The sequence below is a fragment of the Caballeronia sp. ATUFL_F2_KS9A genome, from assembly GCF_023630765.1.
Classification (GTDB): domain Bacteria; phylum Pseudomonadota; class Gammaproteobacteria; order Burkholderiales; family Burkholderiaceae; genus Caballeronia; species Caballeronia zhejiangensis.
Map to the genome: position 1 here is coordinate 1 of NZ_JALQEK010000004.1, position 114,218 is coordinate 114,218.

The 114,218-nt window shown below is 63.5% G+C and carries 108 protein-coding genes and 4 tRNA genes (1 of these 112 running past the window's edge); 55 read left to right on the forward strand and 57 right to left on the reverse strand.

Translation table 11 applies throughout. The annotated features are described in order from the left end of the window. Nucleotides 1-736 precede the first annotated feature (736 nt). The gene (locus tag NCS67_RS05630; protein WP_034473617.1) at nt 737-1,234 is read left to right on the forward strand and encodes a heme-degrading domain-containing protein; all 498 of its coding nucleotides are present in this window, start codon (nt 737-739) and stop codon (nt 1,232-1,234) included. A gap of 18 nt (nt 1,235-1,252) precedes the next feature. Beyond that, entirely contained in the window at nt 1,253-1,591 is a 339-nt protein-coding gene (locus NCS67_RS05635; RefSeq protein ID WP_008349954.1) for a DMT family transporter, read from the forward strand. 6 nt (nt 1,592-1,597) lie between these two features. Here NCS67_RS05635 and NCS67_RS05640 read toward each other — a convergent pair whose 3' ends face one another. Then, nucleotides 1,598-1,936 carry a hypothetical protein gene (locus tag NCS67_RS05640; protein ID WP_008349952.1) on the reverse strand — a complete coding sequence of 113 codons (339 nt, stop codon included), beginning with the start codon at nt 1,934-1,936 and terminating at the stop codon, nt 1,598-1,600. A 303-nt stretch (nt 1,937-2,239) separates the two neighbouring features. Between NCS67_RS05640 and NCS67_RS05645 the strand changes: the two genes are divergently transcribed. The 6 genes from NCS67_RS05645 to NCS67_RS05670 all read left to right on the forward strand — a co-directional run bounded on the left by NCS67_RS05645 (nt 2,240) and on the right by NCS67_RS05670 (nt 5,541). Then, the gene (locus tag NCS67_RS05645) at nt 2,240-2,506 is read left to right on the forward strand and encodes a hypothetical protein (protein ID WP_033535792.1); all 267 of its coding nucleotides are present in this window, start codon (nt 2,240-2,242) and stop codon (nt 2,504-2,506) included. Then, a complete protein-coding gene (locus tag NCS67_RS05650) occupies nt 2,506-2,859 on the forward strand; it encodes a hypothetical protein (RefSeq protein ID WP_250434753.1) in 354 nt (117 codons plus the stop codon). Before NCS67_RS05645 ends, NCS67_RS05650 begins: the two co-directional genes overlap by 1 nt. A 152-nt stretch (nt 2,860-3,011) precedes the next feature. After that, nucleotides 3,012-3,296, forward strand: coding sequence for a DUF1488 family protein (locus NCS67_RS05655; RefSeq protein ID WP_008349946.1), 285 nt, complete (start codon nt 3,012-3,014; stop codon nt 3,294-3,296). Nucleotides 3,297-3,507: 211 nt separating this feature from the next. Continuing rightward, entirely contained in the window at nt 3,508-3,690 is a 183-nt protein-coding gene (locus NCS67_RS05660; RefSeq protein ID WP_008349944.1) for a hypothetical protein, read from the forward strand. A 49-nt stretch (nt 3,691-3,739) separates the two neighbouring features. Next, nucleotides 3,740-4,435, forward strand: coding sequence for a TetR/AcrR family transcriptional regulator (locus NCS67_RS05665; RefSeq protein WP_250434629.1), 696 nt, complete (start codon nt 3,740-3,742; stop codon nt 4,433-4,435). Further along, nucleotides 4,432-5,541 (forward strand): enoyl-CoA hydratase/isomerase family protein, encoded by a 1,110-nt coding sequence (locus NCS67_RS05670; RefSeq protein ID WP_034473621.1) that lies wholly within the window; start codon nt 4,432-4,434, stop codon nt 5,539-5,541. The genes NCS67_RS05665 and NCS67_RS05670 overlap by 4 nt, the downstream gene beginning before the upstream one ends. A gap of 48 nt (nt 5,542-5,589) precedes the next feature. Here the strand turns inward: NCS67_RS05670 and NCS67_RS05675 are convergent, their stop codons facing one another. The 4 genes from NCS67_RS05675 to dusA form a co-directional block, all read right to left on the reverse strand. Beyond that, entirely contained in the window at nt 5,590-6,015 is a 426-nt protein-coding gene (locus NCS67_RS05675) for a hypothetical protein (RefSeq protein ID WP_250434632.1), read from the reverse strand. A gap of 109 nt (nt 6,016-6,124) precedes the next feature. After that, nucleotides 6,125-6,370 (reverse strand): hypothetical protein, encoded by a 246-nt coding sequence (locus NCS67_RS05680; protein ID WP_033535750.1) that lies wholly within the window; start codon nt 6,368-6,370, stop codon nt 6,125-6,127. A gap of 122 nt (nt 6,371-6,492) precedes the next feature. After that, nucleotides 6,493-6,568: transfer RNA gene (locus NCS67_RS05685), tRNA-His, on the reverse strand. Between the two features lie 118 nt (nt 6,569-6,686). Continuing rightward, nucleotides 6,687-7,691 (reverse strand): tRNA dihydrouridine(20/20a) synthase DusA, encoded by a 1,005-nt coding sequence (gene dusA / locus NCS67_RS05690; protein WP_250434634.1) that lies wholly within the window; start codon nt 7,689-7,691, stop codon nt 6,687-6,689. A gap of 180 nt (nt 7,692-7,871) precedes the next feature. On the opposite strand from dusA, the gene NCS67_RS05695 reads away from it, so the two are divergent. The 3 genes from NCS67_RS05695 to NCS67_RS05705 all read left to right on the forward strand — a co-directional run bounded on the left by NCS67_RS05695 (nt 7,872) and on the right by NCS67_RS05705 (nt 8,925). Further along, nucleotides 7,872-8,174, forward strand: a complete 303-nt coding sequence (locus tag NCS67_RS05695) for a hypothetical protein (protein WP_008349936.1) — start codon at nt 7,872-7,874, stop codon at nt 8,172-8,174. Between the two features lie 40 nt (nt 8,175-8,214). Further along, complete coding sequence (locus NCS67_RS05700) at nt 8,215-8,610, forward strand: DUF5594 family protein (RefSeq protein WP_008349935.1); 396 nt, start codon at nt 8,215-8,217, stop codon at nt 8,608-8,610. Nucleotides 8,611-8,721: 111 nt separating this feature from the next. Next, nucleotides 8,722-8,925 (forward strand): hypothetical protein, encoded by a 204-nt coding sequence (locus tag NCS67_RS05705; RefSeq protein ID WP_008349934.1) that lies wholly within the window; start codon nt 8,722-8,724, stop codon nt 8,923-8,925. Between the two features lie 25 nt (nt 8,926-8,950). Here NCS67_RS05705 and NCS67_RS05710 read toward each other — a convergent pair whose 3' ends face one another. Beyond that, a complete protein-coding gene (locus NCS67_RS05710; RefSeq protein WP_250434636.1) occupies nt 8,951-9,976 on the reverse strand; it encodes a methyltransferase in 1,026 nt (341 codons plus the stop codon). Nucleotides 9,977-10,175: 199 nt separating this feature from the next. Between NCS67_RS05710 and NCS67_RS05715 the strand changes: the two genes are divergently transcribed. Further along, nucleotides 10,176-10,913, forward strand: coding sequence for an SDR family oxidoreductase (locus NCS67_RS05715; RefSeq protein ID WP_008349931.1), 738 nt, complete (start codon nt 10,176-10,178; stop codon nt 10,911-10,913). 21 nt (nt 10,914-10,934) lie between these two features. Here NCS67_RS05715 and NCS67_RS05720 read toward each other — a convergent pair whose 3' ends face one another. From NCS67_RS05720 to NCS67_RS05740, 5 genes are all read right to left on the reverse strand, one after another. Further along, complete coding sequence (locus NCS67_RS05720) at nt 10,935-11,396, reverse strand: lytic transglycosylase domain-containing protein (protein WP_008349929.1); 462 nt, start codon at nt 11,394-11,396, stop codon at nt 10,935-10,937. A gap of 18 nt (nt 11,397-11,414) precedes the next feature. After that, on the reverse strand, nt 11,415-11,753 hold the full coding sequence (locus tag NCS67_RS05725) for a hypothetical protein (protein ID WP_250434637.1): 339 nt from the start codon (nt 11,751-11,753) through the stop codon (nt 11,415-11,417). A 4-nt stretch (nt 11,754-11,757) separates the two neighbouring features. Next, on the reverse strand, nt 11,758-12,147 hold the full coding sequence (locus NCS67_RS05730; RefSeq protein ID WP_244808046.1) for a hypothetical protein: 390 nt from the start codon (nt 12,145-12,147) through the stop codon (nt 11,758-11,760). 176 nt (nt 12,148-12,323) lie between these two features. Then, entirely contained in the window at nt 12,324-12,521 is a 198-nt protein-coding gene (locus NCS67_RS05735) for a hypothetical protein (protein ID WP_008349923.1), read from the reverse strand. A gap of 54 nt (nt 12,522-12,575) precedes the next feature. After that, nucleotides 12,576-14,000: an MFS transporter gene (locus NCS67_RS05740; RefSeq protein WP_250434639.1), complete on the reverse strand. Its 1,425-nt coding sequence runs from the start codon at nt 13,998-14,000 to the stop codon at nt 12,576-12,578. Between the two features lie 177 nt (nt 14,001-14,177). Here NCS67_RS05740 and NCS67_RS05745 point away from each other — a divergent pair, with 177 nt between their 5' ends. From NCS67_RS05745 to gnd, 3 genes are all read left to right on the forward strand, one after another. Continuing rightward, nucleotides 14,178-15,230 (forward strand): NADP(H)-dependent aldo-keto reductase, encoded by a 1,053-nt coding sequence (locus NCS67_RS05745; protein ID WP_250434643.1) that lies wholly within the window; start codon nt 14,178-14,180, stop codon nt 15,228-15,230. Between the two features lie 289 nt (nt 15,231-15,519). Beyond that, entirely contained in the window at nt 15,520-17,613 is a 2,094-nt protein-coding gene (gene tkt / locus NCS67_RS05750) for a transketolase (RefSeq protein WP_250434644.1), read from the forward strand. A 5-nt stretch (nt 17,614-17,618) separates the two neighbouring features. Beyond that, the gene (gnd, locus tag NCS67_RS05755) at nt 17,619-18,599 is read left to right on the forward strand and encodes a phosphogluconate dehydrogenase (NAD(+)-dependent, decarboxylating) (protein WP_244808049.1); all 981 of its coding nucleotides are present in this window, start codon (nt 17,619-17,621) and stop codon (nt 18,597-18,599) included. A gap of 61 nt (nt 18,600-18,660) precedes the next feature. Here the strand turns inward: gnd and NCS67_RS05760 are convergent, their stop codons facing one another. After that, nucleotides 18,661-19,506 (reverse strand): ABC transporter permease, encoded by an 846-nt coding sequence (locus NCS67_RS05760; RefSeq protein ID WP_284504051.1) that lies wholly within the window; start codon nt 19,504-19,506, stop codon nt 18,661-18,663. Between the two features lie 4 nt (nt 19,507-19,510). After that, nucleotides 19,511-20,473: a nodulation factor ABC transporter ATP-binding protein NodI gene (gene nodI, locus NCS67_RS05765; protein ID WP_008349912.1), complete on the reverse strand. Its 963-nt coding sequence runs from the start codon at nt 20,471-20,473 to the stop codon at nt 19,511-19,513. Nucleotides 20,474-20,786: 313 nt separating this feature from the next. Here nodI and NCS67_RS05770 point away from each other — a divergent pair, with 313 nt between their 5' ends. After that, nucleotides 20,787-21,296 carry a universal stress protein gene (locus NCS67_RS05770; RefSeq protein ID WP_033535751.1) on the forward strand — a complete coding sequence of 170 codons (510 nt, stop codon included), beginning with the start codon at nt 20,787-20,789 and terminating at the stop codon, nt 21,294-21,296. Between the two features lie 35 nt (nt 21,297-21,331). On the opposite strand, the gene NCS67_RS05775 is transcribed toward NCS67_RS05770, so the two are convergent. The 3 genes from NCS67_RS05775 to lexA form a co-directional block, all read right to left on the reverse strand. After that, nucleotides 21,332-21,931 (reverse strand): DUF2939 domain-containing protein, encoded by a 600-nt coding sequence (locus NCS67_RS05775; RefSeq protein ID WP_008349909.1) that lies wholly within the window; start codon nt 21,929-21,931, stop codon nt 21,332-21,334. A 99-nt stretch (nt 21,932-22,030) separates the two neighbouring features. After that, nucleotides 22,031-22,357 (reverse strand): hypothetical protein, encoded by a 327-nt coding sequence (locus NCS67_RS05780; protein ID WP_008349906.1) that lies wholly within the window; start codon nt 22,355-22,357, stop codon nt 22,031-22,033. Between the two features lie 197 nt (nt 22,358-22,554). Beyond that, complete coding sequence (lexA, locus tag NCS67_RS05785; protein WP_008349903.1) at nt 22,555-23,232, reverse strand: transcriptional repressor LexA; 678 nt, start codon at nt 23,230-23,232, stop codon at nt 22,555-22,557. A 258-nt stretch (nt 23,233-23,490) separates the two neighbouring features. Between lexA and NCS67_RS05790 the strand changes: the two genes are divergently transcribed. From NCS67_RS05790 to NCS67_RS05815, 6 genes are all read left to right on the forward strand, one after another. Further along, the gene (locus NCS67_RS05790) at nt 23,491-24,513 is read left to right on the forward strand and encodes a sulfate ABC transporter substrate-binding protein (RefSeq protein WP_280519315.1); all 1,023 of its coding nucleotides are present in this window, start codon (nt 23,491-23,493) and stop codon (nt 24,511-24,513) included. Between the two features lie 90 nt (nt 24,514-24,603). Continuing rightward, nucleotides 24,604-25,488, forward strand: a complete 885-nt coding sequence (cysT, locus tag NCS67_RS05795) for a sulfate ABC transporter permease subunit CysT (RefSeq protein WP_008349900.1) — start codon at nt 24,604-24,606, stop codon at nt 25,486-25,488. After that, entirely contained in the window at nt 25,485-26,381 is an 897-nt protein-coding gene (gene cysW, locus NCS67_RS05800) for a sulfate ABC transporter permease subunit CysW (RefSeq protein WP_008349898.1), read from the forward strand. The genes cysT and cysW overlap by 4 nt, the downstream gene beginning before the upstream one ends. A 16-nt stretch (nt 26,382-26,397) precedes the next feature. After that, nucleotides 26,398-27,456: a sulfate/molybdate ABC transporter ATP-binding protein gene (locus tag NCS67_RS05805; protein WP_008349896.1), complete on the forward strand. Its 1,059-nt coding sequence runs from the start codon at nt 26,398-26,400 to the stop codon at nt 27,454-27,456. 25 nt (nt 27,457-27,481) lie between these two features. Then, on the forward strand, nt 27,482-28,408 hold the full coding sequence (locus NCS67_RS05810; protein WP_008349894.1) for a CysB family HTH-type transcriptional regulator: 927 nt from the start codon (nt 27,482-27,484) through the stop codon (nt 28,406-28,408). Between the two features lie 21 nt (nt 28,409-28,429). Next, nucleotides 28,430-29,431, forward strand: a complete 1,002-nt coding sequence (locus NCS67_RS05815; protein ID WP_309779723.1) for an asparaginase — start codon at nt 28,430-28,432, stop codon at nt 29,429-29,431. Nucleotides 29,432-30,212: 781 nt separating this feature from the next. Here the strand turns inward: NCS67_RS05815 and lysM are convergent. The 4 genes from lysM to gcl all read right to left on the reverse strand — a co-directional run bounded on the left by lysM (nt 30,213) and on the right by gcl (nt 34,594). Further along, nucleotides 30,213-30,707 carry a peptidoglycan-binding protein LysM gene (lysM, locus tag NCS67_RS05820; RefSeq protein WP_175980098.1) on the reverse strand — a complete coding sequence of 165 codons (495 nt, stop codon included), beginning with the start codon at nt 30,705-30,707 and terminating at the stop codon, nt 30,213-30,215. Between the two features lie 304 nt (nt 30,708-31,011). Beyond that, nucleotides 31,012-31,920, reverse strand: coding sequence for a 2-hydroxy-3-oxopropionate reductase (locus NCS67_RS05825; RefSeq protein WP_250434650.1), 909 nt, complete (start codon nt 31,918-31,920; stop codon nt 31,012-31,014). A gap of 27 nt (nt 31,921-31,947) precedes the next feature. Next, nucleotides 31,948-32,748 carry a hydroxypyruvate isomerase gene (hyi, locus tag NCS67_RS05830; RefSeq protein WP_034473676.1) on the reverse strand — a complete coding sequence of 267 codons (801 nt, stop codon included), beginning with the start codon at nt 32,746-32,748 and terminating at the stop codon, nt 31,948-31,950. A gap of 70 nt (nt 32,749-32,818) precedes the next feature. Next, entirely contained in the window at nt 32,819-34,594 is a 1,776-nt protein-coding gene (gcl, locus tag NCS67_RS05835; RefSeq protein ID WP_250434652.1) for a glyoxylate carboligase, read from the reverse strand. 168 nt (nt 34,595-34,762) lie between these two features. Between gcl and NCS67_RS05840 the strand changes: the two genes are divergently transcribed. From NCS67_RS05840 to NCS67_RS05875, 8 genes are all read left to right on the forward strand, one after another. Continuing rightward, nucleotides 34,763-35,716 (forward strand): LysR family transcriptional regulator, encoded by a 954-nt coding sequence (locus NCS67_RS05840; RefSeq protein ID WP_008349850.1) that lies wholly within the window; start codon nt 34,763-34,765, stop codon nt 35,714-35,716. A 131-nt stretch (nt 35,717-35,847) separates the two neighbouring features. Beyond that, nucleotides 35,848-36,219, forward strand: a complete 372-nt coding sequence (rpsF, locus tag NCS67_RS05845) for a 30S ribosomal protein S6 (protein ID WP_008349848.1) — start codon at nt 35,848-35,850, stop codon at nt 36,217-36,219. A 33-nt stretch (nt 36,220-36,252) separates the two neighbouring features. Beyond that, a complete protein-coding gene (gene priB, locus NCS67_RS05850; RefSeq protein WP_175980102.1) occupies nt 36,253-36,552 on the forward strand; it encodes a primosomal replication protein N in 300 nt (99 codons plus the stop codon). Between the two features lie 2 nt (nt 36,553-36,554). Next, nucleotides 36,555-36,830, forward strand: a complete 276-nt coding sequence (gene rpsR / locus NCS67_RS05855) for a 30S ribosomal protein S18 (protein ID WP_007000150.1) — start codon at nt 36,555-36,557, stop codon at nt 36,828-36,830. A gap of 29 nt (nt 36,831-36,859) precedes the next feature. Next, nucleotides 36,860-37,315 (forward strand): 50S ribosomal protein L9, encoded by a 456-nt coding sequence (gene rplI / locus NCS67_RS05860; protein ID WP_175980103.1) that lies wholly within the window; start codon nt 36,860-36,862, stop codon nt 37,313-37,315. Nucleotides 37,316-37,438: 123 nt separating this feature from the next. After that, a complete protein-coding gene (locus NCS67_RS05865; RefSeq protein WP_008349838.1) occupies nt 37,439-38,827 on the forward strand; it encodes a replicative DNA helicase in 1,389 nt (462 codons plus the stop codon). 138 nt (nt 38,828-38,965) lie between these two features. After that, on the forward strand, nt 38,966-39,592 hold the full coding sequence (locus NCS67_RS05870) for a DUF47 domain-containing protein (protein WP_008349836.1): 627 nt from the start codon (nt 38,966-38,968) through the stop codon (nt 39,590-39,592). A gap of 95 nt (nt 39,593-39,687) precedes the next feature. Beyond that, nucleotides 39,688-40,698 (forward strand): inorganic phosphate transporter, encoded by a 1,011-nt coding sequence (locus NCS67_RS05875; RefSeq protein WP_008349834.1) that lies wholly within the window; start codon nt 39,688-39,690, stop codon nt 40,696-40,698. A gap of 39 nt (nt 40,699-40,737) precedes the next feature. Here NCS67_RS05875 and NCS67_RS05880 read toward each other — a convergent pair whose 3' ends face one another. The 12 genes from NCS67_RS05880 to NCS67_RS05935 form a co-directional block, all read right to left on the reverse strand. Continuing rightward, nucleotides 40,738-41,544 (reverse strand): SDR family oxidoreductase, encoded by an 807-nt coding sequence (locus NCS67_RS05880; protein ID WP_175980104.1) that lies wholly within the window; start codon nt 41,542-41,544, stop codon nt 40,738-40,740. Nucleotides 41,545-41,602: 58 nt separating this feature from the next. Next, on the reverse strand, nt 41,603-42,532 hold the full coding sequence (locus NCS67_RS05885) for a C40 family peptidase (RefSeq protein ID WP_033536115.1): 930 nt from the start codon (nt 42,530-42,532) through the stop codon (nt 41,603-41,605). A 198-nt stretch (nt 42,533-42,730) separates the two neighbouring features. Continuing rightward, on the reverse strand, nt 42,731-44,596 hold the full coding sequence (locus tag NCS67_RS05890) for a PhoH family protein (protein ID WP_250434653.1): 1,866 nt from the start codon (nt 44,594-44,596) through the stop codon (nt 42,731-42,733). Between the two features lie 398 nt (nt 44,597-44,994). Further along, on the reverse strand, nt 44,995-45,456 hold the full coding sequence (locus NCS67_RS05895; protein WP_008349827.1) for a peroxiredoxin: 462 nt from the start codon (nt 45,454-45,456) through the stop codon (nt 44,995-44,997). Between the two features lie 71 nt (nt 45,457-45,527). After that, nucleotides 45,528-46,424 carry a polysaccharide deacetylase family protein gene (locus tag NCS67_RS05900; protein ID WP_250434654.1) on the reverse strand — a complete coding sequence of 299 codons (897 nt, stop codon included), beginning with the start codon at nt 46,422-46,424 and terminating at the stop codon, nt 45,528-45,530. Nucleotides 46,425-46,433: 9 nt separating this feature from the next. Further along, a complete protein-coding gene (locus tag NCS67_RS05905; protein ID WP_008349823.1) occupies nt 46,434-47,480 on the reverse strand; it encodes a bifunctional UDP-4-keto-pentose/UDP-xylose synthase in 1,047 nt (348 codons plus the stop codon). After that, on the reverse strand, nt 47,477-48,463 hold the full coding sequence (locus tag NCS67_RS05910; RefSeq protein ID WP_250434657.1) for a formyltransferase: 987 nt from the start codon (nt 48,461-48,463) through the stop codon (nt 47,477-47,479). The genes NCS67_RS05905 and NCS67_RS05910 overlap by 4 nt, the downstream gene beginning before the upstream one ends. Continuing rightward, nucleotides 48,460-49,497, reverse strand: a complete 1,038-nt coding sequence (locus NCS67_RS05915) for a glycosyltransferase (protein ID WP_008349819.1) — start codon at nt 49,495-49,497, stop codon at nt 48,460-48,462. Before NCS67_RS05915 ends, NCS67_RS05910 begins: the two co-directional genes overlap by 4 nt. Before the next feature lie 29 nt (nt 49,498-49,526). Further along, on the reverse strand, nt 49,527-50,684 hold the full coding sequence (locus tag NCS67_RS05920) for a DegT/DnrJ/EryC1/StrS family aminotransferase (RefSeq protein ID WP_250434659.1): 1,158 nt from the start codon (nt 50,682-50,684) through the stop codon (nt 49,527-49,529). Between the two features lie 52 nt (nt 50,685-50,736). Beyond that, nucleotides 50,737-51,108, reverse strand: a complete 372-nt coding sequence (locus tag NCS67_RS05925) for an SMR family transporter (RefSeq protein ID WP_008349817.1) — start codon at nt 51,106-51,108, stop codon at nt 50,737-50,739. A 97-nt stretch (nt 51,109-51,205) separates the two neighbouring features. Then, a complete protein-coding gene (locus NCS67_RS05930; RefSeq protein WP_175980107.1) occupies nt 51,206-52,879 on the reverse strand; it encodes a glycosyltransferase family 39 protein in 1,674 nt (557 codons plus the stop codon). Nucleotides 52,880-53,191: 312 nt separating this feature from the next. After that, nucleotides 53,192-53,566, reverse strand: a complete 375-nt coding sequence (locus tag NCS67_RS05935; protein WP_008349815.1) for an Mth938-like domain-containing protein — start codon at nt 53,564-53,566, stop codon at nt 53,192-53,194. A 419-nt stretch (nt 53,567-53,985) separates the two neighbouring features. Here NCS67_RS05935 and NCS67_RS05940 point away from each other — a divergent pair, with 419 nt between their 5' ends. From NCS67_RS05940 to NCS67_RS05955, 4 genes are all read left to right on the forward strand, one after another. Continuing rightward, nucleotides 53,986-55,224 (forward strand): pyridoxal phosphate-dependent aminotransferase, encoded by a 1,239-nt coding sequence (locus tag NCS67_RS05940; RefSeq protein WP_008349814.1) that lies wholly within the window; start codon nt 53,986-53,988, stop codon nt 55,222-55,224. A 25-nt stretch (nt 55,225-55,249) separates the two neighbouring features. Continuing rightward, entirely contained in the window at nt 55,250-56,572 is a 1,323-nt protein-coding gene (locus NCS67_RS05945; RefSeq protein WP_008349813.1) for a homoserine dehydrogenase, read from the forward strand. Nucleotides 56,573-56,583: 11 nt separating this feature from the next. Continuing rightward, nucleotides 56,584-58,029, forward strand: coding sequence for a threonine synthase (gene thrC / locus NCS67_RS05950; RefSeq protein ID WP_250434661.1), 1,446 nt, complete (start codon nt 56,584-56,586; stop codon nt 58,027-58,029). 178 nt (nt 58,030-58,207) lie between these two features. Then, on the forward strand, nt 58,208-59,800 hold the full coding sequence (locus tag NCS67_RS05955; protein ID WP_008349811.1) for an ABC-F family ATPase: 1,593 nt from the start codon (nt 58,208-58,210) through the stop codon (nt 59,798-59,800). Between the two features lie 69 nt (nt 59,801-59,869). On the opposite strand, the gene NCS67_RS05960 is transcribed toward NCS67_RS05955, so the two are convergent. The 3 genes from NCS67_RS05960 to NCS67_RS05970 all read right to left on the reverse strand — a co-directional run bounded on the left by NCS67_RS05960 (nt 59,870) and on the right by NCS67_RS05970 (nt 62,870). Continuing rightward, nucleotides 59,870-60,073 (reverse strand): DUF1289 domain-containing protein, encoded by a 204-nt coding sequence (locus NCS67_RS05960; RefSeq protein ID WP_008349809.1) that lies wholly within the window; start codon nt 60,071-60,073, stop codon nt 59,870-59,872. 73 nt (nt 60,074-60,146) lie between these two features. After that, nucleotides 60,147-61,364 carry a phospholipase A gene (locus NCS67_RS05965; RefSeq protein ID WP_250434662.1) on the reverse strand — a complete coding sequence of 406 codons (1,218 nt, stop codon included), beginning with the start codon at nt 61,362-61,364 and terminating at the stop codon, nt 60,147-60,149. Nucleotides 61,365-61,532: 168 nt separating this feature from the next. Further along, the gene (locus tag NCS67_RS05970) at nt 61,533-62,870 is read right to left on the reverse strand and encodes an Nramp family divalent metal transporter (RefSeq protein ID WP_250434663.1); all 1,338 of its coding nucleotides are present in this window, start codon (nt 62,868-62,870) and stop codon (nt 61,533-61,535) included. A gap of 552 nt (nt 62,871-63,422) precedes the next feature. Here NCS67_RS05970 and NCS67_RS05975 point away from each other — a divergent pair. From NCS67_RS05975 to NCS67_RS05990, 4 genes are all read left to right on the forward strand, one after another. After that, a complete protein-coding gene (locus tag NCS67_RS05975) occupies nt 63,423-64,538 on the forward strand; it encodes a polyamine ABC transporter substrate-binding protein (RefSeq protein ID WP_008349802.1) in 1,116 nt (371 codons plus the stop codon). Between the two features lie 129 nt (nt 64,539-64,667). Then, the gene (locus NCS67_RS05980) at nt 64,668-65,840 is read left to right on the forward strand and encodes an ABC transporter ATP-binding protein (protein ID WP_250434664.1); all 1,173 of its coding nucleotides are present in this window, start codon (nt 64,668-64,670) and stop codon (nt 65,838-65,840) included. Next, nucleotides 65,837-66,745 carry an ABC transporter permease subunit gene (locus tag NCS67_RS05985; protein WP_033536118.1) on the forward strand — a complete coding sequence of 303 codons (909 nt, stop codon included), beginning with the start codon at nt 65,837-65,839 and terminating at the stop codon, nt 66,743-66,745. The genes NCS67_RS05980 and NCS67_RS05985 overlap by 4 nt, the downstream gene beginning before the upstream one ends. Continuing rightward, a complete protein-coding gene (locus tag NCS67_RS05990; RefSeq protein WP_033536119.1) occupies nt 66,745-67,560 on the forward strand; it encodes an ABC transporter permease subunit in 816 nt (271 codons plus the stop codon). Before NCS67_RS05985 ends, NCS67_RS05990 begins: the two co-directional genes overlap by 1 nt. Nucleotides 67,561-67,667: 107 nt before the next feature. On the opposite strand, the gene NCS67_RS05995 is transcribed toward NCS67_RS05990, so the two are convergent. The 5 genes from NCS67_RS05995 to mfd all read right to left on the reverse strand — a co-directional run bounded on the left by NCS67_RS05995 (nt 67,668) and on the right by mfd (nt 77,376). After that, entirely contained in the window at nt 67,668-69,248 is a 1,581-nt protein-coding gene (locus tag NCS67_RS05995; RefSeq protein ID WP_250434665.1) for an NHL repeat-containing protein, read from the reverse strand. A gap of 48 nt (nt 69,249-69,296) precedes the next feature. After that, on the reverse strand, nt 69,297-70,220 hold the full coding sequence (locus NCS67_RS06000; protein WP_033536120.1) for a SphA family protein: 924 nt from the start codon (nt 70,218-70,220) through the stop codon (nt 69,297-69,299). 570 nt (nt 70,221-70,790) lie between these two features. Then, the gene (locus tag NCS67_RS06005; RefSeq protein ID WP_250434666.1) at nt 70,791-71,813 is read right to left on the reverse strand and encodes a threonine/serine dehydratase family protein; all 1,023 of its coding nucleotides are present in this window, start codon (nt 71,811-71,813) and stop codon (nt 70,791-70,793) included. 23 nt (nt 71,814-71,836) lie between these two features. Beyond that, the gene (gene argE, locus NCS67_RS06010) at nt 71,837-73,063 is read right to left on the reverse strand and encodes an acetylornithine deacetylase (protein ID WP_008349787.1); all 1,227 of its coding nucleotides are present in this window, start codon (nt 73,061-73,063) and stop codon (nt 71,837-71,839) included. A gap of 836 nt (nt 73,064-73,899) precedes the next feature. Next, nucleotides 73,900-77,376, reverse strand: a complete 3,477-nt coding sequence (mfd, locus tag NCS67_RS06015; protein ID WP_008349786.1) for a transcription-repair coupling factor — start codon at nt 77,374-77,376, stop codon at nt 73,900-73,902. Nucleotides 77,377-77,515: 139 nt separating this feature from the next. Between mfd and ispD the strand changes: the two genes are divergently transcribed. Both ispD and ispF read left to right on the forward strand, forming a co-directional pair. Continuing rightward, nucleotides 77,516-78,238: a 2-C-methyl-D-erythritol 4-phosphate cytidylyltransferase gene (ispD, locus tag NCS67_RS06020; protein WP_008349782.1), complete on the forward strand. Its 723-nt coding sequence runs from the start codon at nt 77,516-77,518 to the stop codon at nt 78,236-78,238. Between the two features lie 26 nt (nt 78,239-78,264). Continuing rightward, entirely contained in the window at nt 78,265-78,756 is a 492-nt protein-coding gene (gene ispF, locus NCS67_RS06025; RefSeq protein ID WP_175982921.1) for a 2-C-methyl-D-erythritol 2,4-cyclodiphosphate synthase, read from the forward strand. A gap of 16 nt (nt 78,757-78,772) precedes the next feature. Here the strand turns inward: ispF and NCS67_RS06030 are convergent, their stop codons facing one another. The 4 genes from NCS67_RS06030 to ompR form a co-directional block, all read right to left on the reverse strand. Then, a complete protein-coding gene (locus NCS67_RS06030; protein WP_008349777.1) occupies nt 78,773-79,297 on the reverse strand; it encodes a carboxymuconolactone decarboxylase family protein in 525 nt (174 codons plus the stop codon). A gap of 89 nt (nt 79,298-79,386) precedes the next feature. Further along, nucleotides 79,387-79,935 (reverse strand): peroxiredoxin, encoded by a 549-nt coding sequence (locus NCS67_RS06035; protein WP_008349775.1) that lies wholly within the window; start codon nt 79,933-79,935, stop codon nt 79,387-79,389. 172 nt (nt 79,936-80,107) lie between these two features. Beyond that, nucleotides 80,108-81,472 carry an ATP-binding protein gene (locus NCS67_RS06040; RefSeq protein ID WP_008349773.1) on the reverse strand — a complete coding sequence of 455 codons (1,365 nt, stop codon included), beginning with the start codon at nt 81,470-81,472 and terminating at the stop codon, nt 80,108-80,110. 61 nt (nt 81,473-81,533) lie between these two features. Continuing rightward, on the reverse strand, nt 81,534-82,259 hold the full coding sequence (ompR, locus tag NCS67_RS06045; protein WP_008349770.1) for an osmolarity response regulator transcription factor OmpR: 726 nt from the start codon (nt 82,257-82,259) through the stop codon (nt 81,534-81,536). 244 nt (nt 82,260-82,503) lie between these two features. On the opposite strand from ompR, the gene NCS67_RS06050 reads away from it, so the two are divergent. After that, a complete protein-coding gene (locus tag NCS67_RS06050; RefSeq protein ID WP_008349768.1) occupies nt 82,504-82,869 on the forward strand; it encodes a hypothetical protein in 366 nt (121 codons plus the stop codon). A 16-nt stretch (nt 82,870-82,885) separates the two neighbouring features. Continuing rightward, on the forward strand, nt 82,886-83,737 hold the full coding sequence (locus tag NCS67_RS06055) for a DUF1501 domain-containing protein (protein WP_175982920.1): 852 nt from the start codon (nt 82,886-82,888) through the stop codon (nt 83,735-83,737). On the opposite strand, the gene NCS67_RS06060 is transcribed toward NCS67_RS06055, so the two are convergent. Further along, nucleotides 83,734-84,576, reverse strand: coding sequence for a squalene/phytoene synthase family protein (locus tag NCS67_RS06060; protein ID WP_175982919.1), 843 nt, complete (start codon nt 84,574-84,576; stop codon nt 83,734-83,736). The two genes, NCS67_RS06055 and NCS67_RS06060, sit on opposite strands and share 4 nt — an antisense overlap. A 168-nt stretch (nt 84,577-84,744) precedes the next feature. Beyond that, a tRNA-Leu gene (locus NCS67_RS06065) sits at nt 84,745-84,831 on the reverse strand. 272 nt (nt 84,832-85,103) lie between these two features. Between NCS67_RS06065 and NCS67_RS06070 the strand changes: the two genes are divergently transcribed. Continuing rightward, a complete protein-coding gene (locus NCS67_RS06070) occupies nt 85,104-85,472 on the forward strand; it encodes a DUF2946 domain-containing protein (protein ID WP_008349763.1) in 369 nt (122 codons plus the stop codon). 141 nt (nt 85,473-85,613) lie between these two features. Continuing rightward, a complete protein-coding gene (locus tag NCS67_RS06075; protein ID WP_250434667.1) occupies nt 85,614-87,044 on the forward strand; it encodes a PepSY-associated TM helix domain-containing protein in 1,431 nt (476 codons plus the stop codon). Nucleotides 87,045-87,068: 24 nt separating this feature from the next. On the opposite strand, the gene NCS67_RS06080 is transcribed toward NCS67_RS06075, so the two are convergent. Further along, a complete protein-coding gene (locus tag NCS67_RS06080; RefSeq protein WP_250434670.1) occupies nt 87,069-88,217 on the reverse strand; it encodes a glycerate kinase family protein in 1,149 nt (382 codons plus the stop codon). Between the two features lie 528 nt (nt 88,218-88,745). Between NCS67_RS06080 and tig the strand changes: the two genes are divergently transcribed. From tig to NCS67_RS06120, 8 genes are all read left to right on the forward strand, one after another. Beyond that, complete coding sequence (gene tig, locus NCS67_RS06085) at nt 88,746-90,092, forward strand: trigger factor (protein ID WP_250434673.1); 1,347 nt, start codon at nt 88,746-88,748, stop codon at nt 90,090-90,092. 138 nt (nt 90,093-90,230) lie between these two features. Then, the gene (gene clpP / locus NCS67_RS06090) at nt 90,231-90,884 is read left to right on the forward strand and encodes an ATP-dependent Clp endopeptidase proteolytic subunit ClpP (protein ID WP_008349755.1); all 654 of its coding nucleotides are present in this window, start codon (nt 90,231-90,233) and stop codon (nt 90,882-90,884) included. A 173-nt stretch (nt 90,885-91,057) separates the two neighbouring features. Continuing rightward, on the forward strand, nt 91,058-92,329 hold the full coding sequence (clpX, locus tag NCS67_RS06095; RefSeq protein ID WP_008349753.1) for an ATP-dependent Clp protease ATP-binding subunit ClpX: 1,272 nt from the start codon (nt 91,058-91,060) through the stop codon (nt 92,327-92,329). Nucleotides 92,330-92,515: 186 nt separating this feature from the next. Continuing rightward, entirely contained in the window at nt 92,516-94,939 is a 2,424-nt protein-coding gene (lon, locus tag NCS67_RS06100; RefSeq protein WP_008349749.1) for an endopeptidase La, read from the forward strand. 211 nt (nt 94,940-95,150) lie between these two features. Beyond that, nucleotides 95,151-95,483 (forward strand): HU family DNA-binding protein, encoded by a 333-nt coding sequence (locus tag NCS67_RS06105; protein ID WP_279613068.1) that lies wholly within the window; start codon nt 95,151-95,153, stop codon nt 95,481-95,483. A 76-nt stretch (nt 95,484-95,559) separates the two neighbouring features. After that, a tRNA-Val gene (locus tag NCS67_RS06110) sits at nt 95,560-95,635 on the forward strand. A 25-nt stretch (nt 95,636-95,660) separates the two neighbouring features. Then, nucleotides 95,661-95,737: transfer RNA gene (locus NCS67_RS06115), tRNA-Asp, on the forward strand. A 254-nt stretch (nt 95,738-95,991) separates the two neighbouring features. Continuing rightward, nucleotides 95,992-97,914 carry a SurA N-terminal domain-containing protein gene (locus NCS67_RS06120; RefSeq protein ID WP_250434675.1) on the forward strand — a complete coding sequence of 641 codons (1,923 nt, stop codon included), beginning with the start codon at nt 95,992-95,994 and terminating at the stop codon, nt 97,912-97,914. Between the two features lie 90 nt (nt 97,915-98,004). On the opposite strand, the gene NCS67_RS06125 is transcribed toward NCS67_RS06120, so the two are convergent. Next, the gene (locus NCS67_RS06125) at nt 98,005-98,346 is read right to left on the reverse strand and encodes a hypothetical protein (protein ID WP_008349728.1); all 342 of its coding nucleotides are present in this window, start codon (nt 98,344-98,346) and stop codon (nt 98,005-98,007) included. 125 nt (nt 98,347-98,471) lie between these two features. Then, nucleotides 98,472-99,143 (reverse strand): arylesterase, encoded by a 672-nt coding sequence (locus NCS67_RS06130; RefSeq protein ID WP_284504052.1) that lies wholly within the window; start codon nt 99,141-99,143, stop codon nt 98,472-98,474. Here NCS67_RS06130 and NCS67_RS06135 point away from each other — a divergent pair. After that, nucleotides 99,142-99,843 (forward strand): ABC transporter ATP-binding protein, encoded by a 702-nt coding sequence (locus tag NCS67_RS06135; protein ID WP_244808072.1) that lies wholly within the window; start codon nt 99,142-99,144, stop codon nt 99,841-99,843. The two genes, NCS67_RS06130 and NCS67_RS06135, sit on opposite strands and share 2 nt — an antisense overlap. 50 nt (nt 99,844-99,893) lie before the next feature. Here NCS67_RS06135 and pgi read toward each other — a convergent pair whose 3' ends face one another. The 3 genes from pgi to NCS67_RS06150 all read right to left on the reverse strand — a co-directional run bounded on the left by pgi (nt 99,894) and on the right by NCS67_RS06150 (nt 104,654). Beyond that, nucleotides 99,894-101,528 (reverse strand): glucose-6-phosphate isomerase, encoded by a 1,635-nt coding sequence (pgi, locus tag NCS67_RS06140; protein ID WP_250434677.1) that lies wholly within the window; start codon nt 101,526-101,528, stop codon nt 99,894-99,896. A gap of 203 nt (nt 101,529-101,731) precedes the next feature. Next, a complete protein-coding gene (locus tag NCS67_RS06145; protein ID WP_250434679.1) occupies nt 101,732-103,294 on the reverse strand; it encodes an NAD(P)H-hydrate dehydratase in 1,563 nt (520 codons plus the stop codon). A gap of 67 nt (nt 103,295-103,361) precedes the next feature. After that, nucleotides 103,362-104,654, reverse strand: a complete 1,293-nt coding sequence (locus NCS67_RS06150; protein WP_250434681.1) for an FAD-dependent oxidoreductase — start codon at nt 104,652-104,654, stop codon at nt 103,362-103,364. Between the two features lie 455 nt (nt 104,655-105,109). Between NCS67_RS06150 and purL the strand changes: the two genes are divergently transcribed. Both purL and NCS67_RS06160 read left to right on the forward strand, forming a co-directional pair. Then, on the forward strand, nt 105,110-109,147 hold the full coding sequence (purL, locus tag NCS67_RS06155; protein ID WP_250434683.1) for a phosphoribosylformylglycinamidine synthase: 4,038 nt from the start codon (nt 105,110-105,112) through the stop codon (nt 109,145-109,147). A gap of 224 nt (nt 109,148-109,371) precedes the next feature. After that, nucleotides 109,372-111,828, forward strand: a complete 2,457-nt coding sequence (locus NCS67_RS06160; protein ID WP_250434686.1) for a family 20 glycosylhydrolase — start codon at nt 109,372-109,374, stop codon at nt 111,826-111,828. 64 nt (nt 111,829-111,892) lie between these two features. On the opposite strand, the gene NCS67_RS06165 is transcribed toward NCS67_RS06160, so the two are convergent. The 5 genes from NCS67_RS06165 to NCS67_RS06185 all read right to left on the reverse strand — a co-directional run. Continuing rightward, nucleotides 111,893-112,675, reverse strand: coding sequence for a peptidylprolyl isomerase (locus tag NCS67_RS06165; RefSeq protein WP_250434687.1), 783 nt, complete (start codon nt 112,673-112,675; stop codon nt 111,893-111,895). Nucleotides 112,676-112,756: 81 nt separating this feature from the next. After that, nucleotides 112,757-113,071: a BolA family protein gene (locus tag NCS67_RS06170; protein ID WP_008349710.1), complete on the reverse strand. Its 315-nt coding sequence runs from the start codon at nt 113,069-113,071 to the stop codon at nt 112,757-112,759. After that, the gene (locus NCS67_RS06175) at nt 113,068-113,604 is read right to left on the reverse strand and encodes a septation protein A (protein WP_008349709.1); all 537 of its coding nucleotides are present in this window, start codon (nt 113,602-113,604) and stop codon (nt 113,068-113,070) included. Before NCS67_RS06175 ends, NCS67_RS06170 begins: the two co-directional genes overlap by 4 nt. A gap of 104 nt (nt 113,605-113,708) precedes the next feature. Further along, the gene (gene msrB, locus NCS67_RS06180) at nt 113,709-114,125 is read right to left on the reverse strand and encodes a peptide-methionine (R)-S-oxide reductase MsrB (RefSeq protein ID WP_008349708.1); all 417 of its coding nucleotides are present in this window, start codon (nt 114,123-114,125) and stop codon (nt 113,709-113,711) included. A 49-nt stretch (nt 114,126-114,174) separates the two neighbouring features. Continuing rightward, on the reverse strand, nt 114,175-114,218 hold the final stretch of the coding sequence (locus tag NCS67_RS06185) for a protein adenylyltransferase SelO (protein WP_250434688.1). It continues 1,549 nt past the right edge of the window; 44 of the gene's 1,593 nt are visible here — the last part of the coding sequence; its start codon lies off the right edge, out of view; its stop codon occupies nt 114,175-114,177.

The following is a 114,218-nucleotide window of genomic DNA, read 5'->3' on the forward strand; positions in this document are numbered from 1 at the left end:
GTCTCGGGAGCCGCCGCCGCGAGCAAAGCGGCGGCGCAGAGCGTCAACACGGCGACCGACGCGCTCACAAGCGCCAAAGCGAGCGCAAGTTCGCTCTCGAAGAGCGCCGGCGGGTTGCTTTCCAAATGACAATTTTCGGAGCGCCCCTCGGAAGAGTGATCCTTAACTCGTCAACTGCATGCTCAGGCAGACGAATTCGGCTGGCCCGCTGTAGCCCGCTACGCGCGAGCATTGCAACTTCATGAAGTGAGCGATGCCGGCGCTGATTCGGAGCGATGTCAAGCCGCTGTCGAAACGTGAGCCTGATCGCATTACCGTATAACCTGATTTCGTTGCCTTGCCTGGTGAGTTTGGGCCAACCGAAACTGAGAAATGGCTTCCAACCGAGATATGGAAGTCATGAAGAAGAGCCGATTCACGGAAGAACTGATGGTCACGATGCTGCGCGAGACAAACAAGGCGTCGGTCGTAGGTGGCTGAGAAACCCGCTGTGTCCGCAATGCTCGCAGACGACACATTCGCTGTCGCGCAGGCAGCGTCCGTCGCGTTCGGTTTCTGGGGTCGCAATCAGCCTGGTCGGTCAGGCTTGTCGCATCAACGTCGTCCTCGACTTCCAAATCCCAAGTCGCATTTCCACTCCTTCACGACCAACGCAGACATCGCGCCTTCCCCCACGCGTGCGAAAATCTCCTCCACACCCACCATCTTCGCTTCAAGCACGCCAAAGGACCCGTCCATGGACATTCCCCACGTTCTGCAAGCCATCGCGCATCAGGAGCACACGCTCGTGTTCCCGCAATTTCACTCGGAACACGCGTGGCAAATCGGTTCGCAATTGCGCGAGATGGCGCTGGCGCGCGATGCGGCCATCGTCATCGATGTGCGTACCTTCGGGCGCCAGCTTTTCTACGCAGCGCTCGACAACACCACACCCGACAACGCGCGCTGGGTCGAGCGCAAGTCGCGCACCGTCGAGCATTTCCGCCGCAGTTCGTATGCGATCGGCCTCACGCTGCAACAGGCCGGCACGACGCTCGCGGACAAGTACACGCTCGATCCCAAAGCGTTCGCGACGCACGGCGGCGCATTCCCGCTGCGCGTGCAGGGCGCGGGCGTGATCGGTTCCGTCGCGGTGTCGGGACTTCCGCAGCGCGACGACCATCAGCTTGTGGTCGAAGCACTATGCGCCGTGCTCGGCCAGAACTTCGGCGACCTGTCTCTCGGACGCGACTAAAAGAGAGCCCCGACGCCGATGCGCTCAACCGCTTATGTGCTTCTCGCCATCGCGATCGTCGCCGAAGTCATCGCGACTTCCGCGCTGCGCGCCTCCGATGGCTTCACGCGCGCGCTGCCCGCCGCGATCGTCGTGGCCGGATACGGGTTGTCGTTCTATCTGCTGTCGCTGACGCTGCGCGCGTTGCCCGTCGGCATCGTGTATGCGGTGTGGTCGGGCGCGGGCATCGTGCTCATCACGCTCGTCGCAGCGCTGCTCTTCAAACAGACGCCCGATCTGCCCGCGATGCTCGGCATGGGTCTCATCGTCGCCGGCGTGGTCGTGCTCAACGCCTTCTCGAAGATGAGCGCGCATTGATGCGCTTTACTTGCAACGCACGATCATCGAACGGTTCTTGACGTTCGCGGAGACCACGTTGCTGATGCCGCCGCCGGTCGGGCCGCCTTCCTCGTTGTCCTTCGACACGATGTCGTAACCGGTCGCGCCGCATTTCTTGCCGGCGAGCACGTAGCAGCTCGCCCAGCTCGATCCGGCGTCGGCGCCGCTGCAGTTGACCGCGTAGCCGGTCTGTCCATCGGGCAGATTGATGAGCGATGCTTCGTTCGACGACGCGCACGCGCCGAGAGCCGAGATCGCGACGACAGCGCCGAGCGTCGCGACGCGTGCGGAGATACGGCGCAAGCGCCGACCGGATTCCTTCATCTTTACCTCGTGAGAGCGAATTGCGATGCGCGCCGCAGTGCCTCGAGCTTCGCGGCGAGGGCGCGTTTTTTGAGAGACGCATTGTCCCATACGCGCCTTACGCGACACGTAAGCGGTTGTTAGCGCAACCCGCGCGGGCGCGAAGCTTGCGATCAAACCGTGAGAGCGCCCGTACGCGCGTCAAGCCGCCCGATGAACTATTTTCCGGATCGCGCGCCTTATTCATCTGGCGTTTCGGTTGAAATTGCCGCCGATATCGGCGAAAACCGGCGCATGCGCGGCCAATTGAACGGAGGCAAAACCATGGCAGAACGAGTCACGGGGCCATATCGTGGGTATTACATCAGCGCTTCGGCGCGGCTCGTGCAGTCGCACGGCGAAAACGACGGTGAAGCGCCGATCTATGTCGGCTCGGTGAGCCTCGCGCGCGGCGGCCCGGACGATGTCCATCGTTTCGAAGCGCTCGTCGATCTCGGTCCCGAGCGGCGCTTCGCAACCGAAGACGAGGCGCTCGCACACGTCGAGCAGGCCGCGCGCGAATACATCGACCGCTTGCTGCAATCGACGTGATGCGCCCCGTTCATCTTCGACATACCGTGCTGTACGACGTCGCGAACAGCCTGATCGATCTGTTTCCGAGCGGCGCGGACGTCGCGGAAATCGGCGCGGAGCCGACGCCGGCGCTTTTCGTGAGCTGGCGCACGGGCGGCGTGGCGAATCATCCGGGCAATGTCTCGTGGGGCGTGCATTACCGATTCGACGCGCAAGTGTTGCGCGACTATCCGCATCTGTCGCTGGATGCGCGTCAACGCGTGTGCGACCGCGTGCGCGAAATGAGCCGGCTGCTCGACTTCAACTATGCCGATCCGCTTGCAAGCTCGCTGCTCGTCGTCGATGTCGACGAATCCGTGCTCGCGGCATGAGCGGCGCGGCGCTGGACCGCGCGGCGCGAGCGCGAGTACCATAGTCGCCGAATCGATTCGTGCGATCGTTCGCGGCGCCGCGAGCGGACCCGCATCGAACGCAGCGATAGAAGTGATTCCAGCGCTTGAACGTCTTCAGCAACGAGACAATCATGAATATCCGATTCCTTCCGGACGCGCCCGATTACCGCGATTCCAACCTGACCGTCGAGTTCGCCGCGATCGTAGATGGCCGGCGCGTGCCGTGCGCCATTTCGGTCGAAGCGCTCGAAGATCACTTCGGCGCGCAGACCTATGACAGCGCCGGCTGGATCGACGCATTCGATGCGGGCCGCACGCGCATCGAAGCGGTCGCGCGGGAGCATCTGCGCGTGACCAACGGCATGCCCGTGCTCCTGAAAAGCGGACACTTTCCGCCGGGGCGCGTCACCGTCTGACGCACCTTCGTTCATCTCTTACACGGCGCGATGTAAGACCTGCATCGCGCCGCCTCTTTATTCGCGCGGGACACGCCGCGCCTCCTTCCGCGTGATCGCGCAACGGAGTACCATCCATCTATTCGCCGCACGCGATGCGATTCGCTCGGCACATTACTTGCTCAACGCCATGCGCTTGGGCGGTCAAATATAAAAATCGCGCGGGGTCGTCATGCTTCAATCCTTTCTTCACTCACTTGTCGAGTCCAATGCGCTATGGCTCATCTGGGCAGCCGTTGGTGTGCTGATTCTTGCGCTGTGCATCGTGTTCGCGTCGGTCGTGCTGCGCGACTCGGACGAGCCGCTTTATCGCGCGGCTTCGCGACGGGACGACGACGGCAAGATGACCGTCTGAGCGCGCGCCCGCGCGTCGCAATTTGACTTCGAAAGAGGCGGTGCCGACAATGCCTCGCATGGGTTCGCAAGAGCGCCGCACGGAGCAAAGACGCGAGCAGCGCGAGGCGCTGCGCGAGCGCATACTCGAGGTCTCGCGCGAGATCGTGAAGCGCGAAGGCTTTGCATCGCTATCGATGAGAAAGCTGGCCGAGGCGATCGATTATTCGCCCGCCGCGCTCTATCTTCACTTCAAGAGCCGTGGCGATATCGCGCGGGCGTTGCGCGTGGAAGGGCACGCGAGTCTGCGCGACGCGTTCCTCGCCCATACATCGATTGCAGATCCGGCCGCGCGCCTGAACGCGATGGGCCGCGCGTATGTCGAATTCGGGCTGGCCGAGCCCGAGACGTATCGGCTGATGTTCATGGAGCACACGGAGTCCGCGCAGGCAGTCGCCGAGGCCCAGCGCAAAGGCGACGATCACGCGGCGGAGCAAGGCGCGGCGACGCTTTCGCTGATCGCGGACGCGTTCGCCGAATTGCGTGCCGCCGACCGGCTGCCCGCGCACGCCGCGCCGCTCGCGTGCGCGGAAGGCCTGTGGGCGAATCTGCATGGCATCGTCGCGCTGAAGCTGACCGGCGCGGCGCTGCCCGAGACGCCGGCCACGACGCTCGTCGAGTTGTCGCTCGACGCGTGGTTCGCGCCGGCCAACCGAACCGAACCTCGATTCATCTCAGCGAATCGACCCGACACTTCAACACGATGACCACCGAAGACATCCGTATCGACACCGCCAACGGCATCGGCTTCATTGCGCTCGATCGTCCGAAGGCACTCAACGCGTTGACCCCGCCGATGCTGCGCGCGATCAGCGAGGCTTTGCGCGCGTGGCGCCACGATCAGGCGATCCGCGCCGTCATCGTCTATAGCCCGCACGTGCGCGCGTTTTGCGCGGGCGGCGATATCCGCTTTCTGTACGAGTCCGCGCAGGCGGGCGACCGGGCGGCGATCGACGCGTTCTTCACCGACGAATACAAGCTCAATCACGCGATCTTCACGTTCCCGAAGCCGTATGTCGCGGTCGTGAACGGCGTCGTGATGGGCGGCGGCATGGGCATCTCGCAGGGCGCGCATCACACGGGCGGCCTGCGCGTCGTCACGCAATCGACGAAGATGGCGATGCCCGAGACGCGCATCGGTCTCTTTCCCGATGTCGGCGTGAGCTGGTTCCTCGCGCGCACGCCCGGGGCGATCGGCCGTTATCTCGCGGCGACGGGCGCGAGCCTTTCCGCCGCGGACGCGCTGTACGCCCGCATGGCGGACGCTTACCTCGACGACGGCGCGCTGCCGGGCCTCATCGAATCGCTCAGGCATCAGCGCTTTCTCGATGGCGTCGAGATCGTGCGCTTCGTGCAGAACGAAACGACGAAGTACAAGGTCGCGCCGATTCCCGAAAAGGGCGAGCTGGCCGCCGCGCGCACGATGATCGACAAGCACTTCGCGGCGGGCAACGGCGCGTCGATCCTCGCGTCGCTCGAACGCGAGGCGGACATCGGCAACGACTGGGCGAAACGCACGGCCGCCGAGCTGCGCGAGCGCTCGCCGCTGTCCGTCGATGTAGCGTTGCAGCAGGTCGATCGCGCGAAATTCTCGACGATGGCCGAGACGCTGCGCCGCGATCTCGATCTGACGCGCACGATGTTCGAGCGCGGCGATGTGCTGGAAGGCATCCGCGCGCGCATCGTGGACAAGGACAACGAGCCGCGCTGGAAGATCGCGCGCGCCGAGGATGTGAACGCCGCCGATGTCGATCGCATGTTCGAAAGCGCGTGGACGCCCGCGGCGCATCCGCTGCGGCTGTTGAAGGACTGACGCTGTGAAACGCGGCCCGCGCGGGCCGCTTTCGTTTCCGGCGGCGGGTCAGTGCGGCTCGTGACCCGCCATGAACGCGCGCATGAAGACGAGCGCGCCCCAGCCCCAGATCGCATTGGCGATGAAGTTCGGCGCGAGACGCGGCAGCATGTTGCCGCTCGGCCAGATGCCGCGGGCCGGATCGATGACGAATACGCCGACGGCCGTCAGCACGATGCCGCCGAACACGAGTGCGCCGATCCAGGGCGCGCTGCGCTCGGGCGCGACGCGCAGCAGCCACGCCATCAGCACGCCGAAGATCGAACTCCACAGCGCATTCGCGATGAATTCCGGGATGCCGAGCGGAACAAATGGTGCGATGGAAAAGCCGGCCGGATCGACGAGACCGGCTGCGTGCAACAGCGCCAGGGTCGATTCGCGAAAAAAGAGTGCGGCGAGAAAACCGGAAACGAACGGCAGAATGACTTTTTGCATTGGCTAGACCGCTTGGAGCATGAGCACGCGGTAGGCTCCGATTATCGTGACGAGCGCCATTATAGTGGCGTCGCGCGTGCTTCCAGCGCGGGTTCGGGGCCGTTGCGGGTTATTTCGCGATCGCGTCGCTCGCGGGGCTGTGATGCAGCATGCGATCGCTGTTCTGCGGTGGATTCGGGCGCTTCACCGGCATGTTGTCGGGATTGTCGGGGCGGGTGGCGCTCGCGGACGGCGCGCCGGGTGCGCCCGGCGGCTTGACCATTGAGGCACTCTCGTCGGGGCGCGCGGTCTGGGCTTGGGTCGCGAAGGTCGTGGCGAGGAGAAGGGCGGCTGTTGCGAGGTGATGTCGGGACATGATGAGTCTCCGCCAAGGGGAGACTTTCGATGTGCACGGCGCGTGCCCGAGGGGCGTCCGAATCAGAAGCCGCAAAGCAAAAAGCCCAGTCATTCGACTGGGCTTTTTGCATGAATTCTCGGTGGGGTGGCTGATGGGACTCGAACCCACGACGACAGGAATCACAATCCTGGACTCTACCAACTGAGCTACAGCCACCACTGTTACCGCGATCTCGACTGCTTCAAAACCGCTGCAGCAATCAAGAAGCGAGATTATACGAACAATGATTGCGCTTGCCTAGTCCCTTTTAGCATCTTTTTCCGACGGCCACGCATCATGCATCGAGCGCTTCCACCGCCTCGCGTAGGTGAGCCCGCGCTTCATCGAAAATCGTCAGATCGCCCTTCGCGAGACGGCGATTGTCGGACAGTACGCGACGCCATCCGCGCGCGCCGGCCACGCCGCGATACAGCCCGAGCGCATGCCGCGTCACCGCGCCGAGATACGTGCCGCGCGTCAGTTCGCCGCGTGCATAGTCGATGAGTCCCGCCTCGATTTCTTCGCGCGACGGAACCGGCGTATCCGCGCCGTAAAAGCGTGTGTCGACGCCGGCGAGCACGTACGGATTGTGATAAGCCTCGCGCCCGAGCATCACGCCGTCGACGTGCTTGAGATGCTCCTCGACTTCATCGAGCGTCTTGATGCCGCCGTTGATCGAAATCTCAAGTTGCGGAAAGTCGCGCTTCAACCGATACGCATATTCGTACTTGAGCGGCGGAATCTCGCGATTCTCCTTCGGGCTCAAGCCTTTGAGGATCGCGTTGCGCGCGTGCACGATGAACACTTCGCAGCCGGCATCGGCGATCGTGCCGACGAAATCGCGCACGAACTCATATTCCTCGACGGTGTCGACGCCGATGCGATGCTTGACCGTTACCGGAATCGACACCGCGTCGCGCATCGCTTTCACGCAATCCGCGACGAGCTGCGGCTCCTTCATCAGACAAGCGCCGAACGCGCCGCGCTGCACGCGCTCGGAAGGGCAGCCGCAATTCAGGTTGATCTCGTCGTAGCCCCATTGCTCGCCGAGCTTCGCGCTTTTCGCGAGATCGGCCGGCTCGCTGCCGCCGAGCTGCAGCGCAACGGGCGCTTCGGCGGGTGTGAACGCGAGATGCCGCGCGACATCGCCGTAGAGCAGCGCGCCCGTCGTCACCATCTCCGTGTAGAGCCACGTATGACGCGATACCAGCCGATGCAGGGACCGGCAATGGCGGTCGGTCCAATCCATCATAGGTGCGACGGAGACGCGGCGGGGACTGATCTTCGATACGGCTGACATGGGCGACGGCGGCCGCACCTTCATGCGAACCGCTTGAATTTCAAGGGGAATCCGCGATTTTACCGCAGCGCGGCAGTTTGTTCGCGCCGGCCGACCGTTTCGCCCGCGCAAACGTCAGCCGCCTTCGTCCAACAATGCTAGGATTTCGAGATCACCCCAACGACGGCATCGGAGGCAGACATGGCTACTTTGGCGATCGACGGTGTGCGCTGGGTCAACGACCGCGTGACCAGCGTGCGCTGGGGCAGTTTCGATCCGGCCACGAACGACTGGGCCGCGCCCACCACCATCGTGGATGTCCAGCAGGTCGTGGACGCCATCAAGAGCGGCAAGGAAGTCCGCACGCTCTTCAAGCTCGGCGGCCGCGCCTTCCTCGGCCCGAAAGTCAGCGCGCTGCCTTACACGAACGGACACATCGGCATCGAAGCGCGCGTGCAGGACGGTCAGATCGAGAAATCGCTCGAAGACTTGCCCGCCGTCTGACGATGCCGTTGATGCAGTCGAGCGCTCGCGGAGAAGCCCGTTGAACCGGCAACAGGCGCTCCGGTTCGAAACCGAATTCATGCCGCGCATCGTGGAACGTGTGACGCGCGTCGTCGATCACGGCGTGCGCGTCGACATCCTCGGCTACGAAAGCCCGGCCGTGCCGACACGTCTGCATGTCAGCGCCGAACGTGCACCGCGACAGGGCGATGAACATCGGCGCGTTTATCCGTACCCGCTGAACGTATTTCTGACCTGGGACGACGACGAGATCGAACGGCTGATGGGCGCGGGCGGCGAGGCTCGATTCCTGCGTTATCTCGACGCCATCGGCGCGAAGCTCGATGCGTGGCAGGGCGCGCGCGAGGTCGATCTCGCGACGCGCTCGCAGGCGGAACCGTCGGTGCTCTTCGGCGGTCTCGATTTTGAAGCCTGAAGGCGGCCGGCTGCCGCCCGTTAGCGCCCGTTCAGCCGACGCATCGCATCGCCGGTCGATACGCGTCTCGCGCGGCCGGCAGGGCGCATCAACTTGAACGAGGAGGTCGGTATGGCATCGTCGAATGAAGGCGATCTGCGCGCATTCGTGCAGACCGCGGAGCAGGCGGGCGGTTTCGTCTGGGTCATCACGCTCGTCGATTTCGCGGCGCGCGAGGTCAAGCGCGCGCTGGTTTCCGAAGAGAATTTCTCCACCGCCGACGCCGCCCGCGACGCCGGCAACGATCGCCTGAAAGGCATGTCGAACGACCGCTGACGAAGCGTTCAGGCGCGCGGCCCGCTCACTTCGTCGCGATCACCATCGACTCCGCGCCGACGAGCGGTTCGACGCGCGCCGTCGCGAATCCCGCTTGCCGCATCCACGCGCAGCATCGCGCGCCGGTGTAGTCGAAGCCGCCGGGCGTTTCGATCAGCATGTTGAGGCTCATCAGAAGCCCGAAGGCATTCTGACGGCGCTCATCGTCGATGATCGCGTCATACACGATCAACGCGCCGCCCTCCGGCAACGCCGCATGACACTTCGCGAGCAGTTCGAGCTTCTGCGGCAGATCCCAGTCGTGCAGGATGTGCCCCATCACGAGCACATCCGCCGACGGGCACGGCTCCTTGAAGAAATCGCCGGGATAAAAGCGCAGCCGGTCTTGGAGTCCGTGCGCGGCGACGTACGCGTCGAAGACCGGACCCACCACCGGCAGATCGAAGCCGCCGCCCGTCAGATGCGGATGCGCAAGCGCCACCTGCACCGGCAACGCGCCCTGCGCCGCGCCGATATCGATGAACGTGCGGTACTCGCTCCACGGGAACTGTCGCGCGATCGCGTGCGCCGCGCCCATGCTGACGCCGCTCATCGCCTGGAGAAAGCCGCGCAGACGTGCCGGGTCGCTATAGAGCGTCTCGAAGACGTTGCCGCCGTGCTTCGATTCGCTCTGCGGCAGGCCGGTGCGCAGCGCCTCCGTGAGCGAACCCCAGAACGGATAGAGGCGCGCGTTCGCCATTTCCAGCAATCCGCCGACATATGAAGGCTTGTTGCGATCGAGGAAGAAATCGGCGTCGTCGGCGTTCGCGTAGAAGCCGCCCTCGCGCGAGAGCAGGTTGAGCGCGACGAGCGTATCGAGGAAATCCAGCGCGCCGCGCGGATGCAGTGCCAGCGCCTGCACGAGATCGTCGGCCGTTCGCGGGCCGGTCGCCAGTTGCGTGAACACGCCGAGTTCGACCGCCGAAAGCAGCGTCTTCGACGCCCAGAACGCCATCCCCATTTGCAGCAGCCGCTCGGGATTGGGCTGTGCGCCGCGTTGGGCGTCTTGCATGATGCGCCTCCTGTCGGGAAGGAACTGCGTAACTCTAGGAGGCGATCGCGTTCGCTTCAAGGCGCATCTGTGGGGCGCCTCACTCAGACAAAAACTCGTTCGACGATATCGAACGAGTGCGCCGGCCGCGTCGTACGGAAAAGGGCGCACGTCCGACCATAATGCCTTCACACCCTGCAACGTTCACAAGGAGAACGTCATGAAACGCTTCGAAGGCAAGACAGTTCTGATCACTGGCGGCAACAGCGGCATCGGTCTCGCGGCAGCGCAGGCGTTTGCTGCGGAAGGCGCGCGCGTCGTCATCACCGGCCGCGATGAAAGCGCGCTCGCGACGGCACGCGAGTCGCTCGGCGCGAACGCCATCGCGATCCGCAACGTGGCGGGCACGGTAAGCGCTGCGCGCGAACTGGCGCAAGCATTGACCGATGCGAACATCCGGCTCGATGCGATCTTCGTGAACGCGGGCGTCGCCACCTTCGGGCCGTTCACGGACATCGACGAAAAAGCGTGGGACGAAACCTTCGCGATCAACGTGAAAGGACCGTACTTCCAGATCCAGTCGCTCGTGCCCTTGCTGAACGAAGGCGCGTCGATCGTGCTGAACGGTTCGATCAACGCGCATATCGGCATGCCGATGTCATCGGTCTATGCGTCGAGCAAGGCGGCGCTCGTGTCGCTCGCAAAGACGCTGTCGGCGGAATTGCTGCCGCGCGGCGCGCGCGTGAACGTCGTGAGTCCCGGTCCGGTCTCGACGCCGCTCCACGACAAGCTCGGCCTCATCGATGAAGCCGCCGCGCAGCTTCGAAGCCAGATTCCGCTCGGCCGCTTCGGCAAGTCGAGCGAAGTGGCGGCGACGGTGCTGCATTTGGCGTCGCCGGAATCGGGTTTCATCGTCGGCACGGAGATCATCATCGACGGCGGCATGAGCCAGCTTTGAGCCGATGGCCGAGTTGCACCCTCAACGCATCTGGGGCTGCAACTCGCCCCAGTTGACGAGAATCTGCTGGATGCTGCGCGCATAGGCGTCGCGATGTTTCGGCGATTCGGAGTGATACGCGCCGATCGCGCGCCATGTGTTGCCGTGCTTCACCATCTTCTGCTTGAGCAGCCAGGCGGCGACGAAGACGTTGACGCACGGATCGGCGAGCGCGCGATGCGGAATGCCCTGACGCGCGAGATCGGGAAAATGGATCGAGTTGATCTGCAGTTGGCCGATATCGATCGAGCCGTTGGCGTTGCGGTTGAGCGCGGCGGCGTCGCCTTTCGATTCGCGCCAGGCGACCGCGCGCAGCACAAGCGGATTGACGCCCTGATAGGCGCCGGCCTGTTCGAAGCAATCGTCGGCGTGAGCGGCGCGCGGCGCGAGCGACGCGGCGAGCAGCGCGCAGGCGGCCAGCGCCGCGCAAATCGGACGGAACATGGAACGTGGCTCCTTCGATTACGGCGCGAGCGCGATGTCGATGCGGCGCTCGACGTCTTTCATATACGTGCGCGACTCGTCGGACACCACGAGACGCGGCTCGGGTCCGTTGCATTTGCAATCGGCGACGCGGCGCGTTTTCTTCGCTTTCTTGCTCGCGGATTTGGCAGGCGCATCGTCTTCTTCGCCGCTGGAAGGCGGAAGCATTGCGAGCGTCGGCAGCGGCGGATAGACCTTCTGCGCGGCAGGTCCGAGCGCCGCGAGCGTTTGCACGGACGCGGGCGCGCTCACGTCGAGCGGACCGGCGGCGGCGTGCATCGAAAACAGCGCAGTCGCGAGGATGAGAAATGGGCGCATCGCGTCAGCCTCCCTGCGTCGGCTTGATGGACACGCTGTACGGCTGGCGCGCGCCGGCGGTCAGGTTTTCGAGACTGAGCTTGACCGCATGTCGCGCGGGAATGCCTTTCCAGATCGCCTGATTGAGATAGGGAAAGTCCTGCGCGAGCGCGGTGACGAGGATGGTCGTCGGCTGCTTTTGAGCGGCTGCGAGCGCGCCCGCTTTGGCGAGGATCGCGGTGAGTTGCGGGTCGCGGGCGCCGAGCGCGTCAGCGGGAATCTCGAAGCGGATGATCTCGGCGGAAGCCGCCGGTTTTTCGATCTGAGCCGTATTGGCGGCCGGCATCGGCGCGCAGCCGGTCACGACGAGCGCGACGGCGATGGCAAAAAGTGACGCTGCCCACTTCACTGGCATCTCCTGATTGGGTCATGGCGATATGCGAGTTGTCGGCGCGCACGGGCGCGACTTGATAGCCGCGCGCAAACGTTTCGCCAAATAGGAAGACTTGACTCAGAATTTGCCGATTCGGGGAATCAGATCGCGCGGACGTCGGTAATAGATGCCGCGACCTTGCCGTGGTGACGCTTCGATCAGATGCGCCACCACGCGCCGATGCTCGGCTCGGCATCGAGGGCGCGGAGAAAATCTTCGGCGAAGGCGTCGGCGGTGAGTTGCCGCTCGGGCGTGCCGTCGGGGAAATCGTGCGGATTCTTCAGGCCGCGCGCGTGGCGGAGGACGGCAACCGTTTCGGTCAGGGCGGAGAGGGCGTCGAGCGTGTGCGAGTTCATACCGCGGATTACGGCAGGCGCGGCGAAGGCTTGAGCCTTTCCGTCATAAAACCTTCACGCCTTCGGCTTGCGATGCCCGGAAACGAGCGCGCCGGCGTCCTTCGCGAGCCCGAACAGATCGACGACGCCGACGAGCCCCACGAACCCGACGATCAGAAACGCGACGCTGAAATCCTCCGGTCCGATGGAATGGGCATCGTGGCCGTGGATCCATTCGCCGATGCGCAGCGCGATTGCGCCGGCCGCCACGCCGATGCCCATCGTCATCTGGAAGAGCGTGCTCGATAGCGCCGACGCGCCGCTCATCTGCGCTTTCGGCACGTCGGCGAAGGACAGCGTGTTGAGCGCCGTAAACTGCAGCGAACGCGACAGGCCGCTCGCGAACAGCACGGCGACGATCACGAACGTGGGCGTCGAGGGCGTGAGCAGGCTCATCGCGGCAAGCGAGAGCGCGGCGAGCACGCCGTTTACGATCAGCACCGGCCGGAAGCCGAACCGACGCATCACGGGCGTCGTGACGAGCTTCATCGACAGATTGCCCGCGAACACCGCGAGCGTGAGCAGGCCCGAATCGAACGCGTTCATGCCGAAGCCGACCTGGAACATCAGCGGCAGCAGGAACGGCGCGGCGCTGATCGCGATCCGAAAGAGCGAGCCGCCGCCCATCGCCACGGCAAAGGTCTTCACCTTCAGCGCCGACAGATCCACGACCGGATGCGCCGCGCGCCGCAGATGCCGCCACGACGCGATGCCCGCGACGACGCCTACCGCCACCAGCGCGCCGACGAAGCGCCAGTCCACGTCGCTGCGTCCGATCAGTTCCATCGCGTAGAGCAGCGTCGTGCACGCGATGCCGCACAGCGCGAAGCCCGGCAAGTCGAAGCGCCGCGTCGCGTCCTCGTGTTCGTTGCCGATGTAGCGCAGCGTCAGCAGCAAGCCGATCAGCCCGAGGGGCACGTTGAGATAGAAGATCCAGCGCCACGAAGAATACGTCGTGATGAAGCCGCCGAGCGGCGGGCCGATCACCGGCGCGACGAGACCCGGCCACGTGATGATCGCGATGGCGCGCATCAGGCCCTCCTTGGGCGTCGCGCGCAAGACGGCCAGGCGCCCGACGGGCACCATCATCGCGCCGCCGATGCCCTGCAACACGCGCGCGGCGGCGAACGCGGGCAAGGTCGAGGTCGTCGCGCACAGCACGGACGCGGCCGTGAACACCGCGATCGCGCTCGCGAACACGGTGCGCAGGCCGAAGCGGTCGGCGGCCCAGCCGGAAATCGGGATGAACACGGCGAGCGTCAGCAGATACGCCGTGATGCCGAGGCTCATGTCGGCGGGATGCACGTTGAACGAGCGCGCCATCTGCGGCAAGGCGGTGGCGATGATCGTGCCGTCGAGGTTCTCCATGAAGAAGGTCGCCGCGACGAGCATGACGATGAGCGACGAGCCTTTTGTCTTGCGATCGCGTGCTAACGGCATCGGTTGCGTGCTCCTGCCTGACGGGTTGGAAGCTTGCCATTCTAGCCGCGAGAGCAGAGCTTTCGCGCCTATGGTAGGTTTTGCGATTGCCGGAAAATCAGCCAGGCAGCCTGTCCGACAAAGCGCCTGCGGTCTCCCCACAGCGCGCAAACAACTCGTCAACAAGAGGAATGAGCAATGAAGTTTCGGAAACTCGGCGATTCGGGTATCGACGTCAGCCTGATCGGGCTCGGCACCATGACCTGGGGCGAGCAGAACACCGAAAGCGAAGCGCACGAGCAGATCGATTACGCGCTCGCCCAAGGCGTGAATCTCATCGACGCCGCCGAGATGTATCCGGTGCCGCCGCGCCCCGAGACGCAGGGCCGCACGGAGGAATACATCGGTACGTGGCTCGCGAAGCATCCGGCGAAGCGCGCCGATATCGTCCTCGCGACGAAAATCGCCGGGCCCGCGCGCCAGCCGCACAATCCGCGGCATATCCGCGGCGCGGGCAACCAGTTCGATCGCAAGAATCTGAACGAAGCCATCGACGGCAGCCTGAAGCGCCTGCAAACGGATTACGTCGATCTGTATCAGCTGCATTGGCCCGATCGCAGCACGATGACGTTCGGCCGATCCAGCTATCCCTATATCGACGATGAATACACGGTGCCGATCGAGGAAACGCTCGCGGCGCTCGCCGATCTCGTGAAGGCGGGCAAGATCCGTCATGTGGGCGTGTCGAACGAAACGCCGTGGGGTGTCGCGCAATTCCTGCGCGCGGCCGAAACGGCGGGGCTGCCGAAAATCGTCAGCATTCAGAATCCGTACAGCCTCGTGAATCGCACTTACGAGCTCGGACTGTCGGAGTTCACGCACAAGGAAGGCGTCGGGCTGCTCGCGTATTCGCCGCTCGCGTTCGGCTGGCTGTCGGGCAAGTACGAGGGCGGGGCGCGTCCGGCGGGCGCGCGAATCACGCTGTTCGAGCGTTTCCAGCGCTACAGCAAGCCGCAGGCGATCGCGGCGATCACGTCGTACGTCGAACTGGCGAAACGCCACGGACTCACGCCGACGCAACTCGCGCTCGCGTTCGTCAACACGCGCCCGTTCACGACGAGCACGCTGATCGGCGCGACGTCGATGCCGCAGTTGAAGGAGAACATCGGTAGCGTGAACATCGAACTGTCGGACGAAATCCTGGCCGAAATCGACGCGCTGCACGAGCGTCAGCCGAATCCGGCGCCCTGATTTCCTTCGCCGGCTCAAGCATTTGGCGAAGAATTGCATGCCTTTGTCGCGAATGTGTCAGCATTGACGTTCGCGTGCCCGTCGTTTATCGCTCTGTAATACCGGCCTAATTTTTGGCCCGTACTCTGCCGTAACGCCGCCCGAATCCCGCACCCGAGGATTCGCGGCGCGCTCCCGTGTCATTCGCGGTGCGGTACTTTTCGTAAGGCACTGCACTTGCTCGATGGTCCTGGTTGCCCGCTGCGGCGCCCCTCGCCACAGCGCGCTCTTCGCAAAGGAGTCGTCGCTCATGTCTCAAGCAACACCTCAGGCCAAAGATCTCGATCGCCTCACGATCGACACCATCCGCACGCTCTCGATGGACGCCGTGCAGAAGGCCAATTCCGGCCACCCCGGCACGCCGATGGCGCTCGCGCCGGTCGCATTCCATCTGTGGCAGAACCATCTTCGTTACGATCCCGACGCGCCGCTATGGCCGAATCGCGACCGCTTCGTGCTGTCGGTCGGGCATGCGTCGATGCTGCTGTACTCGCTGTTGCATCTTGCCGGCGTGAAGGAGTTCGACGGCGACGGCAAGCCGACCGGCAAGCCCGCCGTGTCGATCGACGATATCAAGCAGTTCCGCCAGCTCGACAGCAAGACGCCGGGCCATCCGGAATACCGCATGACGACGGGCGTCGAGACGACGACCGGACCGCTCGGGCAGGGCCTCGGCAACAGCGTGGGCATGGCGATGGCCGCGCGCTGGAAGGAGAGCCGCTTCAACAAGGGCGACGACAAGCTCTTCGATTACCGCGTCTACGCACTGTGCGGCGACGGCGACATGATGGAAGGCGTGTCGCACGAAGCGGCGTCGCTCGCGGGGCATCTGCGGCTGTCGAATCTCATCTGGATCTACGACAGCAACACCATCACCATCGAAGGCCATACGGAGCTCGCCTACAGCGACGACGTGGAAGCGCGCTTTCACGGCTACAACTGGCACACGCTGCACGTCGACGACGCCAACGACGCGGACGCGCTCGAAGCGGCCATCAACAAGGCGAAGTCGCACACCGACAAGCCGACGCTGATCGTCGTGAAAAGCATCATCGGCTGGGGCGCGCCGAACAAGCAGAACACCGCGAGCGCGCACGGCGAGGCGCTCGGGGAGGAAGAGGTCAAGCTCGCGAAGAAGTTCTACGGCTGGCCGGAGGACAAGCAGTTCTACGTGCCCGACGGCGTCATGCAGCACTTCGCCGACGGCATGGGCGCGCGCGGCAAGAAGCTGCACGCCGAGTGGAAGCAGCGCTTCGACGCCTACGAGAAGGCCAATCCGGAACTCGCGAAAGAAGCGTGGCAGATGCTCGAAGGCGAGCTTCCCGACAACTGGGACGCGGACATCCCGACCTTCGAGGCGGACGCCAAGGGCCTCGCGACGCGCGATTCGTCCGGCAAGGTGCTGAATGCGATTGCGCCGCGCGTGCCTTGGCTGATCGGCGGCGCGGCAGACCTGTCACCATCGACGAAGACGAATCTGAAGTTCGAAGGCGCGGGCAGCTTCGAGCACGACAGCTACGGCGGACGCAATCTGCACTTCGGCATCCGCGAGCACGGCATGGGCGCGGTCTGCAACGGCCTCGCGCTGTCGGGCTTGCGTCCGTACGGATCGACGTTCCTGATTTTCAGCGACTACATGAAGCCGCCGATCCGCCTGTCCGCGATCATGGAAGTGCCGGTGATCTACGTGTTCACGCACGATTCGATCGGCGTCGGCGAAGACGGTCCGACGCATCAGCCGATCGAGCAGCTCGCCTCGCTGCGCGGCGTGCCGGGCCTGTGCACGCTGCGTCCTGCCGACGCGAACGAAGTCGCAGAAGCGTGGCGCGTCGCGCTGACGCATCCGAAGGAGCCGTCGTGCATCGTGCTGACGCGCCAGCCGCTGCCGACGTTCGACCGCAAGAAATACGCGTCCGCCGAAGGCGTGAAGCGCGGCGCCTACGTGCTCGCCGATACCGAAGGCGGCAAGAAGCCCGAGGTGCTGCTGCTCGCGACGGGCAGCGAAGTGTCGCTTTGCGTCGAGGCGTACGAGAAGCTGACAAGCGAAGGCGTCGCGGCGCGCGTCGTGTCGATGCCGTCGTGGGACATCTTCGAGAAGCAGGATCTCGCGTACAAGGAATCGGTGCTGCCGCCGGACGTGCATGCGCGCGTGTGCGTCGAGCAGGCCGCGACGCTCGGGTGGGACCGCTACGTCGGCCGCCTCGGATCGCAGATCGTCATGCACACGTTCGGCGCATCCGCGCCATTGAAGGCGCTGAAGACGAAGTTCGGCTTCACGCCCGAAGCGGTCTACGACGCCGCGAAGAAGCAGATCGAACGCGTGAAATCCAACGGGAAGGAGTGACCATCATGCAGATCGGCATCGTGGGACTGGGGCGCATGGGCGGCAACATCGGGCGGCGGCTCATGCGCGGCGGACATACGTGCGTCGTGTACGACCACAATCCGGAGGCCACCGAAGCGCTCGCGAGCGAAGGCGCGACGGGCGCGAAGGATCTCGGCGATCTCGTCGCGAAACTGACCGCGCCGCGCGTCGTCTGGCTGATGCTGCCGGCGGGGAAAATCACCGAAGACACGCTCAACGATCTGCACAAGATCCTCGGCGCGGACGACGTGATCATCGACGGCGGCAACAGCTTCTACAAGGACGATATCCGCCGCGCCGCGCAGTTGCGCGAGCAGGGCATCCATTACGTCGATGTCGGCACGTCGGGCGGCGTGTGGGGCCTGACGCGCGGCTACTGCATGATGATCGGCGGCGACGAGCCGGTCGTGCGCCGCATCGATCCGATTCTCGCGACGCTCGCGCCGGGACGCGGCGACATTCCCGCGACGCCGGGCCGCGAAGGGCGGGATGCACGCGTCGAGAACGGCTACATGCACTGCGGGCCGGTCGGGTCGGGGCATTTCGTCAAGATGGTGCACAACGGCATCGAATACGGACTGATGCAGGCCTATGCCGAAGGCTTTCACGTGCTCGAGCGCAAGGACTCGACGGAACTGCCGGAGAACGAGCGTTACTCGCTCGATCTCGCCGATATCGCGGAAGTGTGGCGTCGCGGCAGCGTGGTGTCGTCGTGGCTGCTCGATCTGACCGCGGGCGCGCTCGCGGGCGACGGCTCGCTCGACCGCTATTCCACCGAAGTCGCGGACAGCGGCGAAGGACGATGGACGATCGAAGCGGCAATCGAGGAAGCGGTGCCGGCGCAAGTGCTGTCGGCGGCGCTGTACACGCGGTTCCGTTCGCGCGATGCCGAATCGTTCCCGGAACGCATGTTGTCCGCGATGCGCTTCGGCTTCGGCGGGCATCACGAGTTTCCGGTGAAGTAGCGCGCTTTCCTTTTCGGCGATGTCAAAACGGCGATCGGCTTTCGAAGTCCATCGCCGTTTTTCATTTCATCATGCGCCGCCTGAAAAGCCACGCGCACAGGAAGAACGGCACGACCGCATACGCGCAGAGCACGAGCGCATGCAGCGCGAAGCCGTCGAACGGGCGGCCGAGCATCGCCGGACGGATCAGCTCCACAGCGTGATACAGCGGCAAGACCTGCGTGACGTGTTGCGCGATCGCGGGCAGTTGCGCGATGGGAAAGAAGACGCCGGAGAGCAGGAGCATCGGCGTGAGCGCGAGCGTCTGATAGAACATGAAGAAGTCGTAGCTCGGCGCGAGCGCGGTGACGACCATCGCCGTGCTGGCGAACGCGAGTCCTGTCAGCACGATGACCGGCAACGCGATCAGCATCGACGGAAAGCTCGCATAGCCGAGCGCGCCCGCGACGATCATGATCGCCACGCCCGACAGCACCGACTTGCTCGCGGCCCAGACGATCTCGCCAAGCACGATATCGCCGAGCGTGAGCGGCGTGTGCATGATCGCTTCCCAGGTGCGCTGAACGTGCATGCGCGAGAAGCCGGAGTACATCGATTCGAAGCTCGCGGACATCATCACGCTCGACGCCGCCGTGCCCGCCGCGAGGAACGCGATATACGATACGCCGTCGACGTGCCCGACCATCAGGCCCAGACCGAGGCCGAGGCCGAAGAGGTAGATCATCGGATCGGCGAGATTGCCGATCATCGAGGCGATCGCGCGTTTCTTCCAGACGAGATAGTTGCGCCGCCACACGGACATCCAGTGCGTGGCGTTCGCGGGCAACGCGCTGGAAAGCGGCGTGAGGTTTTGTGCGCGCTTCGGCTCGCGCTGTTTGTCGATGCGGGATCGTTCGAGCGTATCCATTGGCTCAGTCCACCATCTCACGTCCGGTGAGACGCAGGAAAACATCTTCGAGATTCGCCGGACGATGCAGATAGCGCACGTCCGCGCGGCCCTTCACGCGCGCATGCACGGGCTGCGGATCGTCGACGTAGCAAAAGAGCGTCTCGCCGCTCACTTCCATGCGCGCGACGAGCGGCGCAAGCTCGGCGGCGAGCGCTTGCGGATCGGGTCCGTAGATTTCGATCACGTCCGAGCCGATCACCGATTCGATCAGCTCGCGCGGCCGTCCTTCGGCGATCTTGCGGCCCTCCTCGATCACGCACAGGCGATCGCAGAGACGCTCGGCTTCTTCCATGAAATGCGTCGTCAGCAGGATGGTCTTGCCGCGCGCAAGCAGCGAGCGCAGACGCTCCCAGATCAGATGCCGCGCTTGCGGATCGAGCCCGGTGGTCGGTTCGTCCATCACGAGCACATCGGGATCGTTGACGAGCGCGCGCGCGAGCGTGAGACGCCGCTTCATGCCGCCCGACAACTCGCCGACGCGCGCATCGGCCTTGCTCTCCAGCCGCGCGAACTCCAGGAGCGACGGTACGAGCGCATCCATGCGCGCGCCCGTCAGGCCGAAGTAGCGGCCGAACACCGTCAGATTTTCGCGGACAGTGAAATCGGGATCGAGATTGTCGAACTGCGGTACGACGCCCACGCGCTCGCGGGCGAATCGGGCGCGCGCGGGCACCGGCTCGCCGACGAGACGGATCGCGCCGCTATCGGGCGAAGTGATGCCGAGCAGCATCTTGAGCGTCGTCGTCTTGCCCGCGCCGTTCGGTCCGAGCAGTCCGAAGCATTCGCCGGGCCGCACATCGAACGACAGGCCGTCGACGACCGTGCGCTCGCCGTAGTGCTTCCTTACTTCGCTGAATTCGATGGCGGGTGCGCGGTTTCCATCGGCGTCGCGTGTAGCGCTTTGTTGCAAAGATTGATCAGTCATGCATCTGTGCGCAGGGAAAGCCGGATGAGGGAAATCCAGCGGGCTAGTGTAATCCATTGCACCAAGGCGGCGCTTGGCGTGCAACCGCATGCTGCGCGGGCGTGTCAAACCCGTGCGGGGCGCGTCGAACCGGTTCCGGCCGAAAGTGCCAGAGGCTTGTCCGTCGACGTTTTTGTGGTTCTGGCACGGTGCGAGCTAGCGTGTTCGCGCCGGTAAGCGTTTTCCAGCGTTGTCTCCCATGGGACGACGCACGATGATGAATCAACGCCGCGGGCAAGCCGCGCTCAACGGCACGTTGGCCAGGGAGGTCAAGATGGAGAGCTACCGAAAAATCCTGCTGTGCTACGACGGCTCCAGAGAAGGCCGCAAGGCACTGCGTCAGGGCGCCAATCTCGCGCTCGACCTGAATGCGGAGACGCATGTGCTCGCGGTGGTGGATATGCGCTCGAGCATCGCGCAGAGCGCCGGACTGCTAACCGACATGGCCTGCGGACGCTTCGAAGAGGCCGCGCGCGACATCCTGCAAGAGGGCGTCGAATGGCTGCGCGAGCGTGGCCTTCAGGCACAGGGACATTTCGCGTTCGGCCATCCGATCGACGAAATCGCGGCGCTCGCCGACAGCCTTCAGGTCGATCTCGTCGTCGTCGGGCATCGCTGCCGCAGCGGCCTCGCGCGCTGGTGGATGGGCGCGGGCAACACGCCGCTGCTGGATCGCGTGAAGTGCAGCATCCTGGTTGCCGTCTGTCAGGCCGGTGAATCGGCCGAAGCGGAAGACGAAGCGGCGTACGCGGCGAAGCCCGTCAAGGCCGAAGCCGGGGCGTGATGCGGTGCGAAGCGTGAACCGCGACGCTTGACGCGTCAACCGTTGAGATCGACCGCGACGAGCTTCCACGACACGAGCCCGTTGCGGTGGAAGATCGCGGAGTAGCGCGCATCGCCGGCGCCGTGTTGATACGTGACGACGAACGTGTTCAGGCTTCGATAACCCGCCGTCGTCTGCGGTGGTTCTTTCGGCGGCTGCCGTGCGGCCGTGACGCCGGACGCGGGCGCATTCCCCGCATTCGCTGGTGCGCCGTCGCCAGCTTGCGGCGGACGCTCGCCCGGATCGCCGCGCGGCGGGATGCCGTTCAGAATCGCCGCGACGCCGTCCGGTGTGGCATACGAATCCACCAGCGGACCGACGAGCGCCGCGCCGATCATCGCACCGATGATCGCGAGCGGATTCCCGCTCTTTTGAATATCCACGCGACGCGTGAGCAGCGCCGCGATCTGGTCCTTGAGGCTCGCGCGCAGCGCCGGAAAATCGACGTATTCGTTGACGGTTTGCGCATCCCGGGCATCGGCCGCGCGCTTCACGCGATCGAGTGCGATGTAAGGCGATGCGTAAACGAAACCGAGCGCCGCGACGATAACCAGGACGACGAGCGTAACGACAATAGAACGGGTAGTGCGGGACATGCTTGGGCCAAGCCTCTTGCAAAACGTGAATTACGGATTGACCGCCCGGGCGCCGGTTAAATCCCGTGAATTCACGTCGTGCGTGCGATGGCGTTCCATTCAGGCGAGGATTCCGCCGGCCAGCCCGGCATTTTCCTCGGCGATGCAGCGGTCGATCATGCGCGAAACCTCGTCGATCTTGCCCACCAGAATCACGCGCGATTGCCCGCGATACACGCGCACTGGCGCGCGCTGCTCGGCCTCGGCGTGCACCGTGCTGTTGAGGGAAACGCGAGCGAAGGCCGGCTGACGGGACGGCAACGCGGGCATTTCGTTGAAGAGATCGGGCGTGGCTTCGGCGCGCGGCATGCCGCAGGCGATCAGCGTGCGCAGATGGCGCAGGCGGCCGAATTGACGGAAGGGCAGCAGACGGGCAAAACGTTCCATGATGACTCTCCAGACGATAGGACGCACCGCGGCGCACCGCGCGCGGTGGCCGTCATGCTTGTTGTGTTGTGAGACGCCTGAATCAGGTGTCGAAAGCGGTTGGTGAGGCTATCTTGCGATGTCAATGAGACATTTCGTGTCTCGGTGCGAAAGTAATGTGCTTCGACTTTCGTGCCATGCCCGTTCGCGGGCCAACATCAGAACTCGCCGGAGCGGATCAGCCCGACGGCAATGCCTTCAAGCGCGAAATCGCCGCTGCCGGCGCGCACGAAGATGTTTTCATACTCGGGGTTTTCGGCGATGAGTTCGACGCCGTCCGCGCGCCGTTTCCAGCGCTTGACCGTGACGTCGTCGCCAAGACGCGCGACGACGATCTGTCCGTCTTTCGCTTCGTTGCGCTTTTGCACGGCGAGAAGATCGCCGTCGAGAATGCCTGCGTCGCGCATCGAGAGGCCGCGCACCTTCAACAGATAGTCCGGCTTGCTGGAGAAGAGCGCGGGGTCGCACGCATAGTGCTGCGAGATGTGCTCTTGCGCGAGGATAGGACTCCCCGCCGCGACCCGGCCGACGAGCGGCAGAGACAATTGCATGATGCTCTGATGCGGCAGCGTGAACTGATGCGGCAGCTCCTCGGACCGATCGATGCGAGATGCATCGCCGAGCAGCCGGATGCCGCGCGACGAACCCGCCGCCAGCTCGATGACGCCCTTGCGGGCCAGCGCCCTGAGGTGCTCCTCGGCGGAATTGGCCGAACTGAAGCCGAGCTCCGCCGCGATCTCGGCGCGCGTGGGCGGAAAGCCCGTGCGGTCGATCGCGCGCTGGATGAGTTCGAACACCTGCTGCTGCCGCGCGGTAAGTTTTGATGTTTTGGTCACTGGCTCGAGCCCCTGATGCACTGTATGAATGGACAGGTGACTGTATTTTTATACAGTATTTGTTGCTTTTCAAGCTTTACTTTAAGTTCGCGGCCACGAAGCCTCCGCACCGTCGGATCGCGCCCGCCGGCGCTTCTTCCATCCAGGAATATCGTTCTTAGCAGTTTTACGTATAAAAAAGTGAATAACGATTATTTTCAATCATATAGAGGCCTCGTTAGACTGATTCCGTCAATTCGATAAGACGGAGAACGGGGAATGCAAAGCATCAACACGGGATTGCGACGGCTTCTTGCTGCGGCGACGCTCGGCGCGGCGGGTCTGATCATGACGGCGCCGGCGCAGGCGGATACGTCGTTTCTGAACGTTTCCTACGACCCGACCCGCGAGCTGTATCAGGACTTCAATCAGGCTTTCGCGAAAAAGTGGAAGGCGGAGACGGGCGAGACCGTAACCTTCAAGCAGTCGCATGGCGGGTCGGGCGGCCAGGCGCGCGCGGTCATCGACGGACTGCAGGCGGACGTCGTTACGCTCGCGCTCGCTTATGACATCGACGCGCTCGCGGGCAAGGGACTCGTCGGCGCGGACTGGCAGAAGCGCCTGCCGGACAACGCATCGCCGTACACGTCGACGATCGTGTTTCTCGTGCGCAAGGGCAATCCGAAGCACATCAAGGACTGGGACGATCTGACGAAGCCGGGCGTGTCGATCGTCACGCCGAATCCGAAGACATCGGGCGGCGCGCGCTGGAACTACCTCGCGGCGTGGGCGTACGCGCAGCACAAGCCGGGCGGCAACGAGCAGACCGCCAAGGAGTTCGTGACGAAGCTCTACAAGAACGCCGGCGTGCTGGATTCCGGCGCGCGCGGCGCGACGACGAGCTTCGTGCAGCGCGGTCAGGGCGACGTGCTCATCGCGTGGGAAAACGAGGCGTTCCTGTCGCTGAAGGAATTCGGTCCGGACAAGTTCGAGATCGTGGTGCCGTCCGTGAGCATTCTGGCGGAGCCGCCGGTCGCGGTGGTCGACAAGGTCGTCGACAAACACGGCACGCGCAAGCTCGCCGAAGCGTATCTCAAGTATCTGTATAGCGACGAAGGGCAGCAGATCGCCGCGCGCAATTTCTATCGGCCGCGTTCGGACAAGGTGCCCGCCGATCTGACGAAGCAGTTTCCGAAGCTGAAGCTCTATACCATCGACGACACCTTCGGCGGCTGGACCAAGGCGCAGAAGACGCATTTCGCGGATGGCGGCGTGTTCGATTCGATCTATCAGCCGCAATAAGCGTCAACCGGCGACGCGGCGCGTTCAAGACGCCGCGCGCCCGAAGCAGCAACGCGCGCCCACCCCGCGCGCAAAATGGATGATTCAAGGATGACGACTCTCACATTCAGGAAACCGAGCGCGCTACCCGGTTTCGGCCTGACACTCGGCATCACGGTGGCTTATCTGAGCCTCGTGGTGCTGATTCCGCTTGCCGCCACCTTCGCTAAGACGGCGACGCTCGACTGGGCGCAGTTCGTGCGCGCGGTGACGTCGCCGCGCGTGCTCGCATCGTATCGGCTGACGTTCGGCGCGGCGCTCGGCGGCGCGCTCATCAACGCGGTGTTCGGTTTTCTCGTCGCGTGGGTGCTCGTGCGCTACACGTTCCCGTTCAAGCGCATCGTCGATGCGATGGTCGATCTGCCGTTCGCGCTGCCGACGTCGGTCGCCGGCATTTCGCTCGCCGCGGTCTACGCGGGCAATGGCTGGATCGGGCAATATCTCGCGCCGCTCGGCATCAAGGTCGCGTTCACGCCGCTCGGCGTGCTCGTCGCGCTGACGTTCATCGGCCTGCCGTTCGTCGTGCGTACCGTGCAGCCCGTGCTCGAAGACTTCGAGCGCGAGCAGGAAGAAGCCGCCGCGTGCCTCGGCGCGACGCGCTGGCTCACGTTCCGGCGCGTCGTGCTGCCGTCGCTCTTTCCGGCGCTGCTGACGGGCTTCGCACTCGCGTTCGCGCGCGCGTTGGGCGAATACGGCTCGGTGATTTTCATCGCGGGCAACGTGCCGATGAAGTCGGAGATCACGTCGCTGCTCATCATCACGAAGCTCGAACAGTACGACTATGCCGGCGCGACCGCGCTCGCCGTCGTGATGCTGTGCGTGTCGTTCCTCATGCTTCTGTTGATCAACACGCTGCAATGGTGGCTGCAGCGCCGCACGAGCAAGACGGGCGCGGCGCCGGTCAACGTCTCCCTGGCAGCGGGAGAAACGGCATGAGCAAGGTGCTTCCATTGCAGACGACGACACGGCGCGACGCGCACGGCCTCAATCCCGTCACCGAGCCGCGCGCCGTGCGATGGCTCCTGACCGGTATCGCACTCGCGTTTCTCGCGTTCTTTCTCGTCGTGCCGCTCGTCGCGGTGTTCGTGCAGGCGTTCGCCAAGGGCATCGACTATTACTTCGAGTCGCTGAAGGATCCCGACGCGTGGTCCGCGATCAAGCTCACGCTGATCACCGCCGCGATCGCCGTGCCGCTGAATGTCGTCTTCGGACTGGCGGCGTCGTGGGCGATCGCGAAGTTCGAGTTTCGCGGCAAGGCGCTCCTGACGACGCTCATCGACTTGCCGTTCTCGGTGTCGCCGGTCATCTCGGGTCTCGTCTATGTGCTGATGTTCGGCGCGCAAGGATGGTTCGGCCCGTGGCTCGCCGCGCACGACGTGCAGATCATCTTCGCGGTGCCCGGCATCGTGCTCGCGACGATCTTCGTCACGTTTCCGTTCGTCGCGCGCGAACTGATTCCGCTGATGCAGGCGCAAGGCAACGACGAAGAGGAAGCGGCGCACGTGCTCGGCGCCTCGGGATGGCAGATCTTCCGGCGCGTGACGCTGCCCAACGTGAAGTGGGGCCTGCTCTACGGCGTGATTCTCTGCAACGCGCGCGCAATGGGCGAGTTCGGCGCGGTGTCGGTGGTGTCCGGGCACATCCGCGGGCAGACGGACACGATGCCGCTGCACGTCGAAATTCTCTACAACGAATACAACTTCTCGGCTGCGTTCGCGGTGGCGTCGCTGCTGGCGCTGCTCGCGCTCGTGACGCTCGCGCTGAAACTTCTCGCGGAGCGCCGCATGACGCAAGCATTGACCGCCGCAAAAGCCACCGCACAGAATTGAGAGGCCGATAAACATCATGAGCATCATCGTTCGCAATCTGCAAAAACGCTTCGGCGATTTCACCGCGCTCGACAACGTGTCGCTCGACTTTCCGGCGGGCGAACTCGTCGCGCTGCTCGGGCCTTCGGGCTGCGGCAAGACCACGCTCTTGCGCGTGATCGCGGGCCTCGAATTCGCCGATGCGGGACAGGTCGTGCTGCACGGCGAAGACGTCGCGGCGGTCGGCGCGCGCGAGCGTCAGGTCGGCTTCGTGTTCCAGCATTACGCGCTGTTCCGGCACATGACCGTGTTCGAGAACGTCGCGTTCGGCTTGCGCGTGAAGCCGCGCCGCGAGCGTCCGAGCGAAGCGAAAATTCGCGAGAAAGTGCATGAGCTGCTGAAGCTCGTGCAACTCGACTGGCTCGCGGAGCGTTTTCCGTCGGAACTGTCAGGCGGACAGCGGCAGCGTATTGCGCTGGCGCGGGCGCTTGCCGTCGAGCCGAAAGTGCTGCTGCTCGACGAGCCGTTCGGCGCGCTCGACGCCAAAGTGCGCAAGGAACTGCGCAGCTGGCTGCGCCGGCTGCACGACGATCTGCATATCTCGACGCTCTTCGTCACGCACGACCAGGAAGAGGCGCTCGAAGTGGCGGATCGCATCGTCGTGATGAATCATGGCCGCGTGGAGCAGGTGGGCAGTCCGCAAGACGTGTACGATCATCCGCAGACGTCCTTCGTCTACGAGTTTCTCGGCGCCGCGAACCGGCTGCAGGGCGAAGTGAACGCGAACGGCTTCATCGCCGATGGCGCCGCGAGCCCGATCGCGGCTCAGGCGCATTTCAGCGGGCGGGCGCTCGCGTACGTGCGTCCGCATGATCTCGCGCTGTATCCCGCCGACGGCACGCATCGCGACGGCATCGTGGTGGGCGTGCGGCGCGTCGTCACGCTGGGCGGCTCGGTGCGCGTCGAGCTCGAAGGCAACGCGGGCGGCGTGATCGAGGCAGAACTGGATCGCGAGGCGTGGCGCGCGCTCAGGCTCGATATCGGCGATGGCGTGACCGCCGTTCCACGCGCGTTGCGAGTGTTTCCCGCGCAGTGACATCATAAAAATCAAAGAGGCTGACATGAACTTCCAGCAGTTGCGCTTCGTGCGCGAGGCCGTGCGTCAGAACATGAATCTGACGGAGGTCGCCAACGTCCTTTACACGTCGCAGTCGGGCGTGTCGAAGCAGATCAAGGATCTCGAGGACGAACTCGGCGTCGATATCTTCATCCGCCGCGGCAAGCGTCTGACGGGACTGACCGAGCCGGGCAAGGAAGTACATCAGCTGATCGAGCGCATGCTGCTCGATGCCGAGAATCTGCGGCGCGTCGCGCGCCAGTTCGCGGATCAGGACAACGGCCATCTCGTCGTCGCGACGACGCACACGCAGGCGCGTTACGCGTTGCCGAAGGTCATCCGCCAGTTCACCGAGGTGTTTCCGAAGGTGCATCTCGCGCTGCGTCAGGGCAGCCCGCAGCAGATCGCGCAGATGATCATCAACGGCGAAGCGGATATCGGCATCTCGACCGAAGCGCTCGACCGTTATCCGGACATCGTCACGTTTGCCTGCTATTCGTGGCATCACACGGTCGTTGTGCCGAAGGATCATCCGCTCGTCGGGCGCGAGAACATCACGCTCGAGCAGATCGCCGAATATCCGATCGTCACGTACGACAACGATTTCACCGGGCGTTCGCACGTCGATCAGGCGTTCGCGAGCGCGGGCGCGATGCCCGATATCGTGCTGACCGCGATCGATGCCGACGTCATCAAGACGTATGTCGAACTGGGCATGGGCATCGGCATCGTCGCGGCGATGGCGTATGACGCGAAGCGCGACACCGAGCTCGTCGCGCTCGATACGCAGCATCTGTTCGAGGCGAGCACGACGCGTGTCGGCTTGCGAAAGGGCGCGTTCTTGCGCGCGTATGCGTATCGGCTGATCGAAATGTTCGCGCCGCAACTCGATGAAGCGCAGATCGCCGCGCAGCTTCGCGAAGCCGCTTAGAGTCGTGCCGGCTGTTTTACAATCGCCGGCATGAATACTTCCTCGCTTCCTCGTGTCGCCGTGCTTGCCACGGGCGGCACGATTGCCGGTCAGGCCGGCGATTCCTCCAAGACCGCGGGCTACAAGGCGGGCGTCGTCGGCGTCGACAAGCTGCTCGACGCCGTGCCCGCGCTCGGCTCGGTTGCGCGAATCCACGCGGAACAGATCGCGAGCATCGACAGCAAGGACATGAGCGCCGCGCTGTGGACGCAACTCGCGCGGCGTATCGATGAGCTGCTTGCGCAGGACGATATCGATGGCGTCGTCGTCACGCACGGCACCGATACGCTCGAAGAAACCGCGTATCTGCTGCATCTCACGGTGAAGAGCGCGAAGCCCGTCGTGCTGACGGCGGCGATGCGCCCATCGACCGCGCTTTCCGCCGATGGTCCGTTGAATTTGCTCAATGCGGTGACGGTCGCGGCGTCGAAGGATGCCGCGGGCAAGGGCGTGCTCGTCGCTTTCAACAATCAGATTCACAGCGCGCGCGATGTCACCAAGACGAGCACTTATGCCGTCGATGCGTTTCGCTCGCCTGAGACCGGTGTGCTCGGGTTCGTGCAGGACGGACGCGTCGAGTTTCAGCGGACGGTCGTGCGGGCGCATACCGTCGCGAGCGAGTTCGCTGTCGCCGATCGATGGCCGATGGTCGAGATCGTCGCGAGCTACGCGGATGTGTCTCGTGTGACGGTCGATGCGCTTGTTGCTGCGGGCGTGAGAGGTATCGTCGTCGCGGGCACGGGCAACGGCTCGATGCATGCGGTGCTCACGCAGGCGCTCGCTGATGCGGTGAAGCAGGGCGTTGCCGTGGTGCGCGCTTCGCGCGTGGGTTCGGGACATGTGATGCGCAACGGCGCCGCTAACGATGATGCGCTCGGGACAGTCAGCGCGGGGACGCTGAATCCTTATAAGGCGCGGGTGCTGCTTATGCTTGCAGTGGCTTCGAATGTGCAGGACGTGCAGCGCGTTTTTGATGTTTATTGAGGTGGGTGTCTGGGGTGTGGGGCGGGCGGGCGGCGGCGGGCTGCCGGTTGGTCTGGCGGTCGGTCGTGGAATCCTGTATTCGTGTCGGTCTATTAGCGTTGCCCCTGTGCGGGGCGGCACTCACTTTCTTTGCTGCTGCAAAGAAAGTAAGCAAAGAAAGCAGCTTTTCAGGCCCGCGGTCACACGCAATTTGGGTAGTTCTCTCGTCCCAGGCGGCACTCGCCTAAAGAGTGCCCTCAAACACCTAATCGGGCTTGGCTCGCGCACGGTCTGCCGCCCAATTAGTTCGAGGGCGCTGGTTCAGCACGAAATGGCTTCGGCACAGCGCTACGCGCTGCCGCCGGGTATGCAAGGGAAACCGACGTACGGCAAAGGCGGCGAGATGAAGACGTTAGTAGAGAAGCACGCGCATTCCCGATTGACCGGTCGGCCGCGAAGCGGGCTGGAGCTATTTGGTGCTGAACCGGTTTGGTGTGCGGTGCGATGGTTCAGACCGTGCGCGAGCCAAGCCCGATTAGGTGTTTGAGGGCACTCTTTAGGCAGCCCACGATGGACGAGAGGACTACCCAAATTGCGTGTGACCGCGGGCGTAACAGGAGCTGCTTTCTTTGCTTACTTTCTTTGCAGCAGCAAAGAAAGTGAGTGCCGCCCCGCACAGGGGCAACGCTAATAGACCGACACGATCACAGGATTGCCGAGAAGCGCAGGCAAACCAAGATCCACCTCAGCAGAAAGCAAAAACGCGAACCGAAGTCCGCGTTCTCGAGTAGAGCAGAGACAATCAGTTAACAGCAGGAATCCGCAACACTTGCCCCGGATAGATCTTATCCGGACTCTTCAACATCGGCTTATTCGCTTCGAAGATCACATCGTTCCTGGACCCATTGCCGTAATACTTCTCGGCGATCTTCCAAAGATTGTCCCCCGACACGACGGTGTAATACTGCGATTCAGGCTCGCTACTCGGCACGGTCAGCTTATCGTCGACCTTATCGACATGCTGCACATTGCCCGCGGCGACGAGAATCTTTTCCTTCGTGGCCTGATCCGGCGCCTGACCCGAAACGGTCACCGTATGCGAAGCGCCGTCATATTTCACATCGAGATTGTCCGCATTGAGACCCTGCGAACGAATGTACGTCGCGATGGCTTCGCCTGCCTTCTGATTTAGCGCGGCGACATCCACGGGTGCCGCAGCGGGCGCCGCCTGCGCGCTCGGCGTGGCTGCGCCGAAGAGTTTCTCGCCTGCTTCCTTGATAAAGCTGAGGATTCCCATTGTTCACTCCTTGGTTGACGGTGGTGTTACGGCCCGCGAAGTCTAGGCAGATTAGTCGCGATGACCACCGGATAGTTCTGAGTTTCAACAAAAGGATTTGTAGCACCGCCTATGCATCGGCGTTAGGACGCAGTTTGCAACAATCCGACGCGGACACCCGACGACAAACCGTCTGACCGACCAAGGCTTACCCGGCGCACCGCCGGGTGCCGCTTCTCGGACCCCACTTTGCCGCCCTCAGCCCAGAGCGGCATTTGTCCCGCGTGCCCATACGCGGGACGCCCCACGGTTCAGGTGACGCGAATCACGCAGCGGCTTTGGCCTGCTGCGGCTCGTCGGCCACCTGGAAGTTCGACATGATTTCGAGCGCACGCACGAGCGCCGAGTGATCCCACGCCTTGCCGCCGTTCGCCGCGCATACGCTGAAAAGCTGCTGCGCACTCGCGGTGTGGGGCAGGGCGAGGCCCATCTTGCGCGCGCCGTCGAGCGCAAGGTTTAGGTCCTTCTGATGCAGTTCGATACGGAAGCCCGGATTGAACGTGCGCTTCGTCATGCGCTCGCCGTGCACTTCGAGAATGCGCGACGACGCGAAGCCGCCCATCAGCGCTTTACGCACGCGCTCCGGGTCGGCGCCCGAGCGTGCCGCGAAGAGCAGCGCCTCGCCGACCGCCTCGATGTTCAGCGCGACGATGATCTGATTCGCGACCTTGCAAGTCTGACCCGCGCCGTTGTCGCCAATGAGCGAAATGTTCCTGCCCATCAGTTCGAACAGCGGCTTCGCGACATTGAACGACTTCTCCGGGCCGCCGACCATGATCGTGAGCGTCGCTTCGCGTGCGCCGACTTCGCCGCCGGACACCGGCGCGTCGAGATAGTCGCAGCCGAGCGCGTTGATCTTCTTCGCGAACTCCTGCGTTTCGAGCGGGGCGATCGAGCTCATGTCGATCACGAGCTTGCCCTTCGTGAGACCCTTCGCGACGCCGTCATCGGCGAACAGCACGGCGGCGACATCGGGCGTGTCGGGCACCATCGTGATGACGATTTCGCTCGCCTGTGCGACTTCGGTCGAGTCCGCGACGACCTGCGTCTGCGCGCGGATATCGTCCGGCACCGGAAACTTGCCGTTCACGACCAGCGTGTGGCCGCCCTTGATGAGATTGCGCGCCATGTGCGCGCCCATGATGCCGAGGCCGATGAAACCGATCGTTGCCATACTTCTAGCTCCTCCTATGTGTCTGGTTTAAGCGGTCGCGTGCTGCTTCACGCCGCCGATGTTCTGCAGCCAGCCGAGGCCCGCTTCCGTGCCGTTGAGCGGCTTGTACTCGCAGCCGATCCAGCCTTGATAGCCGATCTCGTCGAGCAGCCCGAACAGGAACGGGTAGTTGATCTCGCCCGTGCCGGGTTCGTTGCGGCCGGGGTTATCGGCGAGCTGGATATGCGCGATCTTCGGCAGGTTCTTCCTGATCGTCGCGGCGAGTTCGCCTTCCATCCGCTGCATGTGATAAATGTCGTACTGCAAGAACAGATTGTCCGAGCCGACGGCCTGGATCACGTCCAGTCCTTCCTTCGAGCGATTCAGCGCGAAGCCCGGAATGTCGTACGCGTTGCACGGCTCGACGAGCAAGCGGATGCCTTCCTTCTTCAGCGCTTCCGCTGCGAAGCGCAAGTTTTCGACGATGGTCGCGCGCGCCTGATCCGCCGATACACCCGCCGTCGGAATCCCGACGAGACAGTTCAGTTGCGGCACGTTCAGCGCCTTCGCGTATTCGATCGCGCGCGGCACGCCGTCGCGGAATTCCGCGACACGATCCGGCAGACACGCAATGCCGCGCTCGCCCGCTTCCCAGTTGCCGGCAGGCAGGTTGTGCAGCACGATCTGCAGGTCGTTGTCCTTCAGGCGCGTCTGGATGTCGCTGATCGAGAAGGCATAGGGGAACAGGAACTCGACCGCCTTGAAACCCGCGTTCGCGGCCGCGGCGAAGCGGTCGAGAAACGGGACTTCGTTGAACAGCATGGTCAAATTCGCGGCAAATTTCGGCATTGTTCTTTCCTGATGGTCGGTCAGTGAATGCACGCCGCGCGTTCCTGCATGAACGCGCGGCGGCGATGCTTTAGTCGAGCGGCGTAACGGCGGTCGGTGCATCTGCCTTCGTTTCGGCGAGCTCTTCGAACTCGTTGATCGCGTCGATCTCGGTGCCCATCGCGATGTTGGTCACGCGTTCGAGAATCATCTCGACGACGACCGGCACCTGATGCTCCACCGCCAACGCTTGCGCCTGCTTCAGCGCGCCCGCGATGTCTTCCGGCTTGAACACGCGCAGCGCCTTGCAGCCGAGACCCTCGGCGACCGCGACGTGATCGACCCCATAGCCTTCGAGCTCAGGTGCGTTGATGTTGTCGAACGCGAGCTGCACGCAGTAGTCCATGTCGAAGCCGCGCTGCGCCTGACGGATCAGGCCGAGATACGAGTTGTTCACGACGACGTGCACGTACGGCAGCTTGAATTGCGCGCCGACGGCGAGCTCTTCGATCATGAACTGGAAATCGTAGTCGCCCGAGAGCGCGACGATCTTGCGTTGCGGGTCCGCGGCACGCACGCCGAGCGCGGCCGGGATCGTCCAGCCGAGCGGGCCGGCCTGGCCGCAGTTGATCCAGTTGCGCGCCTTGAACACGTGCAGAAACTGCGCGCCGGCGATCTGCGACAGACCGATCGTCGTGACGAAGCAGGTGTCGCGGTCGAACGCGAGGTTCATCTCTTCGTAGACGCGCTGCGGCTTCATCGGCACATTGTCGAAGTGCGTCTTGCGCTGCATCGTGCGCTTGCGCTGCTGGCAGTCCGCGACCCACGCGCCGCGGTCCTTCAGCTTGCCCGCGGCCTTCCATTCCTTCGCCAGTTCGACGAACAGTTCGAGCGCCGCCTTCGCATCCGAGACGATGCCGAGATCCGGTCCGAACACGCGGCCGATCTGCGTCGGCTCGATATCCACGTGCACGAACTTACGGCCCTTGGTGTAAACCTCGACGCTGCCCGTGTGGCGATTCGCCCAGCGATTGCCGATGCCGAGCACGAAATCGGAGGCGAGCATCGTCGCGTTGCCGTAGCGGTGCGACGTCTGCAAGCCGACCATGCCGGCCATCAGCGGATGATCGTCGGGAATTGCGCCCCACGACATGAGCGTCGGAATGACCGGCACGCCGAGCGTTTCCGCGAACTGCACGAGCAGATCTTCCGCCGCCGCGTTCAGCACGCCGCCGCCCGAGACGATCAACGGCTTTTCGGCGTCGTTGAGCATCGTCAGCGCTTTTTCGATCTGCGCGCGCGTCGCTTTCGGCTTGTAGACCGGCAGCGGCTCGTACGTGTCGATGTCGAATTCGATTTCGGCGAGCTGCACGTCGATCGGCAAATCGACGAGCACCGGACCCGGACGGCCCGAGCGCATCAGATGGAAAGCCTGCTGGAACACGCGCGGCACGAGCGCCGGCTCGCGCACGGTGACAGCCCACTTCGTGACGGGCTTGGCGATCGATTCGATATCGACGGCCTGGAAATCTTCCTTGTACAAACGCGCGCGCGGCGCCTGGCCGGTGATCGCGAGAATCGGAATCGAATCGGCCTGGGCGGAGTAGAGGCCGGTGATCATGTCCGTGCCCGCCGGGCCCGACGTGCCGATGCACACGCCGATGTTGCCCGGCGCCGCGCGGGTATAACCTTCGGCCATGTGCGATGCGCCTTCGACGTGGCGCGCCAGCACGTGGCTGATGCCGCCCGACTTTTTCATCGCGGAGTAAAACGGGTTGATGGCCGCGCCCGGCACACCGAACGCGGTATCGATTCCTTCCTTTTCCAGCACGAGGACGGCTGCGTCGACGGCTCTCATTTTGGGCATGGTTGTCTCCTTCCTGGGGTCTCTATCCGAAATCGCTGTCTGCATTCAAGCAGGGTTCCGTTGCACTTTAAGTCTGTGAAAAAGGTTTGATAAGATCAGCGTCAGTCGCTTTTTTCCAAACAAAAAGTATCGAATGCCCGAGTGATGAGGCATTGGCGGGAGACGCAGATGGACCGCTTCAAGCAGATAGAAACGTTCGTGCGCGTGGCCGAGGCGGGCAGTCTCGCGGCGGCGGCGCTGGAAGAGGGCGTGTCGCCCGTGATTCTGGGACGGCGCATCGACGCGCTCGAAAAGCGCCTCGGCGTGAAGCTGATGTATCGCTCGACGCGACGGCTCGTCGTGAGCGAAGAGGGCGCGGCGTTCCTCGACCGCTGCAAGAACCTGCTCGCGGACTGGGATCAGGCTGAGAACGAACTGGCGGCGGGACGGCGCGCGGTGGGCGGGCATCTGATCGTGTCGGCGCCGGCGGCCTTCGGGCGCATGCACGTCGCGCCGCACGCGCCGCCGTTTCTGCGCGACAAACCGGAATTGCAGATGTCGTTCAATCTGACCGATCGCGTCGTCGATCTGGTGCGCGAGGGCTATGACCTGTCGATTCGCATCGGCGGCGCGGTCGATCCGAATTTCGTCGCGGTGAAGCTGGCGAGCAACCGGCGCGTCGTCTGCGGCACGCCCGCGTACTTCAAGAAGCACGGCCGGCCGAAAACGCTCGAAGACCTGCCGAATCACAATTGCCTCGCGTTCAATCTGCAGGGCGGGCAGAACCGCGGCTGGTATTTCCGCCGCAATGGCAAGGTCGTGACCGTGCGCGTGACCGGCAATCTCGACTGCAACGACGGCGAATTGCTGCATCGCTGGGCTTCGGAAGGGCTCGGGCTCGGCTGGCGCTCGACGTGGGAAATCCAGCGGCAACTGGAATCGGGCGAACTCGAAACCGTGCTCGACGACTTCGAACTTCCCGATTACGACATCCTCGCGGTCTATCCGCAGCAGCGCTACGTGCCTGCGCGCGTGCGCTACTTTATTGATTATCTTAAGGAAATCTACGCGCAACCCGGATATTGGAGCCGTCGGCTGACGCTTCCCGGCGAACCGCAGCGCGAGCACGCGCGCGGCCGCTAACTGCTTGAAAAGGCGTTCGAATTTGCATTTGCGCGAGCGCGCACGAAAAGCTATAATCTTTGGCTTCTCACTTGCCGCACCGGTCCGACGCCCGGGTGGCTTTCATCCAAAAGTCAGCACAAGGAGTGAATATGCGTCATTACGAAATCGTCTTTATCGTGCACCCCGATCAAAGCGAGCAGGTGCCCGCGATGATCGAGCGCTACAAGAGCACGATCACGTCGCACGGTGGTCAGATCCACCGCATCGAGGACTGGGGCCGTCGCCAACTGGCCTACATGATCGAGAAACTCGCGAAGGCTCACTACGTCTGCATGAACATCGAATGCGATCAGGCTACGCTCGAAGAGCTGGAGCACGCATTCAAGTTCAACGACGCCGTTCTGCGTCACCTTATCGTCAAGATGAAGAAGGCTGAAACCAGCCCGTCGCCGATGATGAAGGAAGTGCAGCGCGAAGAAGCCAAGAAGGCGGCCAGCCAGCCGTCCGAAGCGCAGGCTTAAGGCGAATCTTTCGCCACAGCCACCAAGGTTTAAGTGAACCGGCTGCAACTGACAGCGAGCGTCGTGGAACGCGAACCGGTGCGGTACACGCCCGCCGGCATCCCGATCGCAAGCTGCACCTTGCAACACGCGGCAGAAGTCGTCGAGGCGGGCATCGCCCGGAAAGTCGAACTGACTCTGCAGGCGGTCGCGGCCGGCGAAGCGAGCGGCAAACTGGAAAGCTGTCCGATGGGCGTCGAAACACGCTTCACGGGCTTTCTGGCGAAGAGAAGCCGTAACGCGCGAACCTTGGTGTTTCACATCACAGAATTGCAGGACATTGGAAAGGACTAATCATGCCCCGCCCGACTGGTAAGAAATTCGACAAGCGTCGTCAGCAACAAAACCCGCTCTTCAAGCGCAAGAAGTTCTGCCGTTTCACGGCAGCCGGTGTCGAGTACATCGACTACAAGGACACGGAAACGCTGAAGGACTTCATCGGCGAAAACGGCAAGATCACGCCGGCTCGTCTGACTGGCACGAAGGCGCACTATCAGCGCCAGCTCGACACGGCAATCAAGCGCGCGCGTTTCCTCGCGCTCCTGCCGTACACCGACCTGCACAAGGCCTAAATCAGACGACGCACTAAGGAAAGCCAAAAATGCAAATCATTCTTTTGGAAAAGGTCGTCAACCTGGGCAACCTCGGCGATATCGTCAAGGTCAAGGACGGCTACGCACGTAACTTCCTGATCCCCGGCAAGAAGGCACGCCGCGCGACCAAGGACGCCATCGCCGAATTCGAAGTTCGCCGCGCGGACCTCGAAAAGGTCGCCGCTGAAAAGCTGGCAGCCGCACAAGCTCAGGGCGAAAAGCTGAACGGCTTCACGGTTCAGATCGCCCAGAAGGCTGGCGTCGACGGCCGTCTGTTCGGTTCGGTCACGAATGCGGACATCGCTGACGCGCTGAAGAAGCAAGGCTTCGCGGAAGTGGAAAAGGCGCAAGTGCGTCTGCCGCAAGGCCCGATCAAGATGGTCGGCGACCATCCGGTTCAAGTGGCGCTGCACACGGACGTCCTCGTCGACGTCAACGTGTCGGTGCTCGGCGAGCACGCGTAAGTTTCAGGCGAGGCCTCGCGTCTCGCAACGCACGAAAGAAAGGCAGGAACCGTCGAGGTTCCTGCCTTTTTTATTTGTCTGAGCGTTGTTCCTACGCGCTGAATTCATCGATAATTCCACCCCATGAACGCACCGTCCAAAGACCCGCAACTCGACGCGCTGAAGGTCCCGCCGCACTCGATCGAAGCCGAGCAATCCGTGATCGGCGGCCTGCTGCTGGACAACGCCGCATGGGACCGCATCGCCGATGTGATGCATCAGGGCGATTTCTATCGCTACGACCATCGCATCATTTATGAGCATATCGGCAAGCTGATTGCTTCGACGCGTCCGGCCGACGTCATCACCGTCTACGAAGCGCTCACGATGGCCGGCAAGGCCGAGGAAGTGGGCGGGCTCGCGTATCTGAACGCGCTCGCGCAGAACACGCCGAGCGCGGCGAATATCCGCCGCTACGCGGAGATCGTGCGCGATCGTGCGGTGCTGCGCCGTCTGGTTTCCGTCGCCGATGAAATCTCCGCCGATGCGTTCAATCCGCAAGGCAAGGAAGTCCGCCAGATTCTCGACGAAGCCGAAGCGCGCGTGTTCTCGATCGCCGAAGAGGGCGCGCGCGGCACGCAGGGTTTTCTGGAGATCGGACCGCTCTTGACGCAAGTCGTCGAGCGCATCGACACGCTCTATCACACAGCCAATCCAAGCGATGTGACCGGCACGCCGACAGGCTTCGTCGACCTCGACCGCATGACGTCGGGCATGCACGGCGGCGAGCTGATCATCGTGGCGGGCCGCCCGTCGATGGGTAAGACGGCCTTTTCGATGAATATCGGCGAATACGTGGCCGTGGAATACGGCTTGCCCGTCGCCGTGTTCTCGATGGAAATGCCGGGCACGCAGCTCACCATGCGTATGCTCGGCTCGGTCGGCCGGCTGGACCAGCATCGCATGCGCACCGGGCGTCTCACCGACGAAGACTGGCCGAAGCTCACGCACGCCGTCCAGAAAATGAGCGAGGCGCAACTTTTCATCGACGAAACCGGCGGCCTGAATCCGATGGAACTGCGCTCGCGCGCGCGGCGTTTGTCGCGGCAGTGCGGCAAGCTCGGCCTCATCATCGTCGATTACTTGCAGCTCATGTCCGGCTCGGGCGGCGGCGAAAACCGCGCGACCGAAATCTCCGAGATATCGCGTTCGCTGAAGAGCCTCGCGAAGGAACTCGACGTGCCGGTCATCGCGCTGTCGCAGCTGAATCGCGGTCTCGAGCAGCGTCCGAACAAGCGGCCGATCATGTCGGACCTGCGCGAATCGGGCGCTATCGAACAGGACGCGGACGTGATCCTCTTCATCTATCGTGACGAAGTCTACAATCCCGACAGCCCCGACAAGGGCACGGCGGAAATCATCATCGGCAAGCAGCGTAACGGTCCGATCGGGCCGGTTCGCCTGACCTTCCACGGCCAATACACGAAGTTCGACAACTTCGCGGGCGCACAAAACTTCTACGGCGGCGAATAAGCCAGTTACCGTAACCGCTGTCAAGTCCGGGGCAATAGCGGCCGCGCGTCAGATGCGCGCGGTGCGTCGGGTAGTGCACACAGGTACAATATGTCAGTTTGATGTCTGACTCAGATTGACCCATTTATCGGGATTTTCATGTTCGGTCGTTTCATGCCCACCGAGGGCAAATTTTTCGAGATTTTCAACGCGCATGCGAAGTGCATGGTCGACGCGAGCCGCGAGCTCGAACTGCTGATCGACAACCTCGACGAAGCCGAGGTTCACAAGCAGAACGTGCAGGCGAACGAGAAGCGCGCCGACAAGCTCACGCACGAAACCATCGACCTGTTGCACAAGACGTTCATCACGCCGCTCGACCGCGACGAAATCCACAAGCTCATCACGACGATGGACGACATCCTCGACCTGATGGAGGACGTGGCCACCGCTATTTCCCTGTACGACGTGCGTTTCGTGACGTCGGAGGCGAGCCAGCTCGCGCATATCTGCACGAGCACGGTCACGCGCGTGCAGCAGGCCGTCGAATTGCTGGCGGACATGAAGCGCGCGAGCGAAATCCTGAAGATCTGCGAGGAAATCGACCGGCTCGAGTCGGACGCGGACCGCGTGTTGCGCTCGGCGATGTCGAAGCTCTTCCGCGAGGAAGACGACGTCAAGACGCTCATCAAGCTGAAGGCGATCTACGAACTGCTCGAGACGATTACCGACAAGTGCGAAGACGTCGCGAACATCATCGAAGGCATCGTGCTGGAAAACGCCTGATCATGCCGCCCGAGCCCGCGGCGCATCACGCAACGCGGGCAACGACGACACAATCCCGCGCCGTCTTCGAGCGCCGGTAAAAACAACACCAACCGATGCATTCGATTCAACTCGCCATCTGGGCAGTCGCCTTGCTCGTCATAGTCGCACTCGCGTTCGACTTCATGAACGGCTTTCACGACGCCGCCAACTCCATCGCCACGGTCGTTTCGACCGGCGTATTGAAGCCGCAGCAGGCGGTCGCCTTCGCCGCGGCGTTCAACGTCATCGCGTATTTCATCTTTCACCTCAAGGTCGCCGCAACCGTCGGAAAGGGCACGATCGATCCCGAAATCGTCGATCATTACGTCATTTTCGGCGCGCTCGTCGGCGCGATAGGCTGGAACATCGTCACCTGGATCTACGGCATTCCATCGAGTTCGTCGCACGCACTGATCGGCGGCCTCGTCGGCGCGGCGCTCGCCAAATCCGGCTGGGGGTCGCTCAACTGGGACGGGCTGCTCAAGACCGTCGCATTCATCTTCATCTCGCCGCTGCTCGGCTTTGTGCTCGGCTCGTTCTTCATGCTGCTCGTGTCGTGGCTGTATTTCCGCACGCCGCCTTCGAAGGTCGACCGGCGCTTCCGCCGCATGCAGCTCGTTTCGGCTGGCCTGTATTCGCTCGGCCATGGTGGCAACGATGCGCAAAAAACCATCGGCATCATCTGGATGTTGCTGATCGCGACCGGCTACGCCTCCGCAACCGCCGAAGCGCCGCCCGTCTGGGTAATCGGCCTGTGCTACCTGTCGATGGGTCTCGGCACGCTCTTCGGCGGCTGGCGCATCGTGCGGACCATGGGTCAGAAGATCACGAAGCTGAAGCCGGTCGGCGGATTCTGCGCGGAGACGGGCGGGGCGATCACGCTCTTCGTCGCGTCGTTCCTCGGCATTCCCGTATCGACGACCCATACGATCACCGGCGCGATCGTCGGCGTCGGCGCGACGCAGAAATTCAGCGCCGTGCGCTGGGGCGTCGCGGGCAATATCGTGTGGGCGTGGATTCTGACCATTCCCGCGTCCGCCGCGCTCGCGGCGGCCGGCTGGTGGATCGGCCACCGCTTCCTTTGATTCGTTCCGCCTGCGGGCTCTCATCGGGCCCGCAGCGCGTCAGATGATCGGCGACGACACTCCGTCCATCGGAATGATCGCGCCCGACACGTAACTCGCGCGGCGGCTCGCCAGAAAGAGCGCAACGTCGGCGATTTCCTCCGGCTTCGCATAGCGTCCGAGCGGCACTTTCGCCTGACTGTCGGCGAGCACCTGATCGCGCGTCACGCCTTGCCGCTTCGCCTCCAGATCGAGCGCTTCCTCGACGCGTTCCGTGAGCGTCGCGCCCGGATTGATCGCGTTGATGCGGATGCCGAGCTTCGCGTAGTGATGCGCGAGCCCGACGGTGTTGAGCATCAGCGCCGCATTGGCCGCGCCGCCTGCGATGTGGATGTCCGTCGCGATCTTGCCGCCCATTCCCACGATGTTGACGATCGCGCCAGGCTCGGCTTTCGGATCGTTACGCAGGCGCTCCGCCATGCGCTTGAGAACGACCTGCTGCGGATAGACATAGGAGAAGTATTTGGCGTCCATCGCCGCTCTGTAGGCCGCGGCGTCGAGCGTGTCCGGATCGTAGCGGCGCGCGGCGCCGGCGCTGTTGATAAGAATGTCGATCGGCCCGAGCGCGGTGCTCGCTTCTTCGACGACATCCTCGGCGCTGTGGGCCTCGTGCAGGTCGGCGCGCGCGAGATGCACGTGATACCCGTCGCTCGCGAGTTGCTCCCGGGCGCGGGCCAGATTCGCAGCGTCGCGCGAAACAATCGCGACCTTCGCGCCTTCGCTCGCGAACGCTCTGGCGCATGCAAATCCGATCCCCTTGCTGCCGCCCGTAATCAGGACAACCTTGCCCGCGAGTCCCAGGTCCATGGTGTTGCGCTCCGTCGACGAATGATCGGAACACGATAGCAGAGACGCGCAGCGCGCGTCAGTTCGTGCCGGTGGCGAAGCGGGCGATGGGATCGTCGTTCTGTGCGGGGCGGGGTGCGGCGAGCGAGCCGGTGGAGGCGCGCATCACGCGCACGGGCGGCTCGGCGGAATCGTAGGGATCGGCAGCGGCTTGTGCGGAGCGCGCCTGCTGACGCGCGGCGGTCGATGTCGGCGGCGGCGGTTCGAAGGCGTCGGCGGCGGCCTGAATCGGATCCGATGAAGCGTTGATCGTCGCGACGCCAGGCGTCGTAGCGCTAGCGGCGCGAGCCTGGCGTTGCGCCGCGTTGAGCGTCGAGGGCGGTGGCTCGAAAGCGTCGGCGGATGACGGAGCAGGCGCTTGCACGGGCGCAGGCGACGCGATGTAAGTCGGCGCATCGAACGGGGTAGGCGCGGTCTTCGGCGGCGCGACGCGGCGAATGCCGTCGAATCGTTTCGCCCAGTACGGGTTCGTCAGATAGTCGAGGCGCACCGTGCCGCCCGTCGATGGCGCATTCACGAAGCGCAGCTTGCCGACATAGATGCCCACGTGCGAATGCGGCCGTCCGGTCGTGTTGAAGAAGATCAGATCGCCCGGCGCGATCTCGTCCGGTTCGACCGATTCGCCGCGCGAGCTCATGTCGGCGGTCGTGCGCGGCAGATTCACGGACGCCGCGCGGTCGACGACATACCGCACGAGCCCGCTGCAATCGAAGCCCGCATCGGGCGTGTTGCCGCCCCAGCGATACGGCACGCCGACGAGCGACATCGCCTGAATGGAGATTTCCTCGCGCCCGACACTGTGATCGACGAACTTCGGAAAACCGGGCGGCGGACTATAAGTGCGGTTGGCGCTCGTGCTGGCCGCAGGCTTGCGTGCCGTCTGCTGCGGCGCGGATCCACACGCGGCGAGCATGACGGTAACAAGTAGCGGCAGGCAGATTCGACGCATTGCAAAAGGCGAGCGGCAACCCGCCAGGAAGGACAGTGTGCCGATACTAATCCGCCGCACGGCCGTGCGGCAAGATGTCTTGAGGATTTACATGAAGTCTGTGCCGTAAGTGTTGCAAGTGCGGAACGTTAGGACGAAAGGAAACGGCCCGGCAGGATCGCTCCGCCGGGCCGTTTCATCGCGTTGAAAGCCGCGCGCTTACAGAATGTCGGACGCGTAATCGGCGAGGCGCGAACGCTCGCCGCGCGCGAGGGTCACGTGACCGCTGTGCGTCCAGCCTTTGAAGCGATCGACGACATACGTGAGACCCGAACTGCCTTCGGTCAGGTACGGCGTGTCGATCTGCGCGATGTTGCCGAGGCACACGATCTTCGTGCCGGGGCCCGCGCGCGTGACGAGCGTTTTCATCTGCTTCGGCGTGAGATTCTGCGCCTCGTCGATGATCACGTACTTGTCGACGAACGTGCGTCCGCGCATGAAGTTCATGCTCTTCACCTTCAGACGCGAACGGATGAGCTCCTGCGTCGCGGCGCGGCCCCATTCGCCGGCGGCGTCATCGGTCTTCTGGAGGACTTCGAGGTTGTCGTCGAATGCGCCCATCCACGGCTGCATCTTCTCTTCCTCGGTGCCGGGCAGAAAGCCGATGTCCTCGCCGACCGGAACCGTCGCACGCGTCACGATGATCTCGTTGTAGCGCTTGTCGTCGAGCACTTGCGCAAGGCCCGCGGCGAGCGCCATCAGCGTCTTGCCGGTGCCGGCCTGACCCAGCAGCGTGACGAAATCGACTTCCGGGTTCATCAGCAGATTCAGCGCGAAGTTCTGCTCGCGGTTGCGCGCAGTGATGCCCCACACGTTGTTCTTGTGATGACCGTAGTCGCGCAGCGTCTGCAGGAGCGCGGTCTTGCCGTTGAGCTCGCGCACGACCGCATGGAACGACGGCTCGCCGTTCTGCGGCTCGAGATAGACGAACTCGTTGACGAGCATCGAAGGGCACAGCGGCCCGGTCACGCGGTAATACGTGGTGCCGGTCTTGGTGTCCTGCCAGCTCTCCATGCCCTTCGCGTGCTTGGTCCAGAAATCCTGCGGCAGTGCGCGCACGCCGGAGTAGAGCAGATCCTTGTCTTCGAGAACCTGATCGTTGAAGTAGTCTTCGGCAGGCAGACCGAGCGCGTGCGCCTTGATGCGCATGTTGATGTCTTTCGACACCAGCACGACCTGGCGATCCGGCCGCTCCTTCTGCAGCGCGCGCACGACGCCGAGAATCTGGTTGTCCGCCTTGCCGACGGGCAGGCCTTCGACCGGCTCGATGTCCGTGAGCGTCGTCTGGAAGTAGAGGCGGCCGAGCGCGTCGCGATTGCCTTGCGCAGCGAGCGGAAGCCCTTCGGCCATCTTGCTGGCGTTGCCCGCGTGCGCGACGAGCGCATCGAGCGTCCGGCTCACCTGACGCGCGTTGCGCGCCACTTCCGACATGCCCTTCTTGTGGTTGTCGAGTTCTTCCAACGTCATCATCGGCAGATAGACGTCGTGTTCCTCGAAGCGGAAGAGCGAACTCGGGTCGTGCATCAGCACGTTGGTGTCGAGCACGAAGAGCTTGCGTAATTCGGCTTCGGCAGCCGTGCCCTTGCGACGTTTGTTCTGCGCGCGCGTATCGCGCGCCGTGGCCGAGACAGGTGCTTCGGTCGCGACGGGCGTTTCGGCGCGCTCCGTGCGCGCTTCGACTGCATCCGGCGTGGCGCGGGCGCCGGGCGTCGGCTGCAGGAGCGCGGCGGTCTGCTTCGATTTTCGGGCGCGCGTAGGGACGGTGCCCGGTGCGGGCGGCGGCACGACGGCTTCGACGTGCGGCTCGGCCGGAATCTGGGTCAGCACTTCGTTCGCGATCGAGCGCAGCGTGTGCGCGGCATTCGTGGCGGGACGCTCGGCGGCGACGGTCTCGACCGCGCCATAGGCGTCGTCATCGCTCGCCGCGGCTTGTTTTTTCGACTGCTTCGAAGGCCGGGCTTTGGCCTTGTATTCTTCAGCCGGAAGGAGATGGCCGAGCTTGGCCGGGGCGGTAGGCAAAGGCATGATGTTCCCTCGAAAGGAATCGGGTCGTGTATCGTGCGCCGCCTGTCGCATCCTGCTCGTACGCCCTCGAAGCGATACGAATCCTGCAGTTTGCGCCCGGAGGCGCGCTTCGTTGTCGAAATCGCCGGTTCGCCTAAGTTTCGATCTGCTCCTTGGAGGTTGCGTGCAACACGCCGCGCCCGAGCCGATGAAGCGTGGCTTTCGTGCGACGCCAAATGAAAAAGCCGCCGTTCCGACTACCGGAACCAGCGGCTGACTTCAGCTTCAGAGCGCCTTTCCCTTGCCGGATCCACATAGCCCGGGTCCATGCCCACCGTACCCACAGGCACACGGCGGCTTGCACTGGAACGAAGGAAATGGGGAAGGCAGGCGCTCATTGCGAACCAATATAACGTGCCTCAAATCGCTTGTACAGCCTCGACGATCGCCTCTACGTGGCCCGGCACCTTGACACCGCGAAACTCGCGTCGCAGCACGCCGTTTGCGTCGACGAGGAAGGTCGAGCGCTCCACGCCGCGCACTTCCTTGCCATACATCTTCTTCATTTTGATGACATCGAAGAGCGTGCAGATCGCTTCGTCAGCGTCCGAAACCAGCGTGTAAGGCAGCTCGAGCTTCGCCTTGAAGTTGTCGTGCGATTTCACGCTGTCGCGCGAGATGCCGATCACTTCCGCGCCGGCCGCCTTGAACTGATCGTAGTGGTCGCGAAATTGCAGGCTTTCGGTGGTGCAGCCGGGCGTGTTGTCCTTCGGATAGAAGAAGAGCACGACCTTTCTGCCGCGCAAGGAGGACAGGGTGAACTCGCCACCCGTCGCGGGTGCGGTGAAGTCGGGAACGGGCTGGTCGACTGCAACTGACACGTAGGTTTCTCCGGTCGTTCTGGTTTATCGGTGAGAAAAGCGAGGCGGGGAGAAAGCGGCCACGCGCCGCTTCAGCCCGGCTGGACGATCAGTTCGCCCGCGCGGCCCGGAATCTCGCCCCACGTCACAGGGTACGTGGGCAGCGACGCGCGGTCCAGCGCCGCATGGTAATCGCCCATCGTGGCAAAGCTGTGTCCCTGCGCGCGCCAGCCGGCGAGCAGTTGCTCGAACACCGGCGCGAGCTTCTGGCCTTCGAGTTCGGCGTGCAGCGTGAACACCTGATCGTGCGGATTGTTCACCGTATGACGCAGCACGTGCGCCGCGACATTGCTTTCGTCGACGCCATCGACGCCGAGCACTTCGTCGAGCGTCGGCAGCGTGGTCGGCATCTGGATGTGATTCAGCGTGCGGCCGTCGAGCACGGGAATATACGGCGTGTGGCCGCGCCCGTCGGATGCGTAGCGCATGCCCCACGCGTCGATCTGCTCGAACGCGTAGCCGTTCATCTGCCAGCCGGCGGCGCCGTGCGTGACGGGCGGTCCGCCGAAAATCTCGATGAAGCGCGCGTGGCTCTGCTGCATCTGCGCGACGGTCCAGTCGCGATCACGCCCGCGCACGTTGTCCTGCCAGTAGACGTGATCCCACGTATGGATGCCGCATTCGAAGCCGGCCTCGTGGATCGCACGCATTTCCGACACCGCTTCGCGGCCGATATCCGGCCCCGGCAGCAGCACGCCGTACATGAGCGTCTTCACGCCGTAATGCTCGACCACCGACGTGCGCGACACCTTCTTCAGAAAGCCGGGCCGGAAGACCCGCCGCAGCGCCCAGCCGGTGTGATCCGGGCCGAGACTGAAGAGGAACGTCGCGCGGGCGCTGTACTTGTCGAGGAGCCGCCCGAGGTTCGGCACGCCTTCGCGCGTGCCGCGCAGCGTATCGACGTCGATTTTCAGAACGATGCGAGCCACGCGCGCGCCTTACGCCTGTTCCACCAGCTTGCGGGCCTCGCCCACGTGGCCGCGGTACGCTTCGAAGATCTTGCGCAGCGCGTCGTCCATCGACGCTTGCGGCGCCCAGCCGAGTTCCTGCATCGTGTTGTCGATCTTCGGCACGCGGTTCTGCACGTCCTGATAGCCGTTGCCGTAGTACGCGCCCGACGACGTCTCGACCAGTTGCACCTGCTTCGCGCTGTCCGAGTACTCGGGGAATTCGTTTGCGAGCGCGAGCATCTTGTTCGCGAGTTCGCGGACCGAGAAGTTGTTCGTCGGATTGCCGATGTTGTAGATCTTGCCCGACGCCACGCCGCCCTTGTTTTCGATGATCTTCATCAGCGCGCCGATGCCGTCGTCGATGTCGGTGAACGCGCGTTTTTGCGCGCCGCCGTCGACGAGACTGATGTTTTCGCCGCGCACGATATGCCCGAGGAACTGCGTCACGACGCGCGACGAACCTTCCTTCGGCGTGTAGATCGAGTCGAGGCCCGGGCCGATCCAGTTGAACGGACGGAAGAGGGTGAAGTTGAGACCCTCCATGCCATAGCCCCAGATCACGCGGTCCATGAGTTGCTTGGAGCACGCGTAGATCCAGCGCGGCTTGTTGATCGGGCCGTAGGAAAGCACGGAGTTTTCCGGATCGAACTGCTCGTCGGTGCACATGCCGTACACCTCGGACGTCGACGGAAACACCAGATGCTTGCCGTACTTCACGGCCGAACGCACGATCGGCAGATTCGCCTCGAAGTCGAGCTCGAACACGCGCAGCGGCTGCTTCACGTACGTGGCGGGCGTGGCGATCGCGACGAGCGGCAGGATCACGTCGCACTTCTTCACGTGATACTCGACCCACTCCTTGTTGATCGTGATGTCGCCCTCGAAGAAATGCATCCGCTCGTGATTCGCGAGGTCGCCCAGGCGATCGGTTTGCATGTCCATCCCGAAGACTTCCCAGTCGGTGGTTTCGAGGATGCGCTTGGACAGGTGATGGCCGATGAAGCCATTGACACCCAGGATCAGAACTTTTTTCATGAATGACGAGAGGATTGAATGATTCGGCCGAATTCGGAAGGATCGACGGTGCGTTCTTCGCCCGACGGTTGCGCGTCGGCGTTCAGGGGCCGGTGACGCAATTCGTGGATGGCGATGACGCGGCCATCGCCGCAGACGCCAAACAGCGCATTATCCGCCACGGTCAGGCCCGGGGGCAAACCCCGCAGCTCACGGAGTCTTTCGGGTGAAACGCCCGGCGCGCCCGTTTCGGGCACGAGCCGCGCCCGCGCGACGATGAAACGATCGGGGCCGATATCCGTGAACGCGCCCGGATACGGCGGTGCGACCGCGCGAATCAGGTTGTAGACACGCTGCGCCGGCTGCGACCAGTCGATGCGGCCGTCTTCCGGCTTGCGTCCGCCGTAATAGCTGCCCGCCGCGAGATCGTTCGGCAGATGCGGCGCTTCGCCGGCGAGCAAGGCGGGCAGCACGCGCCAGAGCGTCTGTTCGGCGGCAACGACGGTCTTGTCGAAGACTTGCGCTGCTGTGTCGTCGGGCAGGATGGGCACCGGCGTTTGCGCGAGGATCGCGCCTGCATCGGGTTTCGCGAGCATTTCATGCAGCGTCGCGCCGGCCTCGGTTTCGCCGTTGATGACGGCCCAGTTCGTCGGCACGCGGCCGCGATACTTGGGCAGAAGCGAGCCGTGCATGTTGTACGCGCCGCGCTTTGCGAGCGAAAGCAGCGAGACGGGCAGCATGTGCCGGTAGTAGAACGAGAAGATGAAGTCCGGCGCGATTTTCTCCACCGCGCCGAAAAGCTCGGGCGACTTTGGATCGGCAGGCGTGATCGTGTCGATGCCGTGTTCCGCCGCGACCTGCGCGACGCTGCCGAACCAGATGTTCTCGCTTGCGCTGTCTTCGTGCGTGACGACGAGCGCAACATCGACGCCGCGCGCGAGCAGCACCTGCAGACAGCGCACGCCGACGTTGTGATACGCGAAGACGACTGCGCGCGGCTTCATCGGTCGTCTTCCTCGCGCGTGACGGCGACCACTTGCTGCACGGCGTCCTGCAACGGCTTGGCGGCGACCGATACGCCGTCGCGCTGTTCGAGAATCGTCTGCACGAGATAGCGCGGCCGCGCGCGCACCTGCTGATAGATGCGCCCGATGTACTCGCCGAGCAGCCCGAGCGCGAAGATGATGACGCCGAGCATGAAGAACGTGATGGCGAAGAGGGTGAACACACCCTGGACTTCCGCGCCGAACATGAAGCGGCGAATCAACAGCAGCAGGAACAGGCCCGCCGAGCCGACCGACAGAATCACGCCGATGAACGACAGCCATTGCAGCGGCACGACCGAAAAGCCGGTAACGAGATCGAAGTTCAGGCGGATGAGGCTATAGAGCGAATACTTCGACTCGCCCGCGAACCGCTCCTCGTGTGCGACATCGACTTCGATCGGGTTTTGCGCGAAGGTGTACGCGAGCGCCGGAATGAACGTGTTGATCTCGCCGCAGCGATTGATCGTATCGATGATATGGCGGCTGTACGCGCGCAGCATGCAGCCCTGGTCGGTCATCTTGATCTTCGTGATGCGCTCGCGCAGGCGGTTCATCGCGCGCGACGCCTTCTTGCGCCACAGGCTGTCCTGCCGCTGCTGGCGAATCGTGCCGACGTAATCGTAGCCCTCGCGCATCTTCGCGACGAGCTTGCCGATTTCCTCGGGCGGATTCTGCAGGTCGGCATCGAGCGTGACGACGATCTCGCCGCGCGACTGTTCGAAGCCCGCGAGGATCGCCATGTGCTGGCCGTAATTGCCGTTGAGCAGAATGACGCGCGTGGTGTCGGGCCGCACGTGGAACTGCTGCGCGAGCAGCGCGGCCGACTTGTCGCGGCTGCCGTCGTTGATGAAGATCACCTCGTACGACGTGCCGAGCGCATCGAGCGCCGGATAGAGGCGCTGGAAAAGCGCGGCGAGGCCGTCCGCTTCGTTGTACACCGGGATGATCACCGAAAGCTCGGGGGACGTCGCCGGAAAATCGAAATGACTCATGTTGCGCTGATTGTCCTTGATGGTCCGTGTTACCCGTTGTGTCCGAACTGCTCGCAGATTTCGTCGATGGACCGGACGACATGCGTCACGTCGTCGGCGGTCATGCCCGGGAAGAGCGGCAGCGTCACGTTCGACGCGCCGTAATGCTCCGAATGCGGGTACATGCCTTCCTTGTAGCCACGCGCGCGATACAGCGTGAACAAGTGCAGCGCCGGGTAATGCACGCCGCTTCCGACGTTGCGCTCCTTCAGTTGCGCCATGAATTCCGCGCGCGTGAGCTTGAGCCTTTCGAGCGGCAGCGCGATCTGGAACATGTGCCAGTTGTGGTCCGTGAAGTTCTCGACCGGCAGACCCACGCCGAGCTCGACCGCCGCGCCGCCTTTGAAGGCATCGAAATAGAGGCGCGCAAGTTCGCGGCGCTGCTGCGTGAGGCTCTCGACGCGCCTCAACGAGCCGAGGCCGACGCGCGCCGCCACGTCCGTCAGGTTGTACTTGCCGCCGAGCACGTCGCAATCCATGCCGTCGAAGCCCGTGCGCGTAATGCCTTGCAGACGGTACTTGCGCGCGAGTTCCGCTTCGTCCTCGTTATTCATTACGAGCGCGCCGCCTTCGATCGACGTCACATTCTTGTTCGCGTGGAAGCTGAACGACACGATGTCGCCGATCGCGCCTATGCGCTGGCCTTTCCACGTCGAACCGAACGCCTGCGCGGCGTCTTCGATCACGCGCAGCTGGTGGGCGCGCGCGATCTCGTAGAGCTTGTCCATGTCGACGGGCAGGCCGGCCAGATAGACGGGCATCAGCGCCTTGGTGCGCGGCGTGATTGCGCGTTCGAGCAGATTCAGGTCGATGTTGCGCGTGACCGGATCGATATCGACGAACACCGGCGTCGCGCCGACTTCGAGGATCACGTTCGCGGTCGACACCCAGGTCATCGGCGTGGTGATGACTTCGTCGCCGGGGCCGACGCCCGCGATGCGCAAGCCGATTTCCATCGTGCAGGTGCCCGAGTTGAAGGCGCGCACCGGGCGGCCGCCCACGTACGCCGACAACTCCGCCTCGAACTGCTGATTCTGCGGGCCAGTCGTGATCCAGCCCGAGCGCAGCACGTCGACGACGCCCTGAATGGTTTCTTCGTCGATATCGGGCTTCACGAAGGGCAGGAACGGCCGCGTTGTTTGAGTCATGGACTATGCGTTTAAAAAATGAATTGATCCGGCGGACGCTTCGGTCCGGCAACTAGCCGCGCGCGAGCACCACGACGCCGACCAGAATGATGCCGATGCCGATGAGCCGCTGCATCGACAGCACTTCGCCGAACAGGTACCACGCGGCGAACGCGTTGACGACATAGCCGAGCGAGAGCATCGGATAGGCGATCGACACGTCCACGCGCGACAGCCCGACGATCCACACGACGACGCTCAGCACATAACAGGCAAGCCCGCCGATGATCGGCCACTGCGTCGCGATCTTGATGCCGACCGGCAGAATGTTGGCGGGCGTCATGTCGAAATGGCCCACCGCGTTCACGCCGGCTTTGAGCAGGAGCTGGGCGCATGCGTTCAACGATACGCCGATGACGATGCAAATAAAGGAGATCGGGTTCATCGCGCGTTTTTCAAATGCGGAACAAGGATACTCGGTTCATCGCGAAATGCCGAACGATCGTGCAGCGCAGCATCGCGACCGGGAGGAAAACGCGCGCTCACGGCTGCGGTTTCTCCACGATCACGCGGCGCTCGTCGCGGGCGATCACCTGCATGGGCACGTGGCGTGCCATGAGCTCGTCGTAGCGTGCGGGCGGCATCAGCGCGAACGCGTAGCGCTCCGAATCCCACAGCCTGACCCATTCGTCGACGCTCGGCACCCATTTTTGCGGCTCGGTCTGTACGCCGAAGGTCAGCTCGTCGGCTTCGCCGACCATGATCATCGTGTGGCCGAGGTAGAAGGGCATCGTGTGGTCGAGCTTCGCGATCGAGTAAAACGGCGTGTCGGGCGGGAGCTTGGCCATCGCGGCCTTCACGGCCGGCACGAGCCGCACGCCGGAACTCTGCGTGCCGAAGACATCGTGACCGGAGCCCGCGATCGTGCCCAGCAGCAGCCAGGCCGCGCCTAGTCCCGTCGCGCCCGCGAGCACGCTGCGCCGGTTCAGCCAGAGCGCGAATATCGTCACGACGAAAGCGACGGCGAGGCCCGCGTACACCCAGATCTGGAACTCGCGATAAAGCGCGTTAGGCGTGTTGGCGCTGCCCGCGCGGCCGAGGAAAATCGCTCCGAAGGCCGCGGCGATCAGAAATACCGCATAGCCGATCAGATGCATGCGGTACTGCGATTTCGTCAGCGAGGGCAAATACAGCCCGATGACGAGCGCGAGCGCCGGCGCGATCGGCAGCACGTACGAAATGAGCTTCGAATGCGACGCGCTGAAGAACAGGAAAATGAACGCGGACCAGATCAGCAGCATCGTGACCGGCGCGAAGCCGTTGGGCTGGCGTGGCGTCTTCAAGCCGTGGCGCACGCTCTGAAAGGCGATCGACAGCCACGGCAGAAAACCCACGATCAGAACCGGCACGAAGTAATAGAACGCGCCGGGGCGGTTCTGCTCGGGCGTCAGATAGCGCTTGAATTGCTGGACGATGAAGAAGAAGTCGAAGAACTCCGGGTTCTTCATCTGCACGAGCGCGAACCACGGGCCGGTCACGATCAGGAACACGATCAGCCCACTGCCGATATAGAGCCGCTTCCAGAGCGCCCAGTCGCGCGACACGAGTGAATACAGAACGAGCACGGCGCCCGGCAGGATCAGGCCGACGAGACCCTTCGACAGCACCGCGGCGCCCATGCCGGCCCAGCAGAGCCACATCCAGAGACGCACTTCGCGGGTCGGCAGTCCGGGGCGCTGGGCGAGCAGGAGCGCGCAGAGGGTCAGCTCCATCCAGAACGACAGGCCCATGTCGAGCGCGTTGAAGTGGCCCATCAGGTTCCAGTACGGGCACGTCGCGAGGATGACCGCGGCGGCGAAGCCCGTCATCGCGTTGAATACGCGCGTGCCGGTATAGCCGACGAGCAGCACGCCCAGAAAGCCCGTGAGCGCCGTATAAAGGCGCGCCTGCCATTCGCCGATGCCGAACCACGCAAAGGTAAGGGCATTCGCCCAAGTTTGCAGGGGCGGCTTTTCGAAATACTTGTAGCCGTTGTAGCGCGGCGTGATCCAGTCGCCGGTCACGAACATCTCGCGCGCCATTTCGGCGTAACGGCCTTCGTCGCTGGGCACGAGATGACGATACCCGAGCGGCGCGAACCAGATGATCGCGAGTGCGAGTACCAGAAGAATGAGCGAAAGACGCGTGAGCGGTAGCCGGGTAGGCGTATCGTTCATGAAGTCGACCTGTCCGATGCCGCGATGCGCGGCGCTAATGAAACGAATTGAGCGATGAATGCGCGCCGCGCGAGGATGCAACTCGTGCATGCTCAGGCACGCATTGTCGATGCGAGTTCGCACGTTCGAGCGCGCGCTGCGCACTTGTCCGACGTCGAAACGCCCGGCGTAACGACGATGCCGGGCGGGAGTGTAGCGCACGGCCGACCGGCATCCGTCAAAATTGACGACTGGCAAGCGACGGCTGCTGCCGATATCGGACGGGCGGCGGGAGTCTGCCAACGCTTCCTTAGCGCCGCCTTAGCGATCCCCTCAGGCTTCGATCAGCAGTGCGGCGGCCACGCGCCGGCCTTCGGACATCAGTATGTTGTAGGTGCGGCAGGCCGCGCCGAAATCCATCGTTTCGACGCCGATGCGATGTTTCGCCAGTTGCGCGGTGAGGCGCGGATGCGGAAAGCGCAGCCGCGACCCGCTGCCGAAAATGACGACTTCCGGCGCGGCCTCGACGAGCGCATCGAAATCCTCGGGCTTGAGCGCATCGAACGACGACACCGGCCACGCCGCGACGGGCGTCTGCGGCATGACGATCACGCTGCCTTCGTGCCTTTCGAGATTGATCGCCACGAAACCGTCTCCGTAGCTCGTGATGGTATTGAGCGCGCTGGTGGAATCCTGGTGCAGTTTCAAAACAATGATCCGGCAAGGAAAAGGAGAGAGGCCCGGCGGGCGCGCGCAGCGCCGTTTGGGCCGGTTCCGGCGCATCCGATTGGTGCATTGCGGAACTGGGCCATAATCAGTAAATTATAACTTTTTGGCTGCCGGGCTCGCTCGTGCGCCACCCGTTGCGCTCGCGTGCCGCCACAAGCCGCCTTCGACACGCAATCCGGTCCGCATCGCCCATGCCTTACCTGGCGCGGCGTCTAAAATGCATCGTTCGGCGCTCGGGAAAAGCGGGCCGTCCGGGCGAGCCGCCATCGGCTTTCACCTCGGTATTTATTGCAACGCCCGTCCGCCGCGCGCGAGGCTGGCTGCCCCGAATTCCGAGCCGCACGCGACCCACATCACCAGAACCCGTCCGCATTCACATCAGACCCAGAGCGCCAGCCGTGAAACCGATTCTCAAATCCAACAAGCTGCAAAACGTCTGCTACGACATTCGCGGGCCCGTGCTCGAACACGCGAAGCGCCTCGAAGAAGAAGGCCATCGCATCATCAAGCTGAATATCGGCAATCTGGCGCCGTTCGGCTTCGAGGCGCCGGACGAGATCATTCAGGACATGATCCGCAATCTGCCGGGTTCGTCGGGCTATTCGGATTCGAAGGGCGTGTTCGCCGCGCGCAAGGCGATCATGCATTACACGCAGCAAAAGGGTGTGACGGGCGTCGAACTGGACGATATCTACATCGGCAATGGCGCGTCGGAACTGATCGTCATGGCGATGCAGGCGCTTCTCAACGACGGCGACGAAGTGCTCCTTCCGGCGCCGGACTATCCGCTATGGACGGCCGCGGTGAGCCTGTCGTCGGGCACGCCGCGCCACTACATGTGCGACGAGAGCAACGGCTGGATGCCCGATCTCGACGACATCCGCGCGAAAATCACGCCGAACACGAAGGCGCTCGTCGTCATCAACCCGAACAACCCCACAGGCGCGCTGTACTCCGACGAACTGCTGCGTGAACTGATCGCGATCGCGCGCGAGCACGGTCTCATCATTTTCGCGGACGAGGTCTACGACAAGATCGTCTACGACGGCAAGACGCACACGTCGATGGCCGCGCTCTCCGAAGACGTCGTCACGGTCACGTTCAACAGCCTTTCGAAAAGTTACCGCTCATGCGGGTATCGCGCGGGCTGGATGGCGATCTCCGGGCTGATCGAAGAGAACCGCCGCCGCGCGAAGGATTATCTCGAAGGCCTCGGCATTCTCGCGTCGATGCGCCTGTGCCCGAACGTACCCGGCCAGTATGCGATCCAGACGGCGCTCGGCGGCTATCAGAGCATCAACGACCTGATCGTCCCGAGCGGGCGCCTCTTCAAGCAGCGCGAACTCGCGTACGACATGCTCACGGCGATTCCGGGCGTCACGTGCGTGAAGCCGCAAGCCGCGCTCTACATGTTCCCGAAGCTCGATCCGAAGATGTATCCGATCCAGGACGACCAGCAGTTCATCACGGATCTGCTGCTCGAGGAGCGCGTGCTGCTCGTGCAAGGCACCGGCTTCAACTGGCCGACGCCGGATCACTTCCGCGTGGTTTTCCTGCCGAACGTCGACGATCTCGCGGATTCGATCAACCGCATCGCGCGCTTCCTCGACGGCTATCGCAAACGACATTCCGCTTAATCTCTCTTTTAAAGACTCGCGCTGCATGGAACCGATCAAAGTAGGACTCTTGGGCTTCGGCACGGTCGGCAGCGGCACCTTCACGGTGCTGCGCCGTAACCAGGAAGAAATCAAACGACGCGCGGGACGCGGCATCGAAATTTCGCGCGTCGCCGTGCGTACGACGGCGAAGGCCGAAGCGGCGAAGCAGGAAGGCATCGCGGTGACGGACGACTTCAACGCTGTCGTCGACGATCCTTCCATCGCCATCGTGTGCGAAATGATCGGCGGCACGGGCTTCGCGCGCGAACTGGTGCTGCGCGCGATCGCGAACGGCAAGCATGTCGTGACGGCCAACAAGGCGCTGCTCGCGGTGCACGGCACGGAAATTTTCGAGGCCGCGCGCGCGAAGGGCGTGATGGTCGCGTTCGAGGCCGCGGTGGCGGGCGGCATTCCGATCATCAAGGCGCTGCGCGAAGGGCTGACGGCGAACCGCATCGAGTACATCGCGGGCATCATCAACGGCACGACGAACTACATTCTTTCGGAAATGCGTGACCGCGGGCTCGACTTCGCGACCGCATTGAAGGCCGCGCAGGAACTGGGTTACGCCGAAGCCGATCCGACTTTCGACATCGAAGGCGTCGATGCCGCGCACAAGGTCACGATCATGAGCGCAATCGCGTTCGGCGTGCCGGTGCAGTTCGATCGCGCGTATGTGGAAGGCATCAGCAAGCTGGCCGCGATCGACATTCGCTACGCGGAAGATCTCGGCTATCGCATCAAGCTGCTCGGCATCGCGCGGCGCTCGGAGAAGGGCATCGAGCTGCGCACGCATCCGACGCTCGTTCCGGCCAAGCGCCTGCTCGCCAATGTGGAAGGCGCGATGAACGCGGTCGTCGTGCACGGCGACGCGGTCGGCACGACGCTCTACTACGGCAAGGGCGCGGGCGCGGAGCCGACGGCGTCCGCCGTGGTCGCCGATCTCGTCGACGTGACGCGCCTGCATACGGCCGATCCCGAGCATCGCGTGCCGCATCTGGCGTTCCAGCCGGACAGCCTGTCGAACACGCCAATCCTGCCGATCGACGAAGTGACGAGCGGCTACTACTTGCGCCTGCGCGTCGCGGACGTGACGGGCGTGCTCGCGAACATCACGCGCATTCTCGCGGACAAGGGCATCTCCATCGACGCGCTGCTGCAGAAGGAATCGGAAGAAGTCGACGGCGCGAACAAGGGCGAGACCGACATCATCCTCATCACGCACGAGACGCTCGAAAAGAACGTGAACGCGGCGATCGCGCAGATCGAGGCGCTGTCCACGGTCGTCTCGAAGGTGACGAAGCTGCGCATGGAAGCGCTCAACTAAAGGCAAGCACGATGAACTACATTTCGACGCGCGGCGCCGGCACCGACGAACGCCACACGTTCTCCGACATTCTGCTGGGCGGCCTCGCCAAAGACGGCGGCCTGTATCTGCCGACGGAGTATCCGAAAGTCAGCGCCGACGAACTCGCGCGCTGGCGCACGCTGTCGTACGCGGATCTCGCATTCGAAGTGCTGTCGAAGTTCAGCGACGACATTCCTGCCGACGACCTGCGCTCGCTTACGCGCAAGACGTACACCGCGCAGGTGTACAGCAACGTGCGCCACGAAGAGAGCGCGGTTCAGATCACGCCTTTGAAGACGCTCGGCGAGGAAAACGGCACGACGCTGTCGCTGCTGGAACTCTCGAACGGCCCGACGCTCGCCTTCAAGGACATGGCGATGCAACTGCTCGGCAATCTGTTCGAGTACGCACTGGCCAAGCACGGCGATGAATTGAACATCCTCGGTGCGACCTCGGGCGACACCGGCAGCGCCGCCGAATACGCGATGCGCGGCAAGACCGGCGTGCGCGTGTTCATGCTCTCGCCGCACAAGAAGATGAGCGCGTTCCAGACCGCGCAGATGTTCTCGCTGCAGGATCCGAACATCTTCAATCTGGCGGTCGAAGGCAACTTCGATAATTGCCAGGACATCGTCAAGGCCGTGTCGAACGATCACGCGTACAAGGCGAAGCACAAGATCGGCACGGTCAATTCGATCAACTGGGCGCGCGTCGTCGCGCAGGTCGTGTACTACTTCAAAGGCTATTTCGCCGCGACGAAGAGCAACGACGAACGCGTGTCGTTCACGGTGCCCTCGGGCAATTTCGGCAATGTGTGCGCGGGGCACATCGCGCGCATGATGGGCCTGCCGATCGATCAACTCGTCGTCGCGACCAACGAAAACGACGTGCTCGACGAGTTCTTCAAGACCGGCGTGTATCGCGTGCGCGGCGCGGCGGAGACGTATCACACGACGAGCCCGAGCATGGATATCTCGAAGGCGTCGAACTTCGAGCGTTTCGTGTACGACCTGCTCGGACGCGATCCGGCGCGCGTGCTGCAACTGTTCCGCGACGTCGAAGAGAAGGGCGGCTTCGACCTCGCGGTGAGCGGCGATTTCGCGCGCGTGAAGGAATTCGGATTCGTGTCGGGCAAGAGTGGCCACGACGACCGCGTGAAGACGATCCGCGACGTATTCGAGCGCTATCACACGATGATCGACACGCACACCGCCGACGGCGTGAAGGTCGCGCGCGAAAATCTGAAGCCCGGCGTGCCGATGATCGTCCTCGAAACCGCGCAGCCGATCAAATTCGGCGAGACGATCCGCGAGGCGCTCAATCGCGAGCCCGAGCGGCCGGCTGCGTTCGTCGGACTTGAAAAACTGCCACAAAGGTTCGATATCGTTCCTGCCGATGCTGGCGTCGTGAAGGCGTTCATCGCCGAGCGCACGTAACACGATCGTCATCGGGATGAACGGGGCGCGGCTGCACGGCCGCGCCCCGTTTTTCATGATGCGGCACGAAATCCGCCGCCGGAGCCAGCTTGGCAGAATCGCCGCTCGCGGGCAAAAGCCCGCCAAAAGCTGTTAAAATCTCAGGTTTTTCGTCGTACCCCATTCAAAAGGACGCGCCGTGCTGTCTACCGCCAATATCACCATGCAATTCGGGCCCAAGCCCCTCTTCGAGAACATCTCGGTCAAGTTCGGCGAAGGCAACCGCTATGGCTTGATCGGCGCCAACGGCTGCGGCAAGTCGACCTTCATGAAGATCCTGGGCGGCGATCTCGAGCCGTCCTCGGGCAACGTCATGCTGGAGCCGAACGTGCGTCTCGGTAAATTGCGCCAGGACCAGTTCGCGTACGAAGACATGCGCGTACTCGACGTCGTCATGATGGGTCACACCGAAATGTGGGCCGCGATGACCGAGCGCGACGCGATCTACGCCAACCCCGACGCCACCGACGACGACTACATGCGCGCCGCCGACCTCGAAGCCAAGTTCGCCGAATACGACGGCTACACGGCCGAAGCGCGCGCGGGCGAACTGCTGCTCGGCATCGGCATCAACATCAACGATCACAATGGCCCGATGAGCAACGTCGCGCCGGGCTGGAAGCTGCGAGTGCTGCTCGCGCAGGCGCTGTTCTCGAAGCCCGACGTGCTGCTGCTCGACGAGCCGACCAACAACCTCGACATCAACTCGATCCGTTGGCTGGAAGACGTGCTGAACCAGTACAACTCGACGATGATCATCATCTCCCACGATCGGCACTTTCTGAACCAGGTCTGCACGCACATGGCGGACATGGACTACGGCACGCTGAAGGTCTGGCCGGGCAATTACGACGACTACATGCTGGCGTCGACGCAGGCGCGCGAGCGTCAGCAGGCCGCGAACCAGAAGGCGAAGGAGCGCGTGGCCGACCTGCAGGACTTCGTGCGCCGCTTCTCGGCGAACAAGTCGAAGGCGCGTCAGGCGACCAGCCGTCTGAAGATGATCGACAAGATCAAGATCGAGGAATTCAAGCCGTCGTCGCGTCAGAATCCGTTCATCCGCTTCGAGTACGAGAAGAAGCTGCACAACATCGCGGTGGTCGCGGAGGAAATCACGAAGAAGTACGACCGCACGATCTTCCAGAACTTTTCGCTCTCGGTGCAGCCGGGCGAGCGTATCGCGATCATCGGCGAGAACGGCGCGGGTAAGACCACGCTGCTCAAGTCGCTCAAGGGCGCGCTCGAACTCGATCACGGCACGGTGAAGTGGGCGGAAAACGCCAACGTCGGCTATATGCCGCAGGACACGTACGAAGAGTTTCCGAAGGACGAGACGCTGACCGAGTGGATCGACCAGTATCGCAAGGAGGGCGACGACGAGCAGATGATGCGCGGCACGCTCGGCCGTCTGCTCTTCAACGCGGACGATATCAAGAAGAACGTGAAGGTGCTGTCGGGCGGCGAAAAGGGCCGCATGATCTGGGGCAAGCTGATGCTCGGCCGCCACAACGTTCTGCTGATGGACGAGCCGACCAACCACATGGACATGGAGTCGATCGAGTCGCTGCAGATCGCGCTGGAGAAGTTCGAAGGCACGCTGATCTTCGTGTCGCACGACCGCGAGTTCGTGAGCGGGCTGGCGAATCGCATCATCGAAGTGAAGACGGATGGCACGCTGCGCGACTTCGGCGGGAATTACGAAGATTTTCTGGCGAGCCAGGGGATTCAGTAATCACCGGCTTCGCGCTCGCGCTGAAACAAGCGGCCCGCCTCGAAAGAGCGGGCCGTTTTTACATTCCGGTCAAAGCCTGTCGTTGCGAAACCGCATCGCCGTTCCTTCGCGCGTAATGCGCTCCCAGATCGCGCGTTTTTCGTCGTCGTTCAGAAACACCCAGTTGGACACTTCGCCGGCCGTGCGGCCGCAGCCTTTGCAGACGTCGTCGAAGAGCGTGGAGCACACGCCGATGCAGGGGCTATCAGGCAGATCGTGAAGATTCGAAGACATTGGGCTAGCTCGTGACCGCATCGGCGCCGAACAAAAGAGGGCGGCAACGCGGCATTCAAAATCGTAAAAAAACTCAACGCGCGATACTGTAGCCTATCCGCGCGATCCAGTGATGCCGCTGGTTGTAATCGAGGATGTCCTCGCCGTACCCGTTGAAGTAGCTCACGAACAGATAGCCGCCCCACGCGCTGCCGATCAGCTTCGCGAGCGGATAGGTCAACTGCGATTCCACGCTGCCGTACCAGTGCTTCGAGCCTTTGCGTAATGTCGTCGCGAGTTGCCAGCCGTCCGGGCTGCCGTATTTCACGAGGAAATCGACGTAGCCGCGATAATCCGCGATGTCCTCGTTGCCCGCCTTCGACAGGTAGTAATAGAACTTCGGCGAGAGCGTCAGGTGATTGCCGTTCAGATCGCCGATATCCCATGTCGGGCGCACGAACGCGATGTTGATCGAGCGCGATTCGTCGCCGCTCTTGCCGTTCGATTCATGCCCGATGCCCGCCGCGACGCCCATGCGCGTGAAGAGCGCGCTTTTCCAGCCAGTGTCCTCCACGTAATAGAACAGTTGCGGCTGAAAGCTGATGTCGCGAAACGGCACCGATTCGGCCGAGAGATTCCATATGGCCGTCTGCGTGTAGCCGAAATAGAGGTTGTCGAGGAAGCCGCGCGAGCGGGGATCGTCAGGCAGATGCAGGCGATATTTGAAGCTGAACTGGAATTTCGCGAGATTGTCGCCGTTTTTGCCATCCGCGAAATAGATCGGCTCGAACGTCGAGAAGCGGCCCGAGAGCAACGTGTCCGTGCTGGACGCCGGTTGGACGGCGGTATTCGCCGCGGCCGCCGCGACGGCGAGTTGGCCGGGCGTCGTCGCTTGCGACTCGGCCTTCTCCGCGGCGGCGACCTCGGTCTGCGTATCGCTGCGATTGAGCGTGACGAGCATCGGCGAAGCATCGAAGCCGACCGGATCGATCTTCACCGTGCCGCGCGCCGAATCGGGCCACGGCGCCGAAAAACGCACGCGGCGATACTGGCCGGGCGCAAGGCGCAGACGGTCCGGCACTGTCGGATCGCGCTCGAGCGTGAGCGGCGCCGGCGGCAAATCGCCATTGGTCAGATTCACGGTCAGTTGCTTCGGGACATCGACGGTCAGGGGTTTCGCGTCATCGTCGGTATAGAGGAGCGTCAGTTCGAGCGGTTGCGAGGCGGCGGCTTCGCGCGCGGGTTGCAGCACCGCGACGGTCGCGTGCGTAGCGCCGCTTGTGCAAAGGCCGGCAAGAAGAAGCGCGAACATGCGTGCGCGGCCGGCAGAGCGGCGGGAATTTTTCAGCGAAATCGATCGTGGGCCGTGGGCCATGTAGTTCGTGTCCTGTTGGAGCGGGGCGGGCATCAGGACAGTCTGACAGCGCGAGCCGCGCCGCGATCCCGACATTCCAGACGAAATGGCATCGAAACCGGTGCGTCAGGCCGAAAACACCGCCTGCCAGAGCATCGCGCCGTTCAGCGCGACGATCACGCCCGCGCACATCCACGCCAGCGCCAGCGGCACGCGCGCGACGCGCCAGCGGCCCATCAGCGCGGCATCGGAGGCGAAGCGCACGAGTGGAATCACGGCGAGCGGCAATTGCAGGCTCAAGACGACTTGCGTCGCGACGAGGAGCGCGTTCGAACCATGCTGGCCGAAACTTCCGACCGCGACGAGCGCCGGACCGATCGCGAGCCCGCGCGTCAGGAGCGCCCGCGCCCAGCGCGCCATCTTGAGGCGCAGGAAGCCTTCCATCACCGCCTGGCCGGCGAGCGTGCCCGTGACCGTCGCGTTCAGGCCGCACGCGAGCAGCGCGGCGGCGAACACGACGCCCGCCCAATGACTGCCGACGAGCGGCGCAATGAGACGGTGGGCGTCGGCGAGATCGTTCACACCGGTGTGGCCGTTCGCGTGGAAGACGGCGGCCGCGACGATCAGTAACGACGCGTTGACGATGAACGCAAGCCCGAGCGAGCCGAACGTATCGATGTTCACGCCACGAAGCGCGCGCCCGATGGTCGCGTCGTCGCGCGCGCTCGCGTGCTCCTTGACGAGCGCGGAGTGCAGGTAAAGGTTGTGCGGCATCACGGTCGCGCCGAGCACGCCGGCGGCGAGCCAGAGCATGCCGGCATCGCGGACGAGTTCGCGCGACGGCGCGAGCCCGCGCAGCGCATCGCCCCAGACCGGATGCGCCAGCGCGAGTTCGATGACGAAGCACAAACTCACGAGAAAGATGAGCGTCGATACCGCCCGCTGCAGGGTCCGCTTGCCGCGGTTTTGCAGCGCGAGCATCGCGAAGGTTCCGACCGCCGAAACCAGCACGCCGGCCGTGAGCGAGAGGCCGAAGAGCATTTGCAGCGCAACCGCGCTGCCGACGACTTCCGCGACGTCGCACGCGATGATCGCGATTTCGCACGCGATCCACAGAACGAGCGTCGTACGGCGGCTGTAGCGTTCGCGGCACAGTTGCGCGAGGTCGCGCCCGGTCACGACGCCCACGCGCGACGCGACCCATTGCAGCAGCATCCCCATCAGGCTCGCGAGCAGGACGACGAAAAGCAGCGAGTAACCGTAGCGCGCGCCGCTCGCGAGCGCCGTCGCCCAGTTGCCGGGATCCATGTAGCCGACAGCGACGAGCGCGCCCGCGCCGGCGAACGAATACCAGTGTCTGCGCGGACGCGGCGCGCGCTCCCGATCTTCACGGGTCGCCACGGGCGACTGCGCGTCGGATTTCGCGGCTGACGGCCGGGCGAGCGCGGAGGGATTGGTATTCATGCGGGAGGCGGCCTCGAATAGCGTTGCAACGGTGCGCGTTGCCGGTTCAGAAGACGCCGCTTTTCGCGGCGCACGTCGAATTGGCTCGCAACAACTGTTCCGCTGGCTATTCGTCAGGCTTGCCCCGTGTCGGCCGCGCTCGTGCGAGTCAACGAAACGACGAAGAAACGACTCGCAAAACGGCGGGCGCAAGGGGACGCAGGCGACCGACCACGAATAATGACATTGCATCGGGCTTACGCCTGCGTGTCACTTTGACGAGTGTGGGTTTATCACGTGCCGCGGCAGCGGATTAGGGGCTAAAATGCGCGCTCTTTCCGGCTGTCGGCGCGCGGCGCTAAGCCGGGCAGAGCCCCGCGCGGCAAGACCGTCGCCGCGTGACGCAAGGGCGTGTACATTTTGCGCGACAAGCGGCGGATTATTTTTTGTCGCGTCCGCGTTTAATGGTAGTTTTCGGGGTTTTAGGGGAGTCGCGGGTCGCTCGGCGATGCGAAAATGCGCCGGGTCCGGGCGGCACGACGTCGTGACAAGTCGGAACAAGGGAGAATCGAAATGAACGAGAAACTGGCGAGCCGCACGGCCAAGCTGGCGGGCGCCCTGGCATGCGCCGCGATGTTGACTCCGCTCGCGGCCTTCGCGAAAGACACGCAGTTGAACGTGTACAACTGGTCGGACTATATCGCGAAGGACACGATTCCCAACTTCACCAAGCAGACCGGCATCAAGGTGAAGTACGACAACTACGACAGCGACGACACCCTGCAGGCCAAGCTCCTGACCGGCCGTTCCGGCTATGACATCGTCGTGCCGACCAGCAATTACGCCGGCAAGCAGATCGCCGCGAACATCTTCGCGCCGCTCGACAAGTCGAAGCTGCCGAACCTCAAATATCTCGATCCCGACCTGATGAAGCTCGTCGAGGGCGCGGATCCGGGCAATAAATACACGGTGCCCTGGGCGTACGGCACGACGGGCCTCGGCTACAACGTCGACAAGGCGAAGCAGATCCTCGGCGCGAACGCCGAACTGAACAACTGGGACATCCTTTTCAAGCCCGAGAACATCTCGAAGCTGAAGGCGTGCGGCGTCTCGGTGCTCGACGCGCCGGACCAGATGTTCGCGGCCGCGCTGCATTACATCGGCAAGGATCCGATGAGCACGAACCCGGCCGATTATCGCGAAGCGCTCGCGATGATGAAGAAAATCCGTCCGTACATCACGCAGTTCAACTCGTCGGGCTACATCAACGACATGGTCGGCGGCGATATCTGCTTCACCTACGGCTGGTCGGGCGACGTCGTGATCGCGAAGCATCGCGCCGTCGATGCGAAGAAGCCGTTCAAGATCGAGTACTACATTCCGAAGGGCGGCGCGCCCGTGTGGTTCGACGTGATGGCGATTCCGAAGGACGCCAAGAACAAGGACGCGGCGCACGAGTGGATCAACTACATCGAGACGCCGCAGGTTCACGCCGCGATCACCAACGCCGTGTACTACCCGAGCGCAAATCTCGAAGCGCGCAAGTACGTGGATAAGGACGTCGCGAACGATCCGGCCGTGTATCCGCCGCAGGATGTCATCAAGACGCTGTTCCTGCTGAAGCCGCTGCCGCCGGAAATCCAGCGCCTGCAGACGCGGCTCTGGACGGAATTCAAGTCCGGCCGATGAATCCGATAAGCCGGTTATTCTTTTGAAACGACGAAGCCCCTGGACCTCCGGGGGCTTTGTTCGTGATCGCATCGCGTGGCGGGGCGAGTCACGAAAGACGCATGGAAGCAAGGAGTCGAACAGGCAATCATGAGTGAGCAGTCGAGCGCGTTGAAGGCAGCGCCTAATTCCGGCCGGCGCGAGCCGGGCAGTTTCCCATCGGTCTCGAGCACGGACGACAGCTTCGTGCAGATCGTCGATGTCGTGAAGAAGTTCGGCGAGACGACGGCCGTGCGGGGCGTCAACCTGTCGGTGAAGAAGGGCGAGCTGTTCGCGCTGCTGGGCAGCTCGGGCTGCGGCAAGTCGACTCTTTTGCGCATGCTCGCCGGACTCGAATCGGTGACCGAAGGGCAGATTCTGATCGACGGGGAAGACCTCGCCAAGATGCCGCCGTACAACCGGCCGGTCAACATGATGTTCCAGTCCTACGCGCTCTTTCCGCACATGAGCGTGGAATCGAACGTCGCGTTCGGGCTGAAGCAGGAAGGCGTAAAGGGCGGCGAGCTGAAGGACCGCGTCCACAACGCGCTCGAACTCGTGCAGATGGCGAAGTTCGCCAAGCGCAAGCCGCACCAGTTGTCGGGTGGTCAGCAGCAGCGCGTCGCGCTCGCGCGCAGCCTCGTCAAGCGACCTAAGCTGCTTCTGCTCGACGAGCCGATGTCCGCGCTCGACAAACAGATTCGCCAGCGCACGCAGATCGAGCTCGTCAATATTCTCGATACGGTGAGCGTCACCTGCATCATGGTGACGCACGATCAGGAAGAAGCGATGACGATGGCCAATCGCATCGCCGTGATGAGCGAAGGGCAGATCGTGCAGCTCGGCACGCCGCACGAAGTCTATGAGTATCCGAATAGCCGCTTCTCCGCGCAGTTCATCGGCTCGACCAATCTCTTCGACGGCAATGTCATCGAGGACGAGCCGGATCACATCTTCGTCGAATCGCCGGACCTTCCGGTGCGGCTCTATGTGAGCCACGGCATCACCGGGCCGCTCGGCATGCCGGTGACGATATCCGTGCGTCCCGAACGCATCGCGCTCACGCGCAAGCCGCCCGAAGGCACCTACAACTGGGGCCGCGGCAAGGTGACGAACATCGCGTACATGGGCGGCTACACGCTCTATCACGTGACGCTCGATTCCGGCAAGGTCGTGGTCGCGAACCTGTCGAGCCTCGCGATCGGCGAGATCGATTCGCCCACGTTCGACGACGAAGTCTACGTGCGCTGGAGCGCGTCGGCGGGCGTGGTGCTGACCGCATGATGACGAACTGGCTCAAGCGCATCGGCGTTTCCGGACGCACGCTCGTCATCGGCGGTCCTTATCTGTGGCTCCTGCTGCTGTTCTTCGTGCCGTTCCTGCTCGTCGTGAAGATCAGCTTCGCGGACAGCCAGCTCGGCATTCCGCCGTACACGGATCTCGTGACGATGGAAGAGGGCGTGATGCATATCGCGCTCGACTTCGCGCACTACGCGTTCCTCGTCAAGGACAGCCTGTACTTCGCGACCTACATGAACTCGCTGCTGGTCGCGGCGGTATCGACGGTGCTGTGCCTCCTGATCGGCTATCCGATGGCGTATTACATCGCCCGTTCGAATCCGGCCACGCGCAACATCCTGATGATGGCCGTGATGCTGCCGTTCTGGACGTCGTTCCTCATTCGCGTGTACGCGTGGATCGGCATTCTGAAGAACAACGGCCTGCTCAATAACTTCCTGATTTCGATCGGCCTGCTGCATTCGCCGATCGAGCTGTATCACACGAACATCGCGGTATATATCGGCATGGTGTATTCGTATTTGCCGTTTCTCGTGATGCCGCTTTACGCGCATCTCGTGAAGATGGATCTGACTTTGCTCGAAGCGGCCTACGATCTCGGCGCGAAGCCGTGGAAGGCGTTCGTGCAGATCACGTTGCCGCTGTCGAAGAACGGCATCATCGCGGGCTGCCTGCTCGTGTTCATTCCGGCGGTGGGCGAGTACGTGATTCCCGAACTGCTCGGCGGCGCGGACACGCTGATGATCGGCCGCGTCATGTGGAACGAGTTCTTCAACAACGCCGACTGGCCGATGGCTTCCGCCGTCACTTGCGCGATGGTCCTCTTGCTGCTCGTGCCGATGGCGCTTTTCCAGCACTTCCAGGCGAAGCAACTGGAGGAAAAGCGATGATCAAGGTCAGCCGTCCGTTGCAAATCACCGCGCTCGGACTCGGGTTCGCGTTCCTCTATATACCGATCCTGAGTCTCATCGTCTATTCGTTCAACGATTCGCCGCTCGTCACCGTCTGGACCGAGCCGTCGCTCAAGTGGTATCGCGCGCTCGTCACCGACGACGAACTGATCAACGCGGCGTGGCTGTCGTTGCGCATCGCGTTTTTCACGGCGTGCGCGTCGGTCGTCATCGGCACGTGGGCGGGCTTCGTGCTCGCGCGCATGGGGCGCTTCAAGGGCTTCACGCTCTACGCGGGCATGATCAACGCGCCGCTCGTGATTCCCGAAGTCATTCAGGGCATTTCGCTGCTGCTGTTGTTCGTCGAAATGGCGAAGCTCATCGGATGGCCGGATCGCGGATTCTTCACGATCTGGATCGGACACGTCATGTTGTGCATCTCATATGTGGCGATCATCGTGGAATCGCGGGTGCGGGAGCTGAATCCTTCGCTGGAGGAGGCCGCGCTCGATCTCGGCGCGACGCCGCTGCGCGTGTTCTTCTCGATCACGCTGCCGCTGATCTCGCAGGCGCTCGTCGCCGGTTGGCTGCTGTCGTTCACGCTTTCGATCGACGATCTCGTGCTGTCGGCGTTCCTGTCCGGTCCCGGTTCGACGACATTGCCGCTCGTCGTGTTCTCGCGCGTGCGTCTTGGCTTGAATCCGGAGATGAACGCGCTCGCGACTTTGTTCATCGCGCTCGTGACGGTCGGCGTGATCGCGGCGAACGTCTTCATGCTGCGCAGCGAACGGAGAAAGCTCGCAACGGTGATGTGACGTCAAGTGGCCGGACGCAAAAAGCGCGTCCGGCACGACGCTGTAAACGCCGAAGGGCCATCGCGATGTTCAGTCGCGATGGCCCTTCTTGCATCAAGACGCGCCGCTTACTTCGCTGCTGCGTCCTTCAGAACGACGCGCGTCGGACCGCCGATGCTATTCATGAGCAGGTCTCCGTTGGACATGTACTGGATGATGGCGTAAGCGCCGTTGCCCAGATTGCTCTGCCCGAACGACACGCGATGCACGGTCTTGCCGGTGTTCCAGTCCATGCCGGTGATTTCCCAACCCGTCTTCGGATAGTAGCCGTTCACGAACACCATGTTCGACGCCGAACTCGTGCTCGGCACCATGCTGATGGAAACGACGTCGTCACGCGTCCAGACCGAGCGCCATGCGTGCTTCTTCGGATCCCATTCGAGACGCTCGGCACCCGAGGCCGGCTTGTTGACCGGACCGAGCGACAGCACGTCGACGAGCTTGTCCGGATGGCCCTTCTCGGCAACGTTGTTGACGACGAACGCGCCGTAGCCGTTCACGACCACCGACTGTTCGCTCTGGACGAACTTCGGCGGATGCTTGAGTCCGGCCGTGATGCCGATCTGACCGGCGATGCGCGGCGACTTCGTACCCGGAATCTGCTTCCAGCCCGCGGGCATCTGGTCGCGCCAGAACGCGACGAGGTGCATGCGGTTCGCGCCGTCCGTGATGACCACGAGCTTGTCCTGGTCGTCGCCGAAGCCCATGAGCGTGGGCGTGGAGCCGGTGCCGTCGCCGAACTTGACTGCGGGCGGCTGATCGCCGTGCTCGTATTCGGCCTTCCATGCGCCGTCTGCTTCGTCTTCCGAGAGCTTCGTGCCGGTCCAAACGACCTTATGCATCACGCGATTCGACGCAATGTAGATCCCGCCTTTCTGATCGATCGCGAACGAGTTGCTCACGAATTCGCCCGGCGCAAAGCGGATCGTCTGCGGCTGGCCTTCGAGCGAACGGTCGAACACGCTGATCGACACGTTCGATGCCACGACGAACTTGCCGTCGTACGTGACACCCGTGCCGACGAGATGCGCCTTGCCGACGATCGGTTTCATGTCGATCGTCTTGATGACCTTGATGCCGGCGGCCGGATTCTTTTCGTCCACGAGACCGAACATGCTGATGTTGCCGTCCGAATCGTTGTAGTAGACATGATTATCCTTGTCCACCACCGAGTACACGCCGTTGACGACGCGCGTCCAGTCGAGGCCGTAGGTCTTGAACACTGCGTCTTCGGCCTGCTTGATGTTCGTGTAGCGCTCGCCGAGCACCTTGTCGTGCAGCGCGGCCGGAATGACCTTGTTGCCGGGCGACGGGGCGCGTGCGACTTCCTTGAAGCCGCCGTTCGACACGTCGATATACGTCACGCCTTCGCTGGACACGCCCCACATGTAGTTCGGCGACGTCGACGCGAGCGTCATGATGTTCACCGGACCGGCGACGACGCGCGGCGCCTTGCTGATATCGACGTTGAAGAAGCCGGGCTTGACCGCATACGGAAACGCATCGCTCTGCGACGAATCGAAGTGCGTGATCGAATATTTCTCGGCGGCGAGGAACGGGTTGCGCGGCGGCTGCTTCGCTTCCAGCGCGTGCGCGGTGCCCGCAGCGAACAGCAGCGCGGTTATCGTGCTGACAGAGGTTTTTTTCATGCGTTGCTCCTTCTTCGGGTTGAATTCATATCGCGATGCGGGCAGGCATCAGAACGCCAGCGTCGCGCTTGCCATGAAACTGTTGGTGCTCTTGAGCCGGTTCGTGCTCGCGATGCTCGGCACCCAGCGCAAGCTCGCCGAAACGGGATGTTTGCCGCCCACCTTGGTGTCGTAAGTGACGATGGGACCGAGCGAGAAGTCATGTCCGACGAAGCCGTCGAGCCGATCGGCGACTGGGCCGGAGTCCTTGCCGAGCTGCTGAACGGTGCCCATCACGAGGCCTGCGCCGACGCCATTGGCGAATTTCTTCAGGCCCATTAGATCGAGCGTGAAGAGCGGGGCGTTTTGATATTCGGTGGCTTGATTGCGCGTGTAGAACTGCAGTCCCGCGACGGCGTCGAATTCCAGGCCGTACTGCGGAACGAGCTTCGTGTACGCCACTTGAGGCACGAAGGTCCAGTTGTTCAGGCTCGTGTTGGCGAGCGCGTTCGGGTCGTAACGGCCGGTCGGCGCCCAGACGTTGAAGCTGAGCGCGATGTGATCGGTGCGCGAGAAGTGGTATCCCGCGACGATCGGCGTGAAGTAGAGGTCAAACAAGTTCGCGGCGCTGTCGCTGCGCGCGCCGTTCAGGCGTCCGACGGACGCGCCTGCTTTCACGTCGGTCCAGACGTAGGGCAGCGTGATGGCGGACGCGAAACTCCATCCGCCCGTGCTGCCCCACGAGCGCATCAGGGTAGCGAGCGTGAAGTCGATCTTCGCGTCGACGCCGGCAGTCGCCGTGCCGGCGATCGGCACGGAGCGGTTCGCGCCGATCGAGCCGTCGAGATAGATGTTCTCGAAGTTCACGATGGTCATCGGCTCGGGCGGCACGATGCCCGCGCTCGGGCCGACGCTCATGCCCGCGACAGGCCGGCCGAGCGCGCTTTCGGTTGCATGAGCAACGGGAATGCAGGCCGATGAGGCCGCCAGCATCAGCGCCAGAACTGATCGGCGCGCGGTAAGTCCGCGACGCGTGCCGAATTCAGATAAAACGCATTGCATTATTCCCGTTTCTGGGATTCGATTTATTTTGCTCATTGTTTGAAAAATTGGTGCGTCCAAAAGCGCCGTAATAAATGGGTCCGTCTATCTATCCGCTTTGTAAATATCGCGGTAGACATTAATTGAATTTAATCGCTATTCGTAGGTGTGCGTGTTACCGCAACGATGGATCGTTGCTGCCTGTACTTGCCGGAGAGAGTTCTTGTTCGTGCCGAATCAGCTCCGCGAACTTTGAAAAGGGGCGCTAATGGCGATTGAAAAAGATTAAACAGTGCTCAGGTTTAGAAACAGATCTTCCGACTGCATTTGGTTGGCGACACTATCAGCGCGCACGTGCGCAGACAAGCTTTGCCGCCGGAACGACAAAGATATGCACAAAGATCAATTATTTTTTTCATTAATACGCTTTGAGAAAATCTCAGCGTGAAGTTTGCGCAAAACGAGTTCGGGGCGCACGATGCGCCCCGAGAAAAGACATGCAAACGCCTGCTTGCGAAAGCTTCAGTCGCCCGACGCTTCCCGAGCGAGCGCGAGATGCTTCGCGAAGGTCGTCGGGTCGGTATTGGTGCCGCACAGCAGCACGCCGACACGCTTGCCTTCCAGCCGCTCGCGCAACGGTCCGAGCAGGGCGGCGGTGGCGGCGGCGCATGCCGGCTCGACCGCCAGTTTGAGTTCACCGAACAACTGCAGCATGCCGTGACGCAGCTCGTTGTCCGACACGGTGACGATCTCGTCGATATGCCGCCGGCATAGCTCGTAGCTGTACTGCTCGGTATGCGGCGCCATCAGAGAATCGGCGATGCCGTGCATCGCGCCCATCTTGACCGTGTGATTCGCCTCGAAGCTGCGTTTCATCGCATCCGAGCCTTCCGGTTCCACGCCGAAGACATGCAGCGACGGATTTGCGAGGCGCATCGCCGTCGATACGCCCGCGGCCAGGCCGCCGCCGCCGATCGGCAGGATCACGGCGTCGAGATCGGGCGCCTGCGACGTCCACTCGTAGCCGAGCGTCGCCGTGCCGAGCACCGTGCGATAGCCGTTGAACGGATGGATGAACACGCGTCCTTCTTCCGCTTCGACGCGCCGCACGACATCGAACGCCTCGGCGACGTTCTCCGCGAACACGACTTCCGCGCCGTAGCGCCGGCACAGCGCCACGCGCGCCGGGCTCGCGCTCTTGATGATGACGACCTTCGCGCCCACTTCCATGCGCTGCGCCGCGTACGCGACCGCCACCGCGTGATTGCCCGCCGATACGCACGTGACGCCCGCCGAACGTTCGCTGTCGGTGAGCGCGAAGATATTCGAAAACGCGCCGCGCGCCTTGAACGTGCCGCTTGCCTGCAAGAGTTCGAACTTGAACGTGACCGGCGTGCCTTCGAGCGTCGGAAAGTCGTGGCGCTCGAAGGTCGGGGTGCGCGTCACCCACGGCGTGAGCGCCATATGCTGCTCGGCGATTTCTTCGAGCGTCGGAATCGGCGTGCCGTCGATCGTATTGTCGGAATGCTGCATGGCAGTGGACATGACGTGTTGTCGATCTGGAGAGCTCAACGGGGCTGTGCTTCGACGGACATGCTGTGGATGAACTTGCCCAGGAACGCCTCGCACTGGACGAGCTGTTCGAGCGACACATACTCGTTCGCCTTGTGCGCCTGTTCGATGTTGCCCGGCCCGCAGACGATGCTCGGCACGCCCGCGTTCGCGAACAAGCCCGCTTCGGTGCCGTAGGCGACCTTGTGCTTGTCCTGATTTTGCGTGAGCGCGCGCACGAGTTGCGTGATCGCGGCCTGCTCGGTGGCGTCGAGGCCGGGCGCGGACGCGAGCTTCGTGAATTCGATCGCCGCGTTGCCGTGTTCCTTCAGCATCTTCGGCAGCAGCGTGTCATGCGCGTACGACTGGATGCGTTTGAAGATCTGATCGGGATCGATCGTCGGCAGATTGCGGAATTCGAACTCGAAGTTGCATTCGGCGGGCACGGTGTTGATCGCGTTGCCGCCTTTTATCGTGCTCGTCTGACCGGTGGTGAAGGGCACGTCGTAGAGTTCGTCGAACGGACCTTGCGCGCGAAACTCGTCGACGAGATCGCGGATGTGGCAGATGAGCCGCGCTGCGTACTCGATCGCGTTCAGGCCCTTCGGCGTCAGCGACGAATGCGCCGCGAAGCCGCGCACGCAGCAGTGATAGGTGTTGATGCCTTTGTGCGCGATGATCGGGCGCATCGATGTCGGTTCGCCGACGATGCAGCCATCGGGTTTAAGGCCGCGCTTTTTCAGGTCGGCGATCATCAGCGGCGCGCCGGCGCAGCCGACTTCTTCGTCGTAGGAAAGCGCGAAGTGGATGGGTTTCGCGAGCTTGGTCGCCTGCATCTTCGGCAGCATGGCGAGCGCGGCGCCGATGAAGCCTTTCATGTCACACGAGCCGCGGCCGTAGAGCAGGCCGTCGCGCACTTCGGGCTTGAACGGATCGCTCTGCCAGTCCTGACCGTCGACCGGAACGACATCGGTGTGACCCGACAGCACGATGCCGCCGTCGGTTTGGCCGTCGTGCGCCGGGACCGTGGCGAAGAGATTCGCCCACTGGCCGCGCGGATCGTTGGTGATGGTCGCTTCGATGCCCGCTTTTCGCAGTTCGTCGCGTACCGTTTCGATCAGGCCGAGATTCGGATTGCGGCTTACGGTATCGATGGATACGAGCCGTTCGATCCACGGCAGGGAAATGGGCGTTTCGGTTCTGGATTGAGCTTCGAGATTCGCCGTGTCAGCGATCTGTGACATATTTTTGCTCCTGCGGGTAGGGTTTGATCATAGCCCAAAAGAATGATGCTGGCCGTAGGGGGCTTTTTGGTTTTTGAGTTTTGGGGCTTTTGAGCTTTGGCGCTTTGGGGTTGTCGCTGGATCCCGTTTTCGCGTCGGTCTATTAGCACTGCCCCTGTGCGGGGCGGCAGTCACTTTCTTTGCTGCTGCAAAGAAAGTAACCAAAGAAAGCAGCTTCCGATACGCCCGCGGTCACACGCAATTTGGGTAGTCCTCTCGTCCATCGTGGGCTGCCTAAAGAGTGCCCTCATAGGCCCCATCGGGCTTGGCTCGCGCACGGTCCGTCTCATCGCACCACACAACAAACCGGTTCAGCACCAAACAGCTCCAGCCTGCTTCGCGGCCGACCGGTCAATCGGGTCTGCGTGTGCTTTGCTACTAAATTCTCTCTCGCACCGCACATGCAAACCTATGGTTTCCCTTGCAGACCCGGCGGCAGCGCGTAGCGCTGTGCGGAAGCTATTTCGCGCTGAACCAGCGCGGTAAAGGGAATGGCTCGTCAGACCGTGCGCGAGCCAAGCCCGGTTAGGTATTTGAGGGCACTCTTTAGGCGAGTGCCGCCTGGGACGAGAGAACTACCCAAATTGCGTGTGACCGCGGGCCTGAAAAGCTGCTTTCTTTGCCTACTTTCTTTGCAGCAGCAAAGAAAGTAGGTGCCGCCCCGCACAGGGGCAACGCTGATAGACCGACACGAAACCGGGATCCGGCGACTACAGTAAGCAAAGTGAGCCCCACCCCGCACAGGAGGCAACGCTGACAGACCGAAAGCAAATCGGAATCCGGCGAAAACAAAAAAATCACCGAACAACAGCGGCCGGTTTCCGAACCGGCCCCCCCAACGCCCGCAACGTCTCCTTGACAGTAGAGATCCGCACCGAGAGATCGGGACTCCGCGACTCGATGCGCAACTTGTCCTGACCCGCGAGCTTGATGTGCTTATGCTTCTGCACCATCTCGATGATCTTCATGCCATCGACGGGCGGGTTCGGAACGAACTGCAGCGAGATCGACTGCTCGCCCGCGTCGATCTTCGAGATGCCGAGCGGTTTCGCAGCAAGACGCAGCCGATGCGTCTCCACGAGCGCATGCGCCTGCGGCGGCAGCTTCCCAAATCGATCGACGAGCTCTTCGAGAATGCCATCGATCGCATCGCTCGATTCGCAGTTCGCGAGCCGCTTGTACAACGACAAACGCTCCTGCACATCGGCGCAGTAATCGGCGGGCAGAATCGCGGGCGCGTGCAGATTGATCTCGGTCGTTGCCGCAAGCGGGGCGTTCAGATCCGGCTCGCGGCCTTCGCGCAGCGCACGCACGGCGTCGTTCAGCATGTCGGTGTAAAGCTGGAAGCCGATCTCGTGAATCTCGCCCGATTGCTTGTCGCCGAGCACCTCGCCCGTACCGCGAATCTCCAGGTCGTGCATCGCGAGATAAAAACCCGAGCCGAGTTCCTCCATCTGCTGAATGGCTTCGAGCCGCCGCTGCGCCTGCTTCGTCAGCGATTGCGGATCGTGCACCAGCAAATACGCATACGCCTGGTGATGCGAACGCCCGACACGTCCGCGCAACTGATGCAACTGCGCAAGACCGAACTTGTCCGCACGATGCATGAGGATCGTGTTCGCGCTCGGCACGTCGATGCCGGTCTCGATGATCGTCGTGCACAACAGCACGTTCGCGCGCTGGCCGACGAAATCGCGCATCACGCGTTCGAGCTCGCGCTCGTGCATCTGTCCGTGCGCAACCGCGATGCGCGCCTCGGGTACCAGCGCTTCGAGCATCGCGCGCCGATTCTCGATCGTCTCGACTTCGTTGTGCAGGAAGTAAACCTGGCCGCCGCGCTTCAGTTCGCGCAGCATCGCCTCGCGGATCACGCCGTCTTCCTCGCGCCGCACGAAGGTCTTGATCGCGAGCCGCTTCTGCGGCGCGGTCGCGATCACCGAGAAATCACGCAGGCCTTCGAGCGCCATGCCGAGCGTGCGCGGAATCGGCGTCGCGGTGAGCGTGAGCACGTCGACCTCGGCGCGCAATGCCTTGAGCGCCTCCTTCTGCCGCACGCCGAAGCGATGCTCCTCGTCGATGATCACGAGCCCGAGCCGCTTGAACTTCACATCGCTCGACAAGAGCTTGTGTGTGCCGATGACGATATCGACCGAGCCTTCGTTGATCTGCTGCACGGCCGTCGAAACTTCCTTGCCGGTCTTGAAGCGCGACAGTTCCGCGATGCGCACCGGCCAGTCGGCGAAACGGTCGGTGAAGGTCTGCGTGTGCTGTTCCGCAAGCAGCGTCGTCGGCGAAAGAATCGCGACCTGCTTGCCCGCCATCACCGCGATGAACGCGGCGCGCAGCGCGACTTCCGTTTTGCCGAAGCCGACGTCGCCGCACACGAGACGGTCCATCGGTTTGCCGCTCGTCATGTCGCCGATGACGGCTGCGATCGCCGCCGCCTGGTCGGGCGTTTCCTCGAAGCCGAAGCTCTCCGCGAACTTGGTGTAGTCGCGCGGCTCGAGCTTGAACGCATAACCTTCGCGCGCCGCGCGGCGCGCGTAGAGGTTGAGCAGCTCGGCGGCCGTATCGCGAATCTGCTGCGCGGCCTTGCGTTTGGCTTTTTCCCACTGGCCGGAGCCGAGCGTATGCAGCGGCGCGCTTTCCGGGTCCGCGCCGCTGTAGCGCGAGATCACATGCAATTGCGCGACCGGCACATACAGCTTCGCCTCGTTCTGATATTCGAGATGCAGGAATTCGGTTTCACCTTCGCCGAGGTCCATCGACACGAGGCCCATGTATCGGCCGATGCCATGCTGCGCATGCACGACGGGATCGCCGACCTTCAGCTCGGCGAGATCGCGCACCATCGAATCGACGTTGCTCGCCTGCTCCTGACGACGCCGTCCGGCGCGGCGCGCGAGCGGTCCGTAAAGCTCCGTCTCGGTGACGATCGACAGCTTCTCCAACGGCAGCGCGAAACCGTTGGCGAGCGGCGCGATGCCAAGCGTGAACTTGCCGTCGGCGGTCAGCCATTCGTGGAACGTGTCGCGCAATTCGCCGCGCAGGCCGTTGTCGGCGAGCAATTGCTGGATCGTCTCGCGACGTCCCGCCGATTCCGCGACGAGCATCACGCGATTGTCCGTCTGCTCCAGATAGTGACGCAGCGCGAGCAAAGGCTCGTCGGCGTGACGGTCGATCGCGAGGCCCGGCAGCGGCACGGCCCAGCCGCCTTCGGGCGTCGCGGGAAACTTCAACTGCGCGAAGGGCTTCGCGAACGTGAAGAAATCGTCGTCTGTCAGAAAGAGCCGGCGCGGTTCGAGCAAGGGCCGCTCGCGATCGTGCGAAAGGAAGTCGTAGCGCTGCTTCGTGTCGTGCGTGAAGCGCTTGATCGCGGCGTCCATATCGCCGACAAACGCGAGCTGCGAGCCTTGCGGCAAGTAATGAAAGAGCGTCGCGGTTTCATCGAAGAAGAGCGGCAGATAGTATTCGATGCCCGCCGAGGGCACGCCATTGCCCATGTCCTTGTAAATCTGCGAGCGGCTCGGATCGCCCTCGAAGACCTCTCGCCAGCGGCTGCGAAAGGCGGTGCGCGCGGCTTCGTCGAACGGGAACTCGCGGCCCGGCAGCAGGCGCACGTCGCGCACCGGATAAAGGCTGCGCTGCGTGTCCGGATCGAACGCGCGGATGGAGTCCACCTGGTCGTCGAACAGATCGATGCGATACGGCAGCGCCGAGCCCATCGGATAGAGATCGATGAGCGAGCCGCGCACGCAATACTCGCCCGGCCGCACGACCTGGCTCACGTGCTCGTAACCCGCGAGCGTCAATTGCGCCTTGAGCTTCGCTTCGTCGAGCCGCTCGCCCTGCGTGAACGAGAACGTGTAAGCCGCGAGAAACGACGCGGGCGGCATGCGATAGAGCGCGGTCGTCGCCGGGACGATGAGGATGTCGCAGCGGCCTTCGCCGAGATCGTGCAGCGTCGCGAGACGTTCCGAGACGAGATCCTGGTGCGGCGAAAACGTGTCGTACGGCAGCGTCTCCCAGTCGGGCAGAAGGCGCACGCGCGCATCGGGCGCGAAGTAGGGGATTTCGGCGGCGAGACGCTGCGCATCGACTGCGCTCGCGGTGACGACCGTCAGGAGCGGCACGCTCTCGCGATACGCGGCGTAGTAGCGCGCGATGGCGAGCGCATCGGACGAGCCGGAAGCGCCATCGAAGACGAAGCGCTGACCCGGTTTCACGAGCGCGATGGGAGAACTGGACTGCGCGTTGACGGCTTTGGAAGGCATAAGGTGTGCATGGAGCCGTCCGGCAAACGCGGGTTCGGAGAGTCGAACCGGCGTGCGCGGGACGTGGTCGCGAAAGACCTATTATAAAATCCGGGCTTCAACTTTGACTTGTTCACCTCATCTGCTCGACTATTCGCCCGTGACTTCGCGCCTGTTCTCACTGATTCCCTGCGCCGGCACCGGCAGCCGCTCCGGCGCGCCGATGCCGAAGCAATACCAGACGATCGCGGGCCGCCCAATGCTCGCGTACACGCTCGCGGCGTTCGACGCGTGCTCCGAATTCTCGCAGACGCTCGTCGTGCTCGCACCGGACGACAACCACTTTGACGCGCGCCGCTTCGCCGGATTGCGCTTCGCGGTCGAGCGTTGCGGCGGCGCCTCGCGGCAAGCGTCGGTGTACAACGGGCTCGTCGCGCTCGCGAAATTCGGCGCGCGCGAAGACGACTGGGTCCTCGTGCACGACGCCGCGCGCCCCGGCATCACGCCGGAGCTGATTCGCAAGCTTGTCGCGGAACTGCGCGACGATGCGGTCGGCGGCATTCTCGCGCTGCCGGTCGCGGACACGCTGAAACGCGTCGCACCGAACATGCCCGATGTCCCCACGGACGACGTGCGCGTCGCGCGCACCGAATCGCGCGACGGGCTCTGGCAGGCGCAGACGCCGCAAATGTTCCGGCTCGGCATGCTGCGCGAAGCGATCGAGCGTGCGCGTCACGACGGCCACGACCTGACGGACGAAGCGAGCGCGATCGAATGGCTCGGTCATTCGCCGAAACTGGTTCAGGGCAGTCTGCGCAACTTCAAGGTGACGTATCCGGAGGATTTCGCGCTCGCGGGCGCGATGCTTTCGGCCGGCGCCTGACTCACACTCAACAAAGGTTTGGATCGATGGATTTCAGAATCGGACAAGGGTACGACGTCCACCAGCTCGTCGAAGGCCGCCCGCTCATCATCGGCGGCGTGACGATTCCCTACGAGCGCGGTCTGCTCGGCCACTCGGACGCCGACGTGCTGCTGCACGCGATCACCGATGCGCTGTTCGGCGCGGCGTCGCTCGGCGACATCGGCAGGCATTTCCCGGACACGGCGACCGAATTCGCCGGCGCGGACAGCCGCGTGCTGCTGCGCGAGGCGTTCCGGCGCGTGTCGGAGGCGGGTTTCGCGATCGCGAACGTCGACAGCACGATCATCGCGCAGGCGCCGAAACTCAGCTCCCATATCGATGCCATGCGCGAAAACATCGCCGCCGATCTCGATCTTTCAATTGATCGCGTGAACGTCAAGGCCAAGACGAACGAGAAGCTCGGCTATCTCGGGCGCAAGGAAGGCATCGAAGCGCAGGCCGCGGTGCTTTTGCGCCGGACGTCAATCGACGGCTAAAGCGCGGCGGGAAGCGCTATTTCCCTTCGGCTTCGATCGTCAGCGCGACGGCGTTGATCACCGCGGCGATGCGGCCGACGTCGCGCAGTTGCGTCGTCGACATGCCTTCGGCCACGAGATTCTCGTAGTGCGATTTCACGCAGAAATGGCACTTGCCGACGATCGACGCCGCGAGCGCGTACATCTCGAAGCGCCGCTTGTCGACGCCGCCGTGCGACGCATACGCGTTCATGCGCAAGTTTGCGGGCTGCGTCTTGAGATCGGCGTTGTCGGCCATTTCCAGGTACGGATACCAGACGTTGTTCATGCCCATCAGCGCGGCCGCGGTGAGCACGGCGTTCGTCTCTTCGGGCGACAGCGCGCCCGAGTTGCGAATGATGGCGACGAGCTTCGTCGCTTTCGCGGCAAACGCGGCGGCGAGCGCGACGCCAGCCGCATCGCTGCCTTCGAGCGATGAACGCGCGATCGTGCCGTCGACGTTAAGGCGAATGTCCTTCGCGTAGTCGGGCACCAGTTCCTTGATCGCAGACAGAAATTCCATTGTTTGCTCCTGTTCGATGGCATTAAAAAGCCCGCCGATCGGCCGAATACACTCGGCTCGATGGCGGGCTTCGCGGCATCCGGAAACGCTTACAGCGTCGCGCCGCCGACGGCACGGTTGCACGGGCAGAGTTCGTCCGTTTGCAAGCCGTCGAGAATGCGCAAGATTTCTTCCGGGCTGCGGCCGACGTTCAGGTTATTGACCGAGACGTGCTGAATGACGTTGTCCGGATCGACGATGAAGGTCGCGCGCAACGCCACGCCGGCTTCCTTGTCGCGCACGCCGAGTTGATCGATCAGTTCGCCTTTCACGTCGCCGAACGAGTAATGGTTCAGCTTGTTCAGGTCTTTGTGCTCGCGGCGCCATGCCAGCTTGACGAACTCGTTGTCTACGCTGCCGCCGAGCAGAACCGCGTCGCGGTCCTCGAAATCGGCCGCCAGCTTCGCGAATTCGACGATCTCCGTCGGGCAGACAAACGTGAAATCTTTCGGATAGAAATAGATGATCTTCCACTTGCCGGGGAAAGACTGCTCGGTAATTTCCTCGAACGCCGACTGGCCGTTCTCTTCGTGATGGTTGAAACCCGGCTTCGCAGCGGTGACAGTGAATGCTTCGACTTTATCGCCAACGGTCTTCATTCGGAAAACTCCTGTGAAATCGTTGAAAGGACAAACTCCAGCCAAACTACCGTATCGCCGTAACGCTCGCGTGACACGTTCATGCCAGGCCGCGCCGAGCGTTGAACCGCTTCATCTTAACCAGAATTAAAAGAGTGCTTCGGCCGTTTCCAGCTTCCGAAACGGGCGCGCTCTAGCCTTCGAAGCGCACGCCGCCTTTCATCGGCGGGAAGTCGATGGTGACTTCGAAGCCGGGCAGAGGCGTGCGGTTGCGCAGACGCAGCGTGCCGCGCTGTCGCGTGACGAGGCGCTGCACGATCGCCATGCCGAGACCGGTGCCGTTCGCCTGCGTGCGCGCCGTATCGACGCGATAGAACGGACGCGTGATGAGCGCGACCTGATCGTCGGGGATGCCGCGGCCCTCGTCCATCACGGAGAGCTCGACCCTGCCGTGCGCGACGCGCGTCTGCAGCGTGATGCGGGCGATGTCGTCGTGTTCGCTGCGGCCGTACTTGCGCGCGTTTTCCAGCAGGTTGCCGACCACGCGGCGCGCATCCGTCGGATCGCCTTCGATCACCGCGCCCTGGGCGAGATCCGTCCGCATGACGACGCCGTCGTCGGCCTGGAAGCGGGCGGCGAGTTCGCTCGCGATCATCGACAGGTCGACGGCCTCGGGCATGCGCTGCATCGGCCGCGCATAGTCGAGAAAGCGCCCGATGATCATGTCCATCTGCTCGATGTCGTCGATCATCGCGAGCTTGGTCGCTTCGTCCGACGGGCTCATCTCCGTCTCCAGCCGCAGGCGCGCAAGCGGCGTGCGCAGATCGTGCGAGATGCCCGCGAGCATCAGCGCACGGTCGGCCTCGAGCTGCTCGAGATCCTGCACCATCTGGTTGAAGCTTCGATTGGTTTCGGCAGCAACGCCCATGCCGCGTTCGGGCAAGGGTTCGGGCGATTGCCCCGAACCGACCTTGCGCGCGGCGAGCGCGAGACGCGCGAATGGCCGATTCACGAGACTCGTGATGAACGCCGCGCCGAACAGCGACAGCGCGAGCGCGAACACGCCCCAACCGGCCCATTGCAGGCCGGTCACGGTGTCGAGCTGATCGCGATCGAGGGCGACCCAGTAATCGTCGTCGTCGATCTTGAAGCTGATCCATACGCCCGGAATGTCGTTCACCGACTGCGCGATGATCGTCTCGTTGCCGAGCCGCCCGCGCACGTCACGTTCGATCAGCCGGTTGAGCGATTCATCGGGCTGGAGCTTGTATTTGTCGGTGGTCTCGCGCGGATACACGCGCACGCCTTCGTTGCTCTCCAGATCCTGAAGCAGCGCGCGGCGCAGATCGGGGTCGGAATAGAGCAGGGCGGTGCGCGTGAGCTTGACCACGGCGACGAGCTGAAGCGCCACGCGCTGCGCACGCGGCTCGCGCTCGATGACGCGAAAGCTCTGGAACCACGCCGTGAGACTGACTGCGATGAGCAGCGCGATCAGCGCGAAGGTTCGCCAGAACAGGCCGCCGAACGCGAGCGCCAGTAGCCGCCTGTCGATTCGCATGAGTCTGTCGGGTTCGGCTCGGTGAAGGGGCGAGAGCGTGACGAAACTCGCTTAGGATCGATCAGGCTGCGCCGTCGGGAATGAACACGTAGCCGAGGCCCCACACGGTCTGGATGAAACGCGGACTGCTGGGATCGGGCTCGATCAGCTTGCGCAGACGCGATATCTGCACGTCGAGGCTGCGGTCGAACACTTCGTACTCACGGCCGCGTGCGAGCTCCATCAGCTTTTCGCGCGAAAGCGGCTGGCGCGGATGGCGCGCGAACACTTTGAGTACCGAAAATTCGCCGGTGGTCAGCGGGATTTCCTGGCCGTTCTTCGTGAGCGTGCGCGTCGCGAGATTCAGTGCAAATTCGCCGAACTCGAACACTTCGGTGGTTTCGGACGGCGCGCCCGGCAATTCGGACGGCGTCTGACGCCGCAGCACCGCATGAATGCGCGCGACGAGTTCGCGCGGATTGAAAGGCTTCGGCAGATAGTCGTCCGCGCCCATTTCGAGGCCGACGATGCGATCGACATCTTCACCCTTCGCGGTGAGCATGATGATCGGCGTGCGATCGTTGCTGCCGCGCAGACGCCGGCAGATGGAAAGACCGTCTTCGCCGGGAAGCATCAGATCGAGGACGAGCAGATCGAAACGCTCGCGCACCCACAACTTGTTCATCGACGGGGCGTTTTCCGCAACGTACACGTTGAAGCCCTGTTCACCGAGGTATCGGCGCAACAGATCGCGCAGGCGCGGATCGTCGTCGACGACGAGAATTTTTGAAGGGTTCTTGGTTTCCATGGCGGCATCTTAGCGCGTTTGTTCAAACGCCGAGTTTGTAACAAAAGCGAGTGTAACAGTTCGTTACAAAATTTACGGGGCCTGTGGCACGGCCTAGGGGTTTGCTGCGTACACTGCTTTACCTAAGCCCGCCATTCGGTAGATACTCCATTAGACCAGTGCGTCGCGCGGCACGACCAAGCCGCTTCGAGACGTGCGCGAAAAGACTGAGGCTGTCCGGTTGTCGAGCAACGAAGGGAACAACATGAAGGGAGCGCGGCAGCGCGGACCCGTGCGCAACGAGCGCATTCTCAGAAAGACACTTCTTGCCAGTGCGCTCTACGCAGTACTGAGCACGCCTCACGCCTATGCACAACCGGCAGGCTTCGATCGCGGCATCGCGAGTTCCCCGAATCGTTTCGATGGCAGAATGATTCGCGCGCAGCAGCGCGTGGGCAAAGGTTCGGGGTCGTCGAGCCACGATCCGAAGACCGCGGCCATGCAACCCATTCAGCAAGTGGATCAGGCGCCGCCCGCGCGCCCGCCGCGCCACACCGTGATGACCGCCGACGAGCGCCGTCTCTTGCGGCAGCATATCGAAGAAGCGGTGCGCGATCTCTACAAGCGGTAAGCGGCGCGTGCCCGCGATGGACCGACGTGAATTTCTCTCGATTGCCGGTGCGTTCGCGGGAGGTCTCGGCAGCATCGGCGATGCGTGCGCCATCGCACATTCCGACACTTCCTCTGCTTCGATTCGCTCCCTCGTGATCGTCGACCTCGACGGCGGCAACGATGCGCTCAACACAGTCATCCCGATCGCCGATGCGCGCTATCGCGTGTTGCGGCCGAAACTCGCGATATCGAAAGACCGCGCATTGATGCTCGATGAACGCACCGCCTTGCATCCGTCGCTGTCGCCGTTGATGAGCGCGTGGCGCGCCAACGAAATGGCGATCGTGCAGGGCGTCGGCTATGACGCGCCCAATCGCTCGCATTTCCGCTCGCGACAGATCTGGGACACGGCATCGCATGCCGATGAATATCGCGCCGACGGCTGGCTCGATCGCGTGAACCTGAAGGTGACGCACATCACCTTGCACGGCTTCGACACGCACGAGCGTCAGTCGCATCGGCATGCGGCGCTGCTGGCCACGCTGGCAGAGCGGCTCGCGTCGCTGCGGGCGTCGCTGATCGCGTCCGGCGCATGGAGCCGCACGCTCGTGATGACGCGCTCGGAGTTCGGACGCGCCGCGCGCGAGAACGCCGCGGGCGGCACCGACCACGGCGCGGCCGCGGCGCATTTCATGATGGGCGGAGGCGTGCGCGGCGGACTCTTCGGCATGCCACCGCGACTCGATCGACTCGATGCGGACGGCGGCTTGTCCGTCGGCGTCGACTTCAGAACGCTCTATGCCACGGTGCTCGACGCATGCGGGCAGATCGATTCGTCATCGATTCTCGGCGCGCGCTTCGCGCCATTGCCGATCCTTCGCGTCTAACGCGTCTTCCATGTGATCCACAGCTTGCGGATCGGCGTGAGTGCGATGCGTTGATGCAGCACCCGAAAGTTCTCCCGTTCGATCTCGTCGAAAAGCGCGAAGGACAGCGCTGCCTGCGCGCGCAGCACGCGTTGCGTCGCGCGCTCCGAAGCGGGAATCGCGGCCAGCGCGTCGTCTAGCGCCTGGCGGGCGCGGCTGGTCTGAAAGCGCATGAGGTCCGTGAACGTATCGCCGTACTTGCGATTGATGATGTCCGCGGCCGTCACGTTGAATCGCTGCAACTCGTCGATGGGAATGTAGATGCGGCCATTGCGCGCATCGCCGCCGATGTCCTGAACGCGCTCGGCCAGCAGCAACGCGGATCCGAGCGGCGCGGCCCACGACGCGGCCTGCTGCGGATTGCGCGCGCTCGCGCGTGCAACGGCCGTCGCGAATGCGCCGCCCGTCTGATCGAGGTAACGCCGCAAGCCGGGCCAGTCGAGGTAGCGCGCCTGATCGAGATCCATGCCGAAGCCGTCGACGATCGCGGCAAGCGATGCGCGTCCGGCATCGTCGAGAACCGGATGCGCGGCATCGCCCGCGTGCGCCTGCAACGCTTTCGTGACCGGATGCGTGGGCTCGCCGCCATCGAGCCGCCCGAGTTCGCTTTGCCACCATGCGTGCTTGGTGCGGCCGATGGTCGGATCGCTCGTTTCCTTCACGGTCTCTTCGAGCTCGCGATAAAGCGCATAGAGCGCGGTCAGAAGTGGCTGGCTCGCAGCCGGCGCGCGGCGCAGCGCGTAGTACGTGCCGGAACCTTCAGGCGCGGCTTTTTGCTGGCAGTAATCGTCGAAATTCACGAACGGAGCTTGTGGGAGTTCGAGGGGAGGCGGGGTCGGTTCTGGTCGTGCGGTTGGCCGCGCGGCGTTCATTTTATCCGGCGAGGCGCGGCTTCGCTGCGCAGCGGCGGCAGCATCAGCCGGCCGCAAAAACAAAAAACCCCTTTGCCGATGAAAGGGGTTTTCGTGTGGTGCGAGGAGCGGGACTCGAACCCGCACACCCTTGCGGGCGTCAGGACCTAAACCTGGTGCGTCTACCAATTTCGCCATCCTCGCAGCACGGCAGGCGCTCTGGGCTCTTGCGGATGATGACCCGCGCCCGGCGATGCCGCCGTGTCCGGCACCGGTCCACTGTGCCAAGCCCGAGATTCTAACGCATTCATCTGGCGATGTCTGCGAAAATGCGTCGACGGTCCTGAGCTTAAGCGAGGCGCGAGAATCGTCGGCATGGCCGTCGATTCCGGCCATACGCGCCCGAAGATTGCGGCTCGCAGATCGGCTGCCTACAATCTCGTCACACTTCCGCTTCGGCATCGACATTCCCGCTCATGAACCGCAACGCGCGCAATCGCTTCGTCGCATGGCTCGGCATCGCCGCCATGTGGCTTGCCATCGTCGCGCCGGTCATCAGTCAGACGCTGGCCGCGCGCCAGGCCGCCAATCCGCAAGCGGTGCTTTGCACGGTCGATGCGACTGCAACGGACTCGCACGCCGGCCAGCACGACGCCGGGAGTCATGTCGACGCCTGCTCCTACTGCGGACTGCTCGCGCAGAATCTGCCGATCGTCACGGGCGTCGTGCATGACGTCGCGCTGATCGAACGCGTCACGCGCGTGCCTGCCTTCGCGAACGTCGAAGACGTCACCTCGAAATCCTTCAACGCCGCGAGCCCGCGCGCGCCGCCCGTCCTCTCCTGAAGCCTTCCTTCGTCTGACCGCATCGATGCTCGTCGCGCACATGAGCGCGATGGACGTACGACCGCTCGTCGGGAATATCGTCACGGCACTGACGGTACTTCAGATGCGCGCTCATCGCAAAAATACTCAACGAGATTCGCCATGCTTGCACCCGACCTGAACGCGGCGCCAGCGACGCCGAGCGCGGAAGTCATCGCGCATCGCCGCACGCTGTGGCGCTGGCATTTCTATGCGGCACTCTTCGTGATGCCGCTCCTCATCGTGCTCGCGATCACCGGCACGATCTACTGTTTTCAGCCGCAGATCGAGCCGCTGCTGTATCGCGACCGGATGATCGTCGCGGACACGCACGCCCCGCAACTGTCCCGCGATATCCTGCTCGCCAAGGCTGCCGCGAGCGAACCGCGCGGCGCCGTACCGACGCTCGCGCAAATCGAAACCGATCGCACGCGCAGCGCCGAATTCGTCTTTCGCCTGCCATCGGGCGAAAGCGAAAGCGTCTACGTGAACCCGTACGACGGCACCGTGCTCGGCACGCTTTCCGTCGAACATCGATTGATGAAGCAAGTGCGCAACCTGCATCGCGGCCTGATGCTCGGCAAGACCGGCGAGCTGCTGATGGAACTCGCCGGATGCTGGACGCTCGTGATGATCGGCACGGGTATCGCGCTGTGGTGGCCCAGCCGGTCGAACGCGAGACAGGGCGGCGTGTGGCTGCCCCGGCTATCGCTGCAAGGGCGCGCGTGGTGGCGCGATCTGCATGCGGTCGGCGGCGTGTGGCTCGCGGTCGGCGCGCTCTTTTTCGTTCTCTCGGGATTGCCGTGGTCGGGCTCGTGGGGCAAGCAATTCAAGGCGCTTGCGACGACCGCATTGCTCGGATATCCGAAGGGCGCGTGGGGCGAGGCGCATGTGCATTCGGCGGCCCCAGCGACCTCGAACAACAAACACGCGATGCACGGCATGCAGATGAAGATGGACGATCTGCCGCTGCATCAGACGCCGTGGGCCGTCGGCGCGACAACGGTGCCGGAAGGCGCGAATGCGTCGGCTTCGGCTGCGCGCGTGTCGATCGACGACGTGGTCGCGCTCGCCGCGAAAAACGGTGTTGCGGATGACTACGGCATCGCGCTTCCGTCCAAGCCGACGGGCGTCTACACGGTCTCGTATTTCCCCGCCGATCCGCGCGCCGAACGCACGCTGCACATCGATCAATACAGCGGCCGCGTGCTGTCCGACATCGATTACGCAAGCTACGGCGGCGTGGCGAAAGTGATCTCGTACGGCACGTCGCTGCATATGGGGCGCTACTTCGGGCTTCTGAACCAGATCGTCTGCTCGGCGATATCGCTCGGGCTCGCGGCGTTGTCCGTGACGGGCTTCATCATGTGGATGAAACGCCGGCCCGCGCGCGAACTCGGCGCGCCTGCGCGGCCCACGAAGCGCCCGCCGATGCGCGCCTGGCGCGGCAGCCTGACGTTGCTCGGCGTGATTTTCCCTTTGATGGGCGCGACCATGCTCGCCGTCTGGTGCTTCGACCGGCTTGCGTTCGGGGCCAAGCGCGCGGCTGCCTGACGAACCCGCGCGCCTCGTTCGGACTTATTTGGAACCGAATCTGAGGCGCGTGAGCTGCTCGGCTTCGTTGGCGAGCAGCCGCGCCGCATCGCGGATCGCCGTTTCGAGCGTGATCGGGCCGGGCGCCGGCGAGAAGCAGCCGCTGAAAAATTCGGAGAGCCGCGGCAGCGCGGCCGAATCGACGGCGCCCGACAGCAACGACGCCGGCACGCCGTGATCGCGCGCGTGCTTGCAGGCGATGAACGGCGCCTTGCCATGCAGCGTCTGCACGTCTGAACGGCCTTCGCCCGTGATGAGCCAGTTCGCGCCTTCGAGCGCGGCGTCGAGCCCGATTTCGCGCGCCACCACCTCCGCGCCGGTCTCGAAACGCGCGCCGAGCATGTGCAGCGCGAACCCGAGCCCGCCCGCCGCGCCCGCGCCGGGTTCGCTGCGTTTCGCGACGCCCATCGCGGGTTCGAGCAGATCGGCGAAATGGGCGAGGGCGGCGTCGATGGTGGGCACTTGCTCCGGCGTCACGCCTTTCTGCGGCCCGAAGACCGCCGTCGCGCCGTGATCGCCGGTGAGCGGATTGTCGACATCGGACATGCCGACGAACTCCGCGTCCTTCACGCGCGGATCGAGCCCGGAAGCGTCGATGCGCGCGACTCCCCCGAGCGCCGATGGCACCGGATGGAGCTCCTTGCCGTCTGCGTCGAAGAGTTTCAGCCCGAGGCCGACGAGCAGGCCCGCGCCGCCGTCGTTGGTGCTGCTGCCGCCGAGCGCCACATAGAATCTGCGCGCGCCGGAATCCAGCAGCGCGCGGATCGCCTCGCCCATGCCGAGCGTGCTGCGCTCGGTGACGGGCACGGCCATGCCGTCCGCATCCGTGATGCCCACGACTTCCGCCGTCTCGATAATCGCGCTGCCGTCGTCGAGCAGGCCCGTGGCGGCGTCGCGGCGTGCGGCGGCCGCGCCCCGCACGTTGAGCATGCGCCGCTCGCCGCCTGCCGAGAGCATCGCGTCGAGCGTGCCTTCGCCGCCGTCGGCCATCGGACGGATACGGATATCGGCGTCCGGCCGCGCGCGCCTGATGCCTTCCGCGACGGCGTTCGCGACGCCTTCCGCGGAGAGCGAGCCCTTGAACGAATCGGGAGCGATGACAACTACGGGAGCAGCGGACGTGGCGTTAGGCATGGTGTCTCGAATGTTCTGATGTGGAAGCAAGGATTGAAAAGCCGCGGCGAGGCTCCATCTATGCGAATGTCGCATGCGCTTCATGCCTTGCGGCAATGGATTGCGCGCCGGAGCGCTTCGCCGCTCGAATCATGCGCCGGCAAGCTTATCAGCGCGGCGCGCGACGCAAAATAGCGGCGTGCCGATAGCGGGAATTCTGCGCGGGAGAGCCGGTCAGCAAAACGCGGATTTACGCCGAAATGAGCGTCGAAAACTGGCACTTTTCGAGTCAAATCGGACCGAAACGCAGTGTTTGCAGGATCGTCGGGCGGACCGCGCGGAATAGTTTGCTAAAATGCTTGGCTCTGTTGACTGACACCGTGTCGGGCGACGTTCCGGCACTCCCGCGAGACGCTTATTCTGGGCGTCTTCCGGCGCCAGGCGTCGATTTCGGCCGGCTCAGGCAGAGGCCGCATCCGGACCCGCGCCTTTAGAACCGCGGAAGAACCGAACACCGAATTTACGATTTACTCTAGGACGATTTCAGCCATGGCTAACGTAGTTGAGAACCTCGGCAAGCTCGAACGCCGCGTGACGATTTCCCTGCCGAAGGACACGGTGCAGAAGGAAGTGGATTCGCGCATCCGCCAGTTGGCCAAGAATGTGCGCATGCCGGGTTTCCGCCCGGGCAAGGTGCCGCTCAAGATGGTGACGCAACAGTATGGCGGCCAGGTCGAAGCCGAAGTGCTGAGCGACAAGGTCGGCAAGGAATTCTTCGATGTCACGCGCGCCGAGAACCTGCGTGTCGCGGGCCAGCCGAGCTTCGCGCCGAAGTCGGAAGCCGCAACGGACGCCTACGCCTTCGACGCGACCTTCGAGGTCTATCCCGAAGTGCGCCTCGGCGACGTGGCGACCGCTGAAATCGAACGCACGGTCACGACCATCTCCGAAGCCGAAGTCGATCGCACGCTGGACATCCTGCGCAAGCAGCGCGTGCATTTCCACGCCCGCGGCGAAGCCGGCGAGCACGGCGACGGCGGCGCGGACACGGCAGCCAAGGAAGGCGACCGCGTAACGCTGGATTTCGTCGGCAAGATCGACGAAGTCGCGTTCGAAGGCGGTAGCGCACAGGACTTCGCATTCGTGCTGGGCGAAGGCCGCATGCTGCCCGAGTTCGAGCAAGCCGCGACGGGCCTGAAGGTCGGCGAAGAGCGCACGTTCGACCTCAAGTTCCCGGATGACTACCATGGCAAGGACGTGGCGGGCAAGACGGCGCAATTCACGATCACCGTGAAGAAGATCGAATGGCCGCATCTGCCGGAAATCAACGCCGATTTTGCGAAGTCGCTCCGCATCGAAGACGGCGACCTCACGAAGATGCGCGCCGAGATCAAGGACAATCTGGAGCGTGAAGCGAAGCGCCGCACGCAGCAGATCGTGAAGAATCAGGTCATGGACGCGCTCCTGAAGATCTCCGAACTCGACGTGCCGAAGGCGCTGATCGAACAGGATCAGCAGCGCCTCGTCGAAATGGCTCGCCAGGACCTGCAACAACGCGGCGTGCCGAATGCAGCCGACGCGCCGATCCCGGCCGAAATGTTCGCCGAGCAGGCCGAGCGTCGCGTGAAGCTGGGCCTCGTGCTGGCCGAACTCGTGAAGGCCAACGAACTGCAGGCGAAGCCCGAGCAGATCCGCGCTGAAGTGGACGAATTCGCCAAGAGCTACGAAGACCCGAAGGAAGTCGTCCGCTGGTATTATTCGAACCAGCAGCGCCTCGCCGAGATGGAAGCGTACGTCGTCGAAAGCAACGTCGTCGATTTCGTCCTGGGCAAGGCCAAGGTGACCGACAAGGAAGTCAGCTTCGAGGAACTGGCCAGCGCAACGGCGCAAGCCTGACGCGTTAGGCAAGGGGCGTGCGGAGTCGTCGGACTGACGGCTCGCACGCCTTTTTTGCATTAAAGTTGGGCGTTTGCATGCCGTTCTAGTGGATGTTCCTTTGTCGTTCAGTACCCTTATTCCGAACAAGGAAATTGCATGACCTTTCGCGCTGAATTGCTCGACACGTTGGCGTCCCACGCACCGCGGGATTTCGAAGCCCAGGCGCTCGGCCTCGTTCCGATGGTCGTGGAAACGAGCGGCCGCGGCGAGCGTGCCTATGACATTTACTCGCGTCTCCTCAAGGAGCGCGTGGTGTTTCTCGTCGGTGAAGTGAACGACCAGTCGGCGAATCTCGTCGTCGCACAGTTGTTGTTCCTCGAAAGCGAGAACCCGGACAAGGACATCAGCCTGTACATCAACAGTCCTGGCGGCTCGGTCTCGGCCGGCATGGCGATTTACGACACCATGCAGTTCGTGAAGCCGGACGTTTCGACGCTGTGCATGGGCCTCGCCGCAAGCATGGGCGCATTCCTGCTGGCGGCCGGCGCGAAGGGCAAGCGCGTCGCGCTGCCGAACGCGCGCGTGATGATCCACCAGCCGCTCGGCGGCGCACGCGGCCAGGCGTCGGACATCGAGATCCAGGCACGGGAAATCCTGTATCTGAAGGAACGTTTGAATCAGTTGCTGTCGCATCACACGGGTCAGCCGGTCGAGCGCATCGCGCGCGACACGGATCGCGACAACTTCATGTCGGGCGACGACGCGCAGGCTTACGGCCTCGTCGACCAGGTGCTTCACAAGCGTCCCTGAGGCGTCCGGAGCGGCGCCGCGCCGGCGCTCGGAGACGAAGCCGGCAAAGCGTGCGAAGTCGCGCATTGGGCGCCACGCCAAAACGCGCTCCGGCGGTCCTCGCGGGTGCGAATCTGCGTCGCGGAATCGAAGCGCGTATCATGTAACAAGAGTGTCCGGAGGCTTACACATTTATGGCGGACAAAAAAGGTTCCAGTAGCGAAAAGCTGCTGTATTGCTCGTTCTGCGGCAAGAGCCAGCATGAGGTGAAGAAGCTCATCGCTGGGCCGTCGGTGTTCATCTGCGATGAATGCATCGACCTGTGCAACGAGATCATTCGCGACGAGGCAGCCGGTGCGGCGGAGGAGGCCGGGCTGACCAAGTCCGACCTGCCGAGCCCGCAGGAAATCAGCGATATCCTCAATCAGTACGTGATCGGCCAGGAACGCGCGAAGAAAATTCTCGCGGTGGCCGTGTACAACCATTACAAGCGGCTCAAGCATCTCGACAAGAAGGACGACATCGAGCTGTCGAAGAGCAACATTCTCTTGATCGGGCCGACCGGCTCGGGCAAGACGCTGCTCGCGCAGACATTGGCGCGCATGCTGAATGTGCCGTTCGTGATCGCCGATGCAACGACGCTGACCGAAGCCGGCTATGTCGGCGAGGACGTCGAGAACATCATTCAGAAGCTGCTGCAGAATTGCAATTACGAAGTCGACAAGGCGCAGCGCGGAATCGTGTACATCGACGAGATCGACAAGATCAGCCGCAAGTCGGACAACCCGTCCATTACGCGCGACGTGTCGGGCGAGGGCGTGCAGCAGGCGTTGCTGAAGCTGATCGAAGGCACGATGGCGTCGGTGCCGCCGCAAGGCGGACGCAAGCACCCGAATCAGGATTTCATCCAGGTCGATACGACCAACATCCTGTTCGTCTGCGGCGGCGCGTTCGACGGACTGGAAAAGGTCATCACGGATCGCACCGAGAAGACCGGCATCGGTTTCGGCGCGAGCGTGAAGAGCAAGCAGGATCGCGACGCGGGCGAAGTGCTGCGCGAAGTCGAGCCGGAAGACCTGATCAAGTTCGGCCTGATTCCGGAGCTGATCGGCCGTCTGCCCGTCGTGGCGACGCTCGGCAAGCTCGATGAAGCCGCGCTGGTGAAGATCCTGATCGAGCCGAAGAACGCGCTCGTGAAGCAGTATCACAAGCTCTTCGCAATGGAGCGCGTCGAACTGGAAATCCGTCCGGCGGCGCTTCAGGCCATCGCGCAGAAGGCCATTCGCCGCAAGACCGGCGCGCGCGGGCTGCGTTCGATTCTGGAACAGGCGTTGCTCGACGTAATGTACGAACTGCCGACCATGAAGGGCGTTTCGAAGGTGATCGTCGACGACAACACGATCGACGGAGACGGCAAGCCGCTGCTCATCTACGAAGACGCACCGAAAGTAGCAGGATCGAACTGAAGCAGGCTGTGTGTCGGCGAAAGGCCGTTCATGGCGACGTGAACGGCCTTTTATTTTTGTCGGTTTATCTTGTGGACGTTACTGACGCGATCTTTGACTAACGACTTTTCCCTTCCGATAAAGGCTTGCAATAGCTCTGACCGGCCTTATTTACGACTGAACTGATTCCACTAATGGGGAAATGAAATGTCAGGAACCCAACTCCTCCCGCAGGAACGCATTACGCTGCCGCTGCTCCCGCTGCGCGACGTAGTCGTTTTCCCGCATATGGTGATTCCGCTCTTCGTCGGGCGGCCCAAGTCGATCAAGGCACTCGAAGCCGCGATGGAAGGCGGCAAGCACATCATGCTCGTCGCCCAGAAAACGGCGGCGAAGGACGAGCCGACCGAAAAGGACATGTACGAAGTAGGGTGTGTCGCCAACATCCTGCAAATGCTGAAACTGCCCGACGGCACGGTGAAAGTGCTCGTCGAAGGCCTGCAGCGCGCGAAAACGCTGTCGATCGAAGAGCAGGAAACGCAATTTTCCTGCGATGTGATGCCGCTCGAGCCGGATCACGCCGACAGCGCCGAAACCGAAGCGCTGCGCCGCGCGATCGTGTCGCAGTTCGATCAGTACGTGAAGCTCAACAAGAAGATTCCGCCGGAGATCCTGACGTCGCTGTCGGGCATCGACGAGGCGGGTCGTCTTGCCGACACTATCGCCGCGCATCTGCCGCTCAAGCTGGATCAAAAGCAGCACATCCTCGAGATGTTCCCTGTGATCGAGCGTCTGGAGCATCTGCTCGCCCAGCTCGAAGCCGAAATCGACATTCTTCAGGTCGAGAAGCGCATCCGTGGCCGCGTGAAGCGTCAGATGGAAAAGAGCCAGCGCGAGTACTACCTGAACGAGCAGGTCAAGGCGATCCAGAAGGAACTGGGCGAAGGTGAAGAGGGCGCGGATCTCGAAGAGCTCGAGAAGCGCATCGCCGCCGCGCGCATGCCGAAGGAAGCCAAGAAGAAGGCCGACGCCGAGCTGAAAAAGCTCAAGCTGATGTCGCCGATGTCCGCGGAAGCGACTGTCGTGCGCAACTACATCGACACGCTGATCGGCTTGCCATGGCGCAAGAAGAGCAAGGTCAACAACGACCTTTCGAATGCCGAGCGCGTGCTCGACGAAGACCATTTCGGTCTCGAAAAGGTCAAGGAACGCATTCTCGAGTACCTCGCGGTGCAACAACGCGTCGAGAAGGTGAAGGCACCGATTCTGTGCCTGGTCGGGCCTCCGGGCGTCGGCAAGACCTCGCTCGGGCAGTCCATCGCTCGCGCGACGAACCGCAAGTTCGTGCGTATGGCGCTCGGCGGCGTGCATGACGAATCCGAAATTCGCGGCCACCGTCGCACGTATATCGGTTCGATGCCCGGCAAGATTTTGCAGAGCCTCACGAAGGTCGGCGTGCGCAATCCGCTTTTCCTGCTCGACGAAGTCGACAAGATGGGCATGGATTTCCGCGGCGATCCGGCATCCGCGCTGCTCGAAGTGCTCGATCCGGAACAGAACCATACGTTCGCGGACCACTACATCGAAGTGGACTTCGACCTGTCCGACGTGATGTTCGTGGCGACGTCGAACTCGCTGAACATTCCGCCGCCGCTGCTCGACCGGATGGAAGTCATCCGCCTGTCGGGTTACACGGAAGACGAGAAGGTCAGCATCGCGACGCGTTACCTGTTGCCGAAGCAGAAGCGCAACAACGGCCTGAAGGACGGCGAGATCGACGTCACGGAACAAGCGATCCGCGACATCATTCGCTACTACACGCGTGAAGCGGGCGTGCGTTCGCTCGAGCGTGAAGTATCGAAGATCTGCCGCAAGGTCGTGAAGATGCTGCTGCTCAAGAAGGCGGAAGGCGCCGTGAAGGTCGACGGCTCCAACCTCGACACCTTCCTCGGCGTGCGCAAGTACGACTTCGGTCTGGCCGCGAAGGAAAACCAGATCGGTCAGGTGACGGGTCTTGCGTGGACGGAAGTGGGCGGCGATCTGCTGACGATCGAAGCAGCGGTGATGCCCGGCAAGGGCGGCGTGATCCGCACGGGTTCGCTCGGCGACGTGATGAAGGAATCCGTCGAAGCGGCGCGCTCGGTCGTGCGTTCACGTTCGCGCCGGCTTGGCATCACGGATGAGTCGTTCGAGAAGAAGGACATCCACATCCACGTGCCGGAAGGCGCGACGCCGAAGGACGGTCCGTCCGCCGGTATCGCGATGACCACGGCGCTGGTGTCGGTGCTGACCGGCATTCCGGTTCGCGCGGATGTCGCGATGACGGGCGAAATCACGCTGCGCGGCGAAGTGCTGCCGATCGGCGGATTGAAGGAGAAGCTGCTGGCAGCGCATCGCGGCGGCATCAAGCTCGTGCTGATTCCTGAAGAAAACACGAAGGATCTGGCCGACATCCCCGACAACGTGAAGAACGCCATCGAGATCGTGCCGGTTCGCTGGATCGATCGGGTGCTGGAACTGGCGCTCGAACGTGCGCCGGAGTCGTTGCCCGAAGACGAAGCGAAGGCAACGCCCGTCGCAGCCGAACAGCAGAAGGACACGCCAGCAACGGGCGAAGTCGTGAAGCACTGAACGCTTGTCGCGGCACGGTTTTAACGCCGTGTTGCGTGAGCGAGGCTAAAAACCCGCGGGCAACCACCCGCGGGTTTTCTTTTTTGCGCGCGGCTTTTCGAAGAGAACTTCTAAAACGCCCGAAGGCCGCGCCGAATAAGGCTCAACCCCGGTTGACACGTGTCTTTCGGCTAAGTTAAATGAGCGCCGCATCCAATCTTATCGAGATGCCATCCGCTTCGATGCCGGACCACATCGATTAAAACGTGCCAATACTGATTCGGGGATCACAATGAACAAGACGGAATTGATCGACCATATCGCGCAGCAAGCCGATATCTCCAAGGCCGCCGCCGGCCGCGCGCTCGATGCGGTCATCGGCGGCGTGAGCGCGACGCTGAAGAAGGGCGGCACCGTGACGCTCGTCGGCTTCGGCACGTTTGCCGTCGGCAAGCGCACCGCGCGCACGGGGCGCAATCCGCGCACGGGCGATGAGATCAAGATCAAGGCCGCGAAAGTGCCGAAATTTCGCCCTGGCAAAGCGCTGAAGGATGCGCTAAACTAGCGGACTCGCTGGATACGGACCTTCGTAAAACGAAGTCTGAATCCAGCAGCAGCGCAAACCGAGTGAATTGCGGACCGGGTGCTTAGCTCAGTTGGTAGAGCGGCGCCCTTACAAGGCGTAGGTCGGGAGTTCGAGCCTCTCAGCACCCACCAGGTCACAGTTCATTGCGCGCTACCCGGAGCGGTAGTTCAGTCGGTTAGAATACCGGCCTGTCACGCCGGGGGTCGCGGGTTCGAGTCCCGTCCGCTCCGCCAGATTCGACAAGAAATCCCGTAAGCTTCACGGCTTGCGGGATTTTTGTTTTGGCGCGTGCTCGTTAAGAATGCTAATCATTGCTTCGCATCATTGAATGCTTGCTGGACGCAAACTTTCAACTGAAACATCGCCCGTTACGAAAAGGGGACGCGAGAATTTCACATCGGGCGGTGCAAATCCCGCCCGCCTTTCGCCTTTTCCTCGTCCACTGTTGTAATATCGAGCGTTTTGTTATAACCACGCAGCGCTACGCATGCTCGACTTCTTCCGTAATCACCAGCGCCTGATGATGGCTCTGCTGATCCTGATCATCGTGCCCGGTCTGGGCATGGTCGGGATTCAGGGCTTCAGCAACTATTTCGACGAAAGTTCCTACGTCGCCAGCGTGAATGGCCACAAGATCACGCGCGCCGAATTCGACAGCGCTTTCCGCCAGCAGGTGGACCGCGCCCGCTCGATGCTCGGTTCCCAATTCGACGCCAAGATGTTCGACACGCCCGAAGCGCGCGCCGCGATGGTCGATAGTCTCGTGCAGCAACGCGCGATGGCCGACGAAACGCAGCGTCTGCATCTGACCGCCTCCGACGACGCCGTGCGCCGGGCGCTGCTGAACGATCCGGTGATCTCGTCGCTCAAGAAGCCCGACGGCAGCATCGACCTCGATCGCTACAAGCAACTGCTCGCGATGCAGGGCATGACGCCCGCGCAGTACGACGAGCGCATGCGCTACACGATCGCGACCGGACAGATTCCGGGCAGCATTCAAGGCACGGCGTTCACGTCGAAGTCGCTCGCGCAAAGCCTGACCGAACTCGCGGAACAGAAGCGCTCGGTGCAGGGTCTGTCGCTGCGCGCGGCCGATTACACCGCGAAGGTCCAGCCGACCGACGCGCAACTCACCGCCTACTACGAAGCGCATCGCAACGATTTCGCGACGCCCGAAACCGCCACGATCCAGTATCTGCTGCTGTCGCCGTCGACGATCGCGGCCGCATCGAAGCCGAGCGACGCCGATCTCAAGAAGTACTACGACGACAACATCCAGCGCTATCGCACCGAAGCGCAAGTGCGCGCGAGCCACATTCTCGTGAACGCACCGAAGGACGCGAGCGCGGCCGACAAGGCGAAGGCCAAGCAGAAGGCCGAAGACCTGCTCGCGCAAGTCAAGGCGCATCCGGATCAGTTCGCGCAAATCGCGCAGAAGAACTCCGACGATCCCGGCTCTGCAGGCAAGGGCGGCGATCTCGGCTACTTCGCGCGCGGTCAGATCGCGGGCGGCAAGGCTTTCGACGACGCCGCATTCGGCCTGAAGAAGGGCGAAGTCAGCAATATCGTCGAGTCGGATTTTGGCTATCACATCATTCAGGCGACCGACGTGAAGCCTTCCGTCACGAAGCCGTTCGACGAAGTGAAGGACTCGATCGCGAAGGATTACGCGGCTCAACAGGGCACGAAGGGTTTCGCCGACGACGCGCAAGGCTTCACCGATCTCGTCTACGAGAAGGCCAAGTCGCTGCAGCCGGCCGCGGACAAGTACAAGCTGACTGTGCAGAGCGCAACGGTCGGTCCGAAGCCGAATCCGCAATTGCCGCAAGACAATCCGCTCAACAATCCGAAGTTCCTCGCGGCCGTGTTCGCGCCGGATGCCGTGAAGGACCGCAACAACACGCAGGCAATCGACGTCGGCAACAACACGCTGATCGCCGCGCGCGTCACCGACTACAAGGCCTCGACCGTTCCCGCGTTCGACGTCGTGAAGGACGACGTGCGCAAGAAGGTCGTCGCGGAAATGGCTGCGGCGATGGCGAAGAAGGAAGGCGAGGCGAAGCTCGCGGATCTGCAGAAGTCGAAGTCGACCGACGGCTTCACGTCGCCTATCACCGTCTCGCGCAATGATACGCAAGGCTTGCCGCCCGTCGCGTTGAGCGCGATCTTCAAGGCGGATGGATCGAAGCTGCCGTCGTATGTCGGCGTCGATCTCGGTGCGGAAGGCTACGCGATTTATCGTGTGAACGGCATCGAGAAGGCCGCGCCGGTCGCCGCCGATCGTCTCGCCGGCGCACAGCAGCAAGTCGCGCAGGTCTACGCGCAGGCCGACATGGAGGCGTACCTCAACTCGCTGAAGGCTCGCTCGAAGGTCAAGCTGAGCCAGGCCCCGGCACCGTCGTCGAACTGATCGGCGCTGACATCATCGAAAAGCCCCGCTTCCGAAAGAAAGCGGGGCTTTTTTGCTTTGCTACGCCGCTACGAGACGGCAGCAGGATGCTTACAGGCAAGCCTGAATATCGCCGGTTGCCTGACTGCCGGCAGCGCCCGAGGCGCGGAAACCGACCCACGTACCGGAGCCCGAGCGCGCTGGCTGCACCACCGCGGCGGCGCCATTCGGCGGCTGCTGGCCGGGCACATAGACGTCGACGCCCTGATTGTTGGCGAGCGTGTTCTGCGACACGACCTGCTGCTGTGACTTTTCGGCCCACTTTTGCGCGATGCACTGCGCGACGACATTGGGCGCCTGCTTGCTCATGCCGACTTGTTGCACGTTGGCGGGCGGCTGTGCGGCACAAGCCGAGAGCGCGACGGCCAGGCCGAGGAGAGGGATAAGTTTCACGTGACCTCCTTGTAGAGTCGCTCACGAGACGAGCGGGTTATAAGAGTTACGCGAAAGTCTCAGATATCTGAATCGTGGCCGTGTTCCGCGTTGGTTCTGCAAGAGCTGTCGCGGCCAGCGTCGTCCTAATGCGACGCACTGGCGCCCAGCAAGGGTTTCAAGGTTGGCCAGACGTTTTCCAACAGCAAAGGCTGGGCCTGCACCGTCGGATGAATCTGGTCCGCCTGGAACATGGCGGGCTTGTCAGCGATGCCGGCAAGCAGGAACGGCACGAGCGGCACGTTCTTGTCCTTCGCGATGCGCTCATAGACGGCGTGGAACTTTTGCGTATAGTCCGGGCCGTAATTGGGCGGGACGTACATGCCGATGAGTAAAACCTTCGCATGCGCCGCCTGCGAGGCATCGACGATGCTGCGCAGATTCGTCTCCGTCGTCGCGAGCGGCACGCCGCGCAGCGCATCGTTCGCGCCGAGTTCGACGATCACGACCGCGGGCTTCAGGCGAGAAAGCACCGCGGTCAATCGTGCGCGCCCGCCGCTCGTGGTGTCCCCGCTGATGCTCGAATTGGCGACGCTATAATCGAAACGCTCCTTCGCAAGCTTGTCGCGCAAGAGGTTGACCCAGCCGGTGTCGCGCGGCAGGCCGTATTCGGCCGACAGGCTGTCGCCCAGCACGACGATCGCGGGCTTCGGTTGCGCTGCGGCTTGCGCATCGGCGGCATGCGCTGTCGCCGAACATGCCGCCATCAACAGGATCGCCGGCACGAGGCCGCGCAAGTTAATTTTCAGAGTGTCCATGCAAAACAATATCGAGCCGGTCATCGAAGTTCGGGGGTTAAGCAAGCGAGTGAAGGACGCAACGGGCGAGCTCACGATTCTCGATCAGATCGATCTGTCGATCGCGAAGGGCAGCAGCGTCGCGATCGTCGGTGCATCGGGCTCGGGCAAGTCGACATTGCTCGGCCTGCTCGCCGGATTGGACAGCGCGAGCGAGGGCTCGGTTCGTCTGCTCGGCAAGGAGTTGTCGACCCTGAACGAAGACGAACGGGCCGCGCTCAGAAGCGGCGCGGTCGGCTTCGTGTTTCAGTCGTTCCAGTTGATGCCGCACCTGACCGCGCTCGAAAACGTGATGCTGCCGCTCGAACTGCGCGCCGAGATGCCTCACGGCGAGATCGCGGCGCGCGCCCGCTCGCTTCTCGATCAGGTCGGTCTCGCGCAGCGCACGGGCCACTATCCGAAGCTGCTTTCCGGCGGCGAACAGCAGCGCGTCGCGCTCGCGCGTGCCTTCGTCACGCATCCGGCCGTGCTCTTCGCCGACGAACCCACGGGCAGCCTCGATGCCGCCACGGGCTACGCGATCATCGACCTGATGTTCGAGATGAACCGCCGCAACGGCGCGACGCTCGTGCTCGTCACGCACGACGCCGAACTCGCCGAGCGCTGCGACGCGACGGTGACGATCGAAGCGGGGCGGCTCGTCAACGGCATCGGCGTATAAAAAAACCCGCGACGCCGAAGCGCCGCGGGCCACCTTCTTCAACGCACGCTTCAGCGCTTCAAAGCCTCGCGCGCACGCGCGATCAACGCAGATGTCGACGAATCGTGCTTGGCCGGATCGGCGCTCGCGGCGGTGATATCGGCCTCGACGACCTTGCCGAGAATCTTGCCGAGCTCGACGCCCCACTGATCGAACGAGTTGATGTCCCACACCGTGCCCTGCACCAGCACCTTGTGCTCGTAGAGCGCGATGAGCGCGCCGAGCGACTGGGGCGTGAGCGCGTCGAGCATGATGGTCGTCGTCGGACGGTTGCCGGGGAAGCTCAGATGCGTCGCCAGTTCCTCCTTGCCCGGACCCGCGACCTTCTTCGCTTCTTCGAGCGTGCGGCCGAGCATGAGCGCCTCGCTCTGCGCGAAGCAGTTGGCGAGCAGCTTCGCGTGATGATCGACGAGCGGATGCTCCGGCGTCAGCACGGCGATGAAGTCGATCGGAATGATCGTCGGCCCTTGATGCAGCATCTGGAAGAACGCGTGCTGGCCGTTCGTGCCAGGCTCGCCCCAGATCACGGCGGCGGTCGGGTAATCGACCATCTTGCCGTCGAGACGCGCCGACTTGCCGTTGCTCTCCATTTCGAGCTGCTGGAGATACGAAGGCAGATAGTGCAGCGCCTGCGAATACGGCGCGACGAGATCGCTCTGCGAACCGAAGAAATTGCGATACCAGATGCCGATCATGCCCATCAGCACCGGCAGGTTCTTGTCGAGCGGCGCGGTGCGGAAGTGCTCGTCCATCGCGGCCGCGCCTTGCAGCAGCGCGTCGAAATTCTGCGGACCCACCGACAGCATGATCGACAGCCCCACCGCCGACCACAGCGAGTAGCGTCCGCCGACCCAGTCCCACATCTCGAAGACGTTTTCCTTCGCGATGCCGAACTTGACCACTTCAGCCGGATTCGCCGACACGCCGACGAAATGCTTCGCGAGCTGATCTTCGGGGCAGCCGGACTTCAGGAACCAGTCGCGCATCGAATGCGCGTTCGTCATCGTTTCGAGCGTCGTGAAGGTCTTTGAGACGACGATCGCGAGCGTTTCTTCGGCGTCGACTTGCTGAAGGACGTTCCAGAGATCCGCGCCGTCGACATTCGATACGAAATGCGTGTCCAGATCCTTCGACGCCAGATGATGCAGCGCGTGCACGACCATCTTCGGCCCGAGATCCGATCCGCCGATGCCGATATTCACAACATGGCGAATGCGCTTGCCGGTATAGCCCGTCCACGAGCCGTCGCGAACCTTGTCGGCGAAGGCGGCCATCTTGGCCTTTTCCTTCTGCACCTGTTCGTGGAAGGGCGCATCCGGCGACTGCGCGCGCAGCGCGGTATGCAGCACGGCGCGATGTTCGGTGATGTTGACGATATCGCCACGGAACATCGCGTCGCGGCGTTCGGTGACTTTGGCCTGCCGCGCGACTTCGACGAGCAGCTTGAGCGTTTCGTCCTTCACGCGGTTCTTCGAAAAGTCGATGGCGAGGCCGCCGCCCGCGAAAGTGAGGCGCTCGGCGCGCGTCGGCGTGGTGTCGTTCTGCGGCGCGAACCAGTCGCGCAGGCGCTCGCCGGAGATGGCATCGTAATGCGTCTGGAGCGCCGACCAGGCAGGAAGCGAGTTGAGCATCGAGTTTTGGGTCATGAGCGGTCCGTTAGTCTGAAGGTGACAGAGGAATACGTTCGTGCGATTGCGGCTCGCCTGCCTGTGCGTCGTGTCTGGTGAACGCGACTGAAGCAGATGTGAGCGGCCGCGGTTGCCCGAATCAAAAAAGAGTATAGCGACGATGCATGAACGGATGCTTGCAAAGCGTCACGGCGGCCTTGCAATGGGACGCGCGAAAACCGTCAGTTGCGCGCGTGCTCCGCGTAAAAGCGGCGGTTGATGAGACTTCGCACGACGGGCGCGAGTTCTCCGGCAGTCAATCCGGCCGGGCCGATGCCGCCGTCGCTGAGCGTCTGCGCGGCGAGGCCGTGCAGCCAGACGCCCGCGAGCGCCGCTTCGTATGCAGGAAGCTTCTGCGCGAGCAATGCTCCGATCAATCCGCCGAGCACGTCGCCGGTACCGCCCGTGGCGAGTCCCGCGTTGCCGGTCGGATTGACGGCGACGCGGCCATCGGGCGAGGCGATCACGGTGCCGGAGCCCTTGAGCACCGCAATGGCCGCATAGCGCGCGGCGAGCTGGCGCGCGGCCGCGATGCGATCGGCCTGAACGGCTTTCGCGTCGGTTTGCAATAGACGCGCGGCTTCCAGCGGATGCGGCGTGAGGATGCACGGATCGCCCTGCGCGCCGCGCGCCGCGACGGCGGAGGCGAGCGCGTCGTCTTTCGCGATGAGATTGAGCGCGTCGGCATCGAGCAATTTCGGGACATCGAGCTCCAGCGCGTCGGTCAGCACCGTTTTGGCGCGCTCGCTCGGGCCCATGCCGCAGCCGATGGCGAGCGCGTCCATCCTGTCGAGCGCGAGGTCATCGACGTGATGCAGCATCAGCTCGGGATGCGGCGGATCGTAAGGCGGAAAGCCTTCGCCAAGAAACGCGACGTGCACCTTGCCCGCGCCGCCGTAGAGCGCCATGCGCGCGGCGAGAACCGGCGCGCCGCACATGCCGGTATCGCCGCCGACCACCGCGAGCGAGCCGAACGTGCCTTTGTTGGTCGCGTTGTCGCGTGGCGGCATGCATGCGCCGAATAGCGCGGGCGCGTTGAGCACGATCGACGGCGCCGCGCTCGCATCGACTTCCAGCGTCGAAACGAAAAGGCGTCCCGTCAGATCGCGGCCCAGCGACGTGAAATGCCCCGGCTTCGCGCCGATGAAGGTGATCGTGTCCGTTGCGCGCACGGCTTCGCCGCCGTTCACGGGCGCGCCGGTGTCGCTGTTCAGGCCGCTCGGGACGTCGAGCGCGAGCACGCGCCCCGACGCGCGCGCGCGCCGCGTCATGCGCGCGGCGATTTCCGCGAACACGCCTTCGAGCGGCCGCGTGAGACCGATGCCGAACATGCCGTCGACGAGCCAGCCGAAGCCGTCGAACGAGGCGGGCGGCTTGTCGTCGATCGAGACGCCGGCCGCGCGCGCCGCGTCGAGCGCCCAGCGCGCGTCGTCGGGCTTCACTTCGACCGGCATGCACACGCGCACCGGAATGCCCGCGCGATGCAGGCGCTCGGCCATCACGAGCGCGTCGCCGCCGTTGTTGCCGGGGCCGGCCGCGAGCCACACCGGCAACGCACGCGAATCCGGATCGTGCTCCAGCGCATCGATGACGCATTGCGCGGCGGCCGCGCCCGCGCGCGCCATCAGCGTATGCGGCGGCAGCGCGGCGGCTGCGCGCGCTTCGAGCGTGCGCAGCTCGGCGAGCGTCAGAAGCGTGAGCGGATCGTCTTTGGGAGTGAAATAGGGCGAGCGGGCAGCGGTCATGGCGGCGGGCGGGAAAGCGCTTTGGAAACCCGGCGTCCGCAGCATTCGTGCCCGTCGCAGCGCGCTGCTAGAAGCGTTCGGGGCTCAGCGCGGCAAGGGTATCGGCGGGAACATCGGGCGTAACGCCGGAAACGAGATCCGCGATCACTTTAGCAGACCCGCACGCGAGGCCCCAGCCCGCCGGGCCGTGCGCGGCGTTCACGAAAAGCCGCGGATGGCGCGTCGCGCCGACGAGCGGCAGGCCGTCGGCGGTCACGAGGCGCAGCCCTTCCCACGCGCGCGCAGCGGAGACGCGCGCCGCGCCCGGAATCCAGTCGTGCGTGCCTTGGCCGAGCAGATCGAGCGCGCGGCGCGAGAGCGAGGCGTCGAGCGGCTTGTCGGCCTTGGACGCGCTCTGGAACACGCCCGCGCCGCCCACGCGCAGCCGCTGGTTGATGCGCGTCATCGTGATGCGCTTGATCGAATCGACGACCGTCAGATGCGGCGCGCGCTCCTCGTACGCGACGGGCGCGGTGAGCGTATGCACGCGCAGCGGAAAGAGCGACGACGCCGACTTGGAGCCGCCGATGAGCCCCGGCGTGCCCGTGCCCGCCGCGACGACGATGGCGTCCGCCGTGATGAGCTCGACATCGGCGCTGCGCTTTTTGCCTTCGTGCGGACCGGCGAGCTGGACGGCCGCGCGGCCATCGTCCAGACGCAGCGACGCCACCGCGCGATGCATGCGGAACTGCACGCCGCCGTCTTCGAGCACCTGCTTCAGTTGCTTGGTGAAGAGCGGGCAGTTCGCGGTGCGCTCGTCGGGCAGCAGCACGCCGCCCGCGAATTCCGGGAAATCCGGCACGGAAGGCTCGATGGCGACGCATTCCTCGGGCGTCAGCAGTTGATGCGCAACGCCGCGACTTCTGAGCAGATCGATGGCCGGCTGCGCGTCTTCGAGCTCGCGCGGCTGTCTGAAGACGTGCAGCACGCCGCGGCGCTGCTCGAAATCGAGTTCCAGCCGGCTTTCGATGTCCGCGAGCACGCGCCGCGACACATCGACGATCGGCTGCAGATGTGCGTACTGCGCCGCGAACGCCTCGGGATCGCGCAGCGTCGCGAGCTGCTTCAGAAAATCGCGCGCGGCCGAGTCGAAGCCGGTCTTGACCACCATGCCGCTTTGCTTCGAGCGGCTCGACGCCATGAACGTCGGCCCGAACCAGACATCGAGCGGCGAGGGCAGCAGCGCGCCGCCCTGGCCGTAGGTGGCGCCTTGCGCGACGGTCGCGTGGCGCTCGACCACGCACACGCGATGACCGGCCGCATGTAATTGACAGGCGGTGGCGATGCCGGCGATTCCTCCGCCGATGACGATGACATCCATGACTTTTTGTGCCCGAAGGCGCGAGATTGCAGTGCGGCGTGACGCTCGGGCAGGACGCCCGGCTGCTGCGTTGACGGTGAAACGACAGGCTGGCGGCGTGATTCGGCACGCGCCGTACCCGGAGAAAGCGCGCCATGATAGCGCCAAAATCGTTTGCGGGGGACGGCGAGCCGGGCGCTCATGTGGCCCGCGGCACGCTCGATCCCCGATGGCCGGCCCGGCGCGGACAATTTCGGGATGCGCGACGATCCGTTTCGCGTCGCCGCTGCACCGTGGCGCGCCACGCGGACGGACCGCCCCGGCCGATTTCGAGACGCTTCCGGGTTATAATCGCGGTCTTCCTTTCGCCTCACGCCGTTTAGCGTGCTCGAGTCCGAATTTGCGAATATCCGGTTTGCAAAAAGCGATCGAGCGTCGCGCGAGCGGCACACAGACGTCATCGACGCACCGTCACAATGGCCCACTTCTCGTGTTTCCCCGGCGCTTCGGCCCTCTCCGATTTCCGTCAGACCCGCCTTCTCGAAACGCTCGCCCGCATCGACGCGAACATCGTCGGCGTGCGCGGCCAGTTCCTGCATTTCGTCAACGCGTCCGAGCCGCTCACCGACGATGACAACAGCCGCATCGCCGCGCTGATGCACTACGGCGCGCCGTTCGCGGACTCGAAAGAGCGCGGTCATGTCGAGACGTTCATGGTCGTGCCGCGCTTCGGCACGGTCTCGCCGTGGGCGAGCAAGGCGACCGACATCGCGCATCACTGCGGCCTCGAGAAAGTGCGTCGCATCGAGCGCGGCGTCGAATTCTCGGTCGTCATGAAAAGCGGCTTCCTCGGCGGCAAGAAGGCGCTGTCGGACGAAGCGCGCGCGGCCGTCGCGGATGCGCTGCACGACCGCATGACGGAAAGCGTCGCGGCATCGCGCGACCAGGCGCTGCATCTCTTCGACGAGCTGCCCGCGAAGCCTTTGCAGACCGTCGACATCATCGGCACGGGCCGCCGTGCGCTCGAGGCCGCGAACGCCGAGCTCGGCCTCGCGCTCGCGGAAGACGAGATCGACTATCTCGTGAACGCGTTCGAGAGCCTGAAGCGCAATCCGACCGACGTCGAACTGATGATGTTCGCGCAGGCCAACAGCGAGCATTGCCGCCACAAGATCTTCAATGGCGAATGGACCATCGACGGCGAAAAGCAGGACATGTCGCTGTTCCAGATGATCCGCAACACGGAAAAGCTGAATCACGCGGGCACGATCGTCGCGTATTCGGACAATTCGGCGATCATGGAGGGCGGCGTCGCGGAACGCTGGTTCCCGCGCGGCGCCGACGAGCAGTATCGGCGCAACGTGGAATTGACCCACACGCTGATGAAGGTCGAAACGCACAATCACCCGACCGCGATTTCCCCGTTCGCGGGCGCGGCGACGGGCTCGGGCGGCGAAATCCGCGATGAAGGCGCGACGGGCCGCGGCGCGCGTCCGAAGGCCGGTCTCGCGGGCTTCACCGTGTCGAACCTCGATCTGCCCGACGCGCGCGAAAAGTGGGAAAACGACCGCGACGCCGCCGTGCCGCTCACGCAACGCAATCCGTCCGACGAGCACGCGCCGTATGGCCGCCCGGACCGCATCGCGTCGCCGCTGCAGATCATGATCGACGGCCCGATCGGCGCTGCCGCGTTCAACAACGAATTCGGCCGCCCGAACCTCGGCGGCTATTTCCGCACCTACGAGCAGAACGTCGCGGGCCGCGTGCGCGGCTATCACAAGCCGATCATGATCGCGGGCGGCATCGGCAATATTTCGGATCAGCACACGCACAAGCTCGACCTGCCGGCCGGCACGCTCTTGATCCAGATCGGCGGGCCGGGCATGCGTATCGGCATGGGCGGTGGCGCGGCATCGTCGATGGCGACGGGCGCGAACACCGCCGAACTCGATTTCGACTCGGTCCAGCGCGGCAATCCGGAAATCCAGCGGCGCGCGCAGGAAGTCATCAATACGTGCTGGCAGTTGGGCGGGGGCAATCCGATCCTGTCGATCCACGACGTCGGCGCGGGCGGCATCTCGAACGCGTTCCCGGAGCTCGTCGATGGCGCGGGCAAGGGCGCGCGCTTCGAGTTGCGCAAGGTTCAGCTCGAGGAAAGCGGTCTGTCGCCGCGCGAAATCTGGTCGAACGAGGCGCAAGAGCGTTACGTGCTGGCGATTTCGCCCGCCGATCTGCCCGCGTTCCAGGCGATTTGCGAGCGCGAACGCTGCCCGGTGGCGGTCGTCGGCGTGGCGACGGACGAACGTCAGCTGAAGCTGATCGACGACGCCAACGAAGGCCAGGAACCCGTCGACATGCCGATGGACGTGCTGCTCGGCAAGCCGCCCAAGATGCATCGCGATGTGAAGCGTGAGAATGCGCAATTCACGCCCGTCGACGTGACGGGTCTGTCGCTGTCCGAAGTCGCTGTCGACGTGCTCAAGCATCCGACGGTCGCGAGCAAGTCGTTCCTCATCACGATCGGCGACCGTTCGGTCGGCGGCACGACCGCGCGCGACCAGTTCGTCGGTCCGTGGCAGGTGCCCGTCGCCGATTGCGCGATCACGACGATGGATTACGCGGGCTTTCGCGGCGAAGCGATGACGATGGCCGAGCGCACGCCGCTCGCCGTCATCGACGCGCCCGCGTCCGGCCGCATGGCAGTGGGCGAGGCGGTGACGAACATCGCGTCCGCGCCGATCGAATCGCTCAACAAGCTGAAGCTCTCCGCGAACTGGATGGCCGCGTGCGGCAGCGCCGGCGAAGACGCCGCGCTTTACGACACCGTGAAGGCGATCGGCATGGAACTGTGCCCGGCGCTCGGCATCAGCATTCCCGTCGGCAAGGATTCGCTGTCGATGCGCACCAAGTGGCAGGACGCACGCGGCGGCGCGCGCGAAGTGGTGTCGCCGGTGTCGCTCATCATCTCGGCGTTCGCGCCGGTCGAGGACGTGCGCCGGCATCTCACGCCGCAACTCGTCGACGATACCGACACGGTGCTGATCTCGATCGATCTCGGGCGTGGCCGCAACCGCATGGGCGGCAGCATTCTCGCGCAGGTCACGCAGCAGGTCGGCGACGCAGTGCCCGATGTCGACGATCCCGAAGACCTCAAGCGCTTCTTCGCGGCGATCCAGGCTTTGAATGCCGATGGCAAGCTGCTTGCCTATCACGACCGCTCGGACGGCGGCCTGTGGGCGACGGTCTGCGAAATGGCGTTCGCGGGGCATGTGGGCGTGTCGCTGAACATCGACATGCTGACGCTCGACGCCGATCACGAATCCGATTACGGCGACGCGAAAGACTGGGCCAAGCAGACGAGCGGCCGCCGCGACGACCGCACGATCCGCGCGCTGTTCTCGGAAGAGCTCGGCGCGGTCGTGCAGGTGCGCGCATCAGATCGCGACGCGGTGCTCGGCGCGCTGCGCGAACACGGTTTGTCGGCGTGCTCGCATGTGATCGGCAAGCCGAACCGGAGCGGCGCGGTCGAAATCTATCGCGACGCGAAGAAGATTTTCGATGCGCCGCGCGTCGAGTTGCATCGCGCGTGGAGCGAAGTGAGCTGGCGCATCGCGCGTCTGCGCGACAACCCGGCCTGCGCCGACGCCGAATACGACGCGCTGCTCGACGCCGCCGATCCTGGCATCGCGCCGGTGCTGACCTTCGATCCGGCGGAAGACGTCGCTGCGCCGTTCATCGCGACGGGCAAGCGTCCGCGTGTCGCGATCCTGCGTGAACAGGGCGTGAACTCGCATCTGGAAACGGCATACGCGTTCGATCGCGCCGGCTTCGATGCACACGACGTCCACATGAGCGACCTGCTCGAAGGGCGCGCCACGCTCGCCGATTTCGCGGGCGCGGTCGCGTGCGGCGGCTTCTCGTACGGCGACGTGCTCGGCGCGGGCGAGGGCTGGGCGAAGACGATCCGCTTCAACGCGAAGCTCGCCGACATGTTCGCGGCGTTCTTCGCGCGTCCGGATACCTTCGCGCTCGGCATCTGCAACGGCTGCCAGATGATGTCGAGCCTCGCGTCGATCATCCCGGGCGCGGAAAGCTGGCCGAAGTTCACGCGCAACAAGTCGGAGCAGTTCGAGGCGCGTTTCTCGCTCGTCGAAGTGCAGAATTCGCCGTCGATCTTCTTCGCGGGCATGGAAGGCTCGCGCATTCCGGTGGCGGTCGCGCACGGCGAAGGTTTCGCTGACTTTTCGCAGCAAGGCGATCCGGCGCAGGCGCTCGTCGCGATGCGATACGTCGATCATCGCGGCAATGCGACGGAGCAGTATCCGTTCAATCCGAACGGATCGCCGCAGGGCATTACGTCCGTGACGACGCCCGATGGCCGCTTCACCGTGCTGATGCCGCACATGGAACGCGTGCATCGCAACGTGCAGATGAGCTGGACGCCCGACGACTGGACCACCGACGGCAGCCCGTGGCTGCGCGTGTTCCAGAACGCGCGACGCTTCCTCGGCTAATCGCGCATCGTCGCATGGCTGGACCGAACACCCCGAAGCTGACGCTTCGGGGTGTTTTTATTTTTGAGCCCGTTCCATAACACTGCCTTCCGGCAAATATCCCAAAATAATCAACGCGTAAGTTGCGGGTATAGTGCTTCGGCGCGTCGCGAGGCGCGTTTGACCACGGAGGAGAAATGAGGCAGTTGCCATCAAAATATTTAGGTATACGGAATTTATTGGCGATGACGATCATCGCGTCGTCGTGTCTCGTCGCGGCGTGCGGCGACAGCTCGGATTCGGGTTCGGCCAATCTCTCGCCGACGGCGCGCGCGGCGGCGCTCGGCGAGAACCTGATGGTGCGCGTGGACATCGACGGCAACGATGCCGCGAAGTCCGGCACGAACTGCGCCGATCTCGGCGCCGACTGGGCCAGTTGCGCGCGCGGCAAGCTGATTCTCGAAAACACCGGCAGCCGCAGTCTCGCGGCAGGCGGCTGGACGCTGTACGTGTACAGCATCCGGCGCATTTTGATGGTCGAACATCCGGCGTTCGCGTGGAAGCACGTCACCGGCGATCTCTACGCGCTGACGCCGCGCGCGGGCGCTTTCACGCTCGGCGCGGGCGAGCGCATCGAAGTGCCGTTCGTCGGGGAGTACTGGTATCAGCGCTACAGCGATCTGTTGCCGCGCGCGTATGTCGTGGCGGACGGCAATGCGGCGCCTGCCATCCTCAAGCACAACGATACCGACGATGAAACCCGCTACGTCGATCGCATTCCGCCGATCGCGGACGACGCAGCGGCATTCGCCGCAACGCCCGCGCAAGTGCAACGCGCACGCGCCGAAGCCGCGTTGCCATCGGCGCAGCAGACCGCCGCGCGCGCGGTGCCGGCGGTGCTGCGTTCGACGGCGGGTGAGGGCGCGGCGCAGGTCGGCGGAATCGATTTGTCGGCGTCCGGTTTGACATCGTCGCAAGTGGCGGCGCTCACGTCGCGCGCGGCGACGCTCGGTCTGACCGGCGCGGCCGTGCGCGTGAGCGGGCAGATCGCCGGAGGCGCATTGCCGGCCGATATCGCGCGCGCGGGCGGTTATCGGCTGACGATCGCGCAAGACGGCGTGAAGATCGACGCCTTCGATGCGGGCGGGCTGTTCTACGGCGTGCAGACCTTGCTCTCGCTTACGCCCGCGGGCGGCGGCAGCGTGCCGGCGATGACCATCGAAGACGCGCCGCGATACACGCATCGCGGCATGCACGTCGACGTCGCGCGCAACTTCCGTCAGCCCGCCACGTTGCGCCGTCTGATCGACCAGATGAGCGCATACAAGCTCAACCGGCTACACCTGCATCTCACCGACGATGAAGGCTGGCGCATCGAAATTCCCGGTCTGCCGGAGCTGACCGAAATCGGCGCGAAGCGTTGCCACGATCTCACGGAAACGCAGTGCCTGTTGCCGCAGCTCGGCTCCGGTCCCGACAATCGCTCGGGCGGCGGCTATCTGAGCCGCGCAGAATATGTCGCGCTGCTTCGTTATGCTGCGGATCGCTTCGTCGAGATCATTCCGGAAATCGACATGCCGGGCCACGCGCGCGCCGCGGTCGTGTCGATGGAAGCGCGTTACCAGCGTCTTGCGGCGCTCGGCAACAAGGCGGCCGCGAACGCGTACCGTCTGCTCGATCCGGCCGATACATCGAACACGACGACCGTCCAGTTCTACGACCGCCGCAGCTTCCTGAATCCGTGCTCGGACGGTGCGCAGCGTTTCGCATCGAAGGTGATCGGCGAAGTCGCGTCGATGCATCGCGAAGCGGGCGCACCGCTTTCCGTGTGGCACTTCGGCGGCGACGAGGCGAAGAACATCCTTCTCGGCGGCGGTTTCCAGCCGCTCGACGGCACCGATCCCGGCAAGGGCCGCGTGAACCTCGCGTTGCAGGACAAGCCGTGGGGACGCTCGCCGCAGTGCGCGGCGATGATCGCGTCGGGCAAGGTTGCATCCGTCGACGAACTGCCGTCGATCTTCGCGCGCCAGGTCAGCCAGATCGTGCGCGCGAACGGCATCGGCACGATGGCCGCGTGGCAGGACGGCATCAAGCACGCGAACGGTCCGCAGGATTTCGCGACGTCGAACGTGATGGTGACGATGTGGGACACGATCTTCTGGGGCGCGTCCGACACCGTGCAGACGCTCGGCAGTCAGGGCTACAAGACGGTGCTCGCGCTGCCGGATTATCTGTACTTCGACTTCCCCTATGCCTTCGATCAGCGCGAGCGCGGGTATTACTGGGGCTCGCACGCGACGGACAGCTTCAAGACGTTCTCGCTCGCGCCTGACAATCTGCCGCAGAACGCGGAGATCATGCCCGATCGCGACGGCAAACCGTTCGAAGTGACGAGCGCTGGACCGGCGCCGCGTATCGAAGGCATTCAGGGACAAGCCTGGGCGGAAGTGATGCGTACGGATCAGCAGTTCGAGTACATGGCGTATCCGCGCTTGCTTGCGCTTGCGGAACGCGCGTGGCATCGGGCCGCGTGGGAACGTCCTTACGTGCAGGGCGAGCGCTACAAGCTCGGCGACACCGACAAGGTCGACAAGGCCGCGCTCGCAGCGGACTGGGCGGGCTTCATGAGCGTGGTGCAGAACCGCGAAATGGCGAAGCTGACGCGCTCGGGCGCGGTGGTCAGGACGAAGCTGGGCGGTTGACGGCGCATGAAACGGCAAAGCCGCCCGAAGGGCGGCTTTGTTACCAACGAACAAGCAAGCGCGCTTACTTCACCACCGCCTTGTTCCGCAAGCCTTCCTCGAACGCTTGCAGCTTTTCCTGCTGCATTTGCTGCGCGATCTGCGCCTTCACCTGATCGAACGGCGGCGGGGCGACATCACGCGCATCGTCCAGACGGATGATGTGCCAGCCGAACTGCGTCTTCACCGGCTCGGACGTCATTTCGCCCTTCTTCAGCTTCTCCGCGGCCGCGCCGAATTCAGGCACGTAAGCCGAAGGCGAGGACCAGTCCAGATCGCCGCCGTTCTTGCCCGATCCCGGGTCCTTCGAATATTGCTTCGCGAGATCTTCGAAGCTCGCACCGGCCTTGATCTTCGCGATCAGATCCTTCGCCTGCGCTTCGTCCTCGACGAGAATGTGATGCAGATGCAGTTCCTTGCCGCCGCCGTTTTGCTTGACGAGCTCCTCATAGCGCGCCTTGATCTCGGCGTCGGTCGGCGTGTTCTTCTTCACGAAATCTTCGATCAGCGCGCGCAACACCACGGTCTGCTGTGCGACGGCGACCTGCGCCTTCACGTCGGGACGCGTCGCGATGCCTTCGCGCGCGGCTTCCTGCATCAGGATTTCGCGGTTGATGAGTTCCTCGCGCACCGCCTGCTGAAGCTGCGGCGAATCCTGCTGACCTTGCGCCACGAGTTGCTTCACGAGCGCATTGGCGCGCGACGTGGGAATCGGCGTGCCGTTGACGACGGCGATGTTTTGCGCAAACGCAGGAGCAGCCGCGAATGCAGCCAGCAACACCCAGACGCGGGTTTTTTTCAAAGTCATCGGAGGTTCCTAACTGAACAAACAGACGCCTTCAAAGGCGAGATTTAAGAGGCAAGGCTTAGGGTCGAACCGCGCGCGGGTTTATTCGAATTGTTCTGCGAACTCTTGCGGCGTGTAGGCCCGGATCGCGAGCGCGTGCACGCCGCGCCGCATCTCCTCGGCCAGCGCATCATACACCAGTCGATGTCGCGCCACGCGTGCCTTGCCCGCGAAGCATTCCGCGACGATCGTCACCGTGTAATGGCTGCCGGCGGCCGCGCCCGCATGGCCCGCGTGCGCGGCGCTGTCGTCGTCGATATGCACCGACTGCGGCTGCAGCGTGGCATTCAAACGCGCTTCGAGATGCGCGATCTTGTCCGCCGCCGATGCGCTCGTGAAATCGAACGATGCGCTCATTGCCCGTCCTCCTTCATGTATTTAGCAAGCCAGAAGCTTTGCGCGACGATGAACAGGACGAGACAGCCCGTCGCGCCGAAGAGCTTGAAGTTCACCCACTGATCCGTCGTGAAGTTATACGCGACGAAAAGATTGACGATGCCGAGCAGCGCGAAAAACACCGCCCATGCGACATTCAACTGGCCCCATACGCGATGCGGCAGCACGATCTGCTTGCCCATCATCGCTTCGATGAGATTCTTTCTGAAGCCGATCTGCGCGACGATCAGCGCGAACGCGAAGAGCCAGTAGAGCGCCGTCGGCTTCCATTTGATGAAGGTATCGTTGTGCAGCACGAGCGTCGCGCCGCCGAACACGACGACCACGCCGAGACTGACCCACAGCATCGGATCGACCTTGCGATGCCGAAACGCGACCCAGGCGATCTGCACGAGCGTCGCCGCGATCGCGACCGCCGTCGCGGTATAGATGCCCCAGACCTTGAATGCGACGAAAAAGAGAATGATCGGAAACAGATCGAACAGAAATTTCATTGGCGTGCGGACGTGATGGGCATCGGATGGATGCGAGGCGCGCGAGAAAAAAGCGCCCGCGAGAAGCGGCGGGCGCCGGTACGACGAAATGGACGGGCTCGCGCTTACTTGGGTTCGAATTGTAGCGCAGCCGAGTTGATGCAATACCGCAGGCCGGTCGGCGCGGGGCCGTCCTCGAAGACGTGGCCGAGATGCGCGCCGCAGTTCTTGCACACGACTTCGATGCGAAGCATGCCATGCGAGCGGTCGGTCTTCTCCTGGATCACTTCGCCGTTGATCGGCTTGAAGTAGCTCGGCCACCCGCAGCCGGCGTCGAACTTCGTGTCCGATTCGAACAGCGGCGTGCCGCAGCACACGCAGTCATAGACGCCGCGCTCCTTGTGATCCCAGTATTTGCCCGTGAAGGGGCGCTCGGTCGCGGCGTGGCGCGTGACCTGGTACTGCATGTCGTCGAGTTCGCGGCGATACTCGGCGTCGTCCTTTTGCAGCGGATAGCTCGTCGGGGTGGCGTCGTGGCTCATCTGTCGTTCCTTTGATCTGGCCGGGAAGGCCTGGTATATGAGGGCGATCCTACGAAGAACAACTGACTTCGAGATCGCTCGCCCAGTCGGGCG

Coding starts and splice junctions, on each gene's coding strand:
- NCS67_RS05970 (WP_250434663.1), bottom strand. CDS start 62,870: ATGAATACCAATCCCTCCGCGCTCGCCCGGCCGTCAGCCGCGAAATCC.
- NCS67_RS05675 (WP_250434632.1), bottom strand. CDS start 6,015: ATGCAAAAAGTCATTCTGCCGTTCGTTTCCGGTTTTCTCGCCGCACTC.
- NCS67_RS05720 (WP_008349929.1), bottom strand. CDS start 11,396: ATGTTCCGTCCGATTTGCGCGGCGCTGGCCGCCTGCGCGCTGCTCGCC.
- clpX (WP_008349753.1), top strand. CDS start 91,058: ATGGCGGACAAAAAAGGTTCCAGTAGCGAAAAGCTGCTGTATTGCTCG.
- NCS67_RS05630 (WP_034473617.1), top strand. CDS start 737: ATGGACATTCCCCACGTTCTGCAAGCCATCGCGCATCAGGAGCACACG.
- clpP (WP_008349755.1), top strand. CDS start 90,231: ATGACCTTTCGCGCTGAATTGCTCGACACGTTGGCGTCCCACGCACCG.
- NCS67_RS05740 (WP_250434639.1), bottom strand. CDS start 14,000: ATGCCGTTAGCACGCGATCGCAAGACAAAAGGCTCGTCGCTCATCGTC.
- NCS67_RS05640 (WP_008349952.1), bottom strand. CDS start 1,936: ATGAAGGAATCCGGTCGGCGCTTGCGCCGTATCTCCGCACGCGTCGCG.
- NCS67_RS05810 (WP_008349894.1), top strand. CDS start 27,482: ATGAACTTCCAGCAGTTGCGCTTCGTGCGCGAGGCCGTGCGTCAGAAC.
- NCS67_RS05985 (WP_033536118.1), top strand. CDS start 65,837: ATGATGACGAACTGGCTCAAGCGCATCGGCGTTTCCGGACGCACGCTC.
- NCS67_RS05840 (WP_008349850.1), top strand. CDS start 34,763: ATGGACCGCTTCAAGCAGATAGAAACGTTCGTGCGCGTGGCCGAGGCG.
- NCS67_RS06170 (WP_008349710.1), bottom strand. CDS start 113,071: ATGAGCGCATCGTTCGATTTCACGAGCGCATCGGCGGCGGACAAGATC.
- NCS67_RS05775 (WP_008349909.1), bottom strand. CDS start 21,931: ATGTCCCGCACTACCCGTTCTATTGTCGTTACGCTCGTCGTCCTGGTT.
- hyi (WP_034473676.1), bottom strand. CDS start 32,748: ATGCCGAAATTTGCCGCGAATTTGACCATGCTGTTCAACGAAGTCCCG.
- NCS67_RS05995 (WP_250434665.1), bottom strand. CDS start 69,248: ATGAAAAAAACCTCTGTCAGCACGATAACCGCGCTGCTGTTCGCTGCG.
- NCS67_RS05880 (WP_175980104.1), bottom strand. CDS start 41,544: ATGGACCTGGGACTCGCGGGCAAGGTTGTCCTGATTACGGGCGGCAGC.
- NCS67_RS05715 (WP_008349931.1), top strand. CDS start 10,176: ATGAAACGCTTCGAAGGCAAGACAGTTCTGATCACTGGCGGCAACAGC.
- NCS67_RS06135 (WP_244808072.1), top strand. CDS start 99,142: ATGCAAAACAATATCGAGCCGGTCATCGAAGTTCGGGGGTTAAGCAAG.
- NCS67_RS05920 (WP_250434659.1), bottom strand. CDS start 50,684: ATGACTCAAACAACGCGGCCGTTCCTGCCCTTCGTGAAGCCCGATATC.
- tkt (WP_250434644.1), top strand. CDS start 15,520: ATGTCTCAAGCAACACCTCAGGCCAAAGATCTCGATCGCCTCACGATC.
- rplI (WP_175980103.1), top strand. CDS start 36,860: ATGCAAATCATTCTTTTGGAAAAGGTCGTCAACCTGGGCAACCTCGGC.
- NCS67_RS05865 (WP_008349838.1), top strand. CDS start 37,439: ATGAACGCACCGTCCAAAGACCCGCAACTCGACGCGCTGAAGGTCCCG.
- NCS67_RS05650 (WP_250434753.1), top strand. CDS start 2,506: ATGCGCCCCGTTCATCTTCGACATACCGTGCTGTACGACGTCGCGAAC.
- NCS67_RS05915 (WP_008349819.1), bottom strand. CDS start 49,497: ATGAGTCATTTCGATTTTCCGGCGACGTCCCCCGAGCTTTCGGTGATC.
- NCS67_RS05670 (WP_034473621.1), top strand. CDS start 4,432: ATGACCACCGAAGACATCCGTATCGACACCGCCAACGGCATCGGCTTC.
- NCS67_RS05635 (WP_008349954.1), top strand. CDS start 1,253: ATGCGCTCAACCGCTTATGTGCTTCTCGCCATCGCGATCGTCGCCGAA.
- mfd (WP_008349786.1), bottom strand. CDS start 77,376: ATGCCTTCCAAAGCCGTCAACGCGCAGTCCAGTTCTCCCATCGCGCTC.
- lon (WP_008349749.1), top strand. CDS start 92,516: ATGTCAGGAACCCAACTCCTCCCGCAGGAACGCATTACGCTGCCGCTG.
- cysT (WP_008349900.1), top strand. CDS start 24,604: ATGACGACTCTCACATTCAGGAAACCGAGCGCGCTACCCGGTTTCGGC.
- NCS67_RS05875 (WP_008349834.1), top strand. CDS start 39,688: ATGCATTCGATTCAACTCGCCATCTGGGCAGTCGCCTTGCTCGTCATA.
- NCS67_RS05735 (WP_008349923.1), bottom strand. CDS start 12,521: ATGAACTCGCACACGCTCGACGCCCTCTCCGCCCTGACCGAAACGGTT.
- cysW (WP_008349898.1), top strand. CDS start 25,485: ATGAGCAAGGTGCTTCCATTGCAGACGACGACACGGCGCGACGCGCAC.
- NCS67_RS06030 (WP_008349777.1), bottom strand. CDS start 79,297: ATGGAATTTCTGTCTGCGATCAAGGAACTGGTGCCCGACTACGCGAAG.
- NCS67_RS06040 (WP_008349773.1), bottom strand. CDS start 81,472: ATGCGAATCGACAGGCGGCTACTGGCGCTCGCGTTCGGCGGCCTGTTC.
- NCS67_RS05660 (WP_008349944.1), top strand. CDS start 3,508: ATGCTTCAATCCTTTCTTCACTCACTTGTCGAGTCCAATGCGCTATGG.
- ompR (WP_008349770.1), bottom strand. CDS start 82,259: ATGGAAACCAAGAACCCTTCAAAAATTCTCGTCGTCGACGACGATCCG.
- NCS67_RS05980 (WP_250434664.1), top strand. CDS start 64,668: ATGAGTGAGCAGTCGAGCGCGTTGAAGGCAGCGCCTAATTCCGGCCGG.
- NCS67_RS06175 (WP_008349709.1), bottom strand. CDS start 113,604: ATGAAATTTCTGTTCGATCTGTTTCCGATCATTCTCTTTTTCGTCGCA.
- NCS67_RS06165 (WP_250434687.1), bottom strand. CDS start 112,675: ATGACTTTGAAAAAAACCCGCGTCTGGGTGTTGCTGGCTGCATTCGCG.
- NCS67_RS06150 (WP_250434681.1), bottom strand. CDS start 104,654: ATGGATGTCATCGTCATCGGCGGAGGAATCGCCGGCATCGCCACCGCC.
- NCS67_RS05890 (WP_250434653.1), bottom strand. CDS start 44,596: ATGCCTTTGCCTACCGCCCCGGCCAAGCTCGGCCATCTCCTTCCGGCT.
- purL (WP_250434683.1), top strand. CDS start 105,110: ATGGCCCACTTCTCGTGTTTCCCCGGCGCTTCGGCCCTCTCCGATTTC.
- NCS67_RS05760 (WP_284504051.1), bottom strand. CDS start 19,506: ATGGATACGCTCGAACGATCCCGCATCGACAAACAGCGCGAGCCGAAG.
- lysM (WP_175980098.1), bottom strand. CDS start 30,707: ATGGGAATCCTCAGCTTTATCAAGGAAGCAGGCGAGAAACTCTTCGGC.
- rpsF (WP_008349848.1), top strand. CDS start 35,848: ATGCGTCATTACGAAATCGTCTTTATCGTGCACCCCGATCAAAGCGAG.
- NCS67_RS05965 (WP_250434662.1), bottom strand. CDS start 61,364: ATGTTCGCGCTTCTTCTTGCCGGCCTTTGCACAAGCGGCGCTACGCAC.
- gnd (WP_244808049.1), top strand. CDS start 17,619: ATGCAGATCGGCATCGTGGGACTGGGGCGCATGGGCGGCAACATCGGG.
- argE (WP_008349787.1), bottom strand. CDS start 73,063: ATGTCACAGATCGCTGACACGGCGAATCTCGAAGCTCAATCCAGAACC.
- nodI (WP_008349912.1), bottom strand. CDS start 20,473: ATGACTGATCAATCTTTGCAACAAAGCGCTACACGCGACGCCGATGGA.
- NCS67_RS06005 (WP_250434666.1), bottom strand. CDS start 71,813: ATGTCCACTGCCATGCAGCATTCCGACAATACGATCGACGGCACGCCG.
- NCS67_RS05960 (WP_008349809.1), bottom strand. CDS start 60,073: ATGTCTTCGAATCTTCACGATCTGCCTGATAGCCCCTGCATCGGCGTG.
- NCS67_RS06075 (WP_250434667.1), top strand. CDS start 85,614: ATGCTTGCACCCGACCTGAACGCGGCGCCAGCGACGCCGAGCGCGGAA.
- NCS67_RS06080 (WP_250434670.1), bottom strand. CDS start 88,217: ATGCCTAACGCCACGTCCGCTGCTCCCGTAGTTGTCATCGCTCCCGAT.
- NCS67_RS05930 (WP_175980107.1), bottom strand. CDS start 52,879: ATGAACGATACGCCTACCCGGCTACCGCTCACGCGTCTTTCGCTCATT.
- NCS67_RS05780 (WP_008349906.1), bottom strand. CDS start 22,357: ATGGAACGTTTTGCCCGTCTGCTGCCCTTCCGTCAATTCGGCCGCCTG.
- NCS67_RS05655 (WP_008349946.1), top strand. CDS start 3,012: ATGAATATCCGATTCCTTCCGGACGCGCCCGATTACCGCGATTCCAAC.
- NCS67_RS05905 (WP_008349823.1), bottom strand. CDS start 47,480: ATGAAAAAAGTTCTGATCCTGGGTGTCAATGGCTTCATCGGCCATCAC.
- NCS67_RS05945 (WP_008349813.1), top strand. CDS start 55,250: ATGGAACCGATCAAAGTAGGACTCTTGGGCTTCGGCACGGTCGGCAGC.
- gcl (WP_250434652.1), bottom strand. CDS start 34,594: ATGCCCAAAATGAGAGCCGTCGACGCAGCCGTCCTCGTGCTGGAAAAG.
- NCS67_RS06070 (WP_008349763.1), top strand. CDS start 85,104: ATGAACCGCAACGCGCGCAATCGCTTCGTCGCATGGCTCGGCATCGCC.
- NCS67_RS05665 (WP_250434629.1), top strand. CDS start 3,740: ATGCCTCGCATGGGTTCGCAAGAGCGCCGCACGGAGCAAAGACGCGAG.
- NCS67_RS05870 (WP_008349836.1), top strand. CDS start 38,966: ATGTTCGGTCGTTTCATGCCCACCGAGGGCAAATTTTTCGAGATTTTC.
- thrC (WP_250434661.1), top strand. CDS start 56,584: ATGAACTACATTTCGACGCGCGGCGCCGGCACCGACGAACGCCACACG.
- NCS67_RS05705 (WP_008349934.1), top strand. CDS start 8,722: ATGGCATCGTCGAATGAAGGCGATCTGCGCGCATTCGTGCAGACCGCG.
- rpsR (WP_007000150.1), top strand. CDS start 36,555: ATGCCCCGCCCGACTGGTAAGAAATTCGACAAGCGTCGTCAGCAACAA.
- NCS67_RS05745 (WP_250434643.1), top strand. CDS start 14,178: ATGAAGTTTCGGAAACTCGGCGATTCGGGTATCGACGTCAGCCTGATC.
- NCS67_RS06055 (WP_175982920.1), top strand. CDS start 82,886: ATGGACCGACGTGAATTTCTCTCGATTGCCGGTGCGTTCGCGGGAGGT.
- ispF (WP_175982921.1), top strand. CDS start 78,265: ATGGATTTCAGAATCGGACAAGGGTACGACGTCCACCAGCTCGTCGAA.
- NCS67_RS05825 (WP_250434650.1), bottom strand. CDS start 31,920: ATGGCAACGATCGGTTTCATCGGCCTCGGCATCATGGGCGCGCACATG.
- NCS67_RS05645 (WP_033535792.1), top strand. CDS start 2,240: ATGGCAGAACGAGTCACGGGGCCATATCGTGGGTATTACATCAGCGCT.
- msrB (WP_008349708.1), bottom strand. CDS start 114,125: ATGAGCCACGACGCCACCCCGACGAGCTATCCGCTGCAAAAGGACGAC.
- NCS67_RS05885 (WP_033536115.1), bottom strand. CDS start 42,532: ATGCGTCGAATCTGCCTGCCGCTACTTGTTACCGTCATGCTCGCCGCG.
- NCS67_RS06000 (WP_033536120.1), bottom strand. CDS start 70,220: ATGCTGGCGGCCTCATCGGCCTGCATTCCCGTTGCTCATGCAACCGAA.
- NCS67_RS05790 (WP_280519315.1), top strand. CDS start 23,491: ATGCAAAGCATCAACACGGGATTGCGACGGCTTCTTGCTGCGGCGACG.
- NCS67_RS05925 (WP_008349817.1), bottom strand. CDS start 51,108: ATGAACCCGATCTCCTTTATTTGCATCGTCATCGGCGTATCGTTGAAC.
- NCS67_RS05680 (WP_033535750.1), bottom strand. CDS start 6,370: ATGTCCCGACATCACCTCGCAACAGCCGCCCTTCTCCTCGCCACGACC.
- pgi (WP_250434677.1), bottom strand. CDS start 101,528: ATGACCCAAAACTCGATGCTCAACTCGCTTCCTGCCTGGTCGGCGCTC.
- NCS67_RS05710 (WP_250434636.1), bottom strand. CDS start 9,976: ATGCAAGACGCCCAACGCGGCGCACAGCCCAATCCCGAGCGGCTGCTG.
- NCS67_RS05975 (WP_008349802.1), top strand. CDS start 63,423: ATGAACGAGAAACTGGCGAGCCGCACGGCCAAGCTGGCGGGCGCCCTG.
- NCS67_RS06145 (WP_250434679.1), bottom strand. CDS start 103,294: ATGACCGCTGCCCGCTCGCCCTATTTCACTCCCAAAGACGATCCGCTC.
- NCS67_RS05910 (WP_250434657.1), bottom strand. CDS start 48,463: ATGAAGCCGCGCGCAGTCGTCTTCGCGTATCACAACGTCGGCGTGCGC.
- NCS67_RS05805 (WP_008349896.1), top strand. CDS start 26,398: ATGAGCATCATCGTTCGCAATCTGCAAAAACGCTTCGGCGATTTCACC.
- dusA (WP_250434634.1), bottom strand. CDS start 7,691: ATGTCAGCCGTATCGAAGATCAGTCCCCGCCGCGTCTCCGTCGCACCT.
- NCS67_RS05695 (WP_008349936.1), top strand. CDS start 7,872: ATGGCTACTTTGGCGATCGACGGTGTGCGCTGGGTCAACGACCGCGTG.
- NCS67_RS06050 (WP_008349768.1), top strand. CDS start 82,504: ATGAAGGGAGCGCGGCAGCGCGGACCCGTGCGCAACGAGCGCATTCTC.
- NCS67_RS05770 (WP_033535751.1), top strand. CDS start 20,787: ATGGAGAGCTACCGAAAAATCCTGCTGTGCTACGACGGCTCCAGAGAA.
- NCS67_RS06160 (WP_250434686.1), top strand. CDS start 109,372: ATGACGATCATCGCGTCGTCGTGTCTCGTCGCGGCGTGCGGCGACAGC.
- NCS67_RS06120 (WP_250434675.1), top strand. CDS start 95,992: ATGCTCGACTTCTTCCGTAATCACCAGCGCCTGATGATGGCTCTGCTG.
- NCS67_RS06035 (WP_008349775.1), bottom strand. CDS start 79,935: ATGAAGACCGTTGGCGATAAAGTCGAAGCATTCACTGTCACCGCTGCG.
- NCS67_RS05730 (WP_244808046.1), bottom strand. CDS start 12,147: ATGCCAGTGAAGTGGGCAGCGTCACTTTTTGCCATCGCCGTCGCGCTC.
- NCS67_RS05725 (WP_250434637.1), bottom strand. CDS start 11,753: ATGCGCCCATTTCTCATCCTCGCGACTGCGCTGTTTTCGATGCACGCC.
- tig (WP_250434673.1), top strand. CDS start 88,746: ATGGCTAACGTAGTTGAGAACCTCGGCAAGCTCGAACGCCGCGTGACG.
- NCS67_RS06130 (WP_284504052.1), bottom strand. CDS start 99,143: ATGGACACTCTGAAAATTAACTTGCGCGGCCTCGTGCCGGCGATCCTG.